General features: G+C 62.6%; 117 protein-coding genes and 2 tRNA genes (2 of these 119 only partly in view). 58 read left to right on the top strand and 61 right to left on the bottom strand.

Annotated features, from left to right (window positions below):
• Positions 1-358, top strand: partial view of a formyltetrahydrofolate deformylase gene (locus C444_RS15230; RefSeq protein WP_004593882.1) — the end only. Its footprint begins 626 nt before the window's first position; 358 of the gene's 984 nt are visible here — the last part of the coding sequence; its start codon lies off the left edge, out of view; it ends in the stop codon at positions 356-358.
• Positions 359-382: 24 nt separating this feature from the next.
• Here C444_RS15230 and C444_RS15225 read toward each other — a convergent pair whose 3' ends face one another.
• Entirely contained in the window at positions 383-1,417 is a 1,035-nt protein-coding gene (locus tag C444_RS15225; RefSeq protein WP_004593881.1) for a phosphoribosylaminoimidazolesuccinocarboxamide synthase, read from the bottom strand.
• Between the two features lie 162 nt (positions 1,418-1,579).
• Here C444_RS15225 and C444_RS15220 point away from each other — a divergent pair, with 162 nt between their 5' ends.
• On the top strand, positions 1,580-2,596 hold the full coding sequence (locus tag C444_RS15220) for a sodium:calcium antiporter (RefSeq protein ID WP_004593880.1): 1,017 nt from the start codon (positions 1,580-1,582) through the stop codon (positions 2,594-2,596).
• A gap of 109 nt (positions 2,597-2,705) precedes the next feature.
• A complete protein-coding gene (gene cofH, locus C444_RS15215) occupies positions 2,706-4,058 on the top strand; it encodes a 7,8-didemethyl-8-hydroxy-5-deazariboflavin synthase subunit CofH (RefSeq protein WP_004593879.1) in 1,353 nt (450 codons plus the stop codon).
• Between the two features lie 201 nt (positions 4,059-4,259).
• On the opposite strand, the gene cofG is transcribed toward cofH, so the two are convergent.
• The 5 genes from cofG to C444_RS15190 form a co-directional block, all read right to left on the bottom strand.
• Positions 4,260-5,366 (bottom strand): 7,8-didemethyl-8-hydroxy-5-deazariboflavin synthase subunit CofG, encoded by a 1,107-nt coding sequence (gene cofG / locus C444_RS15210; RefSeq protein WP_004593878.1) that lies wholly within the window; start codon positions 5,364-5,366, stop codon positions 4,260-4,262.
• Between the two features lie 33 nt (positions 5,367-5,399).
• Entirely contained in the window at positions 5,400-6,023 is a 624-nt protein-coding gene (cofC, locus tag C444_RS15205; RefSeq protein WP_004593877.1) for a 2-phospho-L-lactate guanylyltransferase, read from the bottom strand.
• Complete coding sequence (locus tag C444_RS15200) at positions 6,023-6,799, bottom strand: hypothetical protein (RefSeq protein ID WP_004593876.1); 777 nt, start codon at positions 6,797-6,799, stop codon at positions 6,023-6,025. The genes cofC and C444_RS15200 overlap by 1 nt, the downstream gene beginning before the upstream one ends.
• Positions 6,777-7,958, bottom strand: a complete 1,182-nt coding sequence (locus tag C444_RS15195; protein WP_004593875.1) for a tubulin/FtsZ family protein — start codon at positions 7,956-7,958, stop codon at positions 6,777-6,779. Before C444_RS15195 ends, C444_RS15200 begins: the two co-directional genes overlap by 23 nt.
• Before the next feature lie 137 nt (positions 7,959-8,095).
• Positions 8,096-8,995: a complex I NDUFA9 subunit family protein gene (locus tag C444_RS15190; RefSeq protein ID WP_004593874.1), complete on the bottom strand. Its 900-nt coding sequence runs from the start codon at positions 8,993-8,995 to the stop codon at positions 8,096-8,098.
• A 140-nt stretch (positions 8,996-9,135) separates the two neighbouring features.
• Between C444_RS15190 and tmk the strand changes: the two genes are divergently transcribed.
• Positions 9,136-9,723 carry a dTMP kinase gene (gene tmk / locus C444_RS15185; protein WP_004593873.1) on the top strand — a complete coding sequence of 196 codons (588 nt, stop codon included), beginning with the start codon at positions 9,136-9,138 and terminating at the stop codon, positions 9,721-9,723.
• Here tmk and C444_RS15180 read toward each other — a convergent pair.
• Complete coding sequence (locus tag C444_RS15180) at positions 9,720-10,040, bottom strand: hypothetical protein (RefSeq protein WP_004593872.1); 321 nt, start codon at positions 10,038-10,040, stop codon at positions 9,720-9,722. The genes tmk and C444_RS15180 overlap by 4 nt on opposite strands.
• 52 nt (positions 10,041-10,092) lie before the next feature.
• Positions 10,093-10,323, bottom strand: coding sequence for an Lrp/AsnC family transcriptional regulator (locus tag C444_RS15175; RefSeq protein ID WP_004593871.1), 231 nt, complete (start codon positions 10,321-10,323; stop codon positions 10,093-10,095).
• A 140-nt stretch (positions 10,324-10,463) separates the two neighbouring features.
• Between C444_RS15175 and C444_RS15170 the strand changes: the two genes are divergently transcribed.
• On the top strand, positions 10,464-11,150 hold the full coding sequence (locus tag C444_RS15170) for a potassium channel family protein (protein WP_004593870.1): 687 nt from the start codon (positions 10,464-10,466) through the stop codon (positions 11,148-11,150).
• Between the two features lie 2 nt (positions 11,151-11,152).
• Positions 11,153-11,383: an Lrp/AsnC family transcriptional regulator gene (locus C444_RS15165; protein ID WP_004593869.1), complete on the top strand. Its 231-nt coding sequence runs from the start codon at positions 11,153-11,155 to the stop codon at positions 11,381-11,383.
• Positions 11,384-11,422: 39 nt separating this feature from the next.
• Here the strand turns inward: C444_RS15165 and C444_RS15160 are convergent, their stop codons facing one another.
• The 14 genes from C444_RS15160 to C444_RS15095 all read right to left on the bottom strand — a co-directional run bounded on the left by C444_RS15160 (position 11,423) and on the right by C444_RS15095 (position 24,679).
• The gene (locus C444_RS15160) at positions 11,423-11,935 is read right to left on the bottom strand and encodes a DUF5813 family protein (protein ID WP_004593868.1); all 513 of its coding nucleotides are present in this window, start codon (positions 11,933-11,935) and stop codon (positions 11,423-11,425) included.
• A gap of 267 nt (positions 11,936-12,202) precedes the next feature.
• Positions 12,203-12,287 (bottom strand) — tRNA-Leu (locus C444_RS15155).
• 148 nt (positions 12,288-12,435) lie between these two features.
• Positions 12,436-12,960, bottom strand: coding sequence for a DUF7529 family protein (locus C444_RS15150; protein ID WP_004593867.1), 525 nt, complete (start codon positions 12,958-12,960; stop codon positions 12,436-12,438).
• 37 nt (positions 12,961-12,997) lie between these two features.
• Positions 12,998-13,405 (bottom strand): DUF7555 family protein, encoded by a 408-nt coding sequence (locus tag C444_RS15145; protein ID WP_004593866.1) that lies wholly within the window; start codon positions 13,403-13,405, stop codon positions 12,998-13,000.
• Complete coding sequence (locus tag C444_RS15140; protein ID WP_049909566.1) at positions 13,398-14,735, bottom strand: ABC transporter ATP-binding protein; 1,338 nt, start codon at positions 14,733-14,735, stop codon at positions 13,398-13,400. The genes C444_RS15145 and C444_RS15140 overlap by 8 nt, the downstream gene beginning before the upstream one ends.
• Entirely contained in the window at positions 14,728-15,948 is a 1,221-nt protein-coding gene (locus C444_RS15135; RefSeq protein ID WP_004593864.1) for an ABC transporter ATP-binding protein, read from the bottom strand. The genes C444_RS15140 and C444_RS15135 overlap by 8 nt, the downstream gene beginning before the upstream one ends.
• On the bottom strand, positions 15,945-17,402 hold the full coding sequence (locus C444_RS15130; RefSeq protein WP_004593863.1) for an ABC transporter permease: 1,458 nt from the start codon (positions 17,400-17,402) through the stop codon (positions 15,945-15,947). Before C444_RS15130 ends, C444_RS15135 begins: the two co-directional genes overlap by 4 nt.
• Complete coding sequence (locus C444_RS15125; protein ID WP_004593862.1) at positions 17,402-18,442, bottom strand: ABC transporter permease; 1,041 nt, start codon at positions 18,440-18,442, stop codon at positions 17,402-17,404. The genes C444_RS15130 and C444_RS15125 overlap by 1 nt, the downstream gene beginning before the upstream one ends.
• Positions 18,443-18,554: 112 nt before the next feature.
• Positions 18,555-20,399 carry an ABC transporter substrate-binding protein gene (locus C444_RS15120; protein WP_004593861.1) on the bottom strand — a complete coding sequence of 615 codons (1,845 nt, stop codon included), beginning with the start codon at positions 20,397-20,399 and terminating at the stop codon, positions 18,555-18,557.
• Between the two features lie 266 nt (positions 20,400-20,665).
• A complete protein-coding gene (locus tag C444_RS15115) occupies positions 20,666-21,007 on the bottom strand; it encodes a hypothetical protein (RefSeq protein WP_004593860.1) in 342 nt (113 codons plus the stop codon).
• 56 nt (positions 21,008-21,063) lie between these two features.
• Positions 21,064-21,849, bottom strand: coding sequence for an MOSC domain-containing protein (locus tag C444_RS15110; protein ID WP_004593859.1), 786 nt, complete (start codon positions 21,847-21,849; stop codon positions 21,064-21,066).
• A gap of 39 nt (positions 21,850-21,888) precedes the next feature.
• Entirely contained in the window at positions 21,889-22,437 is a 549-nt protein-coding gene (locus C444_RS15105; RefSeq protein WP_004593858.1) for a peptidylprolyl isomerase, read from the bottom strand.
• A 166-nt stretch (positions 22,438-22,603) separates the two neighbouring features.
• Positions 22,604-23,536: an alpha/beta fold hydrolase gene (locus tag C444_RS15100; protein ID WP_004593857.1), complete on the bottom strand. Its 933-nt coding sequence runs from the start codon at positions 23,534-23,536 to the stop codon at positions 22,604-22,606.
• Positions 23,537-23,593: 57 nt separating this feature from the next.
• Positions 23,594-24,679: an anthranilate phosphoribosyltransferase gene (locus tag C444_RS15095; protein WP_004593856.1), complete on the bottom strand. Its 1,086-nt coding sequence runs from the start codon at positions 24,677-24,679 to the stop codon at positions 23,594-23,596.
• A gap of 109 nt (positions 24,680-24,788) precedes the next feature.
• Between C444_RS15095 and ahbB the strand changes: the two genes are divergently transcribed.
• The 3 genes from ahbB to mptA all read left to right on the top strand — a co-directional run bounded on the left by ahbB (position 24,789) and on the right by mptA (position 27,524).
• Positions 24,789-25,826 carry a siroheme decarboxylase subunit beta gene (ahbB, locus tag C444_RS15090; RefSeq protein WP_004593855.1) on the top strand — a complete coding sequence of 346 codons (1,038 nt, stop codon included), beginning with the start codon at positions 24,789-24,791 and terminating at the stop codon, positions 25,824-25,826.
• 72 nt (positions 25,827-25,898) lie between these two features.
• On the top strand, positions 25,899-26,498 hold the full coding sequence (locus tag C444_RS15085) for a response regulator (protein ID WP_004593854.1): 600 nt from the start codon (positions 25,899-25,901) through the stop codon (positions 26,496-26,498).
• Positions 26,499-26,594: 96 nt separating this feature from the next.
• Positions 26,595-27,524 (top strand): GTP cyclohydrolase MptA, encoded by a 930-nt coding sequence (gene mptA / locus C444_RS15080; RefSeq protein ID WP_004593853.1) that lies wholly within the window; start codon positions 26,595-26,597, stop codon positions 27,522-27,524.
• Between the two features lie 136 nt (positions 27,525-27,660).
• Here the strand turns inward: mptA and C444_RS15075 are convergent, their stop codons facing one another.
• Together C444_RS15075 and C444_RS15070 are read right to left on the bottom strand one after the other, a co-directional pair.
• The gene (locus tag C444_RS15075) at positions 27,661-28,467 is read right to left on the bottom strand and encodes a TrmB family transcriptional regulator (RefSeq protein ID WP_004593852.1); all 807 of its coding nucleotides are present in this window, start codon (positions 28,465-28,467) and stop codon (positions 27,661-27,663) included.
• A 76-nt stretch (positions 28,468-28,543) separates the two neighbouring features.
• Positions 28,544-30,157 (bottom strand): DUF255 domain-containing protein, encoded by a 1,614-nt coding sequence (locus C444_RS15070; protein WP_004593851.1) that lies wholly within the window; start codon positions 30,155-30,157, stop codon positions 28,544-28,546.
• Positions 30,158-30,238: 81 nt separating this feature from the next.
• Here C444_RS15070 and C444_RS15065 point away from each other — a divergent pair, with 81 nt between their 5' ends.
• The 5 genes from C444_RS15065 to C444_RS15045 all read left to right on the top strand — a co-directional run bounded on the left by C444_RS15065 (position 30,239) and on the right by C444_RS15045 (position 34,644).
• Positions 30,239-31,615 (top strand): cytochrome P450, encoded by a 1,377-nt coding sequence (locus tag C444_RS15065; protein ID WP_004593850.1) that lies wholly within the window; start codon positions 30,239-30,241, stop codon positions 31,613-31,615.
• A gap of 73 nt (positions 31,616-31,688) precedes the next feature.
• Positions 31,689-32,255: an FxsA family protein gene (locus C444_RS15060; protein WP_004593849.1), complete on the top strand. Its 567-nt coding sequence runs from the start codon at positions 31,689-31,691 to the stop codon at positions 32,253-32,255.
• Positions 32,256-32,336: 81 nt separating this feature from the next.
• Positions 32,337-32,410, top strand: a tRNA-Ile gene (locus C444_RS15055).
• A gap of 417 nt (positions 32,411-32,827) precedes the next feature.
• Positions 32,828-33,577, top strand: coding sequence for a class I SAM-dependent methyltransferase (locus C444_RS15050; protein WP_004593848.1), 750 nt, complete (start codon positions 32,828-32,830; stop codon positions 33,575-33,577).
• 209 nt (positions 33,578-33,786) lie between these two features.
• Positions 33,787-34,644 (top strand): hypothetical protein, encoded by an 858-nt coding sequence (locus tag C444_RS15045; RefSeq protein WP_004593847.1) that lies wholly within the window; start codon positions 33,787-33,789, stop codon positions 34,642-34,644.
• A gap of 144 nt (positions 34,645-34,788) precedes the next feature.
• Here C444_RS15045 and C444_RS15040 read toward each other — a convergent pair whose 3' ends face one another.
• Complete coding sequence (locus C444_RS15040; RefSeq protein WP_004593846.1) at positions 34,789-35,217, bottom strand: arsenate-mycothiol transferase ArsC; 429 nt, start codon at positions 35,215-35,217, stop codon at positions 34,789-34,791.
• Positions 35,218-35,395: 178 nt separating this feature from the next.
• Between C444_RS15040 and C444_RS23265 the strand changes: the two genes are divergently transcribed.
• Both C444_RS23265 and C444_RS15035 read left to right on the top strand, forming a co-directional pair.
• Positions 35,396-35,557 (top strand): DUF7560 family zinc ribbon protein, encoded by a 162-nt coding sequence (locus C444_RS23265; RefSeq protein WP_152420820.1) that lies wholly within the window; start codon positions 35,396-35,398, stop codon positions 35,555-35,557.
• Between the two features lie 102 nt (positions 35,558-35,659).
• Positions 35,660-36,526: a DUF4013 domain-containing protein gene (locus C444_RS15035; protein WP_004593845.1), complete on the top strand. Its 867-nt coding sequence runs from the start codon at positions 35,660-35,662 to the stop codon at positions 36,524-36,526.
• Between the two features lie 42 nt (positions 36,527-36,568).
• Here C444_RS15035 and nreA read toward each other — a convergent pair whose 3' ends face one another.
• Positions 36,569-37,858 (bottom strand): DNA repair protein NreA, encoded by a 1,290-nt coding sequence (nreA, locus tag C444_RS15030; protein WP_004593844.1) that lies wholly within the window; start codon positions 37,856-37,858, stop codon positions 36,569-36,571.
• A gap of 100 nt (positions 37,859-37,958) precedes the next feature.
• On the opposite strand from nreA, the gene C444_RS15025 reads away from it, so the two are divergent.
• From C444_RS15025 to C444_RS15015, 3 genes are read left to right on the top strand one after another with little or no spacing between them, the layout of a single operon-like run.
• Positions 37,959-38,354 (top strand): hypothetical protein, encoded by a 396-nt coding sequence (locus C444_RS15025; protein WP_004593843.1) that lies wholly within the window; start codon positions 37,959-37,961, stop codon positions 38,352-38,354.
• Between the two features lie 47 nt (positions 38,355-38,401).
• Positions 38,402-38,998 (top strand): ribonuclease HI, encoded by a 597-nt coding sequence (gene rnhA / locus C444_RS15020; protein ID WP_004593842.1) that lies wholly within the window; start codon positions 38,402-38,404, stop codon positions 38,996-38,998.
• Entirely contained in the window at positions 38,991-39,545 is a 555-nt protein-coding gene (locus tag C444_RS15015) for a DUF7108 family protein (RefSeq protein ID WP_004593841.1), read from the top strand. Before rnhA ends, C444_RS15015 begins: the two co-directional genes overlap by 8 nt.
• A gap of 81 nt (positions 39,546-39,626) precedes the next feature.
• Here the strand turns inward: C444_RS15015 and C444_RS15010 are convergent, their stop codons facing one another.
• Complete coding sequence (locus tag C444_RS15010; protein ID WP_004593840.1) at positions 39,627-39,986, bottom strand: PadR family transcriptional regulator; 360 nt, start codon at positions 39,984-39,986, stop codon at positions 39,627-39,629.
• A gap of 297 nt (positions 39,987-40,283) precedes the next feature.
• Here C444_RS15010 and C444_RS15005 point away from each other — a divergent pair, with 297 nt between their 5' ends.
• The 3 genes from C444_RS15005 to C444_RS15000 all read left to right on the top strand — a co-directional run bounded on the left by C444_RS15005 (position 40,284) and on the right by C444_RS15000 (position 42,502).
• Complete coding sequence (locus C444_RS15005; protein ID WP_004593839.1) at positions 40,284-40,817, top strand: inorganic diphosphatase; 534 nt, start codon at positions 40,284-40,286, stop codon at positions 40,815-40,817.
• Between the two features lie 129 nt (positions 40,818-40,946).
• The gene (locus C444_RS22995; RefSeq protein WP_004593838.1) at positions 40,947-41,072 is read left to right on the top strand and encodes a hypothetical protein; all 126 of its coding nucleotides are present in this window, start codon (positions 40,947-40,949) and stop codon (positions 41,070-41,072) included.
• Between the two features lie 86 nt (positions 41,073-41,158).
• On the top strand, positions 41,159-42,502 hold the full coding sequence (locus C444_RS15000) for an alkaline phosphatase family protein (protein ID WP_004593837.1): 1,344 nt from the start codon (positions 41,159-41,161) through the stop codon (positions 42,500-42,502).
• Positions 42,503-42,550: 48 nt separating this feature from the next.
• Here C444_RS15000 and C444_RS14995 read toward each other — a convergent pair whose 3' ends face one another.
• Together C444_RS14995 and C444_RS14990 are read right to left on the bottom strand one after the other, a co-directional pair.
• Entirely contained in the window at positions 42,551-43,624 is a 1,074-nt protein-coding gene (locus tag C444_RS14995; protein WP_004593836.1) for a tubulin/FtsZ family protein, read from the bottom strand.
• Between the two features lie 127 nt (positions 43,625-43,751).
• The gene (locus tag C444_RS14990; RefSeq protein WP_004593835.1) at positions 43,752-44,027 is read right to left on the bottom strand and encodes a MarR family transcriptional regulator; all 276 of its coding nucleotides are present in this window, start codon (positions 44,025-44,027) and stop codon (positions 43,752-43,754) included.
• A 142-nt stretch (positions 44,028-44,169) separates the two neighbouring features.
• Here C444_RS14990 and C444_RS14985 point away from each other — a divergent pair, with 142 nt between their 5' ends.
• On the top strand, positions 44,170-44,700 hold the full coding sequence (locus C444_RS14985; protein ID WP_004593834.1) for a type II toxin-antitoxin system RatA family toxin: 531 nt from the start codon (positions 44,170-44,172) through the stop codon (positions 44,698-44,700).
• Between the two features lie 15 nt (positions 44,701-44,715).
• On the opposite strand, the gene C444_RS14980 is transcribed toward C444_RS14985, so the two are convergent.
• Complete coding sequence (locus C444_RS14980; protein WP_004593833.1) at positions 44,716-45,381, bottom strand: halocyanin domain-containing protein; 666 nt, start codon at positions 45,379-45,381, stop codon at positions 44,716-44,718.
• Positions 45,382-45,507: 126 nt separating this feature from the next.
• Here C444_RS14980 and C444_RS14975 point away from each other — a divergent pair, with 126 nt between their 5' ends.
• Complete coding sequence (locus C444_RS14975) at positions 45,508-46,257, top strand: hypothetical protein (protein ID WP_004593832.1); 750 nt, start codon at positions 45,508-45,510, stop codon at positions 46,255-46,257.
• 214 nt (positions 46,258-46,471) lie between these two features.
• On the opposite strand, the gene C444_RS14970 is transcribed toward C444_RS14975, so the two are convergent.
• Entirely contained in the window at positions 46,472-46,663 is a 192-nt protein-coding gene (locus C444_RS14970; protein ID WP_004593831.1) for a DUF7333 family protein, read from the bottom strand.
• A gap of 149 nt (positions 46,664-46,812) precedes the next feature.
• Positions 46,813-47,562, bottom strand: a complete 750-nt coding sequence (locus tag C444_RS14965; protein WP_049909565.1) for a hypothetical protein — start codon at positions 47,560-47,562, stop codon at positions 46,813-46,815.
• A 78-nt stretch (positions 47,563-47,640) separates the two neighbouring features.
• Between C444_RS14965 and C444_RS14960 the strand changes: the two genes are divergently transcribed.
• A complete protein-coding gene (locus C444_RS14960; protein ID WP_004593829.1) occupies positions 47,641-47,946 on the top strand; it encodes a MazG-like family protein in 306 nt (101 codons plus the stop codon).
• On the opposite strand, the gene dnaJ is transcribed toward C444_RS14960, so the two are convergent.
• Positions 47,947-49,104: a molecular chaperone DnaJ gene (gene dnaJ, locus C444_RS14955; protein ID WP_004593828.1), complete on the bottom strand. Its 1,158-nt coding sequence runs from the start codon at positions 49,102-49,104 to the stop codon at positions 47,947-47,949.
• 111 nt (positions 49,105-49,215) lie between these two features.
• Between dnaJ and C444_RS14950 the strand changes: the two genes are divergently transcribed.
• On the top strand, positions 49,216-49,731 hold the full coding sequence (locus C444_RS14950; RefSeq protein WP_004593827.1) for a hypothetical protein: 516 nt from the start codon (positions 49,216-49,218) through the stop codon (positions 49,729-49,731).
• Between the two features lie 86 nt (positions 49,732-49,817).
• Here C444_RS14950 and C444_RS14945 read toward each other — a convergent pair whose 3' ends face one another.
• A complete protein-coding gene (locus C444_RS14945; protein ID WP_004593826.1) occupies positions 49,818-50,126 on the bottom strand; it encodes a HalOD1 output domain-containing protein in 309 nt (102 codons plus the stop codon).
• Positions 50,127-50,741: 615 nt separating this feature from the next.
• On the opposite strand from C444_RS14945, the gene C444_RS14940 reads away from it, so the two are divergent.
• Positions 50,742-51,551, top strand: a complete 810-nt coding sequence (locus tag C444_RS14940) for a TrmB family transcriptional regulator (protein ID WP_049909547.1) — start codon at positions 50,742-50,744, stop codon at positions 51,549-51,551.
• 36 nt (positions 51,552-51,587) lie between these two features.
• Here C444_RS14940 and C444_RS14935 read toward each other — a convergent pair whose 3' ends face one another.
• From C444_RS14935 to C444_RS14895, 9 genes are all read right to left on the bottom strand, one after another.
• Positions 51,588-51,902 carry a DUF7344 domain-containing protein gene (locus C444_RS14935; RefSeq protein ID WP_004593824.1) on the bottom strand — a complete coding sequence of 105 codons (315 nt, stop codon included), beginning with the start codon at positions 51,900-51,902 and terminating at the stop codon, positions 51,588-51,590.
• A gap of 523 nt (positions 51,903-52,425) precedes the next feature.
• The gene (dnaK, locus tag C444_RS14930; RefSeq protein ID WP_004593823.1) at positions 52,426-54,336 is read right to left on the bottom strand and encodes a molecular chaperone DnaK; all 1,911 of its coding nucleotides are present in this window, start codon (positions 54,334-54,336) and stop codon (positions 52,426-52,428) included.
• Between the two features lie 165 nt (positions 54,337-54,501).
• On the bottom strand, positions 54,502-55,188 hold the full coding sequence (locus tag C444_RS14925) for a nucleotide exchange factor GrpE (protein ID WP_004593822.1): 687 nt from the start codon (positions 55,186-55,188) through the stop codon (positions 54,502-54,504).
• Positions 55,189-55,263: 75 nt separating this feature from the next.
• Positions 55,264-55,455: a DUF1328 family protein gene (locus C444_RS14920; protein ID WP_004593821.1), complete on the bottom strand. Its 192-nt coding sequence runs from the start codon at positions 55,453-55,455 to the stop codon at positions 55,264-55,266.
• 44 nt (positions 55,456-55,499) lie between these two features.
• Positions 55,500-56,120: a hypothetical protein gene (locus C444_RS14915; protein WP_004593820.1), complete on the bottom strand. Its 621-nt coding sequence runs from the start codon at positions 56,118-56,120 to the stop codon at positions 55,500-55,502.
• 61 nt (positions 56,121-56,181) lie between these two features.
• Positions 56,182-57,072 carry an RNA-guided pseudouridylation complex pseudouridine synthase subunit Cbf5 gene (locus tag C444_RS14910; RefSeq protein WP_004593819.1) on the bottom strand — a complete coding sequence of 297 codons (891 nt, stop codon included), beginning with the start codon at positions 57,070-57,072 and terminating at the stop codon, positions 56,182-56,184.
• Positions 57,073-57,076: 4 nt separating this feature from the next.
• Positions 57,077-57,655, bottom strand: coding sequence for a (d)CMP kinase (cmk, locus tag C444_RS14905; protein WP_004593818.1), 579 nt, complete (start codon positions 57,653-57,655; stop codon positions 57,077-57,079).
• A 45-nt stretch (positions 57,656-57,700) separates the two neighbouring features.
• On the bottom strand, positions 57,701-58,591 hold the full coding sequence (locus tag C444_RS14900) for a DUF106 domain-containing protein (RefSeq protein ID WP_004593817.1): 891 nt from the start codon (positions 58,589-58,591) through the stop codon (positions 57,701-57,703).
• An 87-nt stretch (positions 58,592-58,678) separates the two neighbouring features.
• Positions 58,679-59,329: an adenylate kinase gene (locus C444_RS14895; RefSeq protein ID WP_004593816.1), complete on the bottom strand. Its 651-nt coding sequence runs from the start codon at positions 59,327-59,329 to the stop codon at positions 58,679-58,681.
• Positions 59,330-59,434: 105 nt separating this feature from the next.
• On the opposite strand from C444_RS14895, the gene C444_RS14890 reads away from it, so the two are divergent.
• On the top strand, positions 59,435-59,887 hold the full coding sequence (locus C444_RS14890) for a peroxiredoxin (RefSeq protein ID WP_004593815.1): 453 nt from the start codon (positions 59,435-59,437) through the stop codon (positions 59,885-59,887).
• A 66-nt stretch (positions 59,888-59,953) separates the two neighbouring features.
• Here the strand turns inward: C444_RS14890 and C444_RS14885 are convergent, their stop codons facing one another.
• Entirely contained in the window at positions 59,954-61,003 is a 1,050-nt protein-coding gene (locus C444_RS14885; RefSeq protein WP_049909546.1) for a PAS domain-containing sensor histidine kinase, read from the bottom strand.
• 352 nt (positions 61,004-61,355) lie between these two features.
• Positions 61,356-62,231: a homoserine kinase gene (locus C444_RS14880; protein WP_004593813.1), complete on the bottom strand. Its 876-nt coding sequence runs from the start codon at positions 62,229-62,231 to the stop codon at positions 61,356-61,358.
• A 123-nt stretch (positions 62,232-62,354) separates the two neighbouring features.
• Between C444_RS14880 and C444_RS14875 the strand changes: the two genes are divergently transcribed.
• Both C444_RS14875 and C444_RS14870 read left to right on the top strand, forming a co-directional pair.
• On the top strand, positions 62,355-64,586 hold the full coding sequence (locus tag C444_RS14875; RefSeq protein ID WP_004593812.1) for a sensor histidine kinase: 2,232 nt from the start codon (positions 62,355-62,357) through the stop codon (positions 64,584-64,586).
• 11 nt (positions 64,587-64,597) lie between these two features.
• The gene (locus C444_RS14870; RefSeq protein WP_004593810.1) at positions 64,598-65,959 is read left to right on the top strand and encodes an NAD(P)/FAD-dependent oxidoreductase; all 1,362 of its coding nucleotides are present in this window, start codon (positions 64,598-64,600) and stop codon (positions 65,957-65,959) included.
• A 105-nt stretch (positions 65,960-66,064) separates the two neighbouring features.
• Here C444_RS14870 and C444_RS14865 read toward each other — a convergent pair whose 3' ends face one another.
• Entirely contained in the window at positions 66,065-66,673 is a 609-nt protein-coding gene (locus C444_RS14865; RefSeq protein WP_004593807.1) for a DUF6149 family protein, read from the bottom strand.
• Between the two features lie 131 nt (positions 66,674-66,804).
• Here C444_RS14865 and C444_RS14860 point away from each other — a divergent pair, with 131 nt between their 5' ends.
• The 11 genes from C444_RS14860 (at position 66,805) to C444_RS14810 (ending at position 79,699) form a co-directional block, all read left to right on the top strand.
• The gene (locus C444_RS14860; protein WP_004593805.1) at positions 66,805-68,055 is read left to right on the top strand and encodes an NAD(P)/FAD-dependent oxidoreductase; all 1,251 of its coding nucleotides are present in this window, start codon (positions 66,805-66,807) and stop codon (positions 68,053-68,055) included.
• A gap of 48 nt (positions 68,056-68,103) precedes the next feature.
• Positions 68,104-68,334 (top strand): hypothetical protein, encoded by a 231-nt coding sequence (locus C444_RS14855; protein WP_004593803.1) that lies wholly within the window; start codon positions 68,104-68,106, stop codon positions 68,332-68,334.
• A 52-nt stretch (positions 68,335-68,386) separates the two neighbouring features.
• Positions 68,387-68,803, top strand: a complete 417-nt coding sequence (locus tag C444_RS14850; protein ID WP_004593801.1) for a DUF7124 domain-containing protein — start codon at positions 68,387-68,389, stop codon at positions 68,801-68,803.
• A gap of 74 nt (positions 68,804-68,877) precedes the next feature.
• Positions 68,878-69,720 carry a hypothetical protein gene (locus C444_RS14845; protein ID WP_004593798.1) on the top strand — a complete coding sequence of 281 codons (843 nt, stop codon included), beginning with the start codon at positions 68,878-68,880 and terminating at the stop codon, positions 69,718-69,720.
• 88 nt (positions 69,721-69,808) lie between these two features.
• Positions 69,809-70,588, top strand: coding sequence for a hypothetical protein (locus tag C444_RS14840; RefSeq protein WP_004593797.1), 780 nt, complete (start codon positions 69,809-69,811; stop codon positions 70,586-70,588).
• A 54-nt stretch (positions 70,589-70,642) separates the two neighbouring features.
• A complete protein-coding gene (locus tag C444_RS14835) occupies positions 70,643-71,176 on the top strand; it encodes a DUF5815 family protein (RefSeq protein WP_004593796.1) in 534 nt (177 codons plus the stop codon).
• Between the two features lie 49 nt (positions 71,177-71,225).
• Positions 71,226-72,011: a hypothetical protein gene (locus tag C444_RS14830; protein ID WP_004593795.1), complete on the top strand. Its 786-nt coding sequence runs from the start codon at positions 71,226-71,228 to the stop codon at positions 72,009-72,011.
• Positions 72,012-72,080: 69 nt separating this feature from the next.
• Positions 72,081-72,311 carry a hypothetical protein gene (locus C444_RS14825; RefSeq protein WP_049909545.1) on the top strand — a complete coding sequence of 77 codons (231 nt, stop codon included), beginning with the start codon at positions 72,081-72,083 and terminating at the stop codon, positions 72,309-72,311.
• A gap of 156 nt (positions 72,312-72,467) precedes the next feature.
• Positions 72,468-75,719, top strand: coding sequence for a carbamoyl-phosphate synthase large subunit (gene carB, locus C444_RS14820; protein WP_004593793.1), 3,252 nt, complete (start codon positions 72,468-72,470; stop codon positions 75,717-75,719).
• A gap of 110 nt (positions 75,720-75,829) precedes the next feature.
• Complete coding sequence (locus C444_RS14815) at positions 75,830-78,850, top strand: PAS domain S-box protein (RefSeq protein ID WP_004593792.1); 3,021 nt, start codon at positions 75,830-75,832, stop codon at positions 78,848-78,850.
• Between the two features lie 222 nt (positions 78,851-79,072).
• Positions 79,073-79,699, top strand: coding sequence for a hypothetical protein (locus C444_RS14810; RefSeq protein WP_004593791.1), 627 nt, complete (start codon positions 79,073-79,075; stop codon positions 79,697-79,699).
• Between the two features lie 167 nt (positions 79,700-79,866).
• Here the strand turns inward: C444_RS14810 and carA are convergent, their stop codons facing one another.
• Positions 79,867-80,913 carry a glutamine-hydrolyzing carbamoyl-phosphate synthase small subunit gene (carA, locus tag C444_RS14805; RefSeq protein WP_004593790.1) on the bottom strand — a complete coding sequence of 349 codons (1,047 nt, stop codon included), beginning with the start codon at positions 80,911-80,913 and terminating at the stop codon, positions 79,867-79,869.
• A gap of 102 nt (positions 80,914-81,015) precedes the next feature.
• On the opposite strand from carA, the gene C444_RS14800 reads away from it, so the two are divergent.
• The 3 genes from C444_RS14800 to C444_RS14790 all read left to right on the top strand — a co-directional run bounded on the left by C444_RS14800 (position 81,016) and on the right by C444_RS14790 (position 83,636).
• The gene (locus C444_RS14800) at positions 81,016-81,429 is read left to right on the top strand and encodes an Lrp/AsnC family transcriptional regulator (RefSeq protein ID WP_004593789.1); all 414 of its coding nucleotides are present in this window, start codon (positions 81,016-81,018) and stop codon (positions 81,427-81,429) included.
• Between the two features lie 145 nt (positions 81,430-81,574).
• A complete protein-coding gene (locus C444_RS14795) occupies positions 81,575-82,450 on the top strand; it encodes a mechanosensitive ion channel family protein (RefSeq protein ID WP_004593788.1) in 876 nt (291 codons plus the stop codon).
• A gap of 85 nt (positions 82,451-82,535) precedes the next feature.
• Positions 82,536-83,636: an AI-2E family transporter gene (locus tag C444_RS14790; RefSeq protein WP_049909544.1), complete on the top strand. Its 1,101-nt coding sequence runs from the start codon at positions 82,536-82,538 to the stop codon at positions 83,634-83,636.
• Between the two features lie 26 nt (positions 83,637-83,662).
• On the opposite strand, the gene C444_RS14785 is transcribed toward C444_RS14790, so the two are convergent.
• The 3 genes from C444_RS14785 to btuC form a co-directional block, all read right to left on the bottom strand.
• Positions 83,663-86,095 carry a DEAD/DEAH box helicase gene (locus tag C444_RS14785; RefSeq protein WP_004593786.1) on the bottom strand — a complete coding sequence of 811 codons (2,433 nt, stop codon included), beginning with the start codon at positions 86,093-86,095 and terminating at the stop codon, positions 83,663-83,665.
• A gap of 71 nt (positions 86,096-86,166) precedes the next feature.
• Positions 86,167-87,438: an ATP-binding cassette domain-containing protein gene (locus tag C444_RS14780; RefSeq protein WP_004593785.1), complete on the bottom strand. Its 1,272-nt coding sequence runs from the start codon at positions 87,436-87,438 to the stop codon at positions 86,167-86,169.
• On the bottom strand, positions 87,435-88,505 hold the full coding sequence (gene btuC, locus C444_RS14775) for a vitamin B12 ABC transporter permease BtuC (RefSeq protein WP_004593784.1): 1,071 nt from the start codon (positions 88,503-88,505) through the stop codon (positions 87,435-87,437). The genes C444_RS14780 and btuC overlap by 4 nt, the downstream gene beginning before the upstream one ends.
• A gap of 58 nt (positions 88,506-88,563) precedes the next feature.
• Between btuC and C444_RS14770 the strand changes: the two genes are divergently transcribed.
• The 3 genes from C444_RS14770 to C444_RS14760 all read left to right on the top strand — a co-directional run bounded on the left by C444_RS14770 (position 88,564) and on the right by C444_RS14760 (position 92,463).
• Positions 88,564-89,652: a PGF-CTERM-anchored ABC transporter substrate-binding protein gene (locus tag C444_RS14770; RefSeq protein ID WP_004593783.1), complete on the top strand. Its 1,089-nt coding sequence runs from the start codon at positions 88,564-88,566 to the stop codon at positions 89,650-89,652.
• Between the two features lie 4 nt (positions 89,653-89,656).
• The gene (locus C444_RS14765) at positions 89,657-90,385 is read left to right on the top strand and encodes a 5-formyltetrahydrofolate cyclo-ligase (protein WP_004593782.1); all 729 of its coding nucleotides are present in this window, start codon (positions 89,657-89,659) and stop codon (positions 90,383-90,385) included.
• Positions 90,386-90,471: 86 nt separating this feature from the next.
• Positions 90,472-92,463, top strand: a complete 1,992-nt coding sequence (locus C444_RS14760; RefSeq protein WP_004593781.1) for a hybrid sensor histidine kinase/response regulator — start codon at positions 90,472-90,474, stop codon at positions 92,461-92,463.
• Here C444_RS14760 and C444_RS14755 read toward each other — a convergent pair whose 3' ends face one another.
• The 3 genes from C444_RS14755 to C444_RS14745 all read right to left on the bottom strand — a co-directional run bounded on the left by C444_RS14755 (position 92,464) and on the right by C444_RS14745 (position 98,396).
• The gene (locus C444_RS14755) at positions 92,464-93,864 is read right to left on the bottom strand and encodes a dihydrolipoyl dehydrogenase family protein (RefSeq protein ID WP_004593780.1); all 1,401 of its coding nucleotides are present in this window, start codon (positions 93,862-93,864) and stop codon (positions 92,464-92,466) included.
• 86 nt (positions 93,865-93,950) lie between these two features.
• Entirely contained in the window at positions 93,951-96,467 is a 2,517-nt protein-coding gene (locus tag C444_RS14750) for an efflux RND transporter permease subunit (RefSeq protein WP_004593779.1), read from the bottom strand.
• A 3-nt stretch (positions 96,468-96,470) separates the two neighbouring features.
• Positions 96,471-98,396 carry a COG1361 S-layer family protein gene (locus C444_RS14745; protein ID WP_004593778.1) on the bottom strand — a complete coding sequence of 642 codons (1,926 nt, stop codon included), beginning with the start codon at positions 98,394-98,396 and terminating at the stop codon, positions 96,471-96,473.
• 203 nt (positions 98,397-98,599) lie between these two features.
• On the opposite strand from C444_RS14745, the gene C444_RS14740 reads away from it, so the two are divergent.
• Positions 98,600-99,220 (top strand): TetR/AcrR family transcriptional regulator, encoded by a 621-nt coding sequence (locus C444_RS14740; protein WP_004593777.1) that lies wholly within the window; start codon positions 98,600-98,602, stop codon positions 99,218-99,220.
• On the opposite strand, the gene C444_RS14735 is transcribed toward C444_RS14740, so the two are convergent.
• On the bottom strand, positions 99,217-99,789 hold the full coding sequence (locus C444_RS14735) for a response regulator (protein WP_004593776.1): 573 nt from the start codon (positions 99,787-99,789) through the stop codon (positions 99,217-99,219). The genes C444_RS14740 and C444_RS14735 overlap by 4 nt on opposite strands.
• 91 nt (positions 99,790-99,880) lie before the next feature.
• Between C444_RS14735 and C444_RS14730 the strand changes: the two genes are divergently transcribed.
• A complete protein-coding gene (locus tag C444_RS14730) occupies positions 99,881-100,489 on the top strand; it encodes a hypothetical protein (protein WP_049909543.1) in 609 nt (202 codons plus the stop codon).
• A 76-nt stretch (positions 100,490-100,565) separates the two neighbouring features.
• The gene (locus tag C444_RS14725; RefSeq protein WP_004593774.1) at positions 100,566-100,853 is read left to right on the top strand and encodes a hypothetical protein; all 288 of its coding nucleotides are present in this window, start codon (positions 100,566-100,568) and stop codon (positions 100,851-100,853) included.
• Here C444_RS14725 and C444_RS14720 read toward each other — a convergent pair.
• Complete coding sequence (locus tag C444_RS14720) at positions 100,850-101,701, bottom strand: NAD(+)/NADH kinase (RefSeq protein WP_004593773.1); 852 nt, start codon at positions 101,699-101,701, stop codon at positions 100,850-100,852. The two genes, C444_RS14725 and C444_RS14720, sit on opposite strands and share 4 nt — an antisense overlap.
• 108 nt (positions 101,702-101,809) lie before the next feature.
• On the opposite strand from C444_RS14720, the gene C444_RS14715 reads away from it, so the two are divergent.
• On the top strand, positions 101,810-102,979 hold the full coding sequence (locus tag C444_RS14715; protein WP_004593772.1) for a KaiC domain-containing protein: 1,170 nt from the start codon (positions 101,810-101,812) through the stop codon (positions 102,977-102,979).
• On the opposite strand, the gene C444_RS14710 is transcribed toward C444_RS14715, so the two are convergent.
• Entirely contained in the window at positions 102,976-103,689 is a 714-nt protein-coding gene (locus tag C444_RS14710; protein ID WP_049909542.1) for a DUF4013 domain-containing protein, read from the bottom strand. The genes C444_RS14715 and C444_RS14710 overlap by 4 nt on opposite strands.
• Before the next feature lie 157 nt (positions 103,690-103,846).
• Here C444_RS14710 and C444_RS14705 point away from each other — a divergent pair, with 157 nt between their 5' ends.
• Positions 103,847-104,290 carry a universal stress protein gene (locus C444_RS14705; protein WP_004593770.1) on the top strand — a complete coding sequence of 148 codons (444 nt, stop codon included), beginning with the start codon at positions 103,847-103,849 and terminating at the stop codon, positions 104,288-104,290.
• A 2-nt stretch (positions 104,291-104,292) separates the two neighbouring features.
• On the opposite strand, the gene C444_RS14700 is transcribed toward C444_RS14705, so the two are convergent.
• Positions 104,293-104,724: a universal stress protein gene (locus C444_RS14700; RefSeq protein ID WP_004593769.1), complete on the bottom strand. Its 432-nt coding sequence runs from the start codon at positions 104,722-104,724 to the stop codon at positions 104,293-104,295.
• 69 nt (positions 104,725-104,793) lie between these two features.
• Positions 104,794-106,629: an ATP-binding protein gene (locus C444_RS14695; protein ID WP_004593768.1), complete on the bottom strand. Its 1,836-nt coding sequence runs from the start codon at positions 106,627-106,629 to the stop codon at positions 104,794-104,796.
• 87 nt (positions 106,630-106,716) lie between these two features.
• On the opposite strand from C444_RS14695, the gene C444_RS14690 reads away from it, so the two are divergent.
• A complete protein-coding gene (locus tag C444_RS14690) occupies positions 106,717-107,508 on the top strand; it encodes an endonuclease/exonuclease/phosphatase family protein (RefSeq protein WP_004593767.1) in 792 nt (263 codons plus the stop codon).
• A 63-nt stretch (positions 107,509-107,571) separates the two neighbouring features.
• Here the strand turns inward: C444_RS14690 and C444_RS14685 are convergent, their stop codons facing one another.
• A complete protein-coding gene (locus C444_RS14685; protein ID WP_004593766.1) occupies positions 107,572-108,306 on the bottom strand; it encodes an MBL fold metallo-hydrolase in 735 nt (244 codons plus the stop codon).
• A 42-nt stretch (positions 108,307-108,348) separates the two neighbouring features.
• Here C444_RS14685 and C444_RS22990 point away from each other — a divergent pair, with 42 nt between their 5' ends.
• The 4 genes from C444_RS22990 (at position 108,349) to C444_RS14670 (ending at position 109,603) form a co-directional block, all read left to right on the top strand.
• Complete coding sequence (locus tag C444_RS22990; RefSeq protein WP_275039450.1) at positions 108,349-108,480, top strand: hypothetical protein; 132 nt, start codon at positions 108,349-108,351, stop codon at positions 108,478-108,480.
• A gap of 50 nt (positions 108,481-108,530) precedes the next feature.
• Entirely contained in the window at positions 108,531-108,866 is a 336-nt protein-coding gene (locus C444_RS14680) for a DUF7113 family protein (RefSeq protein ID WP_004593765.1), read from the top strand.
• An 84-nt stretch (positions 108,867-108,950) separates the two neighbouring features.
• Positions 108,951-109,301: a winged helix-turn-helix domain-containing protein gene (locus C444_RS14675; protein ID WP_004593764.1), complete on the top strand. Its 351-nt coding sequence runs from the start codon at positions 108,951-108,953 to the stop codon at positions 109,299-109,301.
• Positions 109,301-109,603, top strand: coding sequence for a DUF7521 family protein (locus C444_RS14670; RefSeq protein WP_004593763.1), 303 nt, complete (start codon positions 109,301-109,303; stop codon positions 109,601-109,603). Before C444_RS14675 ends, C444_RS14670 begins: the two co-directional genes overlap by 1 nt.
• 5 nt (positions 109,604-109,608) lie before the next feature.
• On the opposite strand, the gene C444_RS14665 is transcribed toward C444_RS14670, so the two are convergent.
• Together C444_RS14665 and C444_RS14660 are read right to left on the bottom strand one after the other, a co-directional pair.
• The gene (locus tag C444_RS14665) at positions 109,609-110,859 is read right to left on the bottom strand and encodes a DNA double-strand break repair nuclease NurA (RefSeq protein WP_004593762.1); all 1,251 of its coding nucleotides are present in this window, start codon (positions 110,857-110,859) and stop codon (positions 109,609-109,611) included.
• A gap of 55 nt (positions 110,860-110,914) precedes the next feature.
• Positions 110,915-111,307, bottom strand: a complete 393-nt coding sequence (locus tag C444_RS14660; protein ID WP_004593761.1) for a DUF7522 family protein — start codon at positions 111,305-111,307, stop codon at positions 110,915-110,917.
• Between the two features lie 170 nt (positions 111,308-111,477).
• Between C444_RS14660 and gpmI the strand changes: the two genes are divergently transcribed.
• Positions 111,478-112,053, top strand: partial view of a 2,3-bisphosphoglycerate-independent phosphoglycerate mutase gene (gpmI, locus tag C444_RS14655; RefSeq protein WP_004593760.1) — the 5' portion only. The gene runs 984 nt beyond the window's last position; the window shows 576 of its 1,560 coding nt (coding positions 1-576); the start codon lies at positions 111,478-111,480; its stop codon lies beyond the right edge, outside the window.

The raw sequence follows: 112,053 nt of genomic DNA, 5'->3' as shown, positions 1-112,053 counted from the left end.
GGCCATCGAGGAAGGTGTCCGCATCGCTGGCGTCACGGCCCACTACGTGACGACGGACCTGGATCAGGGACCGATCATCACCCAGCGTGCGTTCAACGTCCCTGACGACGCGACGGAGGAGGAACTCCAGCAGATCGGCCAGCCGCTGGAAGCCGAGGCGCTCATCGAGGCTATCAAGCTCCATCTCAACGACGAAGTGAACGTCCACCGCGGCCGGACGAAACTGCGGGACCCCGAGGAGACCTCGGCCCAACTCGGCGCACCGGAGAAACTCGACCAGCTGAACCCCGACCGTCCTATCGACGGGCTCGGCGAATTCGTCGCCGAGGACGACGGTGAGATCGAGGCCGACGACTGAAAAGGCGCTATCCTTTTAAAATCCTCAGAGTTCACCAGCGGCGCTGACGGCATCGTCGAGCGACGGCGCGTCGAACACGTCGCCGCCGACGTAGGCGTTCGTGCCGGCGCAGTAGAGGTCCCGCGCGACTTGGATTACGTTCTCGTCGAGCGGTTCGGGCGACTCCGCACAGAGCGATTTCCAGTCGGCGACGCTCTCCGCGTCGGCCTGCTGTTTGGCCTCGCTCACGGCCTCGACCCATTCAGGCTGGGTGCGTTTGTGGTACTGGCGGATGACCTCCTTCGAGACCTGTTGGCCTTCGTGGGAGAACCGGTTCTCGTCGAAGGTGCCGACCACGTCGGCCACGCGGATCTCCCCGTCGTAGTAGAGGCATTCGATCTTCCCGTCCTCGTGGACGAGGTCAGCTTCGGCGGCCTGCTCGGTGACGATGTGGTTGACCGCCCGAGCCAGTTCTTCGAGGCGGTCGATGCTAGCCGCGCCGGCGATCCGGTCGGCTGCCTCCCGGTTGAGGTACCGGTCCTGTTCCTCGTACTTCGTCGAGAACTCGACAATTGGCTCATCGAGATCGACCACTTCCTCGGGCCACGTGTCGTAGTCGAGACCGTGGTCGGCGGGCTCGGTCCGGGACCGAAGTGACGACCCAACGCCGACGCGGTTCCGGAAGACGATCTCCAGCGGGATGAGGTAGTTCTCGTCGGCCCCCGCGTGGTAGGCGTCGTAGTCGTAGCTCCCGTCCTCGAAGGGGAGGTCCGGGACCTGTGTGAGTTCGATGACCATCTCCTTGGGAGCGGCGTCGGCCGACAGCGCCTCGCCGAGGTCAAGCACCTCGTCGCTGTCTGGGAGCCTGACGCCCTCGTAATGAGTCGGAACGTGGTTCTCCTCCAGTAGCTGGAAGTTGTACGCGCCCATCGTACACAGCGATGCCCCTTTGTCGGGGATCTGGTCCGGCATCTTGCCCCAGTCGAACACGGAGTAGTCGTCCGTGAACACGAACGCGCCGCGGCCGAGCCCCTCGGCCGTCGCCGGTTCGTCCACGCGGAATTCCTTGACGCTCGTCATTGTGCCCGCCTTTCGGGCCGGGGACAAAGACGTTTCTCATACTGTTGGCTGTAACTATTGTAAGATATTCGCGGTAGCGAAATTCTTTCCAGACTTACAGCCGACAGTATCACTCGCGCTCGGCAGGCAACGTTTTCTGTCGGGCTGTCGACTGACTGTCTGATGGCTTCCAGTCTGTTGGTCGAGGCTGCGATCATCGTCGCCGCGACGGTAGCGATCTGGAAAGGGAGTGACTGGCTCGAAGCATCGAGCGAACGGCTCGCGACGTACTACGGCCTCCCGGAGGTCGTACAGGGGGCGATCATCGTCGCCGTCGGATCCAGTTTCCCGGAAGTCGCCACCGTCGTCGTCGCGGCGCTGGGCGGGTCGATGCCGCTTGGCGTCGGCGCAATCGTCGGTTCAGCAATCTTCAACGTCCTCATTATCCCCGCAGTCGCAGGCGTCGCCACGGACGACGAACTCGAATCGAGCCGGACGCTCGTCTACAAGGAGGCGCAGTTCTACATGCTTTCCGTCTCAGTCCTGCTCATCACGATGGCGCTTGCGGTCATCTACTACCCCGGCGAGGCGACGCTCACGGGCGTCATTACGCGGCCACTGGCGGTGATTCCGATCACCCTCTACGGACTGTACATCTTCATCCAGTATCAGGATACGGCCGACCACGACCCCGAAGAGGACTGGACTGCCGGTATCTCTGTCGGGCGACAGTGGCTTTTCCTCCTGCTGGGCCTGGCTGTCATTCTCGTGGCTGTGGAAAACCTCGTCCACTCCGTCAGGGTCATCGGTCGGGCCGCCGGCATTCAGGAGTTCCTGCTCGGCGTGACGATTCTGGCGGCGGCGACGAGTCTCCCCGACACGCTCGTCAGCGTCCGGGCGGCCCGCGACGACCGCGGGGTCACGTCGCTCGCGAACGTCCTCGGATCGAACACCTTCGACCTGCTCGTCGCCATCCCGCTCGGCGTTCTCATCGCCGGGGCGTGGACCGTTGACTTCGCGATGGCCGTACCGATGTTCGGCGTGCTGACCGGGGCGACGATTCTCCTGTTTACCGTGCTCCGGACCGATCTGGTGTTGAGCGAACTCGAATCGTATGCGTTACTCGGCGCTTACGCGGCCTTCGTCGCCTGGGTTATCATCGAGACTGCGGGCTGGGTCGGCGGCGTATTGCCGACCTAACGTGTGGGCGCACAACTGCGGCCGTCCGTCGCCGCTCACCGCCCTGTCGGCCTTGTGGGCCATGTGCGGACCCATACGCTTTTGACCGTTCTTGCCGTCCTGTTCAGCAATGCCGGATGTCTCAGAGACTGTCGATACGCCGGACGGTTCCACCGAGTTCGAGCACCGTCCGACGACTGACCAGTCGTTCGAGAACGCGCTGGCCAAGGCGCGCGACGGGACGCGACTGACAGTCGACGACGCGGTCGAACTCTTCACGACGGGCACCGACCGGGACGGCATCGACCACGACCGGAAAGAGCAGGTGCTCGAAGCGGCTGACCGCCGCCGGGCGGAGGTCGTCGGCGATGAAGTCACTTTCGTCGCAAACCTCAACAACAACGTCACAACGGCCTGCAACACTGGCTGTCTGTTCTGTAACTTCAAGGACCGCTCCGAGCAGTTCCGAAGCGAGTACCAGGAGGACCACGGCGGCTTCACGAAGACGCCGAGCGAGTCCCGCGAAATCGTCCGAGATGCCCTCGACCGGGGCATCTACGAGGTCTGTTCGGTGTCGGGACTCCACCCCGCGCTCGCGCTGGACGACGAACACCGGGAGATCCTCGAAGCCAGCGACCGCGGGGACCTGAACTACCGCTCGCCCAGCGAGTACGAGAAAGACCCGGCCACATACTGTGAGCAGATTCGGGCGATGAATGTCGGCGACGTCCACCTCCACTCGATGACGCCGGAGGAGGCCTATCACGCCCGCCGCGGCACCGACTGGTCCTACGAGGAGGTGTTCGGTCGACTGCAAGACGCCGGTCTCGATAGCGTGCCCGGCACGGCGGCGGAAATCCTCGTCGACGAGGTCCGGGACGTCATCTGTCCGGGCAAGATCCGCACCGATGAGTGGCTCGAAGCGATGGAGGCGGCCGCGTCGGTCGGCCTCGACATGACCTCGACGATGATGTACGGCCACGTCGAGAACGAGCGCCACCGCGCGCTGCACCTGCAGCGCATCCGCGACCTGCAGGACCGGACCGGTGCGATCACGGAGTTCGTCCCGCTATCCTTTGTCCACGAGGAGACGCCGCTGTACGAGCGTGGCATGGTCGAATCGGGTGCGACTATCGACGAGGACGAACTGCTGATCGCCGTCTCCAGACTGTTCCTCGACAACGTCGACCACATCCAGTCCTCGTGGGTCAAATACGGCGACACGCAAGGGCTGAAGATGCTCACCTGCGGTGCGGACGACTTCATGGGGACCATCCTCTCCGAGGAGATCACCAAGCGCGCGGGCGGCGACTACGGCGAGTTCCGGTCGTTTCAGGAGTACGCCGACATGATTACCGCCATCGGCCGGACGCCCGTCGAGCGCTCGACGGACTACGAGCAGCGCCGCGTCATCGACCCCGACGCCGACGTGCTCGGCCCGCAACTCGGGCCGCGAGCTGACGGAACGCCGTTGCTCGATTAAAGTAGTGGACCACGGCTGGGCACTGGCCGTGGTCGACGTGGTAGAGTATTCTGCCTGGCACTGCTGTCAGAGGCACGCCCAGGCATGATACATATTGGTACGCCAGTGTTTGTGTAGATATCGCCTAGAGAACTAGGTGATTGATTTCCGGTGTCTGTTCTGGCCGGGCTGACCGTTCACCTGAGGGGCTGGTCGCCGGTGTCACAGCGTCACTGGATTCACACCCCGGTCCAGTATCGACCGGAACCGTTCGCCGGCCTCGTCATCGGCCTCGATGGCCGTCTCGATGGGCTTCGAGAGCCAGCCGTCGTCGACGAATCGGTCGTAGACGGGCAGCCGCTCCGTCAGTGGTACCTTGGCGGCCTCGGCGACGGCCGTCAGCTCCTGTAGCGCGGGCCACTCGTACTCGGGGTTGATGTGGTCGACCGTGACCGGTGAGACGCCGCCGAGGTCGTCGATGCCGCAGTCGGTCAGGTCACGGGCGGGCGCGAGGTTCGGGGGGACCTGCACCGATACCTCCTCGGGAAGCGCTGCGCGGGCCATCGCCGTTACCCGGCGCATTGTCGCCAGATCGGGAGAGCCGCCCTGCCAGCGCTCGTTCTCGACGACGGGCTGGACGATGACCTCCTGAATGTGGCCGTAGCGCTCGTGCATCTCACGGATGGCGAGCAAGCTCTCGGCGCGGTGGTGCCAGTCCTCGCCAATACCGACGAGGATACCAGTCGTGAACGGCACGCCGAGTTCGCCGGCCACGCGGAGGGTATTGAGCCGCTGACCGGGGCTTTTCGCTCGCGGGCCGCCGTGGGCCTGGACGTCCGTAGTCGTCTCCAGCATCACGCCCATCGAGGCGTTCAGGTCGGCGACGTGGGCCATCTGCTCGTGCGTCTGGTCGCCGGGATTGGCGTGGGGGAGCAACCCCTCCTCCAGCGCGATTTCACACGCCTCTCGGAGGTATTCGTGAATGGAGTCGTGGCCCCATTCATCGAGCTGGTTGTGGATCGCAGTGTAGCGGCTGTCCGGGTCGTCTCCGAAGGTGAACAGCGCCTCGGTACAGCCGGCGTCGGCCCCGCGACGACAGGTCTCGCGGATTTCCTCGCGGTCCATCAGCTCCGCTTGCCCCGGCGGGTCGTAGTACGTGCAGTAGGTGCAGGTGTATCGGCACGCGGTCGTCAGCGGTAGGAACACGTTCCGGCAGTAGGACAGCGCCGACGCGGCCTCGACGTCCTCGGGCATCACCGACAGCAGGCGCTCGATATCGGCGTCCGGGATCTCGATAGCGACGTCATACGCGTCCGTGCCGGGTATCACGTCCCGGGGTGTGCACCCCACAAATAAAAACCTTCACTCGCGGCTCACGGTGACACGGCCGTCTGTGAGCGACAGACTGAAACCGGCGTCAGTGAGCCAGTCCGCGGCCGCGCCGTCGCTGTGTAGCAGCACCTCAGCGAGGTCGGCCGGTTCGTCGATGTCGGTCGCGAGCCGCCGGGAATCGATTTCGGCCACGCCGGCTCCCACGTCCCGAGCGATCCGGCGGTGGTCGCGGATAGACGCGCCGTGGTAGTCGACCATGAACTCGGGGTGCCGACAGACGAAGGCATTCGTCCCGCCGCCCAGGCCCGGGGCCAGCACGATGTCGGCGTCGGGGGCGAGCAGTCGCTCGATGCTTTTCGGGGTTATGAGCGGCAAATCTGCCATCACGACGGCAAATTCCCCTTCGCCGCTAGTCACTGTCGACGCGAGCAGGTCGTTGACGAGCGGGTCGAGTCCGCGGTCGTCGACGGTGACCGGCACGGCACAGTCGACCGGTGCTGTCGAGATGACCTCCGGTTCGTGGCCCGCCGCTGTCACCGCGTCGACGACGTCTGCAAGCATCGCTTCGGTAAAATCACGGCGCTCGTCGGGAGAAAGAACGGATGCAAGTCGCGTTTTGGGGTCAGACCCCGAGACGGGGACGACGAGACGCATTACAGCTTGGAGTAGTCGTCCTCACCCATCTGGGTGTACGCGTAGTAGCCGCCGCCGACCAGCAGCAGGAGGACGACGAGTCCGCCACCGATCAGCAGGAGCGTTCGCTGGGTCTGGGCGCTCTGCTGGGCCTGCTGTGCCTGATTCTCGGCCTGCCCGGCGAGGTCCTGGGCGTTCTGGAAGTTCCCGTTCTCGTAGGAGGAGATAGCGCTACTGACTAGCTCCTCGGCCTCTTCGTTCCCACCGGCTTCGTCGATTGCGGCCTGTGCGTCGTCGATTGCCTGTCTCGCTGACTGGCTCTCTTCAGTGTAGTGGTGAACAGTATCGTTGCGGAACTCGTCCTCGTTGCTCCCGCTGATACGACTGAGCGAGGCGACCTGATAGTTCTGTGCCGGGTCGTATGTGTAGTTCGAGATGGCCGGCGTCGTGCCGACGAGTTCGACCCGAACCTGGTCTCCGTTATTGTCGATCTCCAGATCCTGCTCGAAGGACTGGTCGCCGTAGGTTTCTTGGCTCACCTGGCTACCCGCACGCAACACAGTGACCGTCCAGCTAACGTCTTTGAGTTCGGTCGAGCCGGCGAGCGTCCACTCGTTCGGTGCGTCGGTGAACGGGTCGTCAATCGTGTACGTTACCGACACCTCTTCCTCGACGGCCGTCTCGGTCGGGACTCCCTCGGCAGAGACAGAGAACGCACTCGCTGTGCCGGCGGTCGCGAGCAGCGCGACAACACAGAGGAGTGCGGCGGTCTTGTTAGAACAGCGGATCAAGTTCATCTTCGTCGTCTTCGACCAAGTCCTCTAAGTTATCTTCGCTTTGGTTACGGATATCGTCGATGTTGTCCTGGGCCTCGATGGCGACCTGCTGGAGTTCCTTGATGCGGGGAACGTTGTGGACGCCGGCCAGCAGGATGGATGCGGCCACTTTCGGGGCGTTGGTCGGATAGTCGCCACCGCGGACCTCCATTGAACCGGTCTGCTCCTCGAGCCACTTCCGGCCGCGCTCTATTCCCTTCCGGTTCAGGTGCTCCGGCGGCCCTGCCATCACGAGCAGGGCACGCTCCGCCCCCTCGATCTCACAGGGGAGCGTCAGCCGGCCGAGCGCGGCTTTCCGGACGAGCGACGTGATGCGGTTCGTCGTGTTCGCCGTGTCCATCGAGTCGTCGGACGAGTCGTCGCCCTTGAACCGCGAGAGCAGGCCACCGCCGCCCGAGGAGACTTCTACGTCCTCGGAGGCATAGCCGACGGTGGAGACGCCGCCGCCGTCGAGCGTATTGATGATCTCCGAGGAGTCGACGACGCTCTCTGCGACGTTGTCGCCGGCCTCGATTTCGCCGGCCCCGAACAGCACGCCGAAGCGCCGGACGATCTCCTCGTTGATGTGGTCGTAGCCGCCCTCGACGGACTCGCCGGTCTGTCGCCAGGCGTCGTTGTCGAACACCATGAGGTTGTCCACCTCGCGCACGAACGTCTGGAACGAGCGGGCGGCGTTGAGGGTGTAGATGCCACCCTCGTCACTGCCCGGCAGGACGCCCAGGCCGTACACCGGTTCGGTGTAGATGCGCTTGAGGTGTTTCGCGACGACCGGTGACCCGCCCGACCCCGTCCCGCCGCCGAGACCGGCGACGATGAGGAAGGCGTCGACTTCGTGGACGGGGATGTTGTCAATCGCACCCTGCACCTCGTCGATGTCCTCTTCGGCGATTTCCGCGCCGAGTTCGTTGTCCGCGCCTACGCCGTGGCCCTTGACGCGGGCCTGGCCGATAAGCACTCGATTCTCTTCCGGAATGTGTTCTAGCCCAAGCAGGTCTGCTTTCGCCGTGTTGACGGCAACAGCCGAGCGGACGATTCCCGAGCCGGTCTCCTTGTCGTACTCGAGGAATTTGTCCACAATTTTGCCACCGGCCTGCCCGAAGCCGATCATCGCCAGTTTCATTATATGGTTCTCCGCTTAAAGGGTCAAAGAGCGATAGCGAGTATAAGTGTTTTGCCCGGATCTCAGCCGTGAAAGCCAGGATTGAAAATCAATACTAGCTAACACAACTCTCTTTAGGGGGTGGCTACTGTCGACGCTTATCCGTGGAGGTATCCGCTGAGTGTCGTTAGAGAGCCACTACTAGCGCCGAACGCGTCGATTTCGTTCGTTGCCGGAGTGTTATCGAATTTGAGTGAGCGGTACTGGTCGGCACCCATCGGGAACCCGACGCTCCCCAGAACAGAGAGACCGACCTTCGCTAGCGGCATCGGAAGCGGGACGATGCTTACCGACGACCCTTCGGCATCGTACACCTGATTTGTCACGTCCCTGAGCGTCAGAACTTCCGGTCCACCGATCTCGTAGGTCTCGCCGACGTGTTCTTCGGATTCGATACTGTCGACGAGCATCGGCACGAGGTCGCCGACCCAGATGGGCTGGAACTTCGTCTGTCTGCCGCCGCCGGGGAGCGGATACAGCGGAACGCCCGGCGCGAACATCCCTTTGAGACGCTTCGTGAAGGAGACGAACTCCCCGCCCTCGCCGAAGACGACCGACGGCCGGAAGATGGTCCAGTCCAGCGAAGACTCCGTAACGACCCGCTCGGCCTCTCCCTTCGACCGGATGTAATGCGTGTCGCCATTGGGGTCTGCACCCAGTGCGCTCAGCTGGACGAACCGTTCAACGTCGTGCTCCTCCGCGGCTTGCACGCTGTTTTCCGTCCCGCCGAGATGGATCCGCTCGTGCATCTTGTCGCCGCCGTCTGGCTTGAACAGGGGCGACAGTGCGACCAGATAATACACCGCGTCCTGGCCCTCGAACGCGCTCTCGATGCTGTCGTACTCCGTGACATCCCCAGTAACGGTTTTGACATCACTGGGAAGCGTCGCATCTTCTGGTGACCGGGACAGCGCAGTGACGGTGTGTCCTCGGTCGTCGAGTTCACGGCACAGGTGTTGTCCGATGAATCCAGTCCCGCCGACGACAAGTACATCCATAGACTCCAGTACGGTCGGTAGAACCGTAAAGGTGGGCGTATTTGTTCGTCTGACCGGCCCGCAGTCCGGTCACTTGTGTCAGCTTACGGATGCACTGTCGAGGTCGGGGCGCTTACGTCCCCCCACACGGATTGTGAGGTATGCTCGTCACACTCGAAGGATTGGACGGGAGCGGCAAGACGACCGTGTGGGAACGGCTCCGAAGCGACGACACGGTCCCCGATGACGCCGTGTTCACGCGCGAACCGACCGACACCTGGTACGGGGACGCCGTCCAGCGATCCATCGACGACGACGACGCGGACTCGCTGGCCGAACTGTTCCTCTACACGGCCGACCACGCCGCGCATCTCTCGAACACGGTCCGACCTGCGCTCGGCGAGGAGCGGCTCGTCGTCTCCGACCGCTACAGCGACTCGCGGTACGCCTATCAGGGTGCGACACTCGAAGCTAGTGAGACGTTCGACGACCCGCTGTCGTACGTCCGGGAGGTCCACGCCCCGTGGACCCGTCCGCCGGATCGGACCGTGTATCTCGATCTCGATCCCGAAACCGCCGCACGGCGAAGCGGCGCGACGAACAAGTTCGAAACTGCTGACTATCTTTCAACGGTTCGTAATAACTACGAGCGACTCATTGACGCCGACCCGGAGCGGTTCGTACGCGTCGACGCAACCGCCGATCCAGACACCGTGTACGAACGCGTCCGAGCGGCGATTCTCGATTAGTCCATCGACGCCGGCAGTTCGACCTCGTCGGGGGCAGGCATCCAGAAGTAATCGAACGTCATCCCGGTAGCGAGTGGAACAACGACAGTCACGAGCAGCACGGCTGTCGTGGACCCGAGGTCCGCGCCGAGACGGAATACGCCACTCAACACCAGCAGGATGACGACCATGACGACCGGACAGAGGAGCAGCGAGTAGACGAGGCTTCCCCATCGCGTGTGCAAGCGGACGCGGAAAAAGCGCGTCATGAGCGCCGTCACAGCACTGTTGACCAGCACGATGACGAGCAGGCCGATAATACCGGCGACACTGACCATGTTCGACGTAGGGCGGCAAGTCCCTTTGCCGTGTCGAAACAACGTGGCTCGCTCACTCTAAACAGATGTACGTGCGCGTGTCAGCGACACCGTTGAGATCACGGACGTGACCCGAGACCGACTGCATGATATCGTACACCTCCGTGCCCGTCGCTTCGGCGATGATATCGTACTGCCCGGCGACGATGTGTGCCTCGGTGATGCCCTCGGCGTCGCGAACTGCCGCAAGGAGTTCTTCTGATTTGCCGGCAGCGGTCTTGATCATAATGAACGCGCTAACCATATTGTGGTGTGTCGTATCATAGCACGAAAAAGGTTCCGTCAGGGAAAAACAACGGCTGTATTGTTTGATAGCGTGGTCAAGTCGTCCGGTGGTTCTACCGGGTGGGTACTTTTATTCACCCCCGCCCCATAGGAGCGTGTATGCGATTCGTTATCGTGGGTGCAGGTCGTGTCGGACTGCGGACGGCTCGCGTCCTGCAAGAGAGTGGCCACGAAGTTGTCCTCATCGAGCGCGATGAGAACGCAGTTGAGCGCGCGCGAACGGCTGGTTTCGAGGTGATCGCGGGCGACGGCGCTATCGAGGAAACGCTCGGCAACGCCGATCTCGAAGCTGCTGACGCACTCGGCGCGCTCACCGGCGACCTGAACGACAACTTCGTCGCCTGTATGATCGCCAAGGAACACGGCTGTCGAACCGTTATGCGTATCGACGAGGACTACCGCGAGGAGATCTACCGACGCTACGCCTCCGACGTCGACGAGATTATTTACCCCGAACGGCTGGGCGCTATCGCCGCCAAGAACGCGTTGCTGGGCGGGAACATCCGCGCAGTCGCCGACATCGCACAGAACCTCCAGCTCGTGGAGTTTACCATCCAGCGGCAGTCGCCGATGGAAGGGTACACGCTGTCGGAACTGGAGCTTCCGTCGGATTCCCGGCTGATGGCGCACGGGAAAGGTGAGGACCCGCTCGCCATTCCCGACCCGGACGAAACGCTAGAGGCCGGTGACCGAGTCGTGATACTGGCCGACTTCGGGACGCTCTCCGATGTCCGTAGTATCGTTGTCGGTGAATCAGAACGCGCGACCGCGCTTGGAGGTGCCTGAATATGGTCATTGCCTACGTTATGGTCAAAGCCCACACCGGTGACGCGGACCGTCTGAAAGACGACATCGAAGCCGTCGACGGCGTTGTCGAGGCCCATATCGTCGCCGGTGACGTCGACTTCATCGCAAAAGTCAACGTAGAGACGCCCGCCGAAGTCAAGGACGTCGCAGCGACACATATCCAGGAAATCCAGGGCGTCGAAACGACACAGACCTATATCGCGATGGACTAAACGACGCGGCCACGGTTTTCCGCACCTAGAATCGTACAGCTACAGCGGCGTCCCGCCACGAGAGCCCTCGCTCCCGCCGGTACTCGCAGAGTTGAGCAGGTCAGCCACGACGCCGACGTAGTCGTAGCCAGGAATGACGCCTTCGACGTACGTCCCCTCGACGTATTCGACGAAGGTCTTGGCGACGTCCGCGGCCTGCCGTTCGCCACCCATCGTGTACTCGAACGTGACCACGACCTGCTCGCCGTCTTCGACGACGCTGTAATCGTCCAGTTCGACGGCAGTTCGGGTCGCTTTCGGTGCGTCCTCCAGCCGTCGTTCCATCGTTTCGAGCCAGCCGTCGATGACGGCGTCACCGACTTCGTCGCTTGTCGCGGCCTGTAGCGACGGCGCTCTGACCGTCACCTCGTAGTTCGTCCGCCACTCCTCGCCCTCGGTCGCAGTCACGCGGCCGTCGAAGTTCGTCGTCTCGACCGCGTAGCTATCCCCGGCCGGGACGAGCGCATCGTGTCGGCCGAACGCTTCGGCAACGTCATCTGGCACATCAGTCATTACGACGGTATAGGCCACAGACGTGCAAAAACGCGTCGTGTCCGGACACTCTCCGTCGTGTCACTACCGCACTCGAATCTGTCACCTACACAAGCTATGCCACATCTGGGACACGTCGGACTACTGTGCGTGTCTCCGGTGAGCGATCAGCGTTGCATCTTGTGACCGTTTGCGGCGAACTGTCTCCGAGCCACGGTATCTGCTGGACGGTGGTTCGAATCGCCATCAAAACGGTTCACACGCTCTCACATCGTTCGAGCGGATTTATGCGAGGGATGGGATTCGAACCCACGGACCCCTACGGGAGCGGGTCTTAAGCCCACCGCCTTTGGCCAAGCTCGGCTACCCTCGCGCAGATTGAACTCTGCGGGGGCTAGTGAATGGTCCTTTCGGTCTTGGACTGCGAGATGGCCTCTCGTGTCCCACCGCCGTCACGTCGGCGGCACTTGATGAGGGTTGTGACACACCGATTCGACTGTCACTCCCTCCGACACTGATCCCTACTCCTCGACTGGGAGTCTGTCGGTCGGGAGGAACTTCGTCCGGTCCGTGTGGTCGAACGTCGCAACCGGTGTCCCGTCCAGTTTCCTGAGCAACGTCTGGAACGTCGCACCGTCGTTCGCAGCAGTAACCGCGTTTCCGGCGTCTCGAAGCTCGTATGCGCCAGCGATGAACAGCGACGCGGTGTCCGGGTCAAAGTATTCGATGGCCAGAAACGCCTGCTCTCCGACCGTCCGCCGGTACACGTCATACGCTTCGAGGGGGTTCGATTCGACCAGTCGCGTCACGTCCTCGGCCTTATTGCCCGGAATGACGAACACGAGTTCGAGTCTGTCACCATCGTCGACTGTCCGCAGGCCGGCATCCCCGGCCGGGACGACGACGGCCTCGCGGCCGTTAGAACGCCGCTGATCCGCCAGTGCCTGTGTCTCTTCTAGCGTCTGTTTCCACGACGCCTTGCGGTCGTCCGAACCGGCAGCAAGCCGTTCGAGGTCGTCTGTCCCCTCGCCACCTGTCTTAACCATATCCTGTCGTTACGTCCGCGGGAGGTAAATGGTGGTGTCACTGGACGCCGAAAACGACCTCCATGCTCAGAGAGAGTCCGAGGACAAACAGGCTCGCAACGAAGAGTTTCACCGGCGGCGAGAGTCGGTCTTCGGGCGGGGCGAGCGTATCGAGAGGCGGGACGACACGAGCCAGCAGCGACTCAAATGGCGTCCGCTTGCGCGCTGACACACCGAACGACACGCCGGATTCGCCGGGCTCGTCGGAATCGAGAGACGGCGCACGCCACAGCGTGACCGAGGCGTAGCCGAACAGCGCGAAGCCGACGAAAAACAGCACGAACTTCACTGTCACCCAGCCACCGCCACGGAGCGGCGAGAGCACGCTACCGATAAGCGTGGCTGTGAGCGTTACGCCGAGGGCGTACCACAGCAGATCGAGTACCTTTCCCGCCAGGTTATCCATCGTGCGTGTCGTATCCACGTCGGCGCAGTTCGTCGCCAGGGGAGACGTGCTCCTGTGCGTGCCGGTGACAGAAGCTCATCCGTCCGTCGTCGACATCGTAGTACTGCGGCGTTTCGGTGTCACACTGACCGCCGAACACTTCTCTGAGATAGGCACGGGCGGCGTCGGGGTCGCCATCACTGAGGTACGTTGCAGCCTGTTCGACGTGCTCCCGTACGTCCCGCGGGAGGTCTACGTCGCTGAACTCCTCGTCGACGATTTCCTCGCTGTCGGCCAGCGCGGTGTCGAACCCGAGTCGTTCCTTGAGCCGCTCACCGATCGACTGTTCCGCACGGGACCGCTCGCGAATGACATCCCGGAACTCCCGAATCCGGTCCCACACCGCATCGCTAGCGTCTATGTCCTCGGGCCGAATCCGGACGGGACACCGCGTTGCGAAGGGACACCCTTCCGGCGGATCCCGTGGACTCGGTGGTGATCCCGGCAGGGTAATCCGGTCCACCTGAACTGTCGGGTCCGGTTCCGGAATCGCCGACAGCAATGCGCGCGTGTATGGGTTTTCCGGGCGCTGGAACAGCTGTTCCGTCGGCCCGACCTCCATGAGGTTCCCGAGGTACATCACCCCGACGCGGTCACAGATGTGCCGAACCACGCTCAGGTCGTGTGCGATGAAGAGGTACGTGAGACCGAACTCCTCTTGCAGTTCCTCCAACAGATTGAGTATCTGGGCCTGAACGGACACGTCGAGTGCCGAAACGGGCTCGTCGAGGACGACGAACTCCGGTTCGAGTGCGAGTGCGCGAGCAATGCCGATTCGCTGCCGCTGTCCGCCGGAGAACTGGTGGGGATACCGGTAGTAGTGCTCCGGCATGAGCCCGACCTGGTCGAGCAGTGTCCGCACCTTCTCCCGACGCTCGCGGGCCGTGCCCTGTTCGTGAACGTCCAGCGGCTCGCGGATGATTTCGCCGACAGTCATCCGGTCGTTGAGGCTCGACTCGGGGTCCTGAAACACCATCTGGGCGTTGCGGCGCCACTCCTTGAGGTCGCCGCCGCTGAGCTCAGTTATATCCGTCCCATCGAAGGAAACCGTGCCGGACGTCGCTGTCTCCAGTTGAATGAGCGTCCGACCCAGGGTTGTCTTCCCACAGCCGGATTCACCGACTAGCCCGAACGTCTCGCCGCGCGAGATTTCGAAGCTCACGCCGTCGACGGCTTTCACCGGGTCGCCTCCGAGCAATCCACCGTCTTCGTAGTAGGTTTTCAGGTCCTGCACATCGAGCAACGTCTCGCCGGTCTGGTGCGACACAGTGTCGACAACTGATTCACTCATCTGTGTCCCCTCCGTTGCGGTGTCCGCCGCTGTCCCCGGCACTGTGGCCGTGGCCACCGTCAGCCCGGGCATCGCTGTCTTCAGACCCGACCGAACTGGTATCCTCTCCGGCGTTTCGCTCCGCAGCCGGCCAGTCGTCCGCTGACAGCGCTTCGTCTGCTTCGACGCCTGTCTGGTCCGCGTTCTCTTCGTGCTGTGTCACAGTGTCATCGGTAGGCATATCTTCGGGGTACAGGAGACACGCGGCAGTGTGGTCTGCTGAGTCGCCGACCTCCACGTGAGCGGGATGAACTCGTTCACACTCGTCGAAGCCCTTCGGGCATCGGCTGACGAACCGGCAGTACGACGCCGATTCGTGTGGCGTCGGTACGTCTCCTTCGATAGTAGGCAGCCGATCCGTACTGGGGTTTCGGCCGGGAATACTCTGCAGGAGTCCCTGTGTGTATGGATGGTGTGGGTTCGCGAACAGTTCCTCTACGGGTGCTCGCTCGACGACTTCGCCGGCGTACATCACGGCGACGCGGTCGGCGACCTCCGCGATGACGCCCATGTCGTGCGTAATGAACATGATACCGATGTCACGCTCCGCCTGGATTTCCTGTAACAGGTCCAGAATCTGGGCCTGAATGGTGACGTCGAGCGCTGTCGTCGGCTCATCACAGATGAGCAGGTCCGGGTCACAGGCCAGTGCCATCGCGATGACGGCTCGCTGGCGCATCCCGCCGGAGAACTCGTGTGGGAACTCATCGACACGCCGCGCCGCGTCGGGGATGCCGACCGCACGCAGCAGTTCGATGGCTTCCGACTTGGCTTCGGCCCCTTCCATATCGCGGTGGAGCTCCAGCGCCTCGATGATCTGGTTCCCGACAGTGTACACCGGGTTGAGTGAGCTCAGCGGGTCCTGAAACACCATCGCGATGTCCCCGCCACGAACTGACCGGTATTGCTTCTCCGAAAGCGTCGTCAGCTCTCGCCCGTCTAACCGTATAGACGACTCTTCGCGGATTTCGCCCGGACTGTCGACCAGTCCCATTATCGAGCGTGCGGTGACGCTCTTGCCGGAGCCGGATTCGCCGACGATACCGAGCGTCTCGCCACGAGCGATTTCGAAGGATACCCCGTCGACAGCACGGATCTCCTCTCGATCGCTGTGGAACACGGTCCGGAGGTTGTCAACGGCCAGCAGCGGCTCGCCGTCTTCGGTGTGGCTCATCCGCCACCACCTCCGGCGGCCGCGCCAGCTGCACCGCCTTCAGCACCCTCGCTCTGTGGGTCGATAGCGTCACGAATCCCGTCACTTAGCGCGTTGAATCCAGTGACAACCAGCGTAATCAGGAGACCCGGAATGAGCGAGATGTGCCAGGACTGACTGGCGACGTACTGCTGCCCGATGTTGATCGCCCGACCCCACTCAGGAGTCGGGGCGGTAATCCCGAGTCCGATGAACGAGAGGGCAGAGACGGAAATAATGACGCCACCGAGCGTCAGGGAGGCGTAAACCAGGAGATAGCCGAGGATATACGGTGCCATATGTTTCCGCATAATCACAGTGGGTCGCTGGCCGTAACTCTTTGCCGCGTCGACCCACTCCTGTTCGCCGACCTGTAACGCGGGGCCACGTACTGCTCGCCATAACCCTGGCCAGCGTATTAACGCAAACAGGAGGATGAACAGCATCGCCCCGTTGTATAACTCTGCTATCCAGTGGTTCTTGAATACAACTGTCGCAAGAATTACCAACAGCAATGCTGGCATTGCCTGCACGGAGTCACTGGTCAGTACCACGATGAGGTCGGCCACCCCCTTGTAGTAGGCGGTAACTAATGCCAGCGTCGTCGCGATAACGCCTGCAATCGCCATCGACCCGAGGCCGATGAACAGCGACACCCGTGCGCCAAAGGCGAGGAAGGTGAACAGGTCCTTGCCGCTGACGAGCGTTCCGACAGGGTGGAACCGCCCGAAGTCGTCGTAACTCCAGATCCCGACATTGCTGTCCCCGCTACCACGGGAGGCGGAACCGAGGTTCGCTTCGCCGATGGTGATATTTTCGACCGTCTCCGTGTCCTCGTTGTAGTACTGCATATCGTAGGAGTACGGTCCTTCAATGTTCTCTTCGGCCGTCGTTGGGCCGATAACGGGCGCGAACGCGGCCATCGTAATGAAGAAGACGACGACAGCGAGCCCGAACAGGCCCCAGTAGTGGCTTCGGAGTCGGTCGATGACGTCGTCAGTTGGCGTCCAGTCAGCAGCGCGATAGTGCCGGCGGAAGAGCACGTAGCCGTACCACAGCCAGCCCAGCAGGACTGCAACGTATGCATACACCAGCAGGAAACGGATGAGCCATGCGTACTTGGGCTCGAGGCCGAGGAACGTGCCCTGCCAGGCGCTCCCGTCGTAGTACCCCCGGTTGGGTATCAGTTCTCGGCTCAGCAGATGTGGCAGTTCGCCGAAGAAGGCTGATGCACTGGCGAACGCCTCGGCACCGGGCGATCCCGGGAGCAGTGCGAGTCCGTAGCCTATCGCACCCAGCAGCCCATCGAGATACGTTGGTCCCTCAAGCAGTAACAGGACACAGAGGACGGCACCCCACAGCAGTGCCGGCCCGGGGTGTGCCTTGAGCCGGTCCCGCAACGGCTGATCGATGTCTTCGGTGGGTTCTGTCTCCATCATGCGTCGTACCCCACGCGTGGATCGATAATTGTGTACGCGAAGTCCTGTACGATATTCAGCCCGACGATAAGGAGGATAAATAGATACATCAGAGTTCCAACAAGCGGTAGGTCACCCTGTTTTGCCGCCTTGACGAACAGCAGGCCGATGCCATTGATCGAGAAGACAGTCTCGACGAGCACTGACCCGCCGATCAGGATGAACGCTTCCGCAGTGATTACCGGCACGAGTGGAATCAGCGCGTTCCGGAAGATGTGCTTCCAGACCAGCACCCGCGGTGAGACGCCCTTGGCCTTGGCCGTCTCGACGTACTTCGAGTTGATCGTTTCGAGAACGGCAGTTCGGCCGATACGCATCTCCGTACCCATCGACGCGGACCCGAGCACCAGTGCGGGCGGCAGTATCTGCTTTGTCGCTTTCGCGAGGTTGGTCCATGCCTGCCCCGGGTCAGTTATCAGCCTCGTAGGATTCCTCAGCACGGCGAGGTTCGGCGAGGTAACGACGTTCGTTTCCACGATGAAGCTGGTCCAGCTGAACCCAAACAGCTGTTCCGACTGCGAGAGTACCGTCACCAGAATGACCGCAAGCCAGAAGTTCGGCATCGCTCGCCAGACAATCCCACCGAAGGAGGCGAAGTAATCCGAGAACGTATTGGGATTCAGGCCGGCGTAGAAGCCGAGCGGAATGCCGATTCCGATGGCGATCACGACCGCCCAGAATCCGAGCCAGATCGTCCGCGGTGCGTAGCTGATGATGAGGTCAACGGCCGGCGTGCCGGAGTTGATTACCCACGACTGGCCCAGATCGAACAGGAACAGATTTCCCATAAAGTCGAAGTACTGTTCCCAGAGCGGATCGTTCAGTCCCAACCGTTGCTCGATCTGTTGAATCGCGCGAGCGTCACCTTGCGGGCCGAGGATCGCCGCTGCAGGACTGAGGGGTCCCAGCCGGATAATTGCGAACGTTACTGTCGTTCCGAATATAATAACAGGGATCGACAGTACCAAGCGCTTGAGCATATACGTAGCGCGGCTCATGGCTTAGCTTGTCTCCGTTGTACGGGTACTTGTGAGTTCATAATCTCTGAGGGCTGCGTTATTCCCGTCACCAACCGTGACGGGGACGATTACGCCAGCGGGGACGCGATTACTATCTGTCTCCGAGCGACACAGTGTTCATCTTCTGTCGGCTCGGCCCCATCCCGGCTGGCGGCGTGAAGTCGACGTGGTCGTACCAAAACAGCTCAGTCAGCTCGTGATACACCGGCAGCATTGCGACGTCTTCCCAGTTGGCGTCCTCAAGCTGGACGTATGCGTCGTTCCGGGCAGCCTGATCTTCTTCCGTCGGTGCCGGGTTCTCGGCGATTGACTGATACGCCTCCTCAGCCCGCTGTGCAGCGTCGCCGTTCTCCGGCTGCCAGTTGACGTACGAGATCGGGAAATCGAGGCTCGTATCGGTTTGTGGCGGGTTCAGCAGCTGGAGGAAGTTGTCTGGGGCGGGCCAGTCGGCGACCCAGCCAAGCGAGTACATCTCTAGTTCGCCGTTGCGACCGCGTTCGAGGAGCGTGTTGAACGGTGCCTGATTGACTTCGAGGTCGATGTAGACGCTCTCAAGCTGGTCCCGAAGAATGCTCGCAGTTTCGCTCCAGACGCCGGACTCGTAGATTGTCAGCTCGATGGCGACACGCTCGTTATCGCCGTAGCCAGCCTCTTCCATCACCGAGCGGGCCTCTCCGAGCTGGCTGTCGTCGTAGCCGTACGGGTACTCGTTTTCGGCGCGGTCGTTGTAGTTCTGGGGGCCGCCGGGGAAGATGGATTTCGGCGTGAAGTTGTACGCGGGTTCGCCGCGCTGTTTGAACACCTGCTCGACAACGGTGTGCTGGTTCATCGCGTATGCGACCGCCTGACGAACCGGCTTGGGCACGCTGGCCATATTAAAGCCGAGATAGAATACCCCGATGTTCGACACACCGGAGTAATTGGCCGTGGCGCCGTTACGCAACTCGCCGTAGGTTCCGTTCTGACGACCCTGGTCGTCTTCCTCCTCGACGGATACCTTCCCGGGGTCGTACTGCGCCGTGGGGAGTTCGAAGATGTCGGCGTTGCGGTTCATCGCGTAGTTGTACTGGGCCGAATCGCTCTCGATGACTGCAAAGTGGACGCCGTCGACGTTCGGGTTCTCACCGTAATAGTCGTCGTACGCGCTGACTCTGGCCTCAGTGCCGGAGTCCCACGTGTCGAACTCGAACGGACCGTTGCCGATCGGGCTTGAACTTGAGAACTCGGCCTGTGTCACCTCGCCCTCGTACCCTTCGATGTCGCCGATCATGCCCTCTGGAACCGGTGCGAAGGAGGAGTACGCGAGCATCTCCAGCGTGGAGGCAAACGGTGACTCCAGCTGGATCTCGAGCGTTGTTTCGTCGACAGCTTCGACACCGAGCGTCCCCGGCTTGTACACTTCCTGTTCTTCGCCGTCGATCGTCTCGGTCGTCGTTTCGTGTGTCACGCCCAGTGAGTCCAGAACGAAATAGGCACGACTGGAGTTGTCGGATGCAGTCAGCCGCTCGAACGCGTAGACAAAGTCACTGGCAGTTACGGTGTCCCCGTTGTGGAAGGTTGCGTCTTTCAACTGGAACGTGTAGGTCGTGAAATCATCAGATACCTCATAGTCCGCAGCCATAAGCCCCTCTACAGCGGGTTGACTGTCGGGATAGTTCATCAGCGGGTCGAACATCTGCTGGATGACGATTCCCGATTGGGTGTCGGTCGCCTCGATCGGATCCATCGTCGTCATCGTCCCCGTGTTGACCCGCCAGAGGTCCCCTTCTTGTTTCAGGTCGGTCCCGACATCGCCCCCACTGGAGTCCGTCGAGTCCATACCACCGCCGGTCCCTTCCTCTGCTCCCTCAGTCCCCTCACTATCACTGGAACATCCCGCCAGCGCTGCGGCCGCCGCGGCACTGCCCGTTGCTTTCAGAAACGATCGCCGTTCCATGCTACTTGAACGTGGCATATTGATACCCAAATTGCCCCCTACAAATAGAAGTTATGTCATACAGTAGCTTGAAATATTAAACTGCTCGCATGAAGAAATTCAGTTTATTATCTATAGTAATCTTACATGATATATACTGTAGCGGCTGTTCTCTGGATGCGGAAATTCACCCCCGTAGAACCGAGTTCTCGGCGGCTTTGACCGCGCGCACCGGTATCTACGCGGACTGATAGATGGTGGTAGAACTGCTGCTATCAGAAACTGCGCTACCAGTCGACGGAGAGTGACCCGTCGCCGTTCGGGTCCGGGGCGATTTCTTCGTTTGTTCGTCGGTCGATGACGTGGATGATGCCCCGGTCTTTCTTCGCCGGGCAGGCCTCCGCGGCCGCGACGTTGTGATCGAGGTCCTCCTCGTCGATGAAGTAGGCCTCGGGCTTGGCGATGCCGGTGTCTAGGTCGAGCGTCCAGTTACGTGACTTCTCGGCGCACTTGCCCGCGCCGAAGCACTTGTTGGCTTCGAAAATTATCTTGTACGGCTTCTCCTCGACCGGGGGGCCGTCCTGTTCGCCGAACTCGCTCGGGTCGACGTGATCGTCCGCGTCTGCCATTACGCCCTATTCGAGACGGACCGTCTTTCGATTGTCGGTCTCGCTGTCGCACCTCGCTACGGTTCGGCCGCCGGCACGACCTCGACGGGGTCCCCGACGGCGAGGTCCGCGCCACGGTCGGCCTCGGGAACACGGGAGATGAGCATCAGGGTGTAGAAGTGGTCGAAGGCGTCGCGGTCGGCCCACTCCGGGAACGTCTCTTGCCGGCGTTCGATGAACTGCTCCCGGAATTCCGGTGTTTCCTCGCCGGTGTCGGGGTCCCGCTGAGGGACCACACAGCGACCGCAGGGAGTCACCCCTTCGAAGCGAACGCCGCCGGCCCGGAAGGCAGGAGCGTCCGCACCGACGAACCGATCCTCCCAGAACGCCGGGACCCCGCCGACCTCAACGTTCGCGCGGAGTCGCCGTCGCAGCCCGGCAACTGTCACGTCGTCGAACCACGACGCCACGGTTTCCAGCGTCGCGGTGCTGATGACCGACGGCCCCATCTCTCGCCGGTCGACGTAGCCAAGCGTCTCGTCGTGCTCGACAGTCAGGTCCACATCGAAAAATTCGCTGAGCCACTCGGCGGCCCGGGTGCGTTCACCTGCATCCCGGAGTTCGAACGACACGCTATCGCCGTCGGTGGTGACCGACAGTGTTCCCGTTCTGGTGTCGTAACTGGTGTCGATGTCGTGGACGCGGTCGGTCCGCTTCCCGTTGACCACGTCGCCATCGGCGTCGAACATGGCGAACTCGCGGTCGTGCGCCAGTGTGCCGCCTGGGCGGATCGATACCGATTCGCAGTCCATGCCGTCCAGCGCCTTGACGGGGTAGACGGTGAGTCGCTTGACGTGTGCCACTATCGGTTGCTCGGTCGGAACGACGAAAATGTTGTGTGGTTACCGGTGAATTTCGACCGATTCCAGGAGCATTTCCTCGGTCGGCGCGTCGTTGCGGTCGGTGTCGACGTTGCCGATGGATTCGACGACCTCCATCCCGTCGATGACCTTCCCGAAGACGGCGTGTTTGCCGTCGAGGTGGGGCTGAGCGTCGAGCGTGATGAAGAACTGTGAGCCGTTGGTGTTCGGGCCGCTGTTGGCCATGCTGAGGACACCTGGGCCGTCGTGGCTGAGTTCGTCGTGGAACTCGTCGTCGAAGGAGTAGCCGGGGCCGCCGCGGCCGGTGCCGGTCGGGTCGCCCATCTGGATCATGAAGTCCTCGATGATACGGTGGATGTCGATGTCAGTGTACAGCGGGTCGATGCGCTTCTCGCCGGATTCGGGGTCTTCCCACGCGCCAGTCCCTGGGCCGATTTCGGTCCCGTCGTAGTCGTCGGCCCCTTCGGCCAGACCGACGAAGTTCTCAACGGTAGTCGGCACGCGCTCGTCGTACAGTTCGACTTCGATCTCGCCCTCTGTCGTGTGGAGGGTCGCAGTCAGGTCGCTCATACTCAATCGGAGGGAAGCCCGGCAGAAAAGCCTGCCCACTGACCGAAAGTTCAAGTACTACAACGGGGCCAGCGCTGCCATGGTCTAAGTAGCCGTCGTGTGGCGGGACGCGGGAGCCCGACACGTCGCCACGCGAGCGAGAGTGTCGGCTGTTCGCTATACCGGACTACGGTAGGTGTGACAGCAGTAGCTCCGACACCTGCTCGGGGGCGTCGAACTGGACCCAGTGGCTCGCCGCCGGGAGCCGCTCGACTCGGCAGTCCGGGACCCATTCTTCGAGGTCCTGAGTCAGATCGAGCGAGAGCGCATCGTCCTGCACACCCCAGACAAGGAGCGTCGACGCTGTCACTGGACGGTTGCCGACGCCGCCCTGCGTGAGCGTCAGCTTTGCGTTCCGCCGGACAAGCGCCCGGTAGTAGTTGACTGCGGCCGTACGCGCACCCGGTTGCCCGAGCGCCCGCTTGTACCGCTCGATGTCTGTCTCGGTGAACGCACTCGGACGGGTCGGCCCGTCGGTCAGGATACGCTCCAGCATGGCGAAATCGTTCCACCGGAGGCAAATCTCCGGAAGCATGGGAAGCTGGAAGAACAGCACGTACCATGACCGAAGCAGTTGGTCGACCGAGCGGCGGAGCTCTCGCTCGTACGCTGACGGGTGGGGTGCATTCAGGACCGCGAGCTGGTCGACGACATCGGAACGGTCGATGGCGGTTTGCCAGGCGATTACGCCGCCCCAGTCGTGACCGACCACGTGGGCCTGCTCGCGGTCGAACGCCGAAATAAGGCCCGCGACGTCGGCGACCAGTTCGTCAATATGGTACGCCGCGACGCAGTCGGGCTTGTCGGAATGGTTGTACCCACGGAGGTCCGGCGCGACCACGCGGTAGCCCGCATCCGCGAGCGCCGGAATCTGATGTTTCCAGGCGTACCAGAACTCCGGGAAGCCGTGCAACAGGACGACGAGGTCGCCGTCCGGCGGCCCGGCGGTCACGGTGTGGAGTCTGATACCGTTGGTATCGACCAGCTCGTGGATGCCGGGGGTCTCTGCGGCGGGTACCGTCCACGCAGAGCTGTCACGAGCGCTAGCGTGTTGTCCCATCAGACCACCTTTGCACGCTCGGTAGAAGTGGATTCCGCTCTGCTCGCGGTCCCCGGATTAGAAGGCCCGAAGATCGTCGAGCGTCTCCGCTGCACTGCCGTCAGAAATCGCGTCGCGGGCCTGGTCGAGGCCGTCCTGGATGCTGTCGGCGTCTTCGCGGGCGTAGATGCGGAGCGCGGCGTTGAGCGCGATAGCGTCGGCGAAGCCGTCCTCGCGCTCGCCGGCCAGCACGGCTTCGGTTATCGCCGCCGATTCCTCGGCCACGTCGTCTACCTGCAGGTCCTCGCTCTCGATGTCCATCCCGTACTCGCCGGTGCGGATCTCGAAGTCCGCGATGTCCTCGTCGTCGGATGCTTCGCCCTCGACGGGCCACTCGGCGACGACTGTCTCGCCGGGGCGCACGTCGTCGTAGCCCTCCATCCCTTGGAAGAACAGGGCACGCTCGACGCCGCTAGTCTCGGCGTTGGTGAGCGTTCGGACCATCTTTTTGGCGAACGCTAGGTGGTAGAAGCTGCCCAGATGCACGCTTGCGTTGGCCGGGTTCGCGAGCGTTTCGACAGTGTTGACGAAGGTCCGGACGCCCATGTTGTCGCGGCGCTCGAACAGGGCGTCGATGCCGGGGTTGAATTCCGGCTGATAGTAGAAGCCGAAACCGACCTCATCGACCATGTCAGCGCTTTCGCTCGGCTCGATTTCCGTCCGGACGCCCAGTTCGTCCAGTACGTGCTTGTAGGCGTCCTGCTTCTGCGTCGGGACGCGGTCGCCGGAGTGGACGACAACGGGCGTGCCGGCGGCGGCGGCGACGACGCCTGCGCCGACGCCGAGAATCGCGGACCGGCCCTTACCGTCGTAGTTGGCCCCGCAGTCGACCGGGTCAGCGTCCGGCGTGGCTGTCTCAACCGATTCCTCGGACATCACGTCGACGTACGCACCCAGCTCCTCGGGGGTGTTTCGTTTCCACCGGTTGGCGAGCCAGAACGCACCGAGCGTCGTGTGGTCGGGTTCGCCGCCGAGGATGCGCTGGAACGCCTCCCGGGCCTGTGTGCGGGTCATGTCGTCTGCCGATTTGTGACCGGAGCCGACGACTTCCGTCATGAGTCGTTTGAGCGGCCATTCGCCGTACTCCCGGGTCGCTTGCGCCATGGAAACGTGTTCGGGCCAGAGTTCAAAAGCCCCTGTGTTTCGTTCTCAATTTGCGGGAACTGGCTGGGGTCCCGAAAGGGATACACGACTACACTCCTAACGAGAATCAATGAGTCTCCAGTCGGGCGAATGGCGTGAGCGCATCGACGAGGTGGACGCTGCGCTCATCGACGAGTTCCAAAGTGACTTCCCGATTCAGGAACGTCCCTTCGAGGCTGTCGGTGAAACACTGGGAGTCCCGGCAGGGGAAGCACTTGACCGGGTCAAAACACTCCGTGACGACGGTATCTTCCGTCGGTTCGGCCCGGTCCTCAATCCGCCGGTCATCGGCTCTTCGACGCTAGCTGCTGTCAGTGCCCCGGAGGACCGGTTCGACGAGGTCGCAGAGATAATCAACGGGTACCGACAGGTGAACCACAACTACGCTCGCGACCACGAGTGGAACATGTGGTTCGTTGTCACCGCAGGCTCCCGACAGCGACGCGACGAGATCCTGGCCGAGATCGAGGAGCGAACCGACTGTTCGGTACTCGTCTTGCCGATGCTGACCGACTACTACATCGACTTGGAGTTCCCGGTCGTCAACGGGGACCGGTTCGCCCGGGAGAGTCTGGAGACGACCGACGCCACTGCGACCCGAATAAGCGAAGACGCCGCCGTGGACCTCTCGGAACTGGACCAGCGACTGCTGCTCGAAATCCAGACCGGCTTCCCGCTCGTCGCGACCCCCTACCGCGATGTGGCAGACGCTGTCGATGCCGATGTGTCCGACGTGCTCTCGGCCATCAAGCGACTCCAGCGAACCGGCTGTATCAAGCGCATCGGCTGTGTCGTGAATCACATCGTCACCGGATTCGACAACAACTGCATGGTCGTCTGGGACGTGCCGGACGACGCCCTCGACGAGCGTGGGCAGGCAGTCGGCGAACTCCCCTATGTCACGCTCTGCTACCATCGGCCACGCCGCCCGGAGCAGGACTGGCAGTACAATCTCTTTACCATGATTCACGGACGCGAAGCGGCCATCGTGGATCAAAAGATAGACGAACTCGCGACCGACCACCTCCCGTACGACCACGACCGACTGTACTCAACGGAGACGCTCAAACAGACTGGGGCACGATACGACGATATCGTCGGCCAGTAGCCTGGTCGATAAGGCAGTCTGATCTGGGACGGCCGGAATCCTTTTCCAATTCTGTTGTAAATATGCTAGCTAATGACAAAGGGTCGGCGAGCGACAATTCTCGTTGTCGACGACGAGCCAGCGGTGGCCGACGTGTACGCGGACCAATTGCAGGACCGGTACACAGTTGAGGCGGCATACAGCGGTGAGGCCGCCCTTTCGAAGCTGGATTCCACAGTCGACGTTGTCCTGTTAGACCGACGGATGCCGGACCTCTCCGGCGACGAGGTGCTGTCGGCGATCCGCGAGAAACGCTACGACACGCGCGTGGCGATGGTGACCGCAGTGGACCCCGATTTCGATATCATCGAGATGCCCTTCGATGATTACGTCCTCAAGCCGGTGTCGAAGGAGGACCTCTTCCAGACGATTGAACAGTTGCTTCGGTACGCCGATTACGAGGAACGCCTGCGTGAGTGCTACTCGCTCACGGCGAAATACGCTGCACTGGACTCGTCGAAACCACAGGCCGTCCTCGATGAGAGCGAGGAGTTCACTGAACTGCAGGCCGAACTCGCGGAGGTCCGGGCGGAGCTTGACGAAATCACTGATTCCTTCGACGCCACGGACTTCGAGTTGCTGTTCCGGGACTTCGAGACGGACGAACCACTGCCGGACAACACACAGCTCTGACCCGGTTCGGAGCGAGTCGTTTCTGCGGTGGCGATGCTCACGGTGACTTCCCACCCTTTCGAAAGCACTAACCGATTCTCTTCCATAGGAAAGGCAATGAGTCAGCAACTCCCGGACGTGCAGGCGTCGAGTCCGGACGTAACGGTCGGTCTCAATCGCGTCGGTGTGACGGGCGTCGAGAAACTCGTCAAACTGGGGCGTCGCGACCGCGACCCCATCGTACTCATGGCGGAGTTCGAAGTGTTCGTGGATCTGCCGTCCTGGCGAAAGGGGGCCGACATGTCCCGCAATATGGAGGTCATCGACGAGACCCTGGAAACCGCCGTGTCCGAGGAAGCATATCGGGTCGAGGACGTCTGTGGCGACGCCGCCGAACTTCTGCTGGAGAAACACGACTACACGACGAAGGCGGAGGTCCGGATGGAAGCGGAGTACGTTACACACGAATCCACGCCGGCGTCGGACATGGCGACACAGTCGACTGCCGACATCATCGCCTCGGCGACGGCGACCGAAGACGGGACGAGCGAGGAAATCGGTGCTCGTGTCACCGGGATGACCGTCTGCCCGTGCTCACAGGGGATGTCGGCTTCCCGCGCCCGCGAGACGCTTCAGCAGCTAAACGTCGAAGACGATGTCATCGAGGAATTCCTCGAAACCAACCCACAGGCCGGCCACTCACAGCGGGGCCACGCCACGCTCACTGTCCAGAGCGACGGTGCGCCCGAGGTCGACCTGAACGAACTCATCGAAGTCGCCCGCGATTCGATGAGCGCCCGTATCTACAATCTCGCGAAGCGGCCCGACGAGGACCACATGACCTACGAGGCTCATAAGGACGCCAAGTTCGTCGAGGACTGCGTTCGCGCCTTAGCCGAGGGCGTCGTCGACACGTTCCCGGATCTGCCCGACGATGCCGTCGTGACGATGAAACAGTCCAACGACGAGTCCATCCACCAGCACAACGCCCACGCCGAGCGCGTGGCGCAACTGGGTGATCTGCGGCAGGAAGTCAGCGAGGACTGAGCGCAGCGACCCGCGAAACCGGTAGCAGTTCTTGAGCGTAGCGAAGTGTTTTGCGCCTGAGTGGAGCGCGCGGCAACCCACGAACGTACGGATCCTGTTTGCGGCTCGATTTTCCCCGCCTGTTCGGGTGGTTCAACTACGGCGGGCCGACCGGTTTTGCTTCGGCCCAGTGTTCTTCGAACGCTTGGCTGATATCGGCGGTGAAATCGGAGTCTTTCATGTCGATAACGCCGAAGGTTTCCTCGCGGCCAAGCGGGTGCGGGACCTCGATACAGACTTCGACCCCATCGAGTAGCTCGAACGTGGTCCTGATGTTCGGGCTGGCACGGGCGCTGTAGTTGTCGTAGTGGAAGAGGCGCTCGTAGTACTCGCGGTTGGCCTCCTCGGGGAGGCTCTCGAACAGGTCCGGTCGGACGAGCAGGGACACTTCGACGCCCCGTTCCAGCGCCGCTTCGAGTTCGTCGACGATCCGCTCGGTGCCGGAGAGAATGTCGACCTGACGAGCGGGTGCTGAACCGACCATGATAATCTCGTCGTCGGCGGCGGCCAGCCGTTCGAGTAACAGGTCAAGCGAGTTGTCGGGGCCGACGGCAGCCGTCCAGAACGGTTCCTCAACGGGGTCTGCCGACTCTAGCTGTGAGGAGAGGTCGTCAACGATTTCCTCGTACTGACCGACCTTTTCCTGGAGTTCGCGCTTCTTGTCTTCGAGTAGGCGGTCCAGTGCTGTGTCCGGCTCAACCGCGACGTATTTCTTGGGCCGGCTGGCGGTCTGGCTGCGGACCAGATTGTACGTTTCGAGGCTGTTTAGCACATCGTAGATGCGGCCCATCGGGACATCGCTGGCACGCGACAGTTCCTTGGCCGTTGTCGGTCCCGTTTCCAGAAGTGACCGGTATGCTCTGGCTTCATATTCGGAGAGTCCGAGATCTCTGAGACTGGACATACCCATACATCATGGTACGTGTGCAAAAACTTGTCGGGGGTTTACCGTTTGTCCACGTTTGCTGCCGTTGTTCGTGTCAGCGCTCACCAGTTAGCGAGGCTTCGAGGTCGGCCGGTGTCGTCCCCTCGGCAACGATAGCATCCCCGTCGAGGAGTCGCGCCGTGCCGTCGCCGTCCGGCTCCGGGACAACGGTGGTCTCGTGATCGGCCAGCCGCAGCGCCGCGCGGTGGAGGTCCGTTCCGGCTTCGGTGCCGACCGTGAGCGTCTGGGGCTGCTGGAGACGGGCCGCGACGCCGGCGTAGCCGGCGACCTCGACGCCCATCCGTTCAGCCGCGCCGGCGAAGGACTCGACGGCGGAAAGTGCTGCGTTGCGGTATCGATCCTCGCCAGTGAGCGCCGCGAGGTCGACCAGCGCGTCGGCCAGTTCCACCGTCGCGTCGAGCGGGTGGAGCGAACGGCTACAGAGCCCTGCGCCGCTGGGGGGACCATCGCGGAACGCGCCGCCGTCCTGCTGGCGGTTCTCGATGGTCCAGTCGGCGATAGCTTCGGCTGGCCCCGGCTCACCGAGGACCTGCCAGCTCGTCGTCAGGCCCTGGAGGAGCTGGGCCTGGTCCAACAGCAGCCCGGTGTCGCTGTCCGCGCCGTCGTAGTGGGCGACCTCGCCGCCGTCGACGAGAGTATCACAGACGGCGTTCCGGGCGCGGCTGGCGTACTGCTGGGCGCGCTCGTCGTCGGTGTAGGCTGCGACCCACAGCAGGGCATCGATAGCGAGGCCGTTGCGGTCGGCGAACACCGTCTCGTCGACGTTCGGAGACACTGTGCCTTCGCGCTCGGTCGGTTCCAGCCGATAGTATTCGTCGGAACCAGCCTGGCTCGCGGCGAACGCGTCGCCGGCCCACAGCGTCGTCGTGAGGTAGTCGACGGTCCGCTGTGCGGCGTCCCGGTACGCTTCAGTCCCGGTGTACCGGTAGCCGTGAGCGAACGCCCGGACCAGGGCGGCGTTCTCGTCCAGTAGCTTCTCTCTCCGAGGGTTCCCCCAGCTGCGCTCCGTCGAGTACCGGAAGAAGCCGCCATCGTAGGTATCGAGCAAGTGTGTCCGAATCGCTTCAAGTGTCCTGGTAGCTTGATCCCGCGCACGGACGAGGGCGAACTCCACGGTCCGCGGAAGTGGGAACTTCACGTCGGTTCCCCAGCCGCCGAACTCCTCGTCGAACGCCCCGAGCAGTTGCTCGACCATGTGCTCCTCGATGCGCGGGCGGAGTTCGCCGGCAGGGGGCGATTCGTCCTGTAGCTGCCGGGGAATCGAGCCCGCCGCCGCGCCCTGTGCGTCCCACGACTCCCGAACGGAGTCCAGAATACCGCGGAACCCGTCCGGCCCGAGGAACGTCGCGCCGGTGATGACCTCGCCCTCTGGGGTGAGAAACACTGTCGACGGGAACCCGCCCATCGTGTACCGCTCCCGGACGCGCGGATTGCGGTCGGCGTCGACCCGGACCGGGACGAACCCGTCGTTGATGTTAGCCGCGATGCGCGGTTCACCGAACGTACCCCGGTCCATCGCCCGACATTCGGCGCTCCACGGAACCGTCAGCGCCAGCAGTACCGGCTTCCCCGACTCGGCGGCGTCCTCGAAGGGGGTTGTGCCCCATTCGCGCCACTCGACCTTGGTGTCGCGTGCGTATTCGTCCATACCGGGTGTGGGCGGTGGGCGTACAAAGGCCCTCTCACTCCCGGCGAAAGACCGATTGGCTGGGCGGCCCAAGCGTGAGCGATGGATACCCAGCAGGCGATTCGCGAAACGCCGGAACCGGTCACGCCGGGCGACCGGCCACCTCGTCTCGGCCGCGTCCCGTTCATCGATAACACCGCCGCGATGTTGCGTGACCCGCTCGGATTTTACGACCGCGCTGGTTCCCACGAGGCCGACGTGGTGGGGTACAGCGTCGCCGGGACGACGGGCTGTTTCGTCTGCCATCCCGATCTCGTCGAGCAGGTGCTTGTGACCGACGCCGAGACATACGAGAAGGGACGATTGCTTCAGGATACCCTCGGCCAGTTCATCGGCGAGGGGCTGTTCCTGCTGGAGGGCGAGGAGTGGCAGCGCCAGCGGACAGCGCTCCAGCCGGCGTTTTACCGGGAGCGCATCGCCGCTTATGGCGACACGATGACCGAGTTCGCTGATCGGACGGCGGCGGGGTGGGCCGACGGCCAGCGCATCGACGTTCTCCCGCATATGCAGTCGCTGACGCTGAATATTCTCGGCAAGACACTGTTGGACGTGGACATCGAGACCACCGCAGACGCGCTGGAACCGCTGCTCGACGCGTTGCGAAAGCGGCTGGACCCGCGGTCGCTGTCGGCGTATCTCCCGCTGTGGGTCCCGACGGCGACGAACCGCGCCGTCAACAGTTCGCTGGCCGACTTCCAGTCCACGCTCAACGAGGTTATCGCCGCCCGCCAGCGTGAGGACGAGCACGCTCGTAAGGCCCGCGACGATGTGCTTTCCCTGCTACTCTCCCTTGACGACGAGACGATGGACCGCGAGCGACTGGGCCACCAGCTCCTGACGTTTCTCGTCGCCGGCCACGACACGACGGCGCTGACGCTCACCTATGCCTGGTTCCTGCTGGCGAACAACCCCGGGTGCCAGGCGCGCCTCCATGACGAACTTGACGCGACGCTGGGGAACAGCCAGCCGACGCCCGAGGACCTGTTCGAACTGCCGTATCTCGACGCCGTGCTGAACGAGGTGCTACGGCTGTACCCACCCGCGTTCACGGTGTTTCGACAACCGACAGAGTCGGTGACTCTCGGCGGATATGAGCTCTCAACGGACGCCCAGCTCACCCTCCCCCAGTGGCTTGTCCACCGGGATGAACGGTGGTACGACGCGCCCGACGCCTTCCGCCCTGAGCGGTGGGGCGATGACCTCGAAACGTCGCTCCCTGACTACGCCTACTACCCCTTCGGCGGCGGCCCGCGCCACTGTATCGGCATGCGGTTTGCTCGAATGGAGGCCAAACTCGCCCTTGCGACCATCGCCCAACAGTACGCCGTCGAAGCGGTTACCGAACTGCCGCTCTCACTGGCGATGCAGATTACGCTGAGTCCCACAGAACCGGTCGAAGTCCGACTGCGGGAACGCTGACCCGCTACCTCGGTGGCCGACAGCCCGGTCCCGCTCTCGAAAGGCGTTTGGGGGCGGGCCTGCAAGCAGTTGTATGCTCCGGGCCATCGGGCTATTGCTGCTCATCCCGCTGTTCGACATCGTGTTGCTGGTGGCACTTGCAACAGGAGTGCTATTTCCTGTTCCGCCGCTTGTTCTCATCGCCCTCGTCGTCCTGACGGCACTGGTCGGCATGCTGCTGGTCCGCGCCGAAGGCCGTGCGACGCTTCGGAAGATCCAACAGCGGCTCGCAGTCGGGGAACTCCCGACCGACGAACTCATCGACGGCGGCCTCCTCATTGCCGCCGGCGCGTTCTTCCTGACCCCCGGCCTAGTGACGGACTTCGTCGGCCTTCTGCTTGCGGTACCATTCACCCGGTACCCCGTCCGCGCCGCCACACGCCGCTGGGTCGTCCAGCCGTACGTCGACGCCAAGACCGGTGGATTCGCCAGCGGCCAGGTGTACATCGGGGGCTTCCCTGATGACGAGAACGGCCCGGCTGGCCCCGGTCCGACTGGCCCGGATGGCGGCCCCGATTCGAGTGGTGGCTCCGGCTCTAGTACCTCCTTCGACCCCACCGAAGCAACCGATGTCGACTTCGAAGACAACGACGAAAACTGAAGCCCTGACGCGGTTTCACATCCCCAACCGGCCTCGAAACGTTACCCTTTTCAATACCCCTCGGGTACAACTGAATGCGTCGGGCCAATAGCTCAATCAGGTTGAGCGCTCGGCTGATAACCGGGAGGTTCGCGGTTCAAATCCGCGTTGGCCCATACCGAGTTCTTCCCGTTCCTTGCTTTACCAGAACCGGAGCTACAGCGCTGTAGCTCAACGATTTCGTCGGAATTGAAAGATGCTGTTGAAGGAACTTACTGTCAACTCGTAAGGAAACCTTGCGGACCCTGCCGCCGTCTGGCGTTTACTACGGCTCAGGCTGTTGTCTCAAGGTAGTTTCGGTGACCAACTCGGAGTACCGAGAGACGGGCGTCAACAAAGCGGGCGACGTGAACCTCATACTCTACTAGACGGTAAACCGGCGTCTGGTCTTGATCAGAAGTAATGACGAAAGGAATCGATCAGACAACCACACACAATATTGAACAGTTGCGGGTGCATTCGGCGGTATTTAAAGAGATACCACATGACACACCACCGATAATATCATGGGGCCATACTACAGTGGCGAAAGTATGGACCTCGCAAAAGACTTTTTCGACGAGTGGGCGAGCTTTTACGATGCTAATTACGAGGATCAGGAAATCGGTGATGTCGAGTTCTACGTTGATCTGGCCGCAGAGACTGATGGTCCGGTTCTGGAAGTCGGCTGCGGAACAGGCCGCATCTATCTTGAACTCCTCCGGGCCGGTGTAGATGCGGACGGTATCGATATCTCTGCGGAGATGCTCGATGTTCTGGAACAGAAAGCCGACGAAGCTGGCCTCACGCCCTCTGTCAGGCAGGCTGATATGACCGACTTTGTGACTTCCCGGGAGTATGACCTCATCATCGTCCCGTTCCGAACTTTCCTCCATAACGTCACAGTAGCGGAACAGAAGGCGGCTCTCCGACAATTCCGCGAGACTCTCGCGCCGGATGGACGACTTGCCCTGAACTTCTTCGTCCCGAGTTTCGATATGATCTCCCAATCCTATGGTGAGCCGCAGACGCGGTCTGTGACATATCAGGGCGAGGAATACATTGTCACCAACATATCCCGGCTTGTCGACGAAGTTGCGCAGACCGTCGAAACGGAGCGAACGATTGAATACGACGGAGATGTGGTTCGACAGGCAACGTTTCAACTGGCTCTCCTTTCGAAATCAGAGTTTGAGCTCCTTCTGGAGACAACCGGATGGAGTGACTGGACTGGCTATGGTGGCTTTGACAGGCAACCGCTGAAAGACGGGGCAGAAGAGATGGTCTGGGTTGCGGAGAAATAGGCCCCTTGTCACTCGATACCGTTTCGGCGAACCCTCCACACCGAATTCCATCATATCCCCATATTTCACGCGGGGAACGACCATTAGCAGAAATCAGTCGAAATCCTGCCAGTCAGTGTGCACGCTGACTCTGTTCATAGCGATCACCGAGGACGACAGAACAAGCTTGGCCCAGAAGACTTTCCTTCCGGTTGCCTGTCAGTAGCTGTATGCGACGACGCCAGTTCCTTGCAAGTGGAACAGCCCTCCTCTCGGTCGCTGTCGCGGGCTGTGGTCATCCCTCCGTCGTGCTGGACATGGACGACGCGACAGCGGCCGACATCGCCGACGAAGTTTCGATGTCGCCCGGTCCCGAGTCAACGGAGTACACGGTCGTCTCGGAGGCCATCGAAAACGGCTCTACGACGCGCCGGGGGCGATACGAGCTGTTCGACCAGACCGATACCGTCCGTATCGAGGATGCCTTCTACGAAGTTTCGGAGACGGCACTCGAGAGTAGCGACGTGACGGTGTACGAGGTGCGAATCGATTTCGATCCGGCTGATTCGACAGCTGAGATCGGTGCAATCGACTACGAGGAGCTACCGGCGGTGGATCGTCAGCGCCTTGACCCGATTATTTCGGACGACAACCCGCCCAGCGGGGACGGATACGATGTTGGTGTCGGGTACGGAACTGCCGAGGAAGTGGGCGATGGGTCGGTGTTCGTTCCGGAGCGCCAGTACGATATTATCACCTACGACGGCAACCGCTATCGAGTTACGGTCAGTACACGAACGACAGCAGAGACCGAATACCGATACGAGGCGACGGAAATCGCGTCGGGTGTTGACTCGTTTGCTGACCAGATTCGAGACCAGTACTTGTTCACCCTCTCAGGCCTTTCCGAAGCCGAACGTGAAGTCGTTGAAGAAGCAATTGATGGCGGGTACTTCGAGGACAACGAGGCCTTCCAGTCCGTTACTGACCGTATCCGGGAGCACGAGGGAATCGAGGTCACAGATAGCTACGGGACGTGGCTCCTGAGCTACGAACAGGTCGAGTATCTCACGTACGTCGAGTGGTAGTCAGCTGTCAAGGGTGAGGCTATTCGGCCGATGCGTCGGACCGTTCTGGGGTCACCGTCTGCAACAGGTATCGGTTATAGTAGCCACTGAAATACAATGTACACCTGATCGCACGAGAGCAGTGCGCTCAGTGCGTAAACCGTTTCAATTGGTACCACCGTCGGTGAATTCGTCGAACAGGTCGGTGACACGCTTCTCGATCTCATCTCGGATTTCCCGGACCCGCTCGATTGGCTGTCCGTGTGGGTCCTCTAGCGCCCAGTCGCGCACTGTGACATCGGTGTCGAGTTCGAGCGTCGAACACCCCATTGTCGCAACGACAGTACACTCGTTGAGTTCATCGTCCGAAACCGCTTGTGGGGCCCGGTCAGAGAGGTCGATGCCGAGTTCATCCATCGCATCGACGACCTCCGGATGCACTTCGTCCGCGGGATCTGTGCCGCCCGTCAGGATTTCGACCGCATCTTCGAGTCCGCGACGGGTACGCTCCCGCTCGGCAAACGCTGCGGACATCTGGCTCCGGCCCGCGTTCTGGACGCAGACGAACCCGAACTTCAGCGGCGTCTCAGTCATCGTGTAATCGTACCGAGGGAGGGGAATAACCTTTCCTAAGACCGCTATTGTGGGCTATATATCCAAGACCCCAATCGTACGGCAGTAGCGGTTGGCGAGCGGAATACTTCTACGTACGTATAATCCCTCCACATTGAGGGGGCAGTTCCTTCGGCTATCCAAGTCCGTGCCTGAGTACATGCCGGAGTACCGCTTCACGTGCCCGAACTGTGATGCGTGTGCAACGGTCGACGGTGGCGTCCGGGAGCGCCTGTTGGTTGTAGGATGCCCGGTGTGTGCCGGAGGAGTCGATACCCCTGCGTTTGTCGAGATCTCGCCACACGGTACCGATCGAACCTGAGCCACGCCGTTGCCCGTACTGAACTGGTCCGAGAACTGTGATGTCTGGCTCGTTTTCAATTATTACACAACTTATTTGAACCTATCTTAAGACTGACTGAACATGATAGAGGACGCACTTCGCTATCAGACACAGGGCGATGACTGGACCAAACGCGTCGCACTCGGTGGGGTTGTACTGTTTTTCGGCTTTTTGCTCGTTCCATTGTTTACGTTCCAGGGATATATGCTCGAAGTAATGCGTCGGGTCCTCAGGGGTGAGACTGACACGCCGCCAGCTTGGGACGAACTGGATCTGGTCGATATAACCGTTGATGGAGTCCGACATACAGTCGTCGTTATGGGGTACGGTCTGCTGCTCACTCTCGCGCTTGCTATTCCAGTCCTGCTGGTGATCGGCGGTGGACTCGGTGGCTCGGAGGGATTGCTGCTCGTCGGTTTTCTCGTCGCTGCTTTGCTCTACTTTATCGGCGTTCTTGCAATGGCAGTGATACTGCCCGTTGCAACGGGGAACTTCGTCCGGGCTGACAGTATCGCTGCGGGCTTTGACCGTGATGTTCTCACGTCTGTCGGGACAAGTCGAACAATGCTAATGGCTGTGGTGATGGCGTTTGCGGTCAACATCCTCGTCTCCGTTGGAGCGACCGTCCTGGGATTCACGATTGTCGGCTATCTCGTGGTTCCGTTCCTCGCGTTCGTCGGCCAGTCAGCGATCATGTACATCTGGGGGCGTGGTTTCGCAGACGCATACGAGGAGGAGTACGGCGAACCGCCGCTCGCACCTACCACTTCGACCGGCGGGACACACGGGTCCGGCCCATCCGCGGCAGGGACCGCCTCGGGTATGAACGATCCGGTGGATGATAGTTACGCCGACGATTCGGGCCGGAACGACGACACCGATGATAGCGGATTCGGCACTTCAGCATGGGACGACGCCGGTGACGGCGACAGCGGGCGACGCCGATAACGGTTGCTGGATATATGTCGTTTACCGCAACGTGAAGCGGTGTTAGAAATCGCTTAACTGCGACTGGAGCCCGGCGACGAGTTCGGACTTGCGCCGTAATTGCCCGAGAGTGACGGGGAGCTGGTCGGCGATGGCCGTCAGCGTTTCCCGGAAGGACTGGGCGGTCCCGGGTTCGCCGTCGAATGCATTGCGGACGCCCTCGCGAACCTGCCAGACACCGACCGGTGCCCAGTAGTCGTCAGTGATTTCCCGTAGCACCAGACACTTCGCCTGTTTGTCGCGCTCCTGTAGGTGTTCGAGGACGCCGAGCCGTGCCGCGTAGTACGCTCCCGCAGTCTCCTCGACGTAGGCGGTCCGTCCCTCGTAGCCCTCGTGAGCGCTGGACATGTAGTAGCCCGTCTCGGGGCGTGGGTTCCAGACGCTCTGGGGGGCCTTCATCTCGACGAGTTCGAACTCCCAGCGACCGGGTGCGAGCACGACCCAGTAGCGGTTCCCCATGTACTCGTTGTACCACAGCTCAGGCTTGTCGATGGTGTCAGCGTTACGTAGCGTACCACGGACGTACTGCCCGACCGTGTCGTCGACGGCGGTAATCGACCATCGCGTCGGCACCAGCGAACGCTCGCTGGCCTGCCCGAGAGCGCCTGCCGAGAGAATGGTGTTGATGTCGTATACGTCGAATCCACGGCGGTACAGGTACGCCATTGCTCCCTCCGCGCGCCAGTCGTCGTCCGACAGCGTCTTTTCGACGGGTCGGGGCACGTGGGGGTTCTCTGCCAGGTCGGCACCGGTCGCGTGGGCCCGCGGCCCCGTCGGCGTCCCAACGTCGTCGAAGCTCACATCCATCTCGGGGGTACCGTCGAGACCGACCTCGACGTCGACGGGATGGTCCGCGATGGCGACTTCACGCTGGACGCCGACAAAGCCGTTCCAGACGTCGTGGACCCCGCCACCGCCGCGTCCACCACCGGAGCTGACGGCGCTAACTGGTGTCGTCTGTGTGGAGTTTACCATGCCAGTCCGACGCTGGAGCACGTCCTCGATACCCAGTCCCTCCTGATACCAGTCGCCGCTGGTCGCGAACCCGGCAGCGGCGGCGTCGGTGTCGACCGGGGAGAGCAGGCCCGTCGAGACGTTGGGATACCCCGACCGGCCGACGAAGATTTCCGGGGCTGTCGATCCGAACAGTGAATCCCCTTGCACTGCGGCCTCGAACTGCCGCTCGACGTCTTCGAGGTGGTCCGTGATGGCGTAGGATTTCTCCGCCGCGAGGCGTCGCCGCTGTGCGGCTTCGTCCTCCTCGAACCCCTCGATGAACTCGTCGAGTTGCATCTGTCACGCCTTCGGCCCTCCCCGATAAGAACCTTTCCAGCGGTCCGTGGGAGAGCAACTCTTACAGGGTTGGATTGAGTAACAACAGGTGATATAAATCATGGTGAATACAACGAAATGGTTCCTGCTCGGCGCAACGCTGGTCAGCATGGTTGTCATATTCGTCTCGGCGATCATTCCGGTCGCGTACCAGCAGGCACTTGTCAACCTTCTCGTTGGGGAACTCGCAGCCCTCACGCTCGCCCACTCTACGTACCGCGTTTCGTCGGGCAAGCAGGTCAGCCCCGTTGCAGCGGTGGTCGCAATCCTGTCCGGTATTATTCTGTTTCTCTCACCCATCTTCATCGAGCCTGTCGATCCGATCCTCTCAATAATGTTTGCCGCCGGAACCGTTGTCACCATTGGCGGGCTGGTCGGCGTTTTAGGTCGGTTCCTTGGTGGTGAAGAGGGTCGACAGACCGGTGCCGAGCGAATCAGCAGCAGAGCCGGGAACTGATAGGCCGACCACAACGTCTATACCGACGGGTCAGCCACCCTCGGACAATGCCGGTCATCGAATGTGACGAGACGACGGCCCGCGAGCGTCTAGCGGACGCGGGACTCGACATCGAAGCAGGAAACACCGATCACGAACGCTGGCGCGCCGAACACGGCGGCGCGACGGCGGTCGCCTACGACGGGAAAATCGTCGTACAGGGCGAGGAGACTGCACAGCTTGAGGCCCTGTTACGCGACAATGACGGCGGGCGCGTCCATGCGTATTTTGACGGTGCATCACGTGGCAATCCGGGGCCGGCCTCAGTCGGCTACGTACTGGTCGACGACAGCGGAATCGTCACGGAGGGCGGGGAGACGATCGGCACGGCCACGAACAACCAGGCGGAATACAAAGCACTCATCCGTGCGGTCGAAGTCGCACGCGATTACGGGTTCGACGACGTCCATATCCGGGGTGACTCAGAGCTTATCGTCAAGCAGGTCCGTGGTGAATGGGATACGAACGACCCGGAACTGCGCGAAAACCGCGTCCGCGTGCGTGAACTGCTGACCGACTTTGACGATTGGCAGATCGAGCACGTTCCGCGGGAAATAAACGACCGTGCGGACGAACTAGCGAACGACGCACTCGACGATGACTGACCTGCCGACAGACGTGACCGAACGGGCCGAACGGCTGACCAGACTCGCTCGCGAGGCAGTCGACGATGCCGAGGCCGACGCCTACAGGACCGAACGCGACGAAATCCTCGCCGAGTACGACTACACCGCTCGCATCAGGAACGACGAAACGGGTGACGTGCTTGTCTGCCATCCCGTCGAATGGGTCGATGACGGCGTCATCCGTCCGGAGCGGGTCGACGATATCGACCGTGGCGTCGAGATACGGCTTTCGGGTCCCGGTGACCCGGACGAGTGGGAAGAGATCGACGCTGCAAACCGAGCCGTCGTCGAAGCTGTAACCGAAACACACGGTGAGACACACGGCGCCAACGCGGCGTTGCTCGCCGACTTCATGGGCAATCACTACGCGAAACCAATCGCCGAGGCGACGCCGGACGAAATTCAGGAGTTTCGGGACGACTACGTCCGACGGAACGCGTGGCCAACTGCGGAACAACAGTCGGTCCTCGACCAGTCGATCCGTCTCACTGTGGAAGAAGCCGGTGGCCGCGTTCCCGACGCGTAACTGGGTATATCCGTCGGTAGTCAGCGTTTGTTTCGCGTTAAGAATTGATTAACAGTAGTTCGCAGGTGCCCAGGTGCGAGTCTACTGCTGTGCCGCGATCAGATCACGGAGTTCGTCGGCTCGACCGTCATCGGAGATGAACTTCCCGAACACCCATCCGAGCTGGTCGAGGACTGCGTCCTTGCCCGACTCTGTCAGGGAGTACTGGTTCGTTCGCTTGTCGAGTTCGCTCTTTTCGACGAGCCCCATCTCGACGAGGTCGTCGAGGTTCGGGTACAGGCGACCGTGGTTGACTTCGTCGTTGTAGTATTCTTCCAGTTCGCGCTTGATAGCGAGACCATACCGCGGCTCTTCAGCGAGTATTACCAGGATATTCTGCTGAAAAGCGGTAAGTTCTTTTGCGATGCCCGGACTGTCAGTAACTGTTTGTGCCTCTGACATAGTTGGGTAAATGTCAGCAAGCTATTTAACACTTGTTAACTCTGGCGCACAACGCCTGCTGTGGGGCATTAACCCCCACACAACTAGCAGATGCAATCGTATCGAGAATGTTATATTACACGGATTCAGTTGAATTGAGTTTCCGATTAATCTGCTTTCAGATTGTCGTTTACAGGTAGTAAGTGTAATCTAAGAATATATCTATAGTTAGATATTATTGGGTTATATAGCGCATAATACCGAATAGCTGCGGCTATTACGAAAGGACTTTTTGACGGCGTCGCGCAGTCGCCGGTGATGACGAACCTCTGGGAAGACCTGGAAACTGGACCGAACCCGCCCGAAGAGATCTACGCTGTCGTCGAATGCCTGAAAGGCGAGCGTAACAAGTACGAATACGAGAAAGACATCCCCGGTGTCGTCCTCGACCGTGTTCTCCACTCGAACGTTCACTACCCGTCCGACTACGGTTTCATCCCGCAGTCGTACTACGACGACGAGGACCCGTTCGACGTGCTAGTCCTCGTCGAAGATCAGACGTTCCCCGGCTGTGTCATTGAGGCCCGCCCCGTCGCCCTGATGAAGATGGATGACGACGGCGAGCAAGACGATAAGGTCATCGCAGTTCCGATCGAGGACCCGCGCTACGACCACATCGAGGACCTCGACGACATCCCGCAGCAGACCCTCGATGAGATCGACGAGTTCTTCTCGACCTACAAGAACCTCGAAGAGGGCAAAGAAGTCGAAACGCTGGGCTGGGAGGACAAAGAAGCTGCAAAGGACGCTATCGTCCACGCTCAGGAACTGTACGACGAAGAGTTCAACTGACGCTTCCGGGACCACTTTTGCGGTTTCGTTTCACCGCCGTCGTATTTCCAGAAGTAATACCGGCAGGTGTCTCCGATTATGTATGAGCATGGGTAATTTTTTGCCCGTGTACCCACTATCGATACGTGTATGGCTACTGATGACACTGACGCGGCGCTGGACCACACGACTGTCGTTCCGCGAGTCGAGCGGCGGTCGACACCCGGAATCGCGCATCTGACTGTGGTTCCGGAGAACGCGGACCAGTCGTCCTGAGCGTGGGCTGTAACGATGATATTGCCGCTTTCGGTGACGCGGCTCCGAAAAGAAGTTTCTTGTTCCTGACCTGACTAACGGGTCATATGGGATTATTCGACCGATTGAAGGGCGACGACGCACCGCGTGTTGCCTTCTTCGGCATTGACGGCGTACCGTTCAGTCTCATCGAGGAACACCCTGACGTGTTTCCGAACCTCACGGAGATGGCGTCGGACGGAAGCGCCGGCCCCATCGACAGCATTGTCCCGCCCGAGTCTAGCGCCTGCTGGCCGGCGCTGACGACCGGTGTTAACCCTGGACAAACCGGCGTCTACGGCTTCCAAGACCGCGAGGTCGGTTCGTACGATACGTACGTCCCGATGGGGCGTGACGTGCAGGCGACGCGCCTCTGGGACCGCGTCACCGACGATGGCCGCAATGCCACGGTGCTCAACGTACCGGTCACTTTCCCGCCACAGCGGAACGTCCAGCGGATGGTATCTGGCTTCCTCTCACCGGGCGTGGACAAGGCCGCCTATCCGGACGAACTTCGGGACCAGCTTCAGGACAGCGACTACCGGATCGACGTCAACGCCAAACTCGGCCACGACGACGACAAGAGCGACTTCGTCGAAGACGCCCACAAGACGCTCGAAAAACGCTATGAGGCGTTCAAACACTACGTCGAACAGGACGACTGGGACCTGTTTTTCGGCGTGTTCATGACCACAGACCGGGTCAACCACTTCCTGTTCAAAGATTACGAGCGTGACGGGGAGAACCAGGAGGCGTTCTTCGAGTTCTACAAGCAGGTCGACGCCTATCTCGGCGACCTGCGAGACCGACTGCCCGACGACGTGACGATGGTCGTCGCCTCGGACCACGGCTTCACTTCCCTCGACTACGAGGTCCACTTCAACGAGTGGCTCCAGCAGGAGGGATGGCTCGACTACGCGACCGACGACCACTCCGAACTCGGCGATATCAGCGAGGACACGAAGGCCTACTCGCTTATCCCCGGACGGTTCTACATCAACTTAGAGGGCCGGGAGCCGAACGGCAGCGTTCCCGAAGCCGAGTACGAGTCCGTCCGTGCGGACCTCAAGGAGAAACTCGAATCGCTGGAAGGCCCGGACGGCAAGAAGGTCGCCGACCGTGTCGTGACCAAGGAAGACGCCTTCCGCGGCGACCACGACGACATCGCGCCGGATCTCACCGTCGTCCCGAACCATGGCTTCGACCTGAAAGCCGGATTCAAGGGCTCCGAGGACGTGTTCGGTGTTGGGCCGCGAAACGGCATGCACAGCTTCGACAACGCGACGCTCCTGGTCGATGACCCGGACGTTCGCATCGAAGATGCCGATCTCTACGACATCGCACCGACCATTCTCGACCTGCTCGACCACGACTTCGACCGCGCGAAGTTCGACGGTAGCAGCCTCGCCTGAGGCTGCCGTCCCAGTCGAGTGGTTTCCGGTATCTGCGCCGAAAACAGTTTAGAACAGTCCGTCCAGCTGGTCGTTCGTGAACTCATCCGGGTCGGTCGTTCCGCCCTGTGAGTTCGCTGCTTCCGTGGCGCGTTCCATGAATTCGTCGACTCGTTCGGACCGTTCGATGCCCGAAAGGACGATCAGCGACGCGACTTTATCCGACCCGAGCGGGAAGTCCCCGCCCCGGACCTCCATACTGCCGGTTTGGTCTTCCACCCAGCGGCGCGCTCGCTCGACGCCTTTCCGCGAGAGGCGTTCGGGGTCACCCGCGACGACGAGGAGGGCGGAGTCGGCCTTGACCGCGTTGGGCAGGCTCATACTCGTGAGGAGGGCTTTCCGGGTGACGCTGGTGATGGTGTTGACGTTCTCGCTGGCGTCCTCGCCGGCCTCGGCGCTGGCGTAGCCGATGGAGGCGATGCCGCCGCCTCTGAGCGTGTTGATGATTTCCGAGGAGTCAACGACGCTCTCCCCGACTCCCTCGACAGCCTCGCCGGAGGCAAACAGCAGGCCGACGCGCTGTGAGATGGCATCGTTGACGCGCTCGAAGCCGGCGGCGACACTGTCGCCGCTACCCCGCCAGGCGTCGTTGTCGACGAGCAGGAGGGAGTCGGCCTCGCGGGCGGCGGTCTTGAGCGACCGACCGGCGTTGGCCTGGTAGAGGCCACCCTCGTCCCGGCCGGGGAGAATACCGAGGACGTACACCGGCTTCTCGTAGATGCGCTTGAGTTCGCGGGCGAGCATCGGTGCGCCGCCGGAGCCGGTGCCGCCGCCCAGTCCGGCGACGACGACGATGGCCTCGGCCTCGGTCGTGATACGGCCGTCGAGCTCGTCGAGCACCTCGGTGGCGTTCTCCTGCATAATCTGGGCCCCGAGTTCGTTGTCACCGCCGACGCCGTGGCCTTTCACGCGGTCCTGCCCGATGAGGGCCGTATCGATATCGAGGTTCTGGAGGTCGGCTCGCGCCGTATTAACGGCGAGGGCACCCCGGACAGCGTCAAACCCCATGTCGTAATCGAACTGGGCGAGCGACTGGGTTACTTTCCCGCCAGCCTGCCCGACACCAATCAGGACGACTTTCATACCAAATGTCTTGTGAGGGTGACTAATCAACGTTGTCCTCACACTGTGAACGGGCGACAAAGAGGGTGGAACTGGCCTTGGTGTGGAATGCAGGGTCCGGCTGCTCGACGTGAAGCGTGCTGGGTGGTTACTCGATCCGGAGCGTATAGATCCGTTTGCGCGCGTCGGCGAAGGAAAACCGGGAGTCGATAACGCCGACATCTTCGAGCCGGGAGAGCGCATACCGGACCGTCCGCGGTGGCAGCAGCGTCTCATCGGCGAGTTGGCTCTGAGTGAGGGTATCGTTGTACTCCAGGACTTTCGCGACGAGTTTCGCGCTCGGCGGGAGATCGCGGACGGCTTCCCATCCGTTGGTTTCGTGCTCGCTGTCGGTATCAGCGGACTGGATATCGGATGCACTCATGGTACTCTCACTATATCCAATACAGAGTGATAATATTTTCTGTTCGTAATTATGTCCAGTAGAAATGTTTCGGCAAAAAGTGCGGTAACGGCCGGGGTTCGATGCCCGAAAGTTTACCTTCGGTACATCCGGTGTCACAGATGTGGACGAAGTCGAGGTCAGCACGGTTGTGTACGTCCCACCCGAAGAGGTCTACGAGTTTCTGCTGGACTTTCCGGGCTACGCACGATATTCCGAATACCTCGACCGCGTGGTACAGGACGGCGATGGCTCACCGGGGACGAACTACGACCTGGTGTTCTCGTGGTGGAAACTCTCTTACACCGCTCGGTCGGAGGTGACTGACGTTTCACCGCCGACGCGCATCGACTGGCGGATCATCAAGGACATCGATGCCGAAGGGTACTGGGCAGTCGAGCCTGACCCGGACGGCGTCCCAGCGGACGTGGAGACAGCGTCACGGGTGCGGTTTCACGTCGCGTTCGACCCCGGATCGGCTTCGGACAATGCCGTCGACCTCCCCCGACTCGTTTCGATGGACTGGGTCATCGAGAAAGTCAAGCCGCTCATCCGCACGGAGGCGACCAAAATCGTCGAACGCGTCGTTGAGGATCTCGAAGGGCAGGAACGGGACGTCGATCTGGAGATTCACGCCGGTCCGGATTCGGTGTAACGCGGCGACGGAGCGTTACTCGGGCGTCTCGTAGTCGCCGCCGTACCGGATGAAGAAGTACGCGAGTCCGAGCGTCGCGACCATCACGAACGAGGTTGCGACGCCGAGCGTTTTCGCGCTGTTTGGCACTTCCGGCGGGCCGGCGCTCTCGCCACCGCCGCCACCAGAGGATTTCGTCGGGTAGTCCGTCCCGACGACGATAGCCCCCTTCATCCCGAGGCCTTCGTGTGGCACGCAGACGTAGGGGTAGATGCCGTCCTCCTCGAAGGTGTGCTCGTAGTTGACGCCGGCACTGGAGGTCGTACTCCCGGAATCCAGCGGCCCGTCGCCGTCCGAGACGACGTTGTGGCCGCCGCCGTTGCCCGTCCACTCCCACTGGACGGTCGCACCGTTGTCGACGTGAATCGCCGGTGGGCCGAAGCCGTAGGGCTGGCCGCCGTTGTCTACGCCGACCTGAACTGTCGCCGTGTCCTGTCCGGTCGCGTCGGTAACCGACCCGTCGAAGTTACCGACGCCATCGAGGAAACCGCCGAGATCCGGCGGGCCGCCGCCTCCGCCGCCGTCGCCGCCCTCGGTCTCCTCCTGTGCGGTCGCGGTGCCTGCTGCGGCCGACGCAGCCGTGGCCCCTGCCGCCGTCCGCAGGAAGCCCCGACGGGACACGTCCGCTCTACCGTCTGTCATACCTGACCGTTTGGGACTCCCCGTCCTGAATATGTCGGTTTCGAATCGGGGGCCCTTCACGGAGCGTTATCACGCAGGCCACAGGTGCCGTGAAGCATTTAACGCCGGTAGAACGAAACCACCGGTATGTCTACCGGAAGCCACGGGGTCGTCGGCGGGGTCCGTATCGACCTCAATAGATTACACGAAACGTGGATGGAACTCGTGTATCCACGTCAGCGAAACGCTAACGACACCGTCCTCGGGACGTGGACACCGGACTCCTCGGTCGGGCTGGCCCTCTATCGCCTCTGGTCGGCCCTCGGGGTCCCAGTCATCGCGCTGGTGTATCCGCTGGTACTGTGTGGCGTCGTCCTGCGCTACCAGACCCGCCGCATCGACGGCACGGCGACTCGCCTGGGCGTTGTCGGTGTCGTTTTACTTTCCGTCCTCGCCTGGGGCGGCTTAGCGGCGCTTGCTCGGTTCGAGCCAGGGAGCATCGACCTCGTATCGGGTGGATTCACCGCCGTTGCTGTCGCCGGCGGGGTTGCGACGCTGTCGGCCGCACTGGCTGTTACGTTCCGGCGGGTCGGTGGCCGTGGGACGACGGTCGCGCTGGCATACCCGTTTGCCATGACAGCCATTTTCCTGCCGCCGGTCGTCGCGGCGCTGTACTCGACGACGGTCGCCTCGGTCGTCATCCCCGCGAGCGACTCGCTGTCCCGGTGGTTCCTCTACGAAGTGCTGGACTCCGTCGGCGTCGCGGAGTTCTTCGTCGAGAACTTCGACCGGGAAGGTATCGCCTACGTCATCATCTGGCTCGGTATCTCCATCCCGCTGGGGTGGGTGCTCGGCCTGCTAGTGACGCTTGCGGACTTCGTCCGCCCAACCGAGTGACCGCAAAGCCAACGTTTCGACGACTCCGGTTCCGGTGTTGAGTCCGACGGGAGATCCACCGAATACAGTCAAATTTTGTCGGTTGACAGAAACCCCTCTTACACAGACCCAAACCAGCCAATACACAGCCCTACCGGTAACTGGCCGGAGTTGGAATCGGAGTAACTCGGGGTTCTGGTGACTCGCCTTCGTGGACCGTGTCCGAGATAGATCGTTACGGACTGGCGCGGAACTCGCCGTGCTTCATCCCAAAAAAGAACGCGATGACCGAGAAGACGATCATCGAGGGTAGCACCATCATGAACACTGTCGAGCGACCCATCACACCCATAGACATGAATGCCACCGTCGCGACGGCGACAATTACAACGAGTGGGGCTACCGCGGTCTTAAAGTCAAAATCCATACTTTTCCTTGTAGCCGGACAGATAAATTCTTTAAGAAAGCAACAGCGTCCATCAGCTGACTGACCAGCGATTCCGCTTTGCATCCGCACCAACACGGCGAGTACCGCGTGCCCGCTGCACACACTGATGACGGATGTCTGCCCGGTCGCTACGACGGCGTCGCGTCGTCCGGATGAACAACGGTTTCCTCGGGCGCATCCTCATCTGCAACAGCGATATCCGCAGCCTCGTCGCCGCCGAACACAACTGTCGCACCAGTCCGCATCGGTGCGAGCAGGCCGGCGACGACCGCGCCCGCAGTTGTCATCGGTGCCCGGAGCGCGACGGTCGTCCCCGAATCGATATCGTAGTCGGCGACGACGCGGCCGCTTTCGGCCATGAGTTCACCGTGCGTGTACGTCCTGTCGGCCGCCAGCACGTCATCCTCGGCCGCTACCTCACCCGGCGGCTGGAGCGGGTTCTCGCTCCACAGTTCCCGCTCGAACTGGGCGATGGTAGGGTCATCGACCGGGCCGCCGTAGGCCAGCCCCTTCGTCCCCGGCCCCTGCGTGTAGCGGTCGAGCCACGCTGCCGGCGCGACGAGTGCCGTCGCATCGACCGCTTTCGGTGGGTCCATATCCACGACCGCGCCGTCAAGCGCCGCCGCGAGGAAGGCAAGCAGTGCGTCCGGCGCGTCCCGGAGGTAGCCCGGTCGGTCCTCGTCGGTCGGCTCTTTGGGACCGACGACGACGGCGACCCGCGTTCCGTGTCGGACGCCGTAATGTCGCAGCAGATTCCCGCCTTTCCAGGCGTTCGTGGCGAAATCGGAGTAACTGTACGGCGTCGACCGCTCCGGCGAACGAAAGAGAACGCCGTCACGGTCGCGGGCCTGGGCGACAAGGTCACCGAGTACCTGCATACGCCGTCGTTCGGCCCCACCGATGAAAAACAGCGCGGCCACAAAGCCGATGTAGGTGGCCTCCTCCACGCCCTAGAAATGAAAAGACAACAACAAGTCGCCGACGTGCTCGGCCACAGCGACATCGACACGCCACCCGCATACCGACTGCTCGATGTGGTGACTGAACTGGGCGACATTGCGGCCGAAATCAACGAGACGACCGGCTACGGCACCGATTCGGCGGCACTGTCGATACGGGAGGAGGAACTCGGCGACGCCCTGTTTGCGCTGCTCGCACTGTGTGAACGACTCGACGTCGACGCTGATGCCGCGCTCGCAACGGCGCTTGCAAAATACGAGGGGCAGTCCGGGTCAAACGGGACGCCGGCGAGCGGCGACTGACTACAGCGAGTTCTTCAGTTTCTCGAAGAAGCCTTCCTCGACGTCGACTTCCTCGCCGCCGGCCTCCGCGAACTGCTCGAGGGCCTCTTTCTGCTCGGCGTTGAGGCTGTCGGGCGTGACGACCTGTACCTGGACGTACAGATCACCCTTGCCGCGTCGGCGGAGTCGTGGCATTCCCTTGCCCTCTAGCCGGAACACCTCACCGCTCTGGGTACCGCTTGGCACATCGACCTCCACCTCGCCGTCCAGCGTCGGGACGGTGATGGTGTCGCCGAAGACGGCCTGCGGGAACGAGATGGCCTGCTGGTGTTGCAGGTCGTCGCCGTCGCGCTCGAAGTCCGGGTGGTCACGGACGCTCACCTCGATGAGCAGATCGCCGTTCGGGCCGCCGTGCTCCCCTGGCGCACCCTCGCGCTCCATCCGGAGTGTCTGCCCGTTGGCGATACCGGCCGGAATCTCGACTTCGAGGCTCGCGTCGTTCTGAACGACGCCGTTGCCCCGGCAGGTCGAACACGTCTCGTCGTACAGCGTCCCCTCGCCGTCACACCGGCGACAGGTCGTCGTCTGCTGAACTCGTCCCATCGGCGTCTGCTGGACCTGCGTCGTCTGACCCTGGCCGTTACACTCCGGGCAGGTCTCCGAGTCGGCCCCCGGCGGATGCCCGGCCCCGTCACAGTCGTCACACGCCTCGGGCCGGGTGACGTTCAGTTGCTTCGTCGCGCCGTTGTAGGCCTCTTCGAGGTCGACCTCCAGTCGCGTCTGGAGGTCCTGGCCCTGTCGCCGTCGGCTGCCGCCGCGCCCGCCGCGGCCACCGCCGCCGAAGAACTGGTCGAAGATGTCTTGCATATCGAACCCGCCAGCGCCGCCGCCGAAGGGGTCCCCGCCCATGCCGCCGCGGCCGCCACGCCCACCGCCAGCGCCGCCGCGCTTCTCCGCCTGCTCGAAGCGCTCGTGGCCCATCTGATCGTACATCTGGCGTTTCTCCTCGTCGGTGAGGACCTCTTTGGCCTTCTTGGCCTGCTTGAACTTCTCTTCGGCGTCGGGGTCGTCGCTCACGTCCGGGTGGTATTCCCGGGCTTTCTCCCGATAGGCCTCCTTGATCTCGTCTTCGGAGGCGTCCCGAGAGACACCCAGTATCTCGTAGAAATCCTGACTCATTCGTTGTACAAGGCTTAGACGATTGAGCTACTTCAAAAGAACGGCTTGCCGACTAATCGTGTTCGACCCGTACCGGGGCGCTTATTTTCGTCCCGAGAGAGCCCTCCAGCAATGAGTCCCGAGTCGTCGCGCGGTCGAGGTCTTGTCACGGTCGAGCGAGTCGCAGTCTGGGGGCTCGCGGCGCTGGCCGTCGCCGGGCTGGTCGCACTCGTCGTCGGTCCGGGCGCTGACCTGCGGACGGCGTCGCCGTCGGTCGCTATCGACGGCCAGTTCGATGCCGAGACGGGGGCGGTGACGCTCACCCACGCAGGCGGGGACCGGCTCACGGACACCAGTACGCGCGCGCTGGAGCTCGTCGTCACCGACGCGGACCGGAACCGCTCGACCACGCTGACGTGGGCCGAATCGGACCAGCTGCCAGTCGGCTCCGGCGATACGGTCGTCGTTGACGACCCGCGCGTGGACTCGGACGGTGACGGTAACTATCTTGATGGCGATGGCTCTGTCGGCTTCTACCTCGACAGCGGCGACACCGTCGCGGTTCGCTGGACTGGCCGGCCACTCGGTGCGCCGGACGAGCGGACAACGACGCTCGACACAGTAACGCTCGGGAACGGGACTGGCTGACTGTTTCCTCTTACAGGTGGGTCCGCTAGAGCCTCTTCGGGAAACGTCTCCACCCGTTGGCGGCGGGACTCCTGTTCCGTGTGCAGTCACAAATGAACGGAGCCAGTGCGGACATACACGTCACCGGTTCCGGTTACGGTCACTGCGTATTCGCCCAGTTGAAACGAGAGCGATACGGCACTGTCTGGCCCTGACGAATGGCCAAATAGTTGATCGAGCGCGTCCGGATCGAGCGTTTCAATGAGGGGCGATAGTTCTATGGCCTCTTGCTCAGCCGCAATCGCGACCGTTTGTACGACCGCCACTGACGGTGAGACCGCGCTCCAGTCGAACTCCGCGTGGAGCGTGTCCGGGCTGTCAGGTGTTCGGTCGGGCCGCCTGTCGGACCCACTCATTATTAGAAATATGTTGATCAATCATATTAATTCTACTGTCAATTCATCAGTCGGAATTGTGATGTATAAAACAACTATCTGATTATCGAGTAAACAGCGGTACTGAGTTTTCAACGCCGGATGCCAACAGTCATTAATGACCAAAATCTGACATACTAGCTATCTGCTAAGCTTGTATTTTAATGTAGACCGTTCCCGAGACGTACCGCTGCAGACGGTGAAACAATTACCGTGGTGTATCTGGGACAATTGTTACGGTGGACTCTCATTCTGGACGTACTGTTAGAGGGCAGCGTGTCCCGTTTTCGTGAAAGTGGCACGCAGCAGATGTGGTTGGGACACATAGGTCGCTACGTGCCAATAACCTCTACTCCGGACCGATGTATAACAGTTGTGTGATTAACTGAGTAAACAATGTCATGGCACCGAAACAACCGACACGCAGATGAGCACTTGCGATAGCTGGCGTCCGGATCGCCACAATACGCTCCGGAACCGTACTGAAAAGCGCTAATTCGGACGAGAGCCGATACTGTGGTAGTAACAACGTCTTTTACCTGTGAGCATCATCTTCCTACATATCCTCGGCTTCCACCGAGATGAAGGTTGGGACACATGACATCTGATGCAACACACGAAGAGGCGGTAAGTTTACTCCAAGAGTTGGGTCTGAAAGAGTACGAGGCGAAGTGTTTTGTGGGACTTTCTCGGATGTCCAGCGGCACGGCCAAAGGATTGAGCGAGGTAACTGAAGTCCCGAGAACGCGTGTCTACGATGCCGTCCGGATTCTCGAAGCGAAGGGGCTGGTCGAAGTCCAGCATTCGAGTCCCCAGCAGTTCCGAGCCGTCCCACTCTCCGAGGCCACCGAAACACTCCGCGATCAGTACGAAGAGCGCGTCGAGCGCCTCCAGTCCGCACTGCGTGAGATGGGACGCATCGAGTCGGATGACGACGAGGCCGAGCTACAGGAGGTCTGGTCGCTCTCCGGGTCCGATGCTATCGAGAACCGCGCCGCGGCGATCAGCGAGGACGCGACCGATGAAGTGGTCCTCGTCATAGGTTCCGAAGCGATCCTCACCGACCCGCTGATTGCACAACTCAATTCGCTTGACGCGAACACCGACCTCATCGTCGGGACTGGATCCGCCTCGATACGGGACCGCGTGGAACAGGAAATCCCCCGTGCCACCGCGTTCCTGTCGGCACTGGACTGGCTCCACAGTGAAATGACACCGGAGGAGGACGCTGCCGTCGGACGACTCCTCCTTGTCGACAGGTCGACAATGCTCGTTAGCTCAATCGACCCACAGACTGGCGATGAACAGGCCATCTTCGCGACCGGACTCAGGAACGGACTCATCGTCATCGCGCGCCGCCTCCTCTCGCAGGGCGTCGTGGAAATGACGCCACTCGAACGGGACTAGCGAACAACAGGGTTGGATTTTTGCCCACCCTATCTCTCACTCGTCGTAGTTCTCGGAAAGAAACGCAAGGAGCGGTCGGACCTGCTCGTACTCCGGGCCACGTGTTACCCGGTGGGTTTCCCGGTCCCATTCGATGAGCCCCATCTCCGCTAACTTCGGGAGATGGCGGTGATAGAGGTCCGCCGGGATTGCCGGCTCTCCCACTGGTGTCCGACCGCCGTCGAACTCCGAGATGGACGGCTGCCATCGCTCCGTGTCACGTATCGCTAAGAGTATCTGCCGACGATCCTTGTGTCGCGCCGCGTCGAGATGGCTGCTCAGCTGCTGCGCCTGAGTCTTCTGGTTGCTCACTGTGCAGCCGTACGCTCGACAATCCGATATATATACACTATTTTCATTAATTTGTACTGTTTTGATTATCAGGGTCACCACCGCTAGGCTAACCCTACTAATGCTCCGATTGCTGGGCTACAAACATCGATGCAGTGATGTACCCACTTACGATGATCATTGACTCAAAATGATGGAATCCAGTTATGTATTGGAGAGATACCCGTTCTGACTCAAGTCACTCGTTTCACGACGTTGCTACTACTCAGCACACTCGTGGACCCTGTCTCAGTACTTTCGTCCGTTCAGAAAATACGCGCCGATTGCTGTTAAACGTCCGTCAGATCACATCTGCTGGGCTGATGAAAACGACTTATTCGTCGTCGTCTTCGTCGAACTGAAAAATCTCGCTTCGCTCGCTTTTTCAGACACCGATAGACTCACTACGTTCGTCTATCGAGCCGACGACTCGGACTCGGCATTTCAGTCCTCGTCCTCATCGTCGACGTCGTCAGACTATGTCTGACGGGCTGATGAAAACGACTTATTCCTCGTCGTTTTCATCAACGTCTTCGAAGTCGGCGTCGACGTACTCCTCGCCCTGCTCGGCCGCGCCGCCCGCTGCACCGCCCGGACCGGCAGCACCGCCGGGGCCGGCCCCGGCTGCGCCGCCCGGACCCGCGCCCGCTGCGCCGCCGGCGGCCTGCTGGGCTTGGTCCTGGTACATCTGCTTGCCGATCTCCTGCAGTTCCTCGCTCAGGGTTTCGGTGACCTCCTCGTAGTCTTCCTTCGTGGCGTCCTCGTCTTCGAGGACTTCCTCGACGTCCTCGATCTTCGCCTCGATGTCGGACTGGAGGTCGTCGTCGATCTCCTCCTCGTTCTCGTCGAGGAGCGTCTCGGCACGGCGGATGGACGCCTCGGCCTCGTTGCGCGCTTCGATGCGCTCGCGGCGCTGCTCGTCCTCTTCGGCGTGCTGTTCGGCCTCCTGTTGCATCTCATCGATCTGCTCGTCGGAGAGGCCGGCACCACCCTCGATGGTGATATCTTCCTTGTTGCCCGAGCCCTTGTCCTCGGCTTCGACGTTGACGATGCCGTTCTCGTCGATGTTGAACGACACTTCAATCTGGGGCGTGCCCGCGGGTGCCGGCGGGATGCCGGAGAGCGCGAACGCGCCGAGCAGTTCGTTCTCCTCAGCGATTTCACGCTCGCCCTGGAAGACGCGGATCTGGACCTGCGTCTGGTTGTCCTGAGCGGTCGTGAAGATCTTCGATTCCTCGGTCGGGATGGTCGTGTTCTTGTCGATGAGCCGCTCGAACAGACCACCCTTGACCTCGACACCCAGTGATAGCGGTGTCACGTCGAGCAGGACGATGTCGTCCACGTCGCCGCTCAGGACACCGGCCTGGATGGCCGCGCCCAGCGCGACGGCCTCGTCGGGGTTGACGTTCTTCTTCGGCTCCTGCCCGGTCATCTCCTCGACCTGGTCCTGCACCTGGGGCATCCGCGTCGAGCCGCCGACGAGGATGACCTCGTCGATGTCGCTCTTGGTGTAGTCTGCGTCGGCGAGCGCCTGCTCCGTCGGGCCGACGGTGCGCTCGATGAGGTCCTCTGTGAGGGACTCGAACTTCGCACGCGTGATCTTCTGTTCGAGGTCCAGCGGACCGTCGTCCGTCGTCGCGATGAACGGGAGGTTGATGCGGGTCTCCTTACGTGAGGAAAGCTCGATCTTGGCTTCCTCGGCGGCCTCGGTCAGGCGCTGGAGAGCCTGCCGGTCGTCGCGGAGGTCGATGCCGTGTTCGGCCTCGAACTCGTCGGCGAGGTAATCGATGATGGCGTGGTCCCAGTCGTCGCCACCGAGGTCGTTGTCCCCGTTGGTCGCGACGACCTCGTAGACGCCGCCACCGAGATCGAGGATGGAGACGTCGAAGGTCCCGCCCCCGAGGTCGTACACGAGGACGGTCTGGTCGGACTCGTCGTCCAGCCCGTAGGCCATCGCGGCCGCGGTCGGCTCGTTGACGATGCGCTCGACCTCGAAGCCGGCGATCTCGCCGGCGTCTTTCGTCGCCTGGCGCTGTCGGTCGTTGAAGTACGCCGGAACGGTGATGACCGCCTTCTCGATCTCGTCGCCGAGGTACTCCTCGGCGTCGTGTTTGATCTTCTGGAGGATCATCGCCGAGACCTGCTCCGGCGTGTACTCCTCCCCGTCCAGCTCGACCGTGTAGTCGTCTTCGCCCATGTGGCGCTTGATCGACTGGATGGTCTCGTCGGGGTTCTTTATCGCCTGATTCTTCGCCGGTTTCCCGACGAGTCGCTCGCCGTCGTCGAACGCGACGACGGACGGTGTTGTCCGCTCGCCTTCGCCGTTGACAATGATTTCAGGGTCGCCACCTTCCATGACCGCGAACGCGCTGTTCGTGGTCCCAAGGTCGATACCCAGAATCTTGTTGCTCGCCATCTTACCCGCTCATAGCGGATTCGGCCGGTTAAAAGTTGCTAGATGTGCTGATGGGAAAAACGGACAAAGGGGCCTCCTCCGGGCGGTTTTATACTCGGCGGCCTTCTCTGACCGGTGATTATTTAATGTACCGCAACACGACCGCTATACCACCGAGGTCGCCTGCTACTCCTCGCTCTCGCTGACGGTCACCTGTGCCTCGCGCAGTACCTTGTCGGCCATCTCGTAGCCCGGCCGGTGGACATCGGCGATTGCCCCGTCCGGCTGGTCGCTGTCGACGCGGGCGAGCACCTGATGCTGCGTCGGATCGACATCTCCGCCGGGGGCGGGATCGATAACCTCGACGTTCTCAGCGTCGAGCACGTCGTCTAACTGGCGAAGCGTGGACTCGACGCCACCTCTGATATCGGTGTCCTCGTCCTGTTCGAGCGCACGCTCCAAATTGTCCCGAACGTCGAGCAGGCGCGTCACGAGGTCCTCGGTGGCGCGCTTTTGTTCCTGCTCGCGGCGCTTGTCCATCCGCTTCTTGTAGTTCTGGAACTCCGCTTGCTTGCGCTTGAGCTTCTCCTCTAGCTCCTCGATGGTTTCGTCCTGCTGTTCGATCTGCGATTCGAGGCTGTCGGCTCGTGTCCGCAACGCGGCGAGCTCCTGGGCGATGTCTTCAGGGTCCGACTCGGCGACCCGGTCGATCAGGTCGTCGTCGACATCGAACTCACCAAGGTCGACCTCGTCCGCATCGACATCTTCGGGCGCGCCCTCGATATCAGCGTCAACGTCGCCGTCCGCTTGCGCCTCGCTTGCGGTCGACTCCTCCGTCGCGGCCGTGTCGTCGGCTGCGTCCTGCTCGGTCATACCCGATAGAAGTCGTCACGTGGATAAAAGGATTCAGAAACGGCGTGGCGGTGACACTACCCACCGAAGTCGGCGTTACAGGAGGAAGCTAACGACCATCAGGACGAGGAAGACGACGACGAGTATCTTCGCGATTCGCATACTGAGCCCCGCGACACCGCTCAATCCGGCCAGCCCGGCGACGACGGCGAGGACGAGAAACAACAGCGCCAGTTCGAGGAACCCACCGCCGGCCTGGAGTGGGACCGCAGCTAGTAGGTGGTTCATGACGTTGTGTACCACCCCGCCCCGGTTTATTATACACTCCCTAATCAGGGACCGACGGCGAACGCGTCCGGGTCGTACTGGAACCGCGTCCGGTAGGCCTCCCACTCGCTGAGTTCTTCCAGACGGTACCTGCCGAACGACGGGTTCCGAATCAGCTCCAGTTCAGCGAGCCGTTCCTGAACCGGGTCGAAAAGGGTTGCCCAGTCGAGGTCTTGGAGCGACTCGTCCGGTCCCGCCTCATTCGGGGTGAACGTCAGTCCGTCGTCGGTTCGCTCGATAGTCCCGTACTGGTACCGGCTCCAGACGGTGTACTCCCCAAATGGGACGGTTTCAGTGGGTGGCGGTGGTCGGCGGTACTGCGCTTGAAACCGCTGGTGTGTCTCGTCACCACCCCACAGCACGCCACGGGTGAGGAGCTTGATTCGGCCCTCGGCGTCTACGCCGCTGTTGTAGACGACTCGGGCGTGTTCGTACTCACTGGACCGGAACTGTTCGGCGACGTCGTCGGTGTGGTGGACGTCTATCTCGTGTTGATACGGCAGCGGCGTCTGGCAGGCGCGCTCGAGTACCGGGACCGTCTCTGTGCCCCGGCGCAGGCCGTCGTACGGCCCCGTTCCACGCCACTGCGCCGGGTCGGCCTCGTCAGGGTCGACCCATCGGTCCATGCTAACAATATGTAGGGAGACGGTCTTAGCTTTTCCCGCGGGGTGGGTGGACCCGCCGTTTTCAAACTAACACGCGGTCGAGCTCCACAACGAGGCCGCTTTCGCCGCCCGGGTCGCCGACGAGCGTCCCCAGACAGACCGCAGCGCCGTCGGGCGTGACGGCGACGATTTGGGAATCTATCTCGGGCGTCGCTCCGCCTACTTCGGCCGGCCCGGCTTCGATGACGCCCGGCGCATACACCGGCGCGCCTTCGGCGACCTCGCGGGCGGCGCTGGGTGCAATCGTGATCCGCGGCAGGTGGACCAGTGCGCGCTCGGCCGGCTGGATAATCTCGCGCAGTTGTTCCTCGTCGCCGTCCTCGGCAAAGGCCAGCGCGTCCATGAGGTCGTGCATCGTCGACAGCGATCCGTCGTCGAAGGTCCCGGTCGCCGTCCGGCGGAGGTCCCCCATGTGCGCGCCGGTCCCCGCCGCCAGCCCGATATCGTGACACAGTTTTCGGATGTAGGTCCCCGAAGCGCACCGGACTCGCAGGAGCAGCCGGCGCTCGCCCTGTTCGAGGATATCCAGCGCGTGAATCCGGCGGGAACGCAACTGGCGCTTGACCGCGCTCTTTCGCGGTGGCTTCTGGTAGATCTCCGTCTCGAACTCGGAAACGATATCGCCAATATCGGCCGGGGCTTGGTCGTGGAGTTCCAGCACCGTCACGTACTCCTTGATAGCGTTGTCAAACACCTGCGCCATCCGGGCGGCGTCGCCGAGCAGCACGGGCAGACAGCCCGTCACCTTCGGGTCGAGGGTCCCACCGTGGGCGACCCGGTCCTGGCCGGTAGCATCGCGAATCCAGGCTGCGACCTGGTGGGCTGACGGTCCCGGCGGCTTGTCGAGGTTGATGACACCGAAGGAGCGAAGCGAATCGAGGTCCCGTTCATCGGGCGGGGCACGGAGTGTCATCGGCTCAGAACTCGTACCGGATGTTCTCGACCGGCGCCTTCCCCTCGTCACCGTCTGGGCTGTACGATTCGACGGCGTGAAGCGTGACACTCAGCACGCCCTGTGGGTCCCAGCGGGCGGTGTTGACCGACAGGTCGTAGATGGATAGGTCGTCGAAGTCGATGTCGTAGTAGTCGCTGTAGCGCTGGGCCTCGCTCTCGCCCCGTTCTCGCGTTTCGGTCTTGGCCTGTTCGAAGGGCTTGTTCTCCCGCGTCGCGATACGGTCCGCGCGCACGTCTAGCGGCGCGGTCAGCCACAGCTTCATGTCGGCGTACTCGCCAGCCATCCAGCCGGCGAGACGGGACTCCAGCACGAGGTCGTCGCGCTCGGCGGCGATGTCCCGCAGCCGGCGGTCCAGGTCGCGGTCGATCTGGTCGTCTTCCTCGGCGGCCTTGTTCAGTTCGAGCGGCGTCATCCCGCGCTCCTCAGCCAGCGAGCGGAAGATATCGCCGCCGCTGACGTGCTCGTAGCTCAGGGCGTCGGCCAGGCTCTTGGCAAGCGTGCTCTTGCCGCTGCCGGCCGGGCCGGAGACGGTAATCAACATAGAGATGTTCGGGAGGCCGCGATAGAAAGGGCTGTCTCTTCGCGCCTACCCGGTCGGCGTCGTCTGGACGTTGAGCGCCTTCCGGATGATCTGGGTGAACGACAGCGAGCACAGGAAGTACCAGATAATCCACGCCTGTACCGGGCCGGCGACGCTGTTACTCCACGCTTCGACCTCACCGAAGATGGGAAGTGTAATCACCGGGCTCGCGTCGACACCGGCCCCGAAGACGATCCAGTAGAGCCAGAGGAACAGCGGGATGTTGACCAGCATGATCCACACCATCGGGCGGAACTGCTGTTTGAACATGCCCATCTGGTCGGTCATCAGCTCCATCTGCTCCTCTTCGAGCCGGTCCAGCGCCTCCTGGTCGTCGCGTTCCTTCGCGGCTTTGCGGCGCTCTTTGAGGTCCTCCATCTTCTCCTGATGGTCGCCCATCCCCGACATGTCCATGAGGTTGTCCTGCAGAATCGTCGAGGTAGTCCCGGTGATGATAGCCAGGACCAAGATGACGACGTAGAACGGCAGCATATCGTTGAGCGGCCCGAGGACGATATCGATGACTCCGCCCGCGATAACGTCCCGGACGGAGGTCATGGAGTAGCCGGCGAACAGGCCCAGCGTCCCGAGGCCGGCGAGCTTGTCCCACTTCGACCAGCCGCTGTCCTCGTCATCGTCGCTCGGTGCCGCGTCGGACTCTTCGAGTGCCTCGCGGACGCCCTCGGGGTCGTCGATAACGAACCCCTCGCCGTCGGCGTCGATGAGCAGGCCGGACTCGATGAGCCGCCCCCACTCGCCGCTCGTGAGGTCGTCACTTACGTCACCCCAGGTGACGGTCCCGTTCTCTTCAGCCGCGGCGAGCACCGTCGTGAGTGCGTCAGTCATTGCCTCGCCGTCTTCGGCGAGTCGTTCTACCTTCGGCGCGGTACGTGCCATTGTGTGTGTTTGAGGTTCGACGGCATATCAACGTTTTACTCTGACTGTCTCGACGGTGGCGGCCTTGAATGGCGGTTCCGTCGCGTTTCAGGCCGTGTGTGCTTCGACAGCGTCCTGAATCTCGCTCCAGACTTCGTCGGGTGTCTGCTCGCCATCGACGGCGACGAAACCGTCGTGGTCCTCGTAGTGGTCGATGACTGGCGCGGTGTTGTCGTCGAACACGTCCAGTCGGTTGCGGACGGACTCCTCGTTGTCGTCGTCACGCTGGATGAGGTCGCCGCCACATTCGTCACAGACACCGTCCTCTTCGGGCTGATTGAACTCGACGTGGTAGTTCGTGCCACAGTCGTCACAGACCCGCCGGCCCGTGAGTCGGTCGACCAGTTCCTCGCGGGACACGTCGAGCGAGAGGATCACGTCGAGGTCGGTCATCCCTTCCAGTTCCTCGGCCTGGTCGAGGTTGCGCGGATACCCGTCGAGCACGAAGCCGTCGGCCTGTGACAGCGCCTCGTCGACGATAGCGTTGACTACCGCGTCCGGCACGAGGTCGCCCGCCTCCATGTACTCGCGAGGCGTGTCGTACTCGGTATCCATGTCACTGATGTCCATGTCCTTGTTCGCCCGGAGCGCGTCACCGGTCGTGACGTGTTCGACGCCGTACTCCTCAGCGAGGTTGGCGCTCTGGGTACCTTTGCCAGCTCCCGGCGGTCCGAGAATCAGGATTCGCGGATTCGACATAGTCCGGGTTTCTAAGGGGTCCGTTAAATGGTTGTCCAAATCATGCTGTCGGGTCACGCTGCCGCCACCCAAAGGCGTGTAGGCGTTCCGGACCAATACAGGGTAATGCTCGAACCCGGCGCGCCGGCCCCCGAGATCAGCGCACAGAACCAGTTCGGAGAAACTGTCTCGCCCGACTTCGAGGAACCGACGGTGCTGTACTTCTACCCGGAGGATTTCACCGGCGGCTGTACCATCGAAGCCCGCGATTTTCAGGAACACCTCCCGCAGTTCCGCGAAGGCGGCATCACCGTCTACGGCGTCTCGATGGATGATGTGGCGACCCACGACGAGTTCGCCGAGGAGGAGGGCCTGCTGTACGACCTGTTGGCCGACCCCGACGGGACCGTGGCCGAAGCGTTCGGCCTCGACACGAGCGGCGGCCGCACCGACCGCCGGACGTTCGTGCTGGCGGACGGCGAAGTCAAGTCCGTCTACGACCCTGACCTCTCGGACCCGGATGGTCACGCTGATGAAGTGCTCCGGGACGTTCGAAACGAGTACGTACAGGGCGGCTAACCCCTCGCCGTAGTTTCTCAGGTTGCTTTTACCGCGAGCTACGTCCCGTCGCAGAGGACCGGGTGGCTACTGCTTATCGCCCGGCGGGTCCCGCGCCGGTAAATAAAAGAAGACGGCGTTCCCGTCACCGCTCCGCTCGAACCGGAGCTCACCGCCGAGAGACTCGAGACACCACTTCATCACGAACAGGCCGACGCCGGTGCCGTGTGCTGTTTCCGTGGCCTGTGTCGGGTCGAATAACGCGCTGACCTCCGTGTCGGGAATCGGGGGGTTCGAATCGCGGATACAGATCTCCACCCGGCCGGTGTTCGGTGACGGACCGATACGTACCTCGACTGTTGGGGTGACGGCCTCACTGTGGATGATTGCGTTCTCGACAGCGTGGGTGAGCGCATACGTGAACGCGTCGCTGCTGTCTATCCACATCTCCGCCCGGTCGGTGACGGTGATCTCTGCAGCGGGGTAGTCAGTCACGATGGTGTTTACGATACCTCGAACTTTCCGCGTGACGTGACAACGAGTGGAGTCTGTGCCAGGACCCGCCACCGCCCGTTCGATCTGCTTGACCGACTCGACGATGTCGGTGAGGTTTTCGACGCGGGACCGAATCGTCCCGCTAGCCTCGTGGACGGTTTCGGTTTCAGCGGCGGCTGTGATGCGGGCCGTGTTTCCGGCGATGACCGTCGCTTCGTTCCGCAGGTTGTGTCGTAGTATCCGCCAGAGGAGTTCCTCTCGGTGGTGCGTCTCGAAGTAGTCCGTGATGTCACGGACCTCCGCACAGACGTACGTCTCGCCGGACATGACTCGCTGCGAGAGGTGTATCCGGGCCCAGATGAGCTCGCCGTCCGCTCGTTTGATCCGCCACGTGAACTGGTGTGACTCGCCCGCGGCGCTGTCCTGCAACCGGGACCTGAAATCGGCGACGGAGTGGACGAACGTGTTCGCGGTATATTCACTGATCGACCGCTCGCGTAACTCTGACACCGGATATCCGAATATTTCCGTCACCCGCTCGTTCCCGTCCAGAATAGCACCACTCTTGGGGTCATACAGTGCGATGCCGATGTTGAGCGCGTCGTACGCTGCTGGAAGCACGTGCCCCGTCTGAGTTGCCATTGATAGTTCAGGTAGCGGGATGGGGGTGCCTTGCTGTTACTAATAGCAGTACATAGCACTACAACATAGTACGGAGGTTTCACCGTCTGTCGGAGTATCTCTCCTTGTCGTTGACTGGCCGCGTATGGGGTGAGCGCATCCGCCTTCCCGCTGGTCCCGGTACGAATGGAACGTCACAGTAGCTGTCGCCCCCGGTGGACCGACATACTTGCCCGTCTTGGCCCGGTGTTCTAGTCCTACCTGGTAGACGCCACTGATGAGGCGCTTCCTACCCGCTCCTGAGTAACTGATTTCGAAGCACGACTGTCCGCTACTCACGGAGCGCACCGGCGCGTGACAACAATGGACGCTCTCAGAACACTTCCGCGCCGCCGCCGATACGCGTTTGGTAGACGCGGGCGTCGACGCCGCGCTCTCCGAAGGCGTCCAGCATCGTGCTCGCGATCTGCCGCCGGTCGTCCTCGGCACAGGCTGCCATGACGGTCGGGCCGGCCCCGGAGATGGTGACGCCGGTCGCCCCGGCCGCCAGGGCGGCCTCGCGGACCTGTTCGTAGCCGTCGATGAGTTTCGCGCGGGCCGGTGTCACCACGGTGTCGTGCATCCCCTGGCCGACGAGTTCGGGGTCGTCGCGGTGCATCCCGGTCGTTAGCGCCGCCGCGTTACCCACTGTCTCTACCATCTGGTCGACGCGGGCGGTCTCCGGGACGACGTTCCGAGCGTCCCGCGTCGAAACCACGATATCGGGCAGACACGCCACGAGCGGGATGTCGGCGTCGACCTGCGTGACGCCCTGCTCAGTCGCGATAGTGAACCCACCCATGATCGAGGGGGCGACGTTGTCGTCGTGGGCGTCCCCGGAGACGACGGCCTCGCCCTTTGCGGCGATGGGAACCAGCTCTTCGCGGGAGTAGCCGCGGTCGTACAGTTCGTTCAGCCCGACGGCCGCCGCGGCGGCGCTGGCCGCGGAGGAGCCCAGCCCCGATGCGGGACGGACGCCCTTGTCTATCTGAATGCGTGCCGGTGCATCGAGTGCGTCGGCGACCGCACCGACGGTGTTCTTGTCGGGGTCTTCCGGGATGTACTGGCTGCCAGCGCCAGTCATCTCGATGGTGACGCGGTCGGCTTTCTCCAGACGGATGACGTCGGCCGGACGCTCCAGTGCGACACCGAACACGTCGAAGCCGCTCCCGAGGTTCGCACTGGTAGCCGGCGCCCGGACTGTCAGCATGCCTGCGAGTTTCAGCAGTGTAGGCAAAAAGGTAGCGAACCGACACTGGGAGCCGTTCGCAGTACTGAGAACGCGGCCCAAAGGCATAATACAGGGAAACATGACCTTCGAGTAGGTATCCACATGGGTGTCGACATCGCCACGGTCGCCATCCTCGGGAACGTGGGTGGGGCGCTCGTCGGGTTCGCCATCGCTGTCGTCGCCGCCCGAAACCGGGATGTCCCCGGCGCTCGCCAGTACGGTTGGCTCGCGGTCGCTGGGGGCTGCTGGTGTACTATCTCGATCTGGCAGCTAGTCGTTTCGGACCCCGCCGCTGTCAGGACAGTGTACCTGCTGTCACGAACCGCCGCTATGCAAGTCATTGGGCTCTGGATCGTCTTCGTGCTCGTCTACACTGGCCGACAGTCGTGGCTTCGGCCATCGTTGCTCGTACCGCTGTTTCTCGTGATAAACGCGGACGTGTTACTACTGTTGACGGGACAGGCACACGACCTCGTTGAGGTGATAGTCGTACCTGTCACCCAGTTCGGTACGACGCTGGTCACTATTCAGCGCGGTCCCACGTTCGCGACCCTTCTCGCCATCAGTTACGGGCTATTACTGCTCGGATACGGACTCCTGATTGAGTTCTTGTTCCGGTCGCAGAACGTCTATCGCCGACAGACAGCGGCGATCATTATCGGAACCGGCCTCCCGATATTCGTCGCTGTGCTGTATGATTTCGGCTACACGCCGCATCCGGCCGTCGACTTCACGCCGGTAGCGTTCTCGCTCAATGCGGTACTCGTCGGGTGGGTGCTGTTCAAGGATGAATCGTTGTCTGTGACGACGCTATCGGGTGACACCCTCGTCGACAACCTCCCCGACCCGGTCATCGCTCTCAACGACGACTGTGTCATCATTGATTACAACGCCGCCGCGGCCAGCGCGCTGGATCATCCGGACCCTGACGGAGAGTCACTCGACGACCTTGTCCCGGGGCTCGTTGACCACATCGAGCGTGGCGAGGTGTTTTCGTTCGGCGACTCGTTCACGTACTACAACCCACAGACGACGAGCCTCACTGATCAGTTCGGGACGGAACGCGGTCGGCTCATCGTTCTCAGGGATGTGACCGGCCAGCAACGCCGACAGGACCGACTCGAAGCGCTGCAGGCCGCGACACAGCAGTTCATCGAGGCCGAGACCGCCGAGGGGGTCGCCGAGATGGCTGTCGAGTTCGCGACGGCCGTCCTCGATAAGAACGCGGCAGGTGTGTTCCTCGAAGCCGATAACGTTCTTGAACCGGCCGTCATCAGCGACTCAATCGAGCAGAATATCGACGAAGAACTGCTGTGCGGTTCGCCGACGGACGAACCCGAGAGCAAACTCTGGAAGACGTACGAGACCGGTGAGATACAGGCCGTCTCGCTCGATCGGGATGGACTCGACCCACTGGACAACGCGCTGATGCTGCCGCTTGGCCCCCACGGCGTGATGGCGATTACGTCACATGACAGCACCCTCGCCACGGAGGATAGACGGTACGCCGCGATTCTCGCACAGACGACGCAGGTAGCCCTCGACCAGGTCGAGCGCGAACGCGAACTCCGCCAGAGTCGCAGTTCTGTCCAGCGACGCCGCGAGCAGATCGAGTTCTTCAACGGCGTCCTCAGACACTCGCTGCACAACGCGATGGTCGTCATCCGCGGCCGCGCGGAGCACATCAGAGATGATGTCCCGCCACCGAAACGCCGGCATCTCGACAGTATCAGCGACTGGTGTGGGAAGCTCACCGAAATGAGCGAAACGATTCGGGACATCAACAATACGGTGACAGCGAGTGAAGCTGAGCGGTTGGACGCCGTCGACCTCAACGCCACGCTCCGCCGCTCGATTGAGTCGCTCCGTGTCGAGTACGATTCGGTGTCGGTCTCATGTGAACTGGGCGGAGACTACAGCGCGCAGGCGAACGAACTGCTCGAAGAGGTCCTCCTGAGCATCCTCCAGAACGCGGTCGAGCACAACAACGCCGACACCCCGCAAGTGACTGTCTCGGTCCAGCAGGCAAGCGACTGGCTGCAGGTCCGTATCGCCGACGACGGCCCCGGAATGAGCGACGAACTGAAGACGACGGTGTTCGAACGCGGGCTCTCGCCCGACCAGACTGCCGGCGGCTTCGGTCTCTACTTCGTCTCGGTCATGATGGATCTGTACGGCGGGACGCTCTGGTTCGAGGACAACCACCCGACGGGGACCGTCGCCATCCTCGAATTCCAGCAGGCGGTGACGGGCGACGAGGCGGAAGACGACACCGGGCCCGACGACACCGAGACGATGGCGACCGAAGCGCAAACTAAATCCCACAACCGCTGATAGGTCGGGGTATGATTGGCGTCGTCGGTGGCGGTATCGCCGGCCTCTCGGCAGCGTACCGGCTCCAGCAACGTGGCCACGAGGTCCGTGTATTCGAAGCGAGCGAGGACCTCGGCGGCCTGGCAGCGACCTACGAGACGGCCGGGGACCCCATCGAGAAGTTCTACCACCATCTCTCGAAATCCGAGGAAACTATCGTCGAACTCGCCGAGGACTTGGGCCTCGGTGACGCGGTCGAGTGGCACATCGGGGAGAACGCCTACTACGTCGACGGCGTCGTCCATCCGATGGACAAGCCCTGGGAGATCCTCTCGTACCCACATCTCTCGCTGTATGACACGTTCCGGCTGGGGATGCTCGTCCTCGATATCGACGTTCGCGGCGGCGTCCCTTCCTTCGACACCTACGAGCGACTGGAGGACTTCGAGGACGTGCCTATCGAGGAGTTCGTCGTCGAACACACCACGCGGGGCGTCTACGAGAACTTCTTCGAGCCACTGCTGGATGCGAAGTTCGGCAACCGGAAAGACGACGTGAGCGCCGCGTGGCTACTCGGGCGAGTCAAGTTCCGCGGCGAGCGGGACATCCTGAACGGCGAGATACTGGGCTACTTCGACGGCGGGTTCGGCCGGTTGCTCGACGCGCTGGTCGACGCCGTCGGCCGCGATAACATTGTCACTGGCACGCGTGTCTCAGAAGTCGATACGAGCGGCGGGACCGTCTCGTCGCTGACGGCCACGGACGGAACCGAAACGACCGTCCACGATGTCGACAACGTCGTCGTCGCGACGATGCCGAACGTGCTGGAAGCCCTGACCGGCTACACCTGTGACATCGATTTCCAGGGAACAGTGTGTTCGGTCATCAGCATGGACGAGCCCCTGCTAGATACGTACTGGCTGAACATCGCCGACGACGCTCCCTTCGGCGCGCTCATCGAACACACGAACTTCGTCTCCGCCGAGCGGTACGGCGGCGAGCATCTACTGTACGTTGCCCGCTACATTCAGGACGAATCCGAGGCTATCTGGCAACAGAGCGACGACGAGGTTGCCGAGACCTGGTTGGACGGCATCGAATCCCTCTTCCCCGAGTTTGACCGTGACACCGTCAACTGGATTCGGACGGGGCGCAATCCCCGGACTGCGCCGGTCTACGAACGCGGGTATCTCGACATGGTCATCCCCTACGATCTGGGTGACGCCGTCGCGGACGGCCTCTACTACGCCGGGATGGCTTCGCGTGCCCAGTACCCGGAGCGCTCGCTCAACGGCGGTATCGTCGCGGGCTTCGAGTGCGCCGACCGAATCACGCGCGACCCGTCAGCAGCGACAAAAACCGACGGTTCGCCGCTTTCAGAAGCTCAACGCTGAGGGTTTTGCTGCCTGAAGCGAGATTCTACGGTCCGGCCATCTGTCGGCCGATTCTTCTGATTGCGGCTGATACCGAGAAAAACACGCCTTCGACCGCCGTCTGGCTCAGTCGCTGGCTGCGCTTTCCACGTCGTCTTCATCGATGACTGGCGCGTCGGTCGGGCTCACGTCGTCCGGTTCCTCGCGGCCGCCGCCGACAATCATCTCACCGTCCTCTGTTTCGACGTAGACATCGTCTGCGAAGCCACCGACGGCGTGAGGGTGTTCCGGCTCGTCCAGTCGCTCCGGCGTCGACGGTGCGTCGGCGATGCCGCCGGCCGGCCGGAACGTCCCGAGCGGATCGTCGATGGTGATGCCGTGCGCGTCGAAGAAGTCCGCGTACCGCTCGTAGTGGGCTTCGAGTTCGTCGGCGGGGAACTCCATCATCTCGGTCCAACCGTGGTTGTAGAAGTCGAAGTTCGCCTGAATGTGGGTGATCTCCCGTGCCTCGGCCTCCGAGTAGTCTGCCTGAAGCGCGGCCACGTAGGTGTCCATTGTGGCGTCGAAGAAATCATCGAGATGGTCGCGTCGCTCCTCTCGGTGTGCCTCGTCGGCCTTCCCGAGGAAGATTTTGGTGTGGAGTTTCACCAGCCCGTAGTTGGCCACCGACCGGACGCCGGGTGTGGTCAGCGCCTTCTTGCTCGCCCAGTGGCGCGGGTTCTGGTAGATTTTCATTCTACTCCCGGATATGGGCCCCAGCGCCTTCAAATCCCCGACTATCGGTGTCTGCTACCGCCGTCCCCCCGCTATCGCAAACGATACGCAGATAGCAATCCACATTAGGCCCGATTTCGTATCGGCCGTACATGAGCACGTCGCACGTAATCATCGGTGACGGCATCGCGGGTGCGTCCGCAGCCGAGACAATTCGGGAAGCGGACCCGGACGCGTCGGTCACAGTTCTAACCGACGAGGGGGAGGCACTGTACAACCGTATCCTCATCAAGGAGTTCGCCAAGGGGAAGCTGCCGGAAGCGCCGATCTCGATCCACGAGCCGGAGTGGTACGACGAGCGCGACATCGACCTCCAGCTGAACACCCACGTGACCGACATCGATCCCGATGCTCACGAGATCCAGACCCACGAGGGGGACACCTATGAGTACGACAAGCTGCTGGTGGCCACAGGTGGGACGCCGGCACAGCTCCCGGTCGAGAACAGCGACGCCGACGGCGTCCACCACTTCTGGACGTTCCAAGACGCGCGTGGTATCCGCGAACACGCCGACGAGGCCGACCAGGGCATCATCGTCGGGGCGGGCCTGCTCGGCATCGACCTCGCGGCGGTCTGTGCCGCACAGGAAATCGACGCGAAGTACCTGATGCGTGGCAATCGCTGGTGGCGCTACGCGCTCTCGGAGGACGGCGCGGAGATCATCCACGAGGCACTCGAAGAAAACGGCGTCGAACCCGTCTTCGAGTCCGGCGTCGACCACTTCGAAGTCGACGACGACGGCAAGGTCACCGGCGCAGTCGACCCCAATGGCAACCAGTACGACGGTGAGTGGGCCGGCGTCGCTATCGGTCTGAACTTCAATACGGAGTTCCTCAACGGGACCGGACTCGAACTCGACGACGGCGTCGTCGTCGACGAGTACATGCAGACAAACGTCGAGGACATCTACGCAGCGGGCGACCTCACCCAGTTCTACGACACCATCCTCGACTCCCAGGCGCAAAACGGCGCGTGGGGCTCGGCCAAGGAGCAGGGGTCGGTCGCCGGGACAAACATGGTCGCAGACGCCGAGGAGAAGGAGTTCCGCTGGGTCTCCTCGTACTCCATCACGCACTTCGACTTCCCGTTCCTCTCGTTCGGTCACCCGGCCCGTGGCGACGACGAGGCCGAACGGAAGTACTCTGACACCGAGTGGCGGCGTCTCGCCTTCGAAGACGGACAGCTCATCGGCGGTGTGCTGATCGGCGACCTCTCACAGCAATCGGCGTTCAAACAGCTCATTCGCGAGGAGCGTCAGGTTGCCGACAAGAAAGAACTGCTGCTGGAGAAAGAAGTCGACCTCGAAGAAGTGAAGGCACAGACGCCCGCGCCCGCTGAGTGAAGCCCGCCGACACCGATATTTTTACGCGCTACGGACGTAGCCTCGCACATGCGCGATACGGTCGACCGACTGGTCACCTGGCTCACCGGGGCCGACGCGGACGAGTCGGCTGACGAGACTGAGACAGCGGACGACAGCGGGGTCTTCGCCGGGTCGCTGCTCGATTCGTCGGTCAACTACAGCCACGGCCAGGGCGACGCACAGGCGGCCAGCGAGGTGGCCGACTTACAGGCGGAAGCCGAGCGGCTGGCCGAACAGGACCGCCACCGCGAGCGGTGACCGTCAGCGGAAGAACGACGCTCTTTTTTCGCCCTAAAGCGGAGAGTTGCGTATGGATGGCGGCAGCGGCGATATGACACTCGCGTTCGACCTCGACGCCCTCAAGCAACTGGCCTACCCGGACAGCGTGTTCAACGACGCGCGCCAGTGGTCCGAGTACGTCGGCGTCATCTCCGAACAGCCCACCTACGTCGTGACCAACTTTACCCGGAAACACCGGATCAGACAGGACTTCTTCTCGGGGCCGCGCGGCCGCGAGGAGAGCCTCGAAAACGTCAAAGAGCAGTTCGACACTGACCGGCACGTCTTCGTCGGTGCGAACGACGACGATGCCGACCTCGCCGAGACGGCGGGCTGGGAGTACCTCCCTGTCACGCAGGCCGCCGAGGCGGCTGACTGGGACCTTGGTGAACCGGAGACACCGGACGCGACAACTGACGAGGACGAGGCGCGCGACGACTGGCCCTAGGCCACACAACCCCGTTGTCGGCGGGAATCTACGCTTCGACTAGTTTTATATTTTCCCGGAGAGCGACTGAAGATATGGCCCTCCATATCGGCGACGCGTTACGGCGCGGTATCGACGACATAACCGGCGAAAACGGCCTTCTGGTCATGGGTGTTTTTCTCCTGTACAACCTCGGAAACACCGTCGCAAGTTCGTCGGTAATGGAGGTGCTGTTCGACGAGTTGATGGCACAGGGCAGTGGCCCAGGTGGCCCTGCTGGGGCAGGCAGCCCGGGGTTCTCGATGGCGGACTTCGTTGGGCCGTTCAGCCTTGATCTGGCGGCTCCAGTCGCTGTGGTGTTGCTACTGGTGTTCCTCGTGCTCGGACAGCTCGTCAAGTTCTGGGGTATCCGGCTGTTCGCAGACCAGAGCGAAATCAGGAGCGACAACGCGTCGGAGCGTGCCGTGATGGTGGTTGTCCTCGGTGGCGGCATCGCAATCGTGATGTTCGCAGTCTCGATGAGCTCGACGTTTTTTCAACTCAACGGACAGGCTTTGCTAAGTCTCGCTGCGTCGCTCGGTAGCGTTCTCGCCTCTCTGGTCGTCGGCCTTGTACTCGTGTACCTGCTGCAGGCGATTGCCCTGTTCGACGGCGGCTACGCCCAGACAATCAAACACTGTGTCGCACGCTTCATGGACGCTCCGGCACAAATAATCATCCTGCTGTTCATCCTGGCGCTTCTCGGTATCATTCCGGGCATTCCCTCGACGGCGTCTGTGATATCAGTGTTCCTTCCCGGTTCGTTTGACCTGCCGTCCCAGTCGGTTCTGCAGGTCGTGTCGATGGTGTTGAACGCGCCAGTGCAGACGTTCAGCCTCGCAGTGATTACGGACGCCTACATTCAGGTGCGGGCGGAGCAGGACGAGGACGACTTCTGAGAACTGGGTCTGATTGCGAACTGAGCACTGTCCTCAACGGTTTCAAATATCCATTCAGTTTTATGTTCCCCCGGTTAGGGATGTGTGTATGGCCCTCCAAATCGGCCGTGCCTTCCAAGACGGTATCGACGAGTTTCTCAGTGAACGCGGTGCGGTGTTTGCTGGCGCATTCATTGTACTCGGATTGGCAAACGGTGTCATCTGGGCATCGCTGTCCCAGAGTCTGTTTGACCTGTTTCTGGAAATGCTGCCACCCAGTGCACAGGCCAATCAGGCGGCGATGGGGAGTAATACGGCGTTAGCCCTCGATATCCCGGTTGCTGTGGCCGCCGTCAGTGCGCTCGCGCTGTTTATCGTCAGCGAGGCGCTGAACATCGTCACGATTCGTGCCTTTGCCAGTGATGCCAACGACCCGATTCCCGACAATATCGGTCGACGGCTGGGCAAGACCGTTGCAATCGGGATCGCCGCTGGTATCCTCACTGGCATCGCAGTAGTCATTGGACTCGTTTTCATCATCATTCCTGGACTGGTCCTGGCGCTTCTGTTCTTCTTCGTCCGGCAGGAGATCGCACTGAACGACAGCGGGGTTATCGAGTCAATCAGCAACAGCATCAGTCTCGTCACCGACAACCTCATCGCCACGTTTGTTATCGCTGTCGTGCTCGCGGTGCTCGGACTCGTTCTCGGGGGTGCCTTCGGCTTCCTCCCGATCTCGTTGCCGCCAATGGTTTTGACGACGGTCTCGACGATCCTCTCTAGCGTCGTCGGCGTGTTCTCGATTGCTGTGACGACTGTCGCATACCTCCAGGCGACTGAGTCTGACTACGATGTCGCCCACGAAACGGAGTCCATCGGCGGGCTCTAAACCGCTGTAGTTCGTATCGCGGCCTTTAACCACGCGAGCGACCAATCACGGGTAATGGCTGAACCGCGCGTGCCTGGCGGGCGCGAGTCCGAACTCGAACTGGCCTGTGGCGAACTCGTCGACACGCATGATCTCCATCTGGGTATGCGGGAGTTCGCGTGCGACTGCGGGAAGACACACGCCGTCGTGCTCGACCCGCACCCGCTGGCACGGTTCGTGCCGGAGTTTCTCACTGAGGTACTCCACGCGACTATCGAGACCAACGACGACTACGACGAGTTCACCACCGTCCACCTGATGGGCGTCGTCATGGAGGAGTTCCCGGAGAAGGTCGTCGCCGCCGACACCAGCGAGGACGGGTCGGTCGGCTTCTCGCTGGCGTGGGTGAGTGACTTCGACTCCCGCCGCCTTCACGAAATCGTCGTCGAACTGCTCGTTGAGCTGATGGAACACGCTATCAGCCACGCCGAGGACGACGACGTGATGGCGGAATTCGAAGAACAGATGCTTCAGTTCGACGTTGACACGTTCGTCGAGCAGTACCGCGACGAGCGGAACTTCGACGGCCGGTCGGACACCGCGATCTGAGGGCGACTGCGACCTGGGTACTTAGTGGGTCTGCCCCGCATGGTAATGTATGCCAGGGCGCGTAGCAGGCCTGCTCGTACTGGTGCTCTTGCTTTTTGCCGGCTGTGGAGCCTTCGGCGGGGCGGAACGACAGACCGTGACGCCGGTGCCGGTCCCCGAGCAGTCCCAGGACGGCCGGGCCAACCCTGCCGTGACCGGGGACACTGTCGATGCCAGGGAACTCGCGGCGGCACACCGACGCGCGACGCGGAACCGCTCGTACGTGTTGGGCATCCGACTGTCACTTGAATGGGGCACGCAGATCGTCTCCTTCGTCGTCGAAGACGGGGACAACTACGAATATCGAACCGAAATCGTCGGCCAGAACTACACCAAACGGGTGTACAACAACGGGAACCGACGCTATGTCTACGACGAGCGAGCAGAGGGGGCCTGGACCGCAACGAGGCGGCCAATCCCGGTCAGCGGGGTACTCGACCCAGATCCCGCGCGGCTCATCGAAGCTTACCTCGCAACGAACGTTAGCGTCGAGCGCCCGAGGGACGATTGTGACACCTGTAGCGTGACGCTCACGGCGATGGAGCCGCCGCCGGCGTTCGAACCGGCTGACAATTACAGCGTTCGGGCAACTGTCCGGCCGGACGGCCTCGTCCAATCGCTCACCGTATCGTACTGGGACCGCTCCAGAAACTCCTTGGTCAGCTACGAAATCCGGTACTCTGCAGTCGGCGAGACAACCGTCGCCCGACCGACGTGGGTCCGAAAGCACTGGGGGAACGCGACAGACAGCGACCCCGAACTGTCCGACAGCCAGCGACACGCCGCCGTCGGCTGATTCCCCGAAATATGCCGTCTGACTGTTGTCTGACGGTGTTATATGGTGGTAGCGGTGTTGTAACTGTGTATGGCTATGCGTGAGGGAGAGTTCGAGCGCATCCTGACAGTGCTCGAAGAAGCCGACACCGACGGTACACTGACGGCCCGCGAGATCTGTGACCTGCTTGAGGAACACGACGAGGCGTTCGGGAGCGCCCACCGTGTTGCGACAGTCTTGGGTCGCCGTGCTCAGTCCGGCGAGGTCGAAGTCATTCAGGGTCAGCCCTATCGCTACCGCGTTCCCGACCGCGACAACTGACCGCTCTCAGCACCGGTGCCGCCGGAATTCTCACTTGCGCCGCCTCTATGAGACAGCCAATCGTGTGAAACTCATACATTACGATATTCGAAATTAGGCTTCGAGCTTCGCATTGTTTCGCCGGGCTTATTACGATGTATAGACTCCGCTCGTACAATGACAGCGGACGAGGACCGTACAATCCTGCTCATCGGCAGTGGCCCGATCAAAATCGGACAGGCGGCCGAGTTCGATTACTCCGGCGCACAGGCGTGTCGTGCCCTTCAGGAAGAGGGTGCCCGCGTCGTGCTCGTGAACTCGAACCCGGCAACGATTATGACTGACCCGGAGATGGCGGACAAGGTGTATCTCGAACCCATCAACACCGAAGCCATCTCTGAGATTATCCGGAAGGAAAACCCCGACGGCGTCATCGCCGGCCTGGGCGGCCAGACCGGCCTGAACGTCACGGCCGAACTCGCCGAGGAGGGCGTCCTCGACGAGTACGACGTGGACGTGATGGGGACGCCACTGGACACCATCTACGCGACGGAGGACCGCGACCTGTTCAAACAGCGGATGGAGGACATCGGTGAGCCGGTGCCGCGCTCGACGACCATCACGCTCGACGAGGGCGAGTCGGTCACCGACCTGGACGAGGAGTCGCTCGTTGACCGCGTCGAAGCGGCCGTCGACGAGGTCGGCGGACTCCCCGTCATCGCACGCACGACGTACACGCTGGGCGGCTCCGGCTCCGGCGTCGTCGACGAGATGGACGAACTCATCGAACGCGTCCGCAAGGGCCTGCGCCTCTCGCGCAACAACGAGGTCCTCATCACCGAGTCCATCTCCGGCTGGGTGGAACTCGAATACGAGGTGATGCGCGACGCCGACGACTCCTGTATCATCATCTGCAACATGGAGAACATCGACCCGATGGGAATCCACACCGGGGAGTCGACCGTCGTCACCCCCTCGCAGGTCATCCCCGACGAGGGCCATCAGGAGATGCGCGACTCCGCGCTGAAGGTCATCCGTGACCTCGGCATCCAGGGCGGCTGTAATATCCAGTTCGCCTGGCACGACGACGGTACGCCCGGCGGCGAGTACCGCGTGGTCGAAGTGAACCCGCGCGTCTCCCGGTCCTCGGCACTGGCCTCGAAGGCGACCGGCTACCCGATTGCCCGTGTCACCGCGAAGGTCGCGCTCGGCAAGCGCCTCCACGAGATCGAGAACGAAATCACCGGCGAGACGACGGCGGCGTTCGAGCCGGCTATCGACTACGTCGTGACGAAAGTGCCGCGCTGGCCCATCGACAAGTTCCGCGACACGGAGTTCGAGCTCTCGACCGCGATGAAATCCACCGGCGAGGCGATGTCCATCGGCCGGACCTTCCCCGAGAGCCTGCTGAAAGCGCTTCGTTCCTCAGAGTACAACCCGGCCACTGACTTCAACGAGATCGATGACGCGGAACTCGAAACGGAGTACCTCGAAAAGCCGACGCCGGACCGCCCGTACGCGATGTTCGAGGCGTTCTGCCGCGGCTACACCGTCGCGGAAGTCGTCGAAATCACCGATATCAAGGAGTGGTACGTCGAGCGGTTCAAAGAGGTCGCCGACGCCGCCGACGCCGCCCGCGAGGGCGACTACGAGACTGCCGCACAGGCCGGCTTCACCGATCAGGAGATCACGGCGCTGGCCGGCGGCGAGTTCAACGACACGCACGTCTCCTGGCTCCCGGCTGACCTCGACGAAGACGGCGGCGACGAGCCGGAAGTCGAGGCGGCCACTGACGGTAGCGGTGTGCAGATCGAGGACGTCGAGACCGACACGACCGACCGCGACTTCAAGCTCGTCGACACCTGCGCCGGCGAGTTCGAGGCGACAACGCCGTACTACTACTCGACGCGGGACCCGCTGTCGGGCATCGACCGCGACGAACTCCAGATCGACCCGGACCTCGAAAGCGTCGTCGTCGTCGGCGGCGGCCCCATCCGTATCGGGCAGGGCGTGGAGTTCGATTACTGTTCGGTCCACGCTGTCCGCGCGCTGGAGGAACTGGGTATCGACGCCCACGTCGTCAACAACAACCCCGAGACGGTGTCGACTGACTACGACACGTCCGACGGGCTGTTCTTCGAACCGGTCACCGCCGAGGAAGTCGCCGACGTGATCGAAGCAACCGACGCCGACGGCGTGATGGTCCAGTTCGGCGGCCAGACCTCCGTCGACATCGGCCACCCGCTCGAACAGGAACTCGAACGCCGCGGCCTCGACTGCGAGATCATGGGGACCTCCGTCGACGCGATGGACCTCGCCGAGGACCGCGACCGGTTCAACAAGCTGATGGCCGAACTCGGCATCTCACAGGCCGAGGGTGGCTCTGCGACCTCCAAGGAAGAGGCCCTCGACCTGGCCCACGACATCGGCTACCCCGTCCTCGTGCGCCCGAGCTACGTGCTCGGCGGCCGCGCGATGGACGTGGTGTACAACGACGAAGACCTCGAAACGTACATCGAGGAAGCCGTTCGCGTGAGCCCGGACAAGCCGATTCTGGTCGACGAGTTCCTCGCCGACGCCGTCGAACTAGACGTCGACGCCGTGGCAGACGAGGACGACGTCCTCATCGGCGGTGTGATGGAACACGTCGAGACGGCGGGCATCCACTCGGGCGACTCCGCCTGTATGATTCCGCCACGCTCTCAGGAGATCAAGGACGTGATGCCACGCATCCGTGAGGTTGTCGAGGATATCGCCGACGCGCTCGACACCGTCGGCCTACTGAACGTCCAGCTCGCCGTCCGTGACGGCGAGGTGTTCGTCCTCGAAGCGAACCCGCGTTCGTCCCGCACTGTCCCGTTCATCTCCAAGACAGCCGGCGTCCCAATCGCCAAAATCGCCGCCAAGGTGATGTCCGGCGCGACACTCTCGGAACTCGACGTGCAGGAGCAGATTCCCGAGCAGGTCTCTGTCAAGGAGGTCGTCCTACCGTTCGACCGCCTACCCGGTTCGGACCCGCGCCTCGGCCCGGAGATGAAATCCACCGGCGAGGTCATGGGGACCGCCGGTTCCTTCGGCAAGGCCTACCAGAAGGCTCAGATGGCCGTCGGAAAGGCAATCCCGCTTGAAGGGACGGCCATCGTCGACCTGCCGATCCTCGGCTTCGAGGAGCACTTCGACGTACAGGACTTCGATGACTACGAAGACACCGACGCCATCATCGACGCTATCCAGAGCGGCGAGGTTGACCTCGTCCTTTCCCGCGACCGCGACGTACTGGAAGCCTGCGTCGAGGAGACCGTGACGTACTTCTCGACTCACGAGAGCGCCGAGGCGGCGCTGGAAGCGATCAACTCTGCCGACCAGCCACTCGCTGTCCAAGCCATCGACGAACGGCCAAAGACCCAGCGCGAGTGGGGCGCTGAGTAACGTAGCCGGCTGTCCTTGGGGCTAGATCACTCACCGCGGTGGCACTGGTTCCTGTCACTCGAACAGACAGGTACAAATACTTATTCGTTGGACACGTTCACGTACCATTCATGGCCGATGTTGTACGTGTCCTACACGTTGAGGACGATCCCGAGTTCACGTCGATGACGGCGGCGTTTCTCAGTCGGACCGACGATCAGTTCGACGTGATTTCGGCAACGTCGGCGGACGAGGGGCTTACCCGGCTCAGCGAGGAACCAATCGACTGCGTCGTTTCCGATTTCGATATGCCCAACCAAGACGGCATCGAGTTTCTGGAATCCGTCCGGGCCGTCGATGAAGACCTCCCGTTCATTCTCTTTACCGGGAAAGGCTCCGAGGAAGTGGCCAGCGAGGCGATTTCGGCCGGTGTGACGGACTACCTCCAGAAGCAGCAAGGCACTGACCAGTACACGATTCTGGCCAACCGCATCGCCAACGCGGTCGAGCAGTACCGGTCACAGCAGGCACTGGATGCGAGCCGGGAGCGGCTCTCGCTGTTTATCGATAAGTCACCGCTCGGCGTCATCGAGTGGGACGAGAGCTTTGAGGTGGTTCAGGTCAATGAGAAAGGCGAAGAGATTCTGCGGCGCGGGGAAGCGGACCTCGTCGGTAAGGAGTTCAAGACGCTCGTCCCGGACTCCGCGCTGGGTGCGGTCGAAGAGACGATCACGGCCTTGCAGGAAGCCAGCGGTGGCTACTATACCGTGCTCGATATCGAGACCGGTGACGGCGAGCAGATCGTCTGTGAGTGGCACAACCGGATCATCCGGGAAGATGGAGAGACCGTCGCGATCTTCTCGCAGTTTCAGGAGATAACGGAGCGCCGGCAGCGACAGCAGCGTATCGAGGCACTGCACGACACGACCCGAGAGCTGATGCACGCCGAGTCACGCGAGGCTGTCGCCGAACTGGTCGTCGAGACCGCGCGCGACCTGCTCGGGCTGCCGCTCAGCGCTGTCTTTCTCGCCGACGAGTCAGCCGATTCTCTCAGACCGACTGCAGTGACCGACCAGGCCCAGACAATCATCGACGAGCATCCGACGTTTAGCGAGGGCGACAGCCTCGTCTGGGAGGTGTTCGAATCCGGCGAACAGCGCGTCTTCGACGATGTCTCCACGAACCCTGGCCGCTACAACCCCGACACCGACATCAGCAGCGAGATTCTGATCCCACTGGGCGATCACGGCGTGCTGATCGCCGCGTCGACCGACGCCGCCGCGTTCGAGGACGCGTCGGTCTCGTTGGTACGAACGCTCGCTGCCAACACCGAGGAGGCGCTTTCCAGACTCGACCGACAGCAGGAGCTCAGAACGCTCACTGAACGCCACGAACTCGCGCTCGAGGGTGCCGAACTCGGCGTCTGGGACTGGAACGTCAAGACGGCCGAAGTCACTTTCGGCGAGCGCTGGGCCGATATGCTCGGCTACTCGCTCGACGAACTCGACCCGTCGGTCGACACCTGGGACGAACTGATCCACCCCGAAGACCGCGAGCGTACCTACGAAGCGCTGAACACCCACCTCGACGGCGAGACGGAGATATACGAATGTGACCACCGGCTCAAGACGGCCGCCGGCGACTACCGCTGGATCCGTGACATCGGCAAGGTGTTCGAACGCGACGAGAACGGCGACCCGGTCCGTGCGGTGGGGATCCATCAGGACGTGACCGACCACAAAGAACGGAAACAGGAACTCGAAGACACGAGCCGGAAGCTCCAGACCATCCTCGACACGGCGCCGACGTACATCCTGATGAAAGACACCGACAGCCAGTTCCTCTTCGTCAACAACGCGGCCCGCGACCTGTTCGGGCTCGACGCCGACGAGTCTGTCGTCGGGCTGACGGATTACGATCTCTTTCCGGACCACGTCGCGGAGCAGACCCACGCCGACGACCGGCGCGCCTTCGAAACCAGGGAGACCGTCGAAGTCGAGGAGGTGATCCCCGTCGGCGGGAGGGACCGGATTCACCTGACGCGGAAGACGCCGATACTTGACGAGAACGGCGAGCCGTACGCCCTCTGTGTCGTTGCGACCGACATCACCGACCAGAAACGGCGCGAGCGGGAGTTGGCCCGCCTCACCGACGAGTACGAGGCGGTGTTCGAGAACACGAACGACGCCATCGCGCTCGTCGACATCGAGGGGTCGGCAGACGAGCCGACGTTCCGCTATGTCCGGACGAACGAGGCCTACGAACGACAGAGCGGGTTCGACACCGAGTCACTGACCGGTCAGACCCCAGTCGAAGCTGCTGGCCCGGAGAGCGGTCGTCGAATCGCCGACCACTACGAGCGGTGTGTCTCGGCCGGTGAAACCATCACGTTCGAGGAGCGGGACCTCCATCCGACTGGTGTGTGGGAGACGCAGGTGACACCGATCTTCGCTGACGGGGAGATCGATAGACTCGTTGCTATCTCCCGGGATATCTCCGACCGCATCGAGTATCGAGAAGAACTGGAGCGGCAGAACGACCGGCTCGAAGAGTTTGCGAGCATCGTTAGCCACGACCTCCGGAATCCCCTCAGCGTCCTCGAAGGCTCGCTCGCCCTCGCCAGGGACACCGGCGACGACGAGCAGTTCGACCGTTGTTACCGTGCCATCGACCGAATGAAGGAACTCATCGAGGACCTGCTGACGCTCGCCCGTGAGGGGGACACGGTATCCGAAACGGAACCGCTTGCCCTCGAAGCGACTGTGCAGTCATGCTGGCACGCCGTCGAGACGTCTGATGCCACCCTCGAAGTCACTGCCGAGAGCACGATCTACGCCGACGAGAGCCGCGTTCGCCAACTCCTCGAGAATCTTATCAACAACGCCGTGACACACGGCGGCCCGGCCGTCACCGTTGAGGTCGGTGATCTCGGGGAGTCGGGCTTTTACGTCGCCGATGATGGCGGCGGCATCCCGGCTGAACAACACGAAACCGTATTTGAGAGCGGCTACACCACTACCGATGGTGGCACCGGCTTTGGTCTCGCTATCGTCAAGGAGATCGCGGCGGCACACGACTGGTCGGTGTCCGTGACTGAGAGCGACGACGGCGGCGCACGGTTCGAGTTCAGAGGCGTTAGACAGGAGTCCTGACACGGCTGGGTGGTAACGGCAGTCCTGCGTGCACCGATACTGGGTATTACAAATCTGAGCTATTAGGCCGGTATGGTGGCCATAGCTAGCAGTTAGTTATTTATTGGTGACTACGTGTTCTGTTCTGGGTCAATAATGGCACGTTCGTAACACTCATCTCCGGGGCTGTGACACTAGCGGTATGGATCGCGTTGTAATCGCTGTCGCCGCCCCGGGAAGCCGATGATAGAGGACGTCACCGAGCGGGCGGAGACAGTTGCGGAGATGGCTCCCGGTAGCTCGGTAACGACGGAAGTCCTCGCGGGACACGAGAGTCGGTTCTCCGGGTCGCCACCGCTGAACAACCCACCGCTGACGTACCTCGATGGTGCGGAAGCCCCGGCCTATCTCCTGACCAACGGGAAGCGCGGCATCGGGCGCGGGACGAAACGCAAGACCGACTCACCGGTCGGCGACCGACGGACAGTCATTCTGGTCACCGGCCGCCGGACACTCTGTCTCATCGGGAAAGACGGGGACGACGAGGTCATCGAGATCCCACACGAGGCAGTTGCCGACGTTACCACCAAGTCCGGGTTCCGTGCGCACCGCCTCGCGCTTAGAACCCCGCGGAAAATGTACCACTGCTGGGTGCATCGCAAGACCGACAAGGCGACTCTGAACGCGGCCGCCGAGTTCATCGAGAACCATCAGCAGGACAGTCCGGACGCAATCGACGGCGACGACACCGCCAACCGGGTGATGTATCGCGGCCGCCCCGTCGCACCGCAAGACACCACAAACGAAAACGGGGACAGCGACCAGACGACCTACTATCGCGGGCAGCCAATCGACGACGACAGCGACTGAAAGACGTGGCTCATACGCGTGTGAACCGCTCTACTGCTCGTGCGTCACTCCGTTCCCCGCTCGCAACAAAACGGGGTCTCTCACTCCGTTCGAGCCCTCGCTACTCCTCGCGGGTCGTTCCTCCCCACTCGGACGATTGGAGACGCTTCACTCCGTTCAGCGTCTCCCTACTCCCCCGCCATCCCTAGCACATCATCAAAGAAGCCGAGTGAATCGTGCGGGCCGGGGTTGGCCTCTGGGTGGTACTGCCGCGTGATGATGTTCAGATCGTCGTTTTCCAGCCCTTCCGGCGTGTCGTCGTTGACGTTGACCTGAGTCACGTCGAGCTTGTCGCCGGGGTCGGCGACGGTGTAGCCGTGGTTCTGGGTCGTCATCACGACCTGGTTCGACCGGAGGTCGCGGACCGGCTGGTTCACCCCGCGGTGGCCGAACTCCATCTTCTCGGTCTCGCCGCCGAGCGCGTTGGCGACGACCTGCTGGCCGAGGCAGATGCCCGCGAGCGGCACGTCGCCGACGTAGGTCTCGACGAGTTCGCCGGCCTGCTCGAAGTTCTCGGGGTCGCCGGGGCCGTTCGAGATGAACAGCAGGTCCGGGTCGACCGCAGCCACGTCGTCCTCGCTGGCGTCGTAGGGGAACACGTGGACCTCGGCGTCGCGTTCGACGAGTGAGGAGACGATAGAGCCCTTCGCGCCGCAGTCGACCAGCGCGACCGTCTCGCCGTCGCCGCTCTCGTTGTGGACCTCCACGTCGTCGACGGAGACCTGCGCGCCGATGTCTGTGTGGTCGGACATGTGCTTGCACTCGTGGAGCTCGTCGAGCGCGTCCTGCTCGGTCACGTCCGGGCCGGCGGCGATCCCGCACTTCATCGCGCCCTCGTCGCGGATTTCGGTCACGATATCGCGCGTGTCGAGGTGGTCGACGGCCGGGACGCCTTCGGATTCGAGCCACTCAGCCACGTCGTCGGTCATCTCGCGGGCTACTGCCGCGCGCGGGTGGACGCGGTCTGACTCGAAGCGCTCCTCTCGGACGCCGTAGTTCCCGATGAGCGGATAGGAGAACGTCAGGACTTGCTCCTCGTAGGAAGGATCGGTGAGACTCTCCTCGTACCCGGTGTACGCCGTTGTAAAGACCAGTTCGCCACGGGCGGTGCCCGGAGCGCGAGCGCGCGCCTCGATGACGCGGTCGCCTTCGATTGCCACGTATGCGTCAGCCATTACGAGATGCGTATACTATAGTCGGCCATAAGGGTTGCTTTCGAAGACGAGTTTCGAATTTCGTAATCCTCAAGTCACGACCGGTGATACTGTCACATCTCGATGGACGACCTCGACAGAGAGATACTCTCGATACTCCGCCGGGACGCTCGGACCCCGTACACGGAAATCGCAGACCGAGTCGGAACGTCGGAAGGAACCGTTCGAAACCGCGTCGAACGATTAGTCGAGGACGGTGTTATCGAGCGTTTCACTGTCGCGACGCGGACCGGCAACGTGAAAGCGATGATCGAGGTCAGCGTCGATGTGAACGTCGACACGGCCGAAGTTTCGGACCGCATCGCCGATTGGCAGGAGGTCGATTTCGTGTGGCAAGTCTCCGGCGAGGAGGACATCGTCGTCGTTGTCGACGCAGCTGATACCGATGCGGTCAACGGACTCATTACGCAGGCGCGTGAGTTGGAGGAGGTCGTGGGAACGAAGACGAGGCTAATTCTGAACGAACGGGTCGGGTGATGCGTACGGCGTAGCCGTTCGCGAGCAGCAGCGAGGTTCGAGGTCACCGAGAAACGCGGGGCATGAACAGGCTGGTGGTACCGCGAGCGCTACCAGCCCGAACGTGACACCTTGATTTCATACCCATTGGGCTACGAGAGACGATATGCAGTTCCCGGCGGGTCTGGATATCGACATCGTCTCGACGTACGGACAACTCGCGAACGACGGAGCGCAGTTCCTCGCCGTTGCGGCCCTCCTCTACGCTATCGGCCGTCTCATCGTCGTGCCAGCGGTCCGGTGGGCGCTGTCACGGACGGCGACGAATAAGACGATCGCCAGTGCGCTCACCAGTGCCGTCCACCTGCTCTCGGTGGTCTTTGCGGTGGTCATCGGGGCTAGCGTTGCGGGCTTCCGAGGCGCGCTCGCCGGGTCGACACTGCTGGCGGCTGGCATCACGCTGGCAGTGGGGCTGGCGGCACAGGACGTACTCGGGAACTTCGTCGCCGGCGCGTTCATCGTGACAGACCCGGACCTGAACGTCGGTGACGTCATCGCCTGGAACGGGATGCAGGGCACGGTGGTCGACATCGACCTGCGCGTGACTCGGATTCGGACGCCGGACAACGAGCGCATCATCGTCCCGAACACGGCACTGGCGACGAGCGCTGTGACGAACCAGACCTCGACCGGGCCTATCGGGATCTCCTACCAGTTCGGCGTCAGCTACGAGGACGACATCGAGACAGTCCAGGCTATCATCGAGAACGCCGCCCGCGATCTCGACCACGTCTCGGAGAAGCCGGCTCCGACAGCCAAAGTCAGCGACCTCGCGTCGACGGCGATCATCCTGACAGGCCGGATCTGGATCCCCAACGAACGGCGGAACCGGCTCGCGTCGGTCAGGGCCGCGTTCATCCAGCAGGTGCAAGCGGACTGCCACGCGGAGGGCATCGACCTCAGCGACACGAGCCAGCACGAACTCTCCGGCGACATCGGCGTCCACGACAGCGCCAGACCGACGCGCGAGCGAACCGAGTAGCCACGACGGGACAGGTCAAAGCCCGTGCTGTTTGCGAGATTCGCAGCGCCCGTACGTTTATATTTGTTCACAAAATGGTATGTATATGGACGAGAAGCGCTTCGTCGTCGCCCTCTTCGGTCTCGCTGTCGCGGTGGTGGTCGGCGTACTCGCATATCAGTTTATCGCGGCGTTGACTGTCTCCGTGTTCCTCTATTATTCGACGCGACGGTACTACAGCTCCCTGCGTAGGCTCCGCCTTCCGGCGCGAGTGCGTGCGGTCGTCGTCATGGCGTCGCTGGCGATTCCCCTCCTGTTGCTCGTCAGCTATGCGGTTGTCCTCCTTATTGTCGAAGCCCGACAGTTCGTCACCCAGTACGCGCTTGTCGACGTGGCCGCAGCACACATCAGCTGGCTGGACGGTGCTGAATCCGTGCCAGATCTCACCGTCGAGGGGCTGTACAGCGCCTATCAGTCGGGACAGCTCTCGCCGTTTGTCGACTTCCTCAGTGAGAACGCGATGGTGCTTACGTCGGTCACCTCCCAGTTCCTCCTCAATCTGTTTATTACGACCATTGTCACGTACTACCTCCTCGTGGACGGGCGGCGCATCCGCGAGTGGCTGCTCCGATTCGATGACGGGGCCATCATCCGTGAGTACCTCGAAGCTGTCGACGAGGAACTGGAAGCGGTGCTGTTCGGCAATCTTCTGAACGTGTTGGCGATATCGCTCATCGCCATCGCCGCGTTCACCGGCTATAACGCCGTCGCGCCGGCGGCTGTCGAGGTCCCGTATCCGACACTCGCTGGCGCACTGACTGGAATCGCGAGCCTGATTCCCGTCGTCGGGATGAAAATAATCTACCTCCCGCTGACCGGTATCGCCGCGCTCCCCGTGGTGCTTGACGGTCGGTCTTCGCTGCTCGCGTACGTGCTCGGGTTCCTCGTCGTCGCGGTGGTCGTCGTCGATACGATTCCGGACCTCCTGCTCCGGCCGCTACTCAGCGGCGAGAATACCCACGTCGGGCTCCTGATGCTCGCGTACACGCTCGGCCCCGTCGTGTTAGGGTTCTACGGCCTGTTTTTCGCGCCGATACTGCTCGTCGTCGGACTGACGTTCGCGAACACGGCGCTGCCGCGGCTGCTCGGAGCCAGCGAGCCGGACGGCCTGTCGCCGGACCAGATGCGGCTCAGCGACTTCCGATAGGCCGTCTGCACGCCCTTGCGACGCTCTCACTCCAGTTCGTCGTCCCTCAGCCCGTCCAGCAGGTGTATTGCACCGTGTTTGTCCAGCGGGTCGTTGGCGTTCCCGCAGTGGGGCGACTGCACGCAGGCCGGGCAGCCGTCGGCGCAGTCACACGCGGTCAGCATCGAGAGCGTGGTGTCCATCAGCGGCCCGATATCGTGGTAGCCGGCCCGCGTCAGGCCGATGCCGCCCGGGTAGCCGTCGTAAATGAAGATGGTCGGCTCGCCGGTGTGGGGATGGCGCGGCGTCGACAGCCCGCCGATGTCGCCGCGGTCGCAGAGGTACTCGAAGGGGAACATCGAAATCATGGCGTGTTCGGCGGCGTGGATGGCTCCTGGGAAGTCACCGGGCTCGCTGCCGCCGTCGGTTGCCGCGTCACCGGGCCGATTCCCATCACCGCCGCTGGGGCCGCTTTCAGCGCCGTACGCTCTCTTCCGGATTTCGCTTTCCAGGTCCGACGGCACAGTGTGGTACAGCGCCTTCGTCTCCAGCGTCGTCTCGGGCAGGTCGAGCGGTCGCTGTCCCAGCACCTCCCCGGAGGACCCGTCGCGGCGCTCGTAGCCGGTAATTTGCTTTCGCATCGTCACTGACGCGAACCGGACCGGCACGTCCTCGCGGGTCGGCAGTCGCCGCTCCGCCAGGTCCGCCTCGACGGTGATGGTCTTGTCGTGCAGGACGCGAGTGAAGTAATCGGCCCACGTCCGGTCGAGTTCGGCGACGCCTGCGTCGAGATCGAGCTCTGTCACCTCGTAGTGCCGGCCTTGGTGGTGATAGATCGCACCGGGGTGGGCGTCCCGCAGCGCATCCTCGACGGAGAGTGTCGCTATCACGTCGCCTTTGGCCACGAGTTTCACCTCGCCGTCGTCGACGGTCCGCAGACTCATCTCGTGGTGGGGGCTGCCGTTGCCGAGCCAGCGCATCCCCTGGTCGGTCTGGCGGCGGTCGAGCTTCCCGGCCGATTCGAGGCCGGAAACCACGTCGGGGAACGTCTCGCCGAAGTGACGGTCGTCGTCCGGCGAGAGCCAGTTCTCACAGGCGGCCGCGTGAACGTGGTCCGGAAGTAGTTGCTCGTTTTCGGGGTTGGTCACGGCCTGCTCGGCCCCCGTCTCGAACAGCGCGTTGGGGTTGCGCAGGACGTACTGGTCCAGTTGGTCCTCGCCGCCGACCAGCGCGACCAGCGCCGGGTCCGTGCCACGGCCGGCCCGCCCGGCCTGCTGGAAGGCCCGCATTCGCGTCCCAGGGTAGCCGTCCAGCAACACCGCGTCCAGACCGCCCACGTCGACGCCCAGTTCAAGTGCGCTGGTCGACCAGACCCCCCGCAGGTCGCCGGACTGCAGGCCCTGCTCCAGTTCGCGCCGCCGGTCATCGGTCAGTGCGGCCTGATACGCGCCGACGCTGTCGGCGAGATCGTGCTCGCCGCGGCTCCGGAGTTCGTCGGCGCTATCGCTGGCGTACCGTTCGGCGGTCTGTCGAGACCCGGCGAAGACGACCGTCTGGAGACCTCGTTCGACGAGGTCAACGAACAGCTGTTTCGTTTCGACGTGGTTTGACTTCCGGCGACCGCTCCCCCAGCCGCCGCCGTCATACTCCGGGGGATTCCACAGCAGCCAGTGGCGCGGCCCGCTGGCGCTCGAATCCTCGTCGACCAGTGCGAACGAGGGCTCTGGCTGGCCGGTGACGGCCGCCGCGTGCTTGATTGGATTGCCGATGGTCGCCGAGCAACAGACCCACTCCGGACCGCCCTCTGTGCCGGTGTCGCTCCGCGTGCCCCTGCTGCCGGCATCGAACCGCTCGGCGATCCGCTGGAGGCGGCGCATCACCAGCGAGACGTGGCTGCCGAAGACGCCGCGGTAGCCGTGCACCTCGTCGATGACGACCGTTTCGAGCCGCTGGAAGAACCAGTCCCACAGCCGGTGAGCGTGTGGGAGGATGCCGTAATGGAGCATGTCCGGCGTCGTCAGCAACACGGTGGGCTGGCGCTCTCGAATGGCCTCCTTCTCGGATTTGGACTGCCGGCCGGTGTACTGGGCGACGGAGACGCCGGAGGCGAATCCGAGTCCCTGTGCCAGTTCCGACAGCGTCTCAGTCTGGTCGTTGATGAGTGCGACCTGCGGGGCGATGTACAGCGTCGTCGCCCGGCGGTCCAGCGCCCGCTCGAACGCCGGAACGGTGTAGGCGAGGCTCTTACCGCTCGCCGTCTCGGTCGCGAGGACGACGTTGTCGCCGTCACGGACTGCCTCGATAGCGTCCACTTGGTGGGCGTAGAGGTCCGTGATACCCCGGTCTTCGAGGACGCCGGCGAGGCGGTCCGTCACCTCACAGTCCGCGGTCCGTGCGTCCCGGCCGGGCACCGTCCGCTGATCGACGACCTGTCCCTCGTAGTACGGCCGGTCCCGGAGCCACGAAATCGTATCGTCCACGGGCGACGTATGGGAGCGAAAAGTATCGGTGTTGCTGTTCTCGGCCGGAGACACCTCAGTCGGCGGTGGACTCAGTCCGTGGTCGATTGATTGAGCGATGGGGTCGCGTCCTGCTCCGGTACGGGCGGTAGAGACGCAACCGCTGCGGGGAGCGCAGTCAGCGGCACGGTGTCGTGAGCGGTGCTGGTGTAGGCGCTCTCATCCGTCTCGACAGCGATGCAAGCACCGCCAGCCTCGACGACCGGGCTGTTACCGTCACCGATTTCGCCCGCTCTCACGACGGCATCGGCGGCAGCGGCGAGGTCGACGGCGTGCTGGCGGGCCGCGTCGTCGATACCGGCGAAGGCCGGGACCGTGACTCTCTCGCAGTCGAGGTCCGCGGCCCGCTCAGCGGCTGTGTCGCCGGAGGGCACAACGCCGACACTGACACGACAGCCTGCCCCGACGAGCGTCGAGACAGCGGCAGCCGCCGGCTTGCCGGTCCCGACGACGTGGACGCGACGGTCGACTGAGTCCCGTTCGGGGAGCGGCGTTACGAGCGGCGCGTCGGTCCCGGGCTGGGTCGTCACCAGCGTCTCCGCGTTGAAGGCGTCGCGCAGCGTGTCGCTCGTGAGAACGTCGACGGGGCGACCCGCCGCACGAACCCCACCGCCGGCGAGCAACACCAGTTCGTCGCAGTACCGGGCGGCCAGGTTCAGGTCGTGTATCGCGGCGACGGCCGTCTTCCCGTCGCCGACGAGCGCCCGGACGAGTTCGAGCGTGCGGACGGCGTGGTTGATATCGAGGCTGGCCGTCGGCTCGTCCAGCAGGAGGATCGGCGTCTCTTGTGCCAGCGCCCGAGCGAGGAGGACACGCTGGCGCTCGCCGCCCGAGAGCGAGGTGAATGGGCGGTCAGCGAACCGGGCGACGCTCGCACGCTCCATCGCTCGCTCGACGGCGCGCCGGTCGGCCTCGCCCATTCGGTCGAACCGGCCGAGATGCGGTGTCCGTCCCATCTCCACGGTCTGTTTGACACTGAAGTCGAAAGAGAGATTGGTGCCCTGCGGCGTGCTCGCGACGAGACGGCTCACCGCTTTCGCAGATTCATTTCGGATGGGTTCACCGTCGACGTAGACTGTACCAGCGGCCGGGTCGAGCGTCCCCTTCACCGCTCGCAGAACGGTCGTCTTGCCCGCGCCGTTGGGGCCAACGAGACCGACGAGCGACCCGCGGTCGACGCTGAAATCGACACCCGAGACGACCGACTGGTCGCCGAAGGAGACCGCGAGGCCAGACACGTCAAGCATCGGCCCGGAGCGGTTCTCTCTCGGGTTCGTGTCGTCGGCTGCGGGCTGTTCGCTCATAACTCGTGTACCTCCCGCTTCCGGAGCAAGTACAGGAAAAACGGCGCGCCGAGGACGGCGGTGACGATGCCGACCGGGACCTCGGCGCTACCGGAACGTGCCAGCGTGTCCGTCGCTACGAGGAACGACGCCCCGGCGAGGGCCGCTGTCGGGAGCAGTATCCGGTGGTCCGGTCCGACGAGCAGGCGCATCACGTGGGGAACGATGAGGCCGACGAAGCCGACGATGCCGGCGACGGCGACGCCCGCCGCCGTGATGACCGCCGACAGCGCGAGCAGGACCCGTTTGGTCCGTTCGACCTCGATACCGAGACTCTGTGCGTCCTCCTCGCCCAGAAGCATGACGTTCAGGTCGCGTGCGTAGGCGAGCAACACGACGAACGGGACGGCGACAAGCACGACGCTGCTGGTCACTTCGGGCCAGGAGGCTCCTTTGAGATGGCCCATCAGCCAGAACAGCGCGCGGCGGATGCTCTCGCCGCTGTGGAGCAGCAGGAAGGAGACCACTGCGCCAAGAAACGTCTGTATCGCGACGCCGGCCAGCAACAGCGTTGCGACCGGTGTCCGGCCGTTCCGCGTCGCGATGAGATAGACGCCGAAGGCTGCGACCAGTGCCCCCACGAAGGCCGCGCCGCGGAGCCCGAGCCCGAACGGGATGACGACCGGTGCGACGATGAAGCCGACCGCGCCGACCGCCGCACCGGAGGAGACGCCGATGATGGAGGGGTCGGCCATCGGGTTCCGGAAGATTCCCTGCATGATCGTCCCCGCGGCGGCGAGCGAGAAGCCGACGACCGCACCGAGCAGTATCCGTGGGAGTCGGACCTGCATCACGATCTGTGTCTGGAGGTCGCTTACGGCGTAGGAGAACACGTGGGCCGTAGTCACGTCGACAGCAGGGCCGGAGACCGAGATGCCAGTCGGGACGACGACGGCGTTGAGCAGTACTTTCCCGACGATGCCGGGTGGAATCCACACTGGGCCGATACCGGCGCTCGTCGTCACCACGGCACAGAGGACGGCGACGAGCCCCGCCGACCACCCGACGGTCCGACCCGCGAAACGCATGTATGAAAGCCCACTTGCAGTAGATAAGTATTTATTGCTCCTGACACCCGGCTATGGTATGCGACAACTTTCTCTCGTCTGTGTCTTTGTCTTGCTCGTCGGCTCGTTTGCGGGTATCACTCCGGCGTCAGCAACAGCTGACACGCAGGCGAACGACTGTTCGTTCCCGGTCAAGATGACCGACGCGACCGGGACCGAGGTCACTATCGAAGAGCGCCCGGAGCGGGTCACGACGACCAACCCATCGGCCGCCCAGACGATGTGGGAGATCGGCGGCCGCTCTCAGGTGGTCGGACTCACCCAGTATGCCAGCTATCTGGACGGCGCTACGAGCCGGACGAACGTCTCAGCGAGCTTCGGTGTCAACGTCGAGCGCGTCGTCGGCACGAACCCGGATCTGGTGATTGCGCCAAACGCCAGCGCCGGTGACGTGGCCCCGCTCCGACAGGCCGGGCTCACCGTGTATCACCTCCCCGCCGCGACAACAATCGAGGACATCCGGACAAAAACAACGACCATCGGCCGCCTGACCGGTAACTGCGAGGGTGCGAGCGAAGCGAACGCCTGGATGGACGCAAACGTCGACGCCGTGGGGCAGGTCACCGGTGATGTCGAGGACCGTCCGACGGCGCTGTACCCGCTTGGCGGGGGGTACGTAGCGGCGGGCAACACCTTCGTCACGTCGCTCATCGAGCTCGCGGGCGCGGAGAACGTCGCCGCGCGCAACCACATGCAGTACCCACAGCTCAGCGACGAGGTCATCCTCCAGCTCGACCCGGACGTGCTCTTTGTCACTGAGAACACGGCAACTATCGCGGAGACGGAGCCCTACGCCAGCACGACCGCGGGCGAGACCAACACGACAGTCATCGTCCGGGTGCGCGACATCAACCAGCCCGCACCACGGAGCGTGGTCTCGTTCGCACACAACGCCACTGCACAGCTCTATCCGGACCGCTACGACGCCGACAGCTACGTTCCCCGGTCGGCGGTAACCAAAACGATCGAGCCCACGCCCGCGGACCACACGCCAAGCACTGACCAGTCCACAACCGACGCCAGCGGTCCCGGATTCACAGCTGTCGCGGCGCTTGTCGCACTGCTGGCGCTGGTCTGCACACAGCAGTTCCGCCGCCGGAGGCCGTAGCGCCATGGACAAACAAGCTATCCGCGAAACAGTCTGGGATGCGCTGGAAGAGCGCGGTATCGCCCGGTTCCCCTTCCCACCGCACGACCGGATTCCGAACTTTGCGGGCGCGAACGAGGCCGCACAGCGCCTGACCGAGACGGCGGTCTGGGACGACGCGGAGACGATCAAGGCGAACCCGGATTCACCACAGCTTCCGGTCCGACGGGCGGCGCTGCGGGCCGGCAAGACGGTGTATATGGCCGTTCCACGGCTCCGAGACGAGCAGTGTTTCTACGAACTCGACCCGGTCGAACTCGACGATATCGAGGCCGCTCCCGCAGTTTCAAACGTCGCCGACCACGCTCGACAGGTCGGCCCTGAGGCGGTCGGGAGTGTCGACCTCGTGGTGTCGGGATCGGTCGCGGTCACCGAGGGCGGCGCGCGAATCGGGAAGGGCGAGGGGTACAGCGACCTCGAATACGCCGTCCTCCGTGAACTGGGGCTGGTCGACGAGACGACGCCGGTCGTGACGACGGTCCACGAACTCCAGGTCGTCGGCGGCCCCGAGGGCATCATCGACACCGACGTGCCCGTCGATGACCACGACGTGCCGATGGACTGGGTCGTGACGCCGGACCGCACTATTGAGACAGCGACTACCCACACGACGCCAACGGGCGTCGATTGGGACGCGCTTTCCGCGGACCGCATCGACGAGATTCCGGTGCTCTCCTCACGCCGGCCTGACTGAGATTTCAGCCGCTATAGCCGGCCAGAACCTTGGTAATGAAAGCTTACCGGCGGTACAACTTTACCCCCACATACCTTGGGAAGCATATGGATACGCCCGTGGCTACGCCGAACCGTCACGGGGCCGATGGGACCGCCGGGCGAGTACGTGTCCTCTACGTCGACGAGGATTGCGACGACATCACGGCGGTCACGGAGACGCTGACTGGTAGCACTGACGAGTTCACTGTGACGGTGTGTGAGACGGCGGACGACGCGCTCAAAGCTATCGAGAACGCGTCGTACGACTGCGTCGTTAGCGAGTACCGACTGCCGGATAGAGACGGAATCGAACTGTTACGGGCCGTCCGCGATCAGTCCTTTGACCTCCCGTTTCTGCTCTTCACTGACGACGGCGACGAGAGCGTGGCCAGCAACGCTATCTCTGCCGGCGTCACAGACTACATGACGAAAACGCCGCTTTCGGAGCAGACGGAACTGCTCCGACAGCGAATCACCTCCGCTGTCGCCCGCTATCAGGAGGAAGCGGACATTCTCGACCGGATGACCGACGCGTTCTTCGCGGTTGACGAAAACTGGGAGTTCACGTACGCCAACGAACGCGGTCGCCGCGTCATCAGCCGTGCGATGGCGGTCGACAGGGATACCACTGACTTGCTGGGGCAAAACATCTGGGAGGCGGTCCCATCGATAGAAGGAACAGAGTTCAGCAAGCAGTATCGACAGGCGATGACCCAGCAGGAGCCAGCGTCCTTCGAGGCGTACTTCGAACCGCTGCAGACGTGGTTCGAGGTATCTGTGTACCCGTCGCCAACCGGGATTTCGGTGTACTTCCGTGACATCACTGAGCGCCACAAGCACGAGGAGGAGATCAGGGGTAGAGAGCGGACGCTTCGAGAGATTTACCGGGTCATCTCCCGCAAGGACCTTGATTTCGAGGACAAGGTCGAGCGCCTGCTCGAAATCGGGCAGCACGTCCTCGGAACCGAAACGGCCGCGCTCTCACGCATTGATGGTGACAGGTACGTCTTCGAAATCGTAAGCGACCGGACTGGCACTACCGAGGCGGGCGATGCAGTCCCGCTGGACGCAACGAACTGCGAGCGGGCCGTCGTCGAGGAGCAGACACTGGTCCTCGCCGACATCGCCGAAGACCGGCCGGAACTGGCTGAAAGGGCTGGCTACACGGAGATGGGCGTCTCCTGTTACCTCGGAACGCCCGTTGTCGTCGACGGTTCGGTGTACGGCACGTTCTGCTTCTACGGCACGGAGCCCCGCGCTTCTTTTTCCGAGTGGGAAGTCACGCTTGTGGAGTTGATGGGAAACTGGGTCAGCTACGAACAGGAGCGCGAACGCCGCGAACAGGAACTCACCCGCGAGCGAAACCGACTGGAGGAGTTCGCCAGCGTCGTCAGCCACGACCTCCGGAACCCGCTCAATGTCGCGTTCGGCCGGCTCACGCTCGTCAACGAGGAGTACGACGGGGACCCGGAGCACGTCGAGGCGCTCCAGCGGTCGCTCGAACGGATGGACGAACTCATCGACGACGTACTCGCGCTCGCCCGCGGCGGCCACAAGGTCATCGACGCGACCGAAGCGTCGCTAGACGATATCATTACGGCCGCTTGGGACACCGTCGAGAGTTCGGACGCGACGCTTGAACGCGTCGACACGGACGTACGGATTACGGGCGACCAGACGCGCCTCCAGCAGCTGTTCGAGAACCTCTTCCGAAACAGTGTGGAACATGGTTCCACAAGCAGTCGGACTCCGTCCGACGACAGCTTGGAACACGGGCGCAGTCCGACGGGGGTCGACGACAGCGACGATACCGTGACCGTCAGCGTCGGGACGCTCTCGGACGGGCGAGGGTTCTACGTCGCGGACGACGGCCCCGGTATTCCCGAGGACGAGCGCGACGTGGTGTTCGAACGCGGCTACACCACGAGCGACGACGGGACCGGGTTCGGGCTGGCTATCGTCTCCGAAATCGTCGACGCACACGGTGCTCGGATCACCATCTCGGAAAGCGAGGACGGCGGTACGCGCTTCGACGTGACCGGTATTCAGGTCGAGTAACTATAGCTGGTCGACGCAGTCTCGGATGAGGCCGTCGACGTTTTCCGGGAGCGTCGGGTGATAGGCCCGGTCCGGCAGGTCACGCACGTCGAGCCCCAACTCGACGATGATCTGGAACGTCTTGGCGAAGCTGTCCGCGTGGTAGTGCATGCCCTGCCAGCCGAGTATTGTTCCGTCCGAAGCGTCGACGACGAGCTTCGCAAGCCCCTCGGGCACGTCTTTCGATTTGAACACGCCGTCGTCGCTGGCCTGTCGCGTCGCCGTGATGACGTCGTAGCCCGCCTCTTTCGCCGTCTCCTCGTTGTGGCCGACACGAGCGAACGGATACACGCCCAGCCCGGAGAAGATAACGTGGTGGTGGACGTTACGGTATTCTTCGAGTGAGCCACCGGCCTCCTGCCGGATGATGTTCTCGGCCGCGGTGAAGCCCTGCTCTTTAGCGACGTGGAGAATCGGCTCCTTGCCGTTGACGTCGCCGACGGCGTAGATGTGGTCGGCATCGCGGGTCTGCATCGTGTCTTTCGCCCAATCGCCTTCGACGGAGACGGGCGTGTTCTCCAGGCCGAGCCCCTCGACGGTCGGGCGACGGCCGGTAAAGAGGAACAGCTGGTCGGCCTCGAACGTCTCCTCGCTGCCGTCGTCATACTCAACAGTGAGGCGGACGCCGCCGTCTTTTGTCTCCTCCAGCTCCTTCTCGTAGCAGTTCGTCGGAATGGCCACGTCCCAGTTGTCCTCGTAGATGTCAAGCGCCGCGTCGCCGAACTCCGGGTCGCCTTCGTCGATGGGGCGGTCGTCGTGCTCGATAACGGTGAGCTCCATGCCGCCGGCCTCCGCCAGATACGGGACTAGCTCCATTCCGATGTACCCGAAGCCCATCACGATACCGGAGTCGGGGAACTCCGTGGCGTCGAGTACCTGGTCGCTCGTCATGAAGTCGACCTCGTCGATACCTGGCGTGTCCGGGACGTTCACGCTGGAGCCGGTCGCGATGACGACGTAGTCGGCCTCGTGATCCTCGCCGCCGGCCCGAACCGTGTGCTCGTCGACAAACGTCGCGGTGTCGTGGATGAACGTCACGTCGTCGCGCTCGGCCATCTCGTGGATGGAGTCCCGGCGATGCCCGGCCCAGCCCAGTACGTGGTCGTCTTTGCGCTCGACGACGGCCTCTAGGTCGACGTCGGGCACGTCGCCGACGAGACGGTCGTCGTGGCGCGCCTGGAATCGATGGGCTCCTGCCGAGAGCACTTCCTTGGACGGCATACAGCCACGGAGGATACAGAGACCGCCGCCGGGCTCGCCGTTGTCGATGAGCGTGAGTTCGATGTCCTCCGCCTCGACAAGGTCGCCGGCGACTGCGGCCCCGGCACTTCCATACGCGCCGATGATAACGACGTGAGTCATACCAGTGCTAGAGCGACCGCATCAAATAAAGGCTTCAGTGGCGTGTTTCGCCCGGACACGACCAGCGGTGGGCCGTGGGTTGAGGCTTAATCGTCGCCGTCGACGGGTGCGGGTGGACGCGATTGCCCGAACCCGAGTAGGCCACGAACCGACCAGTCAGCGTTGAACACCCGGTCCCAGACGACGAGCGCGGAGGGGATCACCATCAGGGAGGTGAGGAACGCGTACCCGATCGACATGGCCGTCAGGATGCCGAACTGGCCGATTGCGGGGAACACAGCCAGCCCGAGCACGCCGATGCCGAATGTCGTGGTGAGCATACTGCCGAGCAGTGCGCCACCGGTCCCGCGAACAGTTCTGTCCAGTGCCGTTTCGAGGTCGTTTTCCTCGAACTCGTCGGCGAACCGGTGGGTGACGTGGACAGAGTAGTCGACCCCCAGCCCGATAGTTATCGCCAGCATTGTCGCTGTGAGCGCGTTGAACGGGATGCTGAGCAGTCGCATCGTCCCGCCGAGCCATGCCACTGTGACGACAACGGGAATCATGTTCACGAGGCCGAGCGACGGCCGCCCCTCCAGCATATTGTAGATGAGAATGAGGAACATCGATGAGCCGACAAGCGCAATCGCCAGTGACTGGATGGCTGACTCCAGAATGAGGTCCGAGACGGCCTGGAACACGACGACCGAGCCGGTTGCTGTTGCCTCATACCGGAAGTCGTCGGCAACGCTTCTCGTGTCGGTGGTCACCTCTGCGTCGGTCGCGTCCGATTCGACTGTGTAGACGACACGCGCGCTCCGGTAGTCCTCAGTGATGTATTCTAGCGCCGTGCTACGGGCCGGCGAGTCGAGTAGATACTCGTATATCTCCCCGAGGTTATCGTCCGGGACCCCGTTGTCGTTCCGGTCGTTACGTTCGACCATCCGGCGGAACTCGGGGTCGCGCTCTGCCTGATCCTGAATGACCGTCACGATAGACGTTGAATCAGCCCGCCCGTCTTCCCGGACGAACGAGTCTGGCGGGTTATCACCCGCCCGATACATCTGCTCAAGCGCCGCATCGTTTCGCATTGGCCCCTCTACGTACACCGTCGCCTGACTGGACTGGGTCGTATCGAACCGTTCATCGAGGAAGTTCGTCACCTCCGTTACGGTGTATTCGCTCGGGGCGAACGGTTCCGGCAGGGCCTCGACGAAGTCCGGATTCTCCTCGGGCGGCAGGAAGTCCTCCTGACTGAACGAGGTCGAGACGCCGGTGGCGTAGTAGCTGGCACCGACCGTAGATACGAGGATGAGTACGAGGAAGATAATCGGGGCGCGGTTCGCGATGACGACGCCGCCGCGCAACACGCCGCTGAGTGACGAATCCTCTGCGCCCAGCGGCGTCTCGCTGAACGTCGGAATGGGGTAGCGCTGGCGGAGCCGGTCCAGTTCCACCTTTGCTGCGGGCAGGAACACCCCGAAGATGAGGAAGGTGAACGTGATCCCGACAGAGGCCACGTAGCCGAAGTCCTGAATCGGCGGCAGTGCGCTGGTGAGATTCGCAGCGAACCCGATGACCGTCGTCCCAGTCACGATGAAGAACGCGACAAGCAACTGGTCAGTCGTGATCCGCATCGACTTCTGGATGGATGCACCGGTCTCGCGCTCCTCTCGATACCGGTTGACGGCGTGAATCCCGAAGTCGATACCGACCGCCAGTAACAGCGGCGGCACGGCGATGAGCATCTGCGAGAAGGGGATGCCGGCAAGCCCCATGAAGCCGAACGTCCAGACAACGGCCATAAACAGCGCGAGCAGGCCGAGTGCCATGTCCGCGAGGTCGCGGTAGGCAATCGTCAGGAAAAACAGGATGAACAGCACTGCTGCGGGCACCGTCAGGATGAGCGAGTCGCCGACGACATTCGAGAACTCGTCCGCGACGATACCACTGCCGAACAGGGTAATGCCACCGTGGTCAGCGCTGGCCACAGTGAACCCGGCCTGTTTCTGGATGCTCGTCAGCGGACTCGAACCACCCTGCCCTGACCCGGAGGAGATTCCGGCCGGGACCTCGTGTGTGACGACTCCGATGGTCGCCGACGCCGAGGCGGCTTTGCGGTTGAAGTCCTTGCTCAGTAGCGATTCGAACCGGGGATTCTGCTCAGCCGCTCGCCTGACGGCGGCGTCGATCTCACTCGGCGTTGCGGCTTCGACAGCATAGACTTGCTGTTCGGTCGTCGTCGCGTCCGGGTTTAGTTGCTGGGCGACAATACTGGCGGCGCTTGAGGTCGATGTGACACGGAGTGTTCCGTGCTGTTCCAACCGATGCTGTGACCTGAGCATCCGGAGCAGCGCCGGCTTCGAGAGGACGTTGGTCTCCCGCTGGATGAGCTGTGTACTCCCTGTGTCTGGTGAGAAGGTCGGCGAGAACTTGTCGTTGACCTCCTGCAGTGCCTCCTCGGCCGGCAGTCCGGTCGTAAACTGCGACGTCCCGGAGTTAGTTGAGACGCCCCCGAGGCCGGCGCTGAAGACCACCGTCACGACCAGGAAGAGGAGAACCACCTTCCGTGAATCGTGGACGATGCGGTCGTCCGCCCAATCGATGTAGCGCTGGTAGTCCATGCGTTAGCGGAACCTGAAGTAGCCGCCGATGGCCAGGGCGGCCACGAGTGCGACGCCGATAATCGCCGTTAGCGGCGAACTGCCACCGCTGGAGTTGGTCACGGAGACCGGAAGGCGGTAGGTATCGGACACCGGCGTATCTCCGTCCGGCTCCTCGTACTGGAAGTCGACCGAGACGGGGTAGCTTTTCGTCATCGCGGCACCGCTTGCACTGATACCGAACTCGATGGTCGTTGACTCGCCTTGGTCGAGGCTATCGATGTACGCCTGGTCGTCCGAGACGGAGATGGGGGACTCGGCGAACAGTTTCGCCTCGATATCGGTCAGTTGCTCACCGGCGTCGTTGGTGATCGTCACTTCGAGCGTGCTCGACCCACCAACGTTGACCGACGCGTTCGTCGTCTCGACGATGAACTCGTCAGCGCTACCGTCGACACTCTGCCGGATTTCGAGCGTGTCGCTCTCACGGCGGTCCCCCTCGCTGTTGCGGTAGTTGGCAACGAAGTCGAACTGTCGCGGGCCGGAGTTCGCGTTATCGGACACGTCAGCATCGAACGAGACGGTCGTTGACTCGCCCGGTTCGAGGTCACCGACCGCGTACTGGGTTTCCTTCGGCGAGATGTTGTCGTGGGTGCTCGCCCAGTTCAAGACGACGTTGCGGACTGTTCGGTCCCCGGTGTTGGTCAGTGACGCTTCCAGCGTGCCGTCGTCACCCGCCTGCAGGGACGATTCGACGTCACCCATGGCGAAGGACTGTTCGGGCTCGGGCGTGAGTCCCAGCGAGATGTCGTCAGCGACGCCGGCATCGCCTTCTGGGTCGTCGTAGCTCACTGACGCCGACAGCGCGTAGCTCTGTGTCTTGGCGTCGTCGCTGGCGCTTGCGTCAACGCTCACCGTTCGCGTTTCACCGGGCTCCCAGGAGCCGACGAACTGCGACGTGGATTCGGACTGTCCGAACGTAATCGCGCTGTTCTGCGTGGTAAGTGTCACTGTCGCGTCCGAGACTGTGACCGGTCCGTCGTTACGCAGGGTCACGTTATATGTCCCGGAGTCACTGACAGCAACGTCGCTGTCGACACGTTCGACAGTGAACGTTTGCTCGCGGGCAGGTGTAATCCCGAGCGAAGAAGCGGACGTACTCTTTCGCACCCCGTCGGTGTCATCGAAGTCAACCTGGAGGTCGAACTGGTACGGTTCGGCTCTGGCGTCACCGCTCGCACCGACGCGGTACCGGAGCGTCCGCTGTTCACCAGCCTCCCAGGTGTCGATGAACCGGGAGCTGCTGGTGTCGCTACCGACTGTGAGTTCAGGGTTTGTCGATTCCAGCGTTACCGAAGCTTCTCGGGCTGGCTCATCACCGGTGTTCTCGACGGTGACTGCGACCGTCCCGACCGAGTCGACGCGTGCACCGGAATCGACGTCTACCACATCAAAAGCCGCGTCGTCGTCGATTTCGAGTTCGAGTTCGATCCGCTCGGTCGTGGTCTTTTCCTCACGCGAACCGTCTCCCTCAGAGATGTAGTTAGTATACTTGTACTCGACAATGACGGGAACGGTGTAGTCCCCGGGACTCGCGTCGTCATCGACGCTCACCTCGAAGGGAATCGGCTCCGTCTTGCCTTCCGGGACGGAGCCGACAGCCTGCTTACCCGTTGTCACCGTAATCGGTGCGTCTCCGCTGTTGACTTTCACTATTGTCCCGCGGGCGGTCGTTACCTCGCTACTCCGAACTGCCTGCGTCGTCGGACCGGAGTCGACCGTTCCGCTGTTGACGAGCACGACGTCGAGCGTCGTCTCCTCACCGGGCGTGACGGTATCATCGACAAGCGTTGCGTCGAAGTCGGGGCTCCCGGTTACGGCGGCGATTGCCGTTCCGGATGCCATGAGCAGTGCGACAACAGCCAGCGTAAGCAGTGTTCGTGGTTTCATGCGTAGGGACACTTTGGACGTTCCATGGGTTGTCTCTGTTCGGAACGGAGGTCATATCTGGGAGATCGGGGCACGCACCCACATACGTCTGTGCAGACTCCCGCCCGAACCGCGTACATCGAACGAACGTTCGGTCGCCTATCAACGTTGTGGTTCAGTAACAGTGGGAAGATATTTACTGCCCGAACGAATATTCGGTCGGGATGAGTGATGGAATTCCGTTTGCCGGGGAGCCAGCGGACTCGCACGAGGCGATCATGCGAGCCACGTTCCGTGCCCTCCGGGAATACGGGTATGCTGGACTTTCGATACAGCGAATTGCGGACGAGGCCGATCTGAGCAAATCGACGTTCTATCACCACTTCGATGGCAAGGAGGACCTCTTGCTGTCGTTTCAGGAGTTCATTCTCACGGAATTTAACCGCATCTTTCAGATCGAATCGACCGGCGACCCCGAACAGGACATCAAGACGTTCGTCAGCCTGATTCTCGACGACTTCCCCGACTGCGTCGAGACGCCGGACAAAAACGCGGTGCTCGGCTCCTACGTCGAGATGCGCGCCCAAGCGGTCCAGAACCCGGACTTCCGGGAGAAGTTCACCGAGACGGACAAACTGTTCGCCCGGCAGTTCGCACAGATAATCGAAGACGGCATCGAACAAGGGGTCTTCGCCGACGTCGACCCCGAAACGGTTTCGCAGTTCATGATCACGATACTCGACGGCGTGATCCTCCAGAACGCGACCCGGAACGACGACCCCGTCTCGACAGTCCGAGATACCATCGACGAGTACATCGAAGAGACGCTGCTTCTCGACGCCTAGCTCCGGCTGATAGACTGGTACGTCTCTTTCAGCTCTTCGAAGTCATCGTTCTCGGCTTTCAGTACCCACTCCAGCTCTCTGGCCCGTTCCTTCAGCTTGGTGTACTCGGTGCTCGATTCCAGCTGCGATGTGGATTTCTCACGTTCCAGTACCGAGAGCTTCGAGGAGATCCGGAAATACTCGTCGAGCCTGTCGTCTTCGCCGCCTCTGTCGAGGTGCTGGTCGAGCGTCGACAGGAGCGTCGACTGGTCGACCGGCTTCTGAAGGTAGTCGTCGAAGGGCATCTCCAGAATGTTCAGGTCGGCGTCGACCGCGGTCAGCATGACGATGATGCCGTCGAACCCCCGCTCGCGCAACCGTAAAAGCACGTCGTCACCGTGGACGTCGGGCATTCGTCGGTCGAGCAACACGGCGTCGAATTCCGGACCAACGGTGTCGAGCGCCGCCTGGCCACTGTACGCGACAGTCGTCTCGTAGCGCTCGCCGAGTTTCAGGGCCTGCGTGTCGGCGACGTCGTGTTCGTCGTCAACGACGAGTACCCGCGGTGGGCCGTCTGTAGTTCTGGACACGGTAGTGGACAGTCCTAGGGCTGGCACCTGTATATGTTTTATCGGCCGCCTCTCGAAAAGCGTTAACCGATGGCCCATTGAGTGTGTACCGATGAGCAAGTCGTCGGCGGGCACGGGCGGTCGACATCGCCTTGGGAGCCTCGCGGCCGTGGTCGGTTGGATAGGGGCAGGAGCGGTCGTGTTCGCCACCGTCGCGCTGGTGGTGCAGTCGGTGTTCTCGCTCGGGCTCTCGGAACAGGTCACCGTGGGCCTCGGCCTGGCGCTCGGTGGGGGACTAGGTGGCGTCTCCTATCTCCTGGTGACTGATTCACCCGGTGAGACGATCGACGAGACGATGACAGTGTCGGCAGATGTCGAGCAAACACCGGAGCCACAGCCGATCGACCTCTTCGACGGTCATCCGGACCCGGTGCTGTATTTCGCTGATGAGGGTCACGGCCCGGTCGTGCGTGCGGCCAACGAGGCGTTCGGGACCACGTTCGACGTGCCGTCCGACCGCCTCGACGGAACGGCGCTCTCCGAGGCGCTGCTCGTGGCTGGTATCGACGAAGTGGACGCCGAGACAGTCAGTACAACTGACCTCGATGTCGTGGCCCTCTCGACGGCACTCGACGAACCGAGGCAGTTCCGGCTACGGACGGCCGGCGTCCCGTCGACTGGCTACCTCCTGCTCACGCCGCTGGGAACAGCGGGTGATTGAACGGCCGAACGCCGCCCGCGGGTCGGCGGCGTAACGGAACTTTAAAGATTCCATCACGGCGAAATCCTGGATAGGAATGCTCGCGTCACCGCTGCAACTCATCGATAGTTTCCTGCTGAACTACACCATCGGTGATGTCCTGCTACTCGGCTTTGTCGGTGGGCTCGTCGCAATTCTCCCGCAACGGTCGCTCCGAATGCTGGGACTACACACGATTGCACTGGGCGCGCTGCTCGTAATTACGCCGGCGTCGGCGATGGAACCGAACAGTGCGAGCGTCCTCGCATCGTCGTTCCAGTACAAACTGTTCGGCCTCGTGCTGCTCGTCCTCGCACCAGTGCTGTACGCCGTCGGTCGGCGTTAGGCCAGTTTGTCGAGTGCGGTGAAGAAATCAAGCGGCGGCCCGGCAAGCCGGACCGGTTCGCCCGCACGCGAGACTGTTATCCGCTCCGGCGGGACCACGTCTTTTCGAACCCGACCGTCACTGACGACGACACCGCTGTCGGCATCTGTGAGTTCGACGACGATTTCGCTGTCAACGTCGACGACCAGCGGCGGCGTCCCCATCTCGTCTGCCATCCCGGTGACGATGAGACCGGCCACGTCGGGGTGAACGAGCGGGCCGCGTTCGCTGAGATTGTACGCTGTTGAGCCGGTGGGCGTCGCCACCAGTACGCCGTCAGCGTGGCCGGACGTGTACAGCGAGTCGTCGACGTACACGTCGAGCGTCGCCCCGCCGCCGTGACCGCGGCGCTCACCCTGGATGACGACCTCGTTCAGTGCCGGCGACAGCTCCCAGTCGTCGCCGCTGGCCTGCAGCCGCGGCTTGGCCCGTGTTCTGGCGCTGCCAGTCTTCTGGATGTGTTCGACTTCCGCGACAACCGTCTCGACGGCCTCTTCCGGTGCGATAGCGTTCAGAAAGCCGACCTCGCCGAGGTTGACGCCCAGTATCGGCGTCGACCCCGCACCGCGGGCCGCGTACAGAAACGTCCCGTCACCGCCGATACTCACAACGAGGTCACAGGCGGACATCTCATCGACCGGGGCCGAATCGGGTACGGCGGCCTCCCACGCGTCGTGGTCACCCAGCGCCCCGGCGGTCGTTTCGTCCACGACGACGGCCGCTGACGTGGCACGCAATCGGTCACACAGTGTACTCGCAAGCGACATGGCCCGGTCGTTGTCCCGCTGCGCGACGATCCCGACAGTCATTGCCGGACGTTCCCACCGGCCGCATATAAACCCTCTACGACGGCAATTATATCCGTCCCGACGCGTATCCACTTCCATGGGCCGTTCGTGTGGCTGGTGGTCGTGCGTATGAGCGGGGACAACGAGTCCGACGACGACTGGTTCGAAAGTGCGCTGGACGACGAGGATGGCGACAGCGAACAGACGGATACCGACGATGCTTCGGCGATACCATCCGAGAGCGACGCAGCGGAGTCTACATCTGCGGACACTGGGCCGTTTGCGACAGACAGTGACGACGGCAGTCGACGCGGTGATGGCAGCCCGTTTGATGACACCGGCAGCGCCGATTTTAGCAAAGATGGTGACAGCAGCCCGTTCGATGACGACGGCAGCGCTGCCTCTGGCGGGGACAGCAGCCCGTTCGACGACAGCAACGATGACCCCTTCAGCAGCGGGAGTGAGTCCGCTGATGCCGACGCTGGGTCCCCCGGCGACGGTGATAGTGGCGGGCTCTTCGACGACGACTTCGCCACCGCGTTCGAGTCTGCCGGTAGCGGTGACGGTGACAGCGGTAGCGACTTCGAGGAGGAGTTCGAGTCCGACATCCCGCGGGTCGACATCGGTATCGAGGGTCTCGACCAGATGATCCAGGGTGGGATTCCACAGCGCCATCTCATCGTCACTATCGGCTCAGCCGGCACCGGGAAGACGACGTTCGGGTTGCAGTTCCTCCATCACGGCCTGCAAAACGGCGAGAACGCAGTGTTTCTCACGCTCGAACAGTCCCACGACGCGATACTGGACACCGCTGGTGACCGCGGCTGGGGGTTCGAGGAGTACGAAGAACAGGGCCAGCTAGCCATCGTCGACCTCGACCCGGTCGAAATGGCAAATAGCCTCGACAACATTCGGGGGGAACTCCCGGACCTCATCGAGAAGTTCGACGCCGACCGGCTGGTGCTCGACTCCGTCTCGCTGCTCGAGATGATGTATGACGACCAGTCCCGTCGACGCACCGAGGTATTCGATTTCACCCGGTCGCTGAAACAGGCCGGCGTGACGACGATGCTCGTCTCCGAGGCCAGCGAGAGCAACCCCTTCGCATCCAGACACGGTATCATCGAATACCTGACCGACGCCGTGTTCATTCTTCAGTACGTCCGGTCAGACACTGGTGAGACGCGACTCGCCGTCGAGATCCAGAAGATACGGAACGCGAACCACTCGCGGGAGACGAAACCCTACGAGATAACGAACGACGGCATCTCGGTCTACCAGCAGGCAAACATCTTCTAAGCCGTCGCCGTCCCGACCGACTCCGGTTCGTCCCGCTCGTCAAGTGCCGCGTTGTAGCCGCCGGCCCAGAGGTCCGTCGCGACGACCAGCACGTAGAAGGTGGCGAACGGACTGAGAATCACGGCGACGAGCGAGCCGATGAACGGAACGACGTTGAGCAAGTTCACCACGACGTTGGCCGCGATGAACAGCGCAATCGAGACCAGCCACGGTGTCGCGTATTCCGGAGACAGAACCAGTTTCCGAAGCGTTCCGAAGTCGAACCCGGCCCCGAACTCGCCGGTGCAGGCGAAGTGGATGATGGCCGCCGTCGCCACGTAGCCAAACACCAGCGACAGCACGAACGAGATCGCCAGCCCGCCGAAGAGGCCAGCGAGGCCTGCGCCTGCTCCGGCGCGGGTGCCGGTCGCCATCGCGAACAGGCTCCCGCCGACGGTCACCCCGAACACGACGAGCGGAACGAGCATGTACACGATGCCGATAACCCAGGCCTTGAGCCCGTCGACGAGCAGTCCGCCCCAGTCCTCGAACGCCGGTGGCTGTGTTGCTCCGTCCGCCCGGTCGCGGACTGCCTGAACGAGATAGCCGTACACGAGGATGCCGGGGACGACGAGGAACGAGAGGAGGCTGAGGACGCCGCCGATGAGTACCGTTGTGGTCCAGTCGTCGTCTTCCATGGGGTATCTGAGTGTATCCTCTAGCGAATCCATGGCTATTGATCACACCCCTCACAATTAGTTACAGACACCTTGCCGGGTTATTCGCTCGGCTTACCGCAGGACTGCGATGTACCGATTCCAGCAGTATTTGTCTCATATCGTGCCGGCTTGCGGAACCAATAAATCACAACCGGGCGACAGGTGGGATATGGTACTACTCGTGCCCTTCGACGGCTCGGCTCTGTCGAAAGCCGCGCTATCACGGGCGATGGAGTTCGCGGACTACCGCGATGAAGCTGTCACCGCACTGTCCGTTATTCCGAACGATGCGGCGTACGCACAGGAACGGGGTTGGCTCGACGACACCGAGGAGTTCGACATCGAAGCTATCGCCGACCGAATGCGAGAGCAGGCCGAGTCGGTCGCTCCGGCAGCGTCGTTCCGCTACGAGGTCCCGGAAGACGTGAGTTCGATGGCGTCGACGACGACAGACATCACCCGGACCATCAGAGAAGTCGCTCACGAAGAGGGGGCCTCAATCGTGTTCATCGGCAGCGAGAACGCCGGGCGGGTGTCGACGCCGGTCTGTAGCGTCGGCTCACCGGTATCAGAAGACCCCGAATACGACGTCCATATCGTCCGGCACCCGTAGCGCTATCTGACGACAGTTACGGGGACAGACGCTCGTCTAACGACGATTTCGGCGACGCTCCCTAGCAGGATACGGGACATCCCTGAGCGCCCGTGGCTCCCCATGACGATCTGGTTGATGTCGTGGTCATCCGCGTACTCTACGATGACTTTTGTCGGTCGCCCGACCTCGACGACGCGTTCGACAGACTCGACGCCGGCTTCGGTCACTTCCGCCTCGAGGTCGTCAAGGAGGTCCTCCGCCGTCGCCTTCTGTGTCTCGTACCACTCCTCGGAGAACGAGGGAATCGATGCCTCCGCGCTGTAGCCGGCCTCTGCAGGGTTGATGACGTGCAAGAGAACGATCGTCGCGTCCGGATGTTCCTCGGCTGCGAACGCACAGGCGACCGGTGCTTGATCTGAGCTGTCGACCGGAACAAGGATTCGCTTTGCCATATGCCCACTTCCGCTGGGGTCGGTTTGAATCTTCGGCCCGCTGCAATCGGCGAGTTAGCCTGCGGTCTGTCAGTCCCGTCCGTGGCGAGTCACACACGTCGACAGGCCGATGAGCTCCACCGGCTCGGAGTTATCCGGCGAGTAGACGACCCGCTGGCCCTTCTCCATGTAGGGGACCTTCGACTCCAGGTTGCTCGGGATGTTCACCGCCGAGATGGCGTCTTCATCGCCGAGATTGAGCACCATCGTCGTGTTGATCTGCTTGAATACCGGGTCGGCGATGTCCTGTGGGTCCTGTGTGATGAGGTACAGCCCGAGGCGCTCCTTGCGGCCCTGCTTGGCGGCCTCGGTGAACTTCCCGATGACCTTACCGGCCTGGACGCTGTCGGCGTCGGTGAGGAAGTTGTGGGCCTCGTCCATCCCGAGGACGAGCGGCGTCTCCTTGATGCGGTCGTAGTCCGGGTCGTTCGAGAGCTTCTGGTCGATGAGCAGGCTGGAGACGGCCAGTACGATTGTGGATGCCGTCCGGGAGTCGGTGATGTGGTAGGTCGGGATGACCGTCAGTCCGCCGTCGCGGACGAACTGCGATATTTGGTCGGTGATCGGTCGGGCGTCTTGGTCGAAGACGGCCCCGAAGCCCTGGACGCGGCGCTTGACCGCGTCGAACGTGGCCTCGTGGACGTCGCCCGCCTCGTCCAGTTCCTCCTTGAGCGCGGGGTCCCCGAGGAAGGTCCGGAAGTCGCTGTACGTGCCGCTCTCCCCGTACTCCCGCTCAAAGCGCGGGAGTAGCGTGTTGACCAACGCACCGTACTGGTTATCGTTCAGGCTGGAGCCAGCGATAAGCCAGGGGTTGTCGTGGACCAGCGAGAACGGGATGGTGAACTCCACCTGCTCGGCGCGGTGGTGGCTGGCGTTGTAGTCGGCTCCAGCCACCTTGGGAACGAAGGCGATGGTGTCGTCGTGGCCACCGTAGGCGACGCCCTCCCGTTCACAGCGGCGCTCGAACTCGTCGGTCATCGCGGGGTTATCGTCGTGCATCTGGGCGTACTCGTCCTGCGGGTCGAACTGGACGACGGCGAGTTCGGGCGTGCGGCCGTCGCCCATCTCGTAGGTCCGGCCGAGATACTGCCGCAGGACGTTCTTCGAGCTGTGGGTCTTCCCGGACCCGGTCCCACCTGCGACAAGGGTATGCCGGAACACGAGCGGGTCGCCGGCGTCGTAGTCGTCTTTCAGCCGGTAGTCGATTGTCGGCGGCTCCGCGGCGGTGCGGACCTTTTCGCCCCCGACAGCGAGATGGCCCAGAAAGACGCCGTCCTCGGGAATCTTCAGGCCGGTCTTGATTTCGGACTTGTCGGTGGCCTCTCGGACGACGGTCTCGGGTTTTGGCACCCGGTCGGTCATCCGCCGCTTGAGCTCGCCGCCGTCGCTGTACAGCACCGCGACCGGCTCCAACTCGGCGATGAATTTGAAATCCCGCTCGTCGATGCCCCGCTCGCGCATCGCTCGCCGGGCGTGGATCTCGGTCGCGTCGTCGGCGTGGAACTCCTGGGCGTACTCCAGAGCCTTGATGCGGCAGAACAGGCGCTCACCTCCTGGGTAGGGGACGAGCAGATACGTGCCGATGCGTAGGCGCGAGCGGTTCCGCGCGGTGACGTACGCTCGCAGGACCGTTTCCTCCGCTTCTTCGCTGATTCGGAGCCCGTTCGCAGCCGAAAGGACGCCGAGGCCGGTATCCGTTCCGGCCGGTGTCACGTCCATCTCTTCGAAGTCGTCGTCTGCAGATGGTGCTGTCGAGTCGGTTCCTTCCGCCGCGTCGACAGCCCGGTCGCCGTCGTCGGTCGTCTCGGCCGACTGTGCGGCCTCGTCGTCGCCGTCGAAATCAGTGAAATCCCCGAGGTCGGACATACCCCAGTTCAGGGTAGCCGGGGATTAACACCTTTCCCCAGCAGCATGAATGTGAAACCTTACCCGGATGGCTGTCAACGAACGCATATGAAGCCGACGCGGGTGATGTCTTTCAATGTGCGGTACGACACCGCCGGCGATGGGGAAGACGGGTGGCCCCACAGGCGGCGGCTGGTGGCAGAGATCATCCAGTATCACAGCCCCGATATTATCGGGGTGCAGGAGGCAATGGCCCACCAGCTTCGGGAGCTAGAGGTGTTGCTGGACGGCTACGAGTGGGTCGGAGACCCGCGCGACTCCGTCGACGCCGGCGGGGAGCACACCGCCATCGGCTACCGGACCGAGCGCTTCGACTGTACGGCCACGAACACGTTCTGGCTCTCCGAACAGCCCGCCGAGCCGAGCAGCGTCGGCTGGGACGCCGCCTACCCGCGCGTGGCGACCTGGGCGCGTCTCCGCGACCGCGACACCGGCGACGACCTGCTGTGTCTGAACACGCATCTGGACCACCAGGGCGCTGACGCACGGATTTCGGGTATCGAGCTGGTACTCGACCATCTCGACTCTGTCGCTCGGGACGCACCTGCAGTGTTGCTGGGTGATTTCAACTGCGTTGTCGGCGAGCCAGCCTACGAACGGGCCGCGGGGCACGAACTCCCGGACGGCCGCACACTTGTTGACGCTCGTGATACAGCGACCGTCACCCACGGTCCGACGACGAGCCGAACCGACTTCCACGACTTGCTCCCCGAGATGGGGATTGACCACGTGTTCGTCAGCGAGGACGTGTCTATCGACAATAGGGCGGTCATCGCCGACCGCGACGACGACCACTACGGCTCCGACCACCTGCCCGTCGTGGTCGACTGCGAACCCTGACCTGACGGTGTCGCCGTGGCATCTGACAGCGCCTCCGTCAAAGCACCTGCTAACTGACCGTGCCTATCGATTGACCCATTCCCCGTCGTCGGGAACCCGAACGTCCTCCGTTGCCGACCGTAGCTCGTCCCGGCTGAGCAGGCAGTGGTTGATTGCCTCCATGTGAACGACGACGACCGTAGCGGCGGTAGCATCCCGGACAGCTGTGATATCCTCGACGCCCATTGTGATAGGGTCGCCCTGTTCGAACTGCGCTTCACCGCCGTTCAGCACGACTAGATCGGGCTCGAACCGGTCGAGTGTTTCCTCGACCGGCTCGTACCAGACCGTATCGCCTGCGACGTACACCGTTTCCTCACCCTCGAACACGAATCCCGAAACGGGGCCCATCTCCGCCGCCAACTCTCCGTGGCCGTGCCGCCCGGGCGTTCGGTGAATCGAAATCCCCTCGAATGACGCCTCGTCGTCGACGGGTCGGACATCGGTGAACTCCTCGTCAGTGAACTCGTCCGCCTCCTCGGGCTGACAGAACAGCGGCACGTCGGCATCGAGTTCCGCCTTGGCCGCCGCGTCCCAGTGGTCCTGGTGGCGGTGCGTGACAACCACGGCGTCGTAGGACAGGTCACCATTCGGCATCGGGACGAGCGGGTTTCGACGGTCGTTCGGCGAATTTGGAACAGGCGGGTTCTCGCCAGGTGACGAAAACATCGGGTCGACGAGGAACGTCACGTCTCCAACGTCCACGAGGATAGTTGCGTTACGAAGTAACCGAACACTGGCACCAGTCGAGTCAGACATATGACCATCTGTGGTACCTACCGATATACGACTTGCCTCGGCATGCACCAAATTCCGGGGCACGGGAAAGAGCACGCTCGGATGCCGCCTGGGATGCCGTCGACAGTCGAAGACTCCCGCTGGGATGCGAGCGGTCCCGAGAGCGACCGGTTCAGCCCGGCGGCGTCGGGGTGAACGCTTGCCCGGGGGAGAATCTTTTGCCGTTGGGGCCTCTATATGGAACTATGTTGCTTATTCGGGGGACGGCAGGCGGGACGACGCTGACCGGGACGCTGTACGAACCGGGCGAGGAGCCGCCCGAATTCAACGGCGCGCCGGACGAGGGGACGCCCTACGTCTGGATCTGTGACGCCTTCTACGAGGTCGAGAGCGGCGGGCAGGTCCAGTCAATCGGCGACCGCGAGATCCGAATCGCATTCGAGTCTCCGATGCCACGCGGCTTCGAGACGCGCGATGCAGCTATCGACGCGGCAAAGGAACACGTCCGAACGCAGTTCGCGCGGCTCGGCGTAGCCGGTGAGACGGTCGACGTGACGGTGCAGCAGGCCGAGACGGCGTAGTCGAACCGGCCTGCCTTACCGCCGTTTTCTGGGTCAGCGAACGATCGGTGACTTATACGACGGTGCCGAGTGAAACCACTGCGTGTGGCCGAGGAACCGTCCCCGACTGAGGTGTTTGCCCTCCTTGATGACGAATACGCTCGCGCGCTCCTTGCAGCCACGAGTCACAGACCCATGACAGCAACTGAACTCAGCAACGACTGCGACATGTCACTCTCGACCGTGTATCGCCGTCTCGACGCTCTTGAGGACTGCGGCCTCGTCGCCGCCCGAACGCAAATTGCGGACGATGGGCACCACGTAGACGTGTACGAGGCACGGATGGACGAACTCACTGTGTGTCTCACCGAGGGGGCCTTCGACGTGAGCCTCTCTGTCGAGTCAAAGACACACGAGTTCGCCGATGCGCTGGTAGACCTCTGGGAGGGGCTCTGATGGAGTTTGCCGGCTTCTCCGACGAAACGTGGGTTACCGTGAACACTGCCTTCCACCTCGCACAGACGGGGGTCGGACTGGTCATTGCTGCATTGGCGCTCGTTGGCTACCGTCGACGGCGGACCCGCTCCATGCTCGCACTGGCTATCGGCATCAGCCTCCTCACCTTCGTCTCGTACCTCGTTACCCTTAGTGCCGTGCAGGTCCTCCCGCGAGTGGTGTTTCCCCTTCCGAGCACTATCACGGAACTCGTCGGTCTCCTCGTCCTCCTCTACGCTATCGTTCTGGCCCGTCGTGACTAGCCCCTTCAGAACGATTCTTCCACGGCTCCCCACCGAATATCGTTGAACTCCCGTTCGCGGTCGGTCTCGAACGTCCGCTCGATGCGACGAGTGAGTTCCTCGCTGCCCTGCCGGTCGATTTTGGCGAGTTCGTCGGCCTTCCCGATAGCCAGTGGCGGCCCCTGTTCCCGGGCCACGTCGTGGAGTATCTGTCGCGTGAGTTTGGCCCGACAGTCTGGGTCTTGGGTGAACGCGTACGGGGCCTCGACGCGGAACACCAGGTCCGAACGCGGGTCGTAGAGGACGAAAAACGTCACTTCGTACGCTTCGGGGTCGAGAGACCGTTCGATGCCCAGCGCGTCACCGTCGGCGGCCATGATGCCGTCAGTGCCGCCCCGCGAGCGGAACCAGTTCGTCGCGGTGAGACAGTCGGTCTGCCGCTCGCCGTCGTCGTCGCGGCGCTCCAGGATTCGGCGGAAGAAGGCAGTGTCGTTCACCCACGGGGCGTTGGTCTTGCGCCGGAGTGCCCGCGTGAGCGCCTTCGTCGAGGAGTTCTTGATGAACCCCACCATCGGGACGTCCCGCTCGACGAACCGCTCGACGAGGTCGACGTAGTTGTTCACGACCGTCTTGGGGCGGTCGTCCTCCGCGAGCAGGTCAGCCAGTTCGGTGTCGCGGTCGGCCCAGCGGAGCACGCCGGTCGGGTAGATGGGGCCGTCGAGGATGAACAGGTCTTCGACCATGTCGGCGTTGGTCAGCGCGTGCTGACTCTCCGCGAGGTACAGCGCCAGCGCGTGGACGACCCGTTGCTCGTAGCGGTCGACCTGTGGCACGTCGAGGACGCGCCGCTTGGCGTAGCCGCGGTCCCCGCCTTGCCACTCGCCGTCGAATCCCAGCGTCGCGTCGTTCGAGTGGACGGCCATGATGATCGTCCGGCCGCGGTGCAGTTCGATGTCCGAGGGCACGCTGCCCATCGCCGCCTGCGCCACGTCCAGCACCAGCCCGTTCTTGAACGTCGTCGGATTGATCGTCCCCGAGTCCAGGCCGTGCTGTGTCGGAAACGGTGGGTCCGCCAGCGCCACGTCCTCGATTGGGACCTTCCGGCGGCGCTGCTCGTTCAGTGGCTCCAGAATCTTCGTTCCGTCCTGCCACAGCGGGTCGAGGAAACTGTCCCACACCTCCTCGGCGGCCGCCTCCTGGTCGCTCGTCTCGACGGTCTCGCGTACCTGCCCGGCGAGCTTGGCGATCCCGTCGACGTGGACCGGGTCAAGCGTCATGCCCGTGGGTTCGCCGGAACGGGCATAACCCTTTGGTCACCTGCCGATTCGACGGTTACTCCTTGCCCGATTCCTCGCGGAGGAGACGTTCGATGGCCTCGGCGATCTCCTCGTAGGATTGCATCGTCAGGCCGTCCGTGGTGATGAGCACGCCCTGGCGTTCGGTCGTCGCCCGCAGGAGGTAGCCGTTCGAGAAGGCGCGCACCGTGAAGCGGTAGTCGCCTAGCTCGGACTCCTGATAGGCGTTCTTGGTTTGTTTGTACCCCTGCCACTCGTGGCCCACGAAGTCGTTGAGGTCGGCGTCCTGTTCGAGGTCCTCCCGCAGGTAGAGCTGCTCGAAGTTCGCACGTGTGAAATACGTCACTGACCGGAGTGAGTCGCCCGTTGCCGTCCGGGCTGTCGTGACGATTGCGTCGGCCAGATCGTCCGAGAGAATGTTCCGAGTCATGCCCGACCGAAGGCGGGCCACCCTCTTAATTTCGGGGTTCTCACTATCGGCAGCGATAGCGGGCTAGCGACCTGGAGTACCGGCACCAGAACCGCCGGATTCCGCATTATCGACCGTCACGTTCGGGATTGACCGACAGTGTATTACGCCGGTCGCGTGACCCACCGGATATGAACGTCGGACTCATCATCTTGGACGGCTGGGGCCTGAACCCGGACGACGGTGTCCGTGATGCCGTCGCCGCCGCCGACACGCCTAACTTCGACCGCTACCGAGACGCAGGCGCAGCATCAACACTTGCCACCCACGGCCGCCGGGTCGGCCTCCCGGAGGGCCAGATGGGCAACTCCGAGGTCGGCCACCTCAACATCGGGGCCGGCCGCGTCGTCAAGCAGGACTCCGCCCGCGTCAGCGACAGCATCGCTCGCTCGCGGGGCCAGTCGCCGCCGGACGATGCCGCACAGGACCCGCCCTTCTTCGAGAACGAGACGATTCTGTCGGCCTTCGAGTACGCCGAGGAACGCGGCGGCCGGGTCCACTTCATGGGGCTGGTTTCGGACGGCGGCGTCCACTCCTATCAGGACCACCTCCACGCGCTCATCGAACTCGCCGGCAAGCGCGGGACCGACGCCGTCTCGCATGCCTTCACTGACGGCCGCGACACCTCGCCCACCGGCGGCGAGGACTACCTTGCGGACCTCCAAGCCCACGCGGAGGAACACGGAACCGGCCACGTCGCCACCGTC

The organism is Haloarcula japonica DSM 6131 (assembly GCF_000336635.1).
In the GTDB taxonomy this organism is placed as follows: Archaea; Halobacteriota; Halobacteria; order Halobacteriales; family Haloarculaceae; genus Haloarcula; species Haloarcula japonica.
The sequence above is the reverse complement of the archived record's forward strand: the minus strand, read 5'-3'. Positions and strand labels throughout refer to the sequence as shown.

Coding starts and splice junctions, on each gene's coding strand:
- C444_RS15225 (WP_004593881.1), bottom strand. CDS start 1,417: ATGACGAGCGTCAAGGAATTCCGCGTGGACGAACCGGCGACGGCCGAG.
- C444_RS15220 (WP_004593880.1), top strand. CDS start 1,580: ATGGCTTCCAGTCTGTTGGTCGAGGCTGCGATCATCGTCGCCGCGACG.
- cofH (WP_004593879.1), top strand. CDS start 2,706: ATGCCGGATGTCTCAGAGACTGTCGATACGCCGGACGGTTCCACCGAG.
- cofC (WP_004593877.1), bottom strand. CDS start 6,023: ATGCGTCTCGTCGTCCCCGTCTCGGGGTCTGACCCCAAAACGCGACTT.
- C444_RS15200 (WP_004593876.1), bottom strand. CDS start 6,799: ATGAACTTGATCCGCTGTTCTAACAAGACCGCCGCACTCCTCTGTGTT.
- C444_RS15195 (WP_004593875.1), bottom strand. CDS start 7,958: ATGAAACTGGCGATGATCGGCTTCGGGCAGGCCGGTGGCAAAATTGTG.
- C444_RS15190 (WP_004593874.1), bottom strand. CDS start 8,995: ATGGATGTACTTGTCGTCGGCGGGACTGGATTCATCGGACAACACCTG.
- tmk (WP_004593873.1), top strand. CDS start 9,136: ATGCTCGTCACACTCGAAGGATTGGACGGGAGCGGCAAGACGACCGTG.
- C444_RS15180 (WP_004593872.1), bottom strand. CDS start 10,040: ATGGTCAGTGTCGCCGGTATTATCGGCCTGCTCGTCATCGTGCTGGTC.
- C444_RS15175 (WP_004593871.1), bottom strand. CDS start 10,323: ATGGTTAGCGCGTTCATTATGATCAAGACCGCTGCCGGCAAATCAGAA.
- C444_RS15170 (WP_004593870.1), top strand. CDS start 10,464: ATGCGATTCGTTATCGTGGGTGCAGGTCGTGTCGGACTGCGGACGGCT.
- C444_RS15165 (WP_004593869.1), top strand. CDS start 11,153: ATGGTCATTGCCTACGTTATGGTCAAAGCCCACACCGGTGACGCGGAC.
- C444_RS15160 (WP_004593868.1), bottom strand. CDS start 11,935: ATGACTGATGTGCCAGATGACGTTGCCGAAGCGTTCGGCCGACACGAT.
- C444_RS15150 (WP_004593867.1), bottom strand. CDS start 12,960: ATGGTTAAGACAGGTGGCGAGGGGACAGACGACCTCGAACGGCTTGCT.
- C444_RS15145 (WP_004593866.1), bottom strand. CDS start 13,405: ATGGATAACCTGGCGGGAAAGGTACTCGATCTGCTGTGGTACGCCCTC.
- C444_RS15140 (WP_049909566.1), bottom strand. CDS start 14,735: ATGAGTGAATCAGTTGTCGACACTGTGTCGCACCAGACCGGCGAGACG.
- C444_RS15135 (WP_004593864.1), bottom strand. CDS start 15,948: ATGAGCCACACCGAAGACGGCGAGCCGCTGCTGGCCGTTGACAACCTC.
- C444_RS15130 (WP_004593863.1), bottom strand. CDS start 17,402: ATGGAGACAGAACCCACCGAAGACATCGATCAGCCGTTGCGGGACCGG.
- C444_RS15125 (WP_004593862.1), bottom strand. CDS start 18,442: ATGAGCCGCGCTACGTATATGCTCAAGCGCTTGGTACTGTCGATCCCT.
- C444_RS15120 (WP_004593861.1), bottom strand. CDS start 20,399: ATGGAACGGCGATCGTTTCTGAAAGCAACGGGCAGTGCCGCGGCGGCC.
- C444_RS15115 (WP_004593860.1), bottom strand. CDS start 21,007: ATGGCAGACGCGGACGATCACGTCGACCCGAGCGAGTTCGGCGAACAG.
- C444_RS15105 (WP_004593858.1), bottom strand. CDS start 22,437: ATGAGCGACCTGACTGCGACCCTCCACACGACAGAGGGCGAGATCGAA.
- C444_RS15100 (WP_004593857.1), bottom strand. CDS start 23,536: ATGGGACAACACGCTAGCGCTCGTGACAGCTCTGCGTGGACGGTACCC.
- C444_RS15095 (WP_004593856.1), bottom strand. CDS start 24,679: ATGGCGCAAGCGACCCGGGAGTACGGCGAATGGCCGCTCAAACGACTC.
- ahbB (WP_004593855.1), top strand. CDS start 24,789: ATGAGTCTCCAGTCGGGCGAATGGCGTGAGCGCATCGACGAGGTGGAC.
- C444_RS15085 (WP_004593854.1), top strand. CDS start 25,899: ATGACAAAGGGTCGGCGAGCGACAATTCTCGTTGTCGACGACGAGCCA.
- mptA (WP_004593853.1), top strand. CDS start 26,595: ATGAGTCAGCAACTCCCGGACGTGCAGGCGTCGAGTCCGGACGTAACG.
- C444_RS15075 (WP_004593852.1), bottom strand. CDS start 28,467: ATGTCCAGTCTCAGAGATCTCGGACTCTCCGAATATGAAGCCAGAGCA.
- C444_RS15070 (WP_004593851.1), bottom strand. CDS start 30,157: ATGGACGAATACGCACGCGACACCAAGGTCGAGTGGCGCGAATGGGGC.
- C444_RS15065 (WP_004593850.1), top strand. CDS start 30,239: ATGGATACCCAGCAGGCGATTCGCGAAACGCCGGAACCGGTCACGCCG.
- C444_RS15060 (WP_004593849.1), top strand. CDS start 31,689: ATGCTCCGGGCCATCGGGCTATTGCTGCTCATCCCGCTGTTCGACATC.
- C444_RS15050 (WP_004593848.1), top strand. CDS start 32,828: ATGGACCTCGCAAAAGACTTTTTCGACGAGTGGGCGAGCTTTTACGAT.
- C444_RS15045 (WP_004593847.1), top strand. CDS start 33,787: ATGCGACGACGCCAGTTCCTTGCAAGTGGAACAGCCCTCCTCTCGGTC.
- C444_RS15040 (WP_004593846.1), bottom strand. CDS start 35,217: ATGACTGAGACGCCGCTGAAGTTCGGGTTCGTCTGCGTCCAGAACGCG.
- C444_RS23265 (WP_152420820.1), top strand. CDS start 35,396: ATGCCGGAGTACCGCTTCACGTGCCCGAACTGTGATGCGTGTGCAACG.
- C444_RS15035 (WP_004593845.1), top strand. CDS start 35,660: ATGATAGAGGACGCACTTCGCTATCAGACACAGGGCGATGACTGGACC.
- nreA (WP_004593844.1), bottom strand. CDS start 37,858: ATGCAACTCGACGAGTTCATCGAGGGGTTCGAGGAGGACGAAGCCGCA.
- C444_RS15025 (WP_004593843.1), top strand. CDS start 37,959: ATGGTGAATACAACGAAATGGTTCCTGCTCGGCGCAACGCTGGTCAGC.
- rnhA (WP_004593842.1), top strand. CDS start 38,402: ATGCCGGTCATCGAATGTGACGAGACGACGGCCCGCGAGCGTCTAGCG.
- C444_RS15015 (WP_004593841.1), top strand. CDS start 38,991: ATGACTGACCTGCCGACAGACGTGACCGAACGGGCCGAACGGCTGACC.
- C444_RS15010 (WP_004593840.1), bottom strand. CDS start 39,986: ATGTCAGAGGCACAAACAGTTACTGACAGTCCGGGCATCGCAAAAGAA.
- C444_RS15005 (WP_004593839.1), top strand. CDS start 40,284: ATGACGAACCTCTGGGAAGACCTGGAAACTGGACCGAACCCGCCCGAA.
- C444_RS22995 (WP_004593838.1), top strand. CDS start 40,947: ATGGCTACTGATGACACTGACGCGGCGCTGGACCACACGACTGTCGTT.
- C444_RS15000 (WP_004593837.1), top strand. CDS start 41,159: ATGGGATTATTCGACCGATTGAAGGGCGACGACGCACCGCGTGTTGCC.
- C444_RS14995 (WP_004593836.1), bottom strand. CDS start 43,624: ATGAAAGTCGTCCTGATTGGTGTCGGGCAGGCTGGCGGGAAAGTAACC.
- C444_RS14990 (WP_004593835.1), bottom strand. CDS start 44,027: ATGAGTGCATCCGATATCCAGTCCGCTGATACCGACAGCGAGCACGAA.
- C444_RS14980 (WP_004593833.1), bottom strand. CDS start 45,381: ATGACAGACGGTAGAGCGGACGTGTCCCGTCGGGGCTTCCTGCGGACG.
- C444_RS14975 (WP_004593832.1), top strand. CDS start 45,508: ATGTCTACCGGAAGCCACGGGGTCGTCGGCGGGGTCCGTATCGACCTC.
- C444_RS14970 (WP_004593831.1), bottom strand. CDS start 46,663: ATGGATTTTGACTTTAAGACCGCGGTAGCCCCACTCGTTGTAATTGTC.
- C444_RS14965 (WP_049909565.1), bottom strand. CDS start 47,562: ATGCAGGTACTCGGTGACCTTGTCGCCCAGGCCCGCGACCGTGACGGC.
- C444_RS14960 (WP_004593829.1), top strand. CDS start 47,641: ATGAAAAGACAACAACAAGTCGCCGACGTGCTCGGCCACAGCGACATC.
- dnaJ (WP_004593828.1), bottom strand. CDS start 49,104: ATGAGTCAGGATTTCTACGAGATACTGGGTGTCTCTCGGGACGCCTCC.
- C444_RS14950 (WP_004593827.1), top strand. CDS start 49,216: ATGAGTCCCGAGTCGTCGCGCGGTCGAGGTCTTGTCACGGTCGAGCGA.
- C444_RS14945 (WP_004593826.1), bottom strand. CDS start 50,126: ATGAGTGGGTCCGACAGGCGGCCCGACCGAACACCTGACAGCCCGGAC.
- C444_RS14940 (WP_049909547.1), top strand. CDS start 50,742: ATGACATCTGATGCAACACACGAAGAGGCGGTAAGTTTACTCCAAGAG.
- dnaK (WP_004593823.1), bottom strand. CDS start 54,336: ATGGCGAGCAACAAGATTCTGGGTATCGACCTTGGGACCACGAACAGC.
- C444_RS14925 (WP_004593822.1), bottom strand. CDS start 55,188: ATGACCGAGCAGGACGCAGCCGACGACACGGCCGCGACGGAGGAGTCG.
- C444_RS14920 (WP_004593821.1), bottom strand. CDS start 55,455: ATGAACCACCTACTAGCTGCGGTCCCACTCCAGGCCGGCGGTGGGTTC.
- C444_RS14915 (WP_004593820.1), bottom strand. CDS start 56,120: ATGGACCGATGGGTCGACCCTGACGAGGCCGACCCGGCGCAGTGGCGT.
- C444_RS14910 (WP_004593819.1), bottom strand. CDS start 57,072: ATGACACTCCGTGCCCCGCCCGATGAACGGGACCTCGATTCGCTTCGC.
- cmk (WP_004593818.1), bottom strand. CDS start 57,655: ATGTTGATTACCGTCTCCGGCCCGGCCGGCAGCGGCAAGAGCACGCTT.
- C444_RS14900 (WP_004593817.1), bottom strand. CDS start 58,591: ATGGCACGTACCGCGCCGAAGGTAGAACGACTCGCCGAAGACGGCGAG.
- C444_RS14895 (WP_004593816.1), bottom strand. CDS start 59,329: ATGTCGAATCCGCGAATCCTGATTCTCGGACCGCCGGGAGCTGGCAAA.
- C444_RS14890 (WP_004593815.1), top strand. CDS start 59,435: ATGCTCGAACCCGGCGCGCCGGCCCCCGAGATCAGCGCACAGAACCAG.
- C444_RS14885 (WP_049909546.1), bottom strand. CDS start 61,003: ATGGCAACTCAGACGGGGCACGTGCTTCCAGCAGCGTACGACGCGCTC.
- C444_RS14880 (WP_004593813.1), bottom strand. CDS start 62,231: ATGCTGACAGTCCGGGCGCCGGCTACCAGTGCGAACCTCGGGAGCGGC.
- C444_RS14875 (WP_004593812.1), top strand. CDS start 62,355: ATGGGTGTCGACATCGCCACGGTCGCCATCCTCGGGAACGTGGGTGGG.
- C444_RS14870 (WP_004593810.1), top strand. CDS start 64,598: ATGATTGGCGTCGTCGGTGGCGGTATCGCCGGCCTCTCGGCAGCGTAC.
- C444_RS14865 (WP_004593807.1), bottom strand. CDS start 66,673: ATGAAAATCTACCAGAACCCGCGCCACTGGGCGAGCAAGAAGGCGCTG.
- C444_RS14860 (WP_004593805.1), top strand. CDS start 66,805: ATGAGCACGTCGCACGTAATCATCGGTGACGGCATCGCGGGTGCGTCC.
- C444_RS14855 (WP_004593803.1), top strand. CDS start 68,104: ATGCGCGATACGGTCGACCGACTGGTCACCTGGCTCACCGGGGCCGAC.
- C444_RS14850 (WP_004593801.1), top strand. CDS start 68,387: ATGGATGGCGGCAGCGGCGATATGACACTCGCGTTCGACCTCGACGCC.
- C444_RS14845 (WP_004593798.1), top strand. CDS start 68,878: ATGGCCCTCCATATCGGCGACGCGTTACGGCGCGGTATCGACGACATA.
- C444_RS14840 (WP_004593797.1), top strand. CDS start 69,809: ATGGCCCTCCAAATCGGCCGTGCCTTCCAAGACGGTATCGACGAGTTT.
- C444_RS14835 (WP_004593796.1), top strand. CDS start 70,643: ATGGCTGAACCGCGCGTGCCTGGCGGGCGCGAGTCCGAACTCGAACTG.
- C444_RS14830 (WP_004593795.1), top strand. CDS start 71,226: ATGCCAGGGCGCGTAGCAGGCCTGCTCGTACTGGTGCTCTTGCTTTTT.
- C444_RS14825 (WP_049909545.1), top strand. CDS start 72,081: ATGGCTATGCGTGAGGGAGAGTTCGAGCGCATCCTGACAGTGCTCGAA.
- carB (WP_004593793.1), top strand. CDS start 72,468: ATGACAGCGGACGAGGACCGTACAATCCTGCTCATCGGCAGTGGCCCG.
- C444_RS14815 (WP_004593792.1), top strand. CDS start 75,830: ATGGCCGATGTTGTACGTGTCCTACACGTTGAGGACGATCCCGAGTTC.
- C444_RS14810 (WP_004593791.1), top strand. CDS start 79,073: ATGATAGAGGACGTCACCGAGCGGGCGGAGACAGTTGCGGAGATGGCT.
- carA (WP_004593790.1), bottom strand. CDS start 80,913: ATGGCTGACGCATACGTGGCAATCGAAGGCGACCGCGTCATCGAGGCG.
- C444_RS14800 (WP_004593789.1), top strand. CDS start 81,016: ATGGACGACCTCGACAGAGAGATACTCTCGATACTCCGCCGGGACGCT.
- C444_RS14795 (WP_004593788.1), top strand. CDS start 81,575: ATGCAGTTCCCGGCGGGTCTGGATATCGACATCGTCTCGACGTACGGA.
- C444_RS14790 (WP_049909544.1), top strand. CDS start 82,536: ATGGACGAGAAGCGCTTCGTCGTCGCCCTCTTCGGTCTCGCTGTCGCG.
- C444_RS14780 (WP_004593785.1), bottom strand. CDS start 87,438: ATGAGCGAACAGCCCGCAGCCGACGACACGAACCCGAGAGAGAACCGC.
- btuC (WP_004593784.1), bottom strand. CDS start 88,505: ATGCGTTTCGCGGGTCGGACCGTCGGGTGGTCGGCGGGGCTCGTCGCC.
- C444_RS14770 (WP_004593783.1), top strand. CDS start 88,564: ATGCGACAACTTTCTCTCGTCTGTGTCTTTGTCTTGCTCGTCGGCTCG.
- C444_RS14765 (WP_004593782.1), top strand. CDS start 89,657: ATGGACAAACAAGCTATCCGCGAAACAGTCTGGGATGCGCTGGAAGAG.
- C444_RS14760 (WP_004593781.1), top strand. CDS start 90,472: ATGGATACGCCCGTGGCTACGCCGAACCGTCACGGGGCCGATGGGACC.
- C444_RS14755 (WP_004593780.1), bottom strand. CDS start 93,864: ATGACTCACGTCGTTATCATCGGCGCGTATGGAAGTGCCGGGGCCGCA.
- C444_RS14750 (WP_004593779.1), bottom strand. CDS start 96,467: ATGGACTACCAGCGCTACATCGATTGGGCGGACGACCGCATCGTCCAC.
- C444_RS14745 (WP_004593778.1), bottom strand. CDS start 98,396: ATGAAACCACGAACACTGCTTACGCTGGCTGTTGTCGCACTGCTCATG.
- C444_RS14740 (WP_004593777.1), top strand. CDS start 98,600: ATGAGTGATGGAATTCCGTTTGCCGGGGAGCCAGCGGACTCGCACGAG.
- C444_RS14730 (WP_049909543.1), top strand. CDS start 99,881: ATGAGCAAGTCGTCGGCGGGCACGGGCGGTCGACATCGCCTTGGGAGC.
- C444_RS14725 (WP_004593774.1), top strand. CDS start 100,566: ATGCTCGCGTCACCGCTGCAACTCATCGATAGTTTCCTGCTGAACTAC.
- C444_RS14720 (WP_004593773.1), bottom strand. CDS start 101,701: ATGACTGTCGGGATCGTCGCGCAGCGGGACAACGACCGGGCCATGTCG.
- C444_RS14715 (WP_004593772.1), top strand. CDS start 101,810: ATGAGCGGGGACAACGAGTCCGACGACGACTGGTTCGAAAGTGCGCTG.
- C444_RS14710 (WP_049909542.1), bottom strand. CDS start 103,689: ATGGATTCGCTAGAGGATACACTCAGATACCCCATGGAAGACGACGAC.
- C444_RS14705 (WP_004593770.1), top strand. CDS start 103,847: ATGGTACTACTCGTGCCCTTCGACGGCTCGGCTCTGTCGAAAGCCGCG.
- C444_RS14700 (WP_004593769.1), bottom strand. CDS start 104,724: ATGGCAAAGCGAATCCTTGTTCCGGTCGACAGCTCAGATCAAGCACCG.
- C444_RS14695 (WP_004593768.1), bottom strand. CDS start 106,629: ATGTCCGACCTCGGGGATTTCACTGATTTCGACGGCGACGACGAGGCC.
- C444_RS14690 (WP_004593767.1), top strand. CDS start 106,717: ATGAAGCCGACGCGGGTGATGTCTTTCAATGTGCGGTACGACACCGCC.
- C444_RS14685 (WP_004593766.1), bottom strand. CDS start 108,306: ATGTCTGACTCGACTGGTGCCAGTGTTCGGTTACTTCGTAACGCAACT.
- C444_RS22990 (WP_275039450.1), top strand. CDS start 108,349: ATGCACCAAATTCCGGGGCACGGGAAAGAGCACGCTCGGATGCCGCCT.
- C444_RS14680 (WP_004593765.1), top strand. CDS start 108,531: ATGTTGCTTATTCGGGGGACGGCAGGCGGGACGACGCTGACCGGGACG.
- C444_RS14670 (WP_004593763.1), top strand. CDS start 109,301: ATGGAGTTTGCCGGCTTCTCCGACGAAACGTGGGTTACCGTGAACACT.
- C444_RS14665 (WP_004593762.1), bottom strand. CDS start 110,859: ATGACGCTTGACCCGGTCCACGTCGACGGGATCGCCAAGCTCGCCGGG.
- C444_RS14660 (WP_004593761.1), bottom strand. CDS start 111,307: ATGACTCGGAACATTCTCTCGGACGATCTGGCCGACGCAATCGTCACG.